This window comes from Streptomyces sp. NPDC049915, from assembly GCF_040656475.1.
GTDB lineage: Bacteria > Actinomycetota > Actinomycetes > Streptomycetales > Streptomycetaceae > Streptomyces.
The window spans coordinates 1-112,124 of sequence record NZ_JBFAMH010000010.1 but is presented as its reverse complement, the minus strand read 5'-3'; the positions used below and the strand labels follow the sequence as shown (position 1 = coordinate 112,124).

The window sequence follows — 112,124 nt, the reverse complement described above, 5'->3', positions numbered from 1 at the left end:
ACGTCGTGGACTCCGTGACGACCCCCACCAGTTCGAGCCTCACGCCCTTCCGGACCGGGATCCAGGCCGGGGCACCCTTCGTGATGATCTCGTCCGCCATCTACAGCAAGATCGACCCCCAGCACCTGGCGGCCTTCTCACCGACGGTCATCGATCACCTGCTCCGCGGCCAACTGGGCTTCAAGGGCGTGGTCATCTCGGACGACCTCGGCAACGCGGTCGCGGTCCGGTCCTTCACCCCCGCTCAGCGGGCCGTGAACTTCATCGCGGCGGGGGGAGACATGATCCTGACGGTCCGGCCGAGCACCATACCGCCGATGGCGGAGGCCATCCAGACCCGTATGGGGCAGGACGCCTCGTTCCGGGCCAAGGTCGACGCCGGTGTGCGCCGGATACTCGACGCCAAGCACAAGGCGGGCTTGCTCGACTGCCGCTGAGGCCTTGGGGCGCGGAGGGCGGAAGGTGGCCGCGGGCACCTTCCGCCCGTGCCTGCCGTCAGGAGTTGATCAGGTCCCGGGTCTGGGCGTAGACGGTGGCGTCCGAGAGCAGGCCGGTGTGGCTCAGGCAGGCCGTCTTGGTGTTGGCCGCTCCGCTGAGGGCGACGGAGCTGTCGGGGTTGATCACGGTGTCGCAGGGCGACCACCAGGTCGCGTACCGGGCCGAGCCCGGTGTCTCGTCACCGGAGTTCAGGGCGGCCAGGAAGTCGGAGCCGATACGCATCTCGGTGCAGGACGGGTCGAGGCAGGTGTTCGCGGAGTCCGTCCCGTGGTTGGGGCCGCCCAGGGACACCCAGGCGTCGACCTTGGCGGTCCCGCCGAGGTTCTTCAGGTAGGAGCGGGAGGACAGTCCGCCCATGGAGTGGCTGACGATGTCCACCTTGGTGGCGCCGGTGGCCGCGAGCAGGCGGTCGACCTCGGCGGAGAGCTGCTGGGCGGTCGTGGTGTTGGACTGGTGCCAGTCGTAGGTCCACTGGTCGAGGTAGGAGGACGGCCAGCCGTCGTTGCGAAAGCGGCCGGCCATGGTGTTCCAGTTGCTGCCGTCCCCGGTGTAGCCGTGCACGAAGAGGACGGGGTTGCTTGCGGAGGTGAAGGCGGAGGTGCTCGATGCCCGGGCGGGGACGGCTGTCATGGCGGCGAGCAGGGCGACGGCGGCAGCCAGGGCAGCGGCCACGAAGGATCTGTTCACTGGGGGGCCTCACAGGAGCGGTATGGGGAGGAACACCGGTGTGAGGGGGTGGCGGCGTGAGCGTACTGGCGGGTAACTGCTCGGGGTCAAGAGGCGTGCACCAGGTTTCGTGCCGGTACGCCGAAGGGCCCGCACCCGGAGTGGGTGCGGGCCCTTCAAAGGCGTGGGCGTCAGGCCGGGAGGATGTTCTCCGCCTGCGGGCCCTTCTGGCCCTGCGTGACCTCGAAGGTCACGCGCTGGCCTTCCTGGAGCTCACGGAAGCCCTGGGTGGCGATGTTCGAGTAGTGCGCGAACACGTCCGGGCCGCCGCCGTCCTGCTGGATGAAGCCGAAGCCCTTTTCCGAGTTGAACCACTTCACGGTGCCGCTGGCCATGTTTTTCTCCTCTGTATGGGGTAGTGACGGGCGCTCCACACCGCGCGGAGGACCCGGTCGCCGCAATGACCCCATCCGGAGAAACCCGGACACCGGAGAAACCCCCGGCAACACAACGCGCCTGATGGTCACAGACCGTCAGGCGCGCACAAAGTCATGGGTACCAAAACTGCAACGTAATCAGCCTAGCACAGGTCTGCCGGGCGCCCCGGAGCGCAGTCCGTCCATGACGAGGTCCAGCAGGCGGGTGGCTCGGGCGTGCCCCTCCTCGTGGGGGCCGACCTGCCACAGGCCGGCGATGGCGAGCAGGAAGTCGTCCGCGCTCACGCCGGGGCGGATGGTCCCGGCCTGCTCGTTGGCGCGCAGCAGGCGCCCGGCCGCCTCGGTCACGGGGGTGGGTGCCGGTTTCTCCGGGGCGCCCGGCGCGCTGGTGGCCTGGCGCAGGGCGTCCGCGAGGCCCGCCTTGGTCATCGCGAACCGCGCCAGACGGTCCATCCAGGCGCGCAGTGCCCGCTCCGGGTCGTACGCGCGCAGCAGTTCGTCCGCACCGTCGGCGACCTGCTGCATCTCGTGCCGGTAGACCTCCAGTACGAGCGCCTCCCGGCTCGGGAAGTTGCGGTAGAAGGTGCCCTGTCCGACGCCCGCCTTCCTGGCGATCCGGCTCAGTGGGGCGTCGGCGTCGCGGGTGAGTTCGGCCAGGGCGACCTCCAGGATGCGCTCGCGGTTGCGCTGGGCGTCGGAGCGGCGGGGTGCGCCGGACGCGTCCCTCTTCGGCTGCACTGGTCCTCCTCACGGGTTCGTGGCGCGAACCCGGCCTTGCTAAGCGGACAGCTGTCCGTTAGGTTTCATGGTCTAGTGGACAGCTGTCCGGTTAGCGCCACCGTCACCATAGCGCCTGCCTGCACCGACGTCTCCTCGAAGGACCCCGCCCCCTCCCCGGGAAGCCCCGGCCTGCTCTTCGTGAAAGAAGGCTGACCATGGCCACAGCCCCGTCGCCCACCCACAGCGGCGTCACCCTGCACATCAACGGCGAGAAGCACACACTGACCGTCGACCACCGCACCACCCTGCTCGACGCCTTGCGCGAGCGCCTCGATCTCACCGGCACGAAGAAGGGCTGCGACCAGGGACAGTGCGGCGCCTGCACCGTCCTGGTCGACGGGCGGCGCACCGTGGCCTGCCTCCAGCTCGCGGTGGCGGCCGAAGGCCGGGAGATCACCACGATCGAGGGGCTGGCCGACGGCGAGCACCTGCACCCGGTGCAGCAGGCCTTCCTCGACCTCGACGGCTACCAGTGCGGTTACTGCACCCCCGGCCAGATCTGCTCCGCCGTCGCGATGATCGACGAACACGCCCGCGGGTGGCCCAGCGCCGCCACCGACGACGTGCGGCCCGAGGCGGGACCGCCACCGCTCACCCCCGAGGAGATCCGTGAGCGGATGAGCGGCAACCTGTGCCGCTGCGCCGCCTACGTGTCGATCGTCGAGGCGATCACCCGCGCCGCGCAGGAGCAGTCCGCAGGCGACGAGGAGGCGGCGGCATGAAGGAGTTCGGCTACCAGCGCGCCGCGGACGTCTCCGGTGCCGTCGCCCTGCTCGGCGCCGACCCGGACGCCCGCTACCTCGGCGGCGGCACCAACCTCGTCGACCTGATGAAGACCGGCGTCGAACGGCCCGCCCGCCTCATCGACGTGCGCGAACTCCCCCTGGACCGGGTCGAGTCGACGCCCGACGCCGGGCTGCGCATCGGCGCCACGGTCACCAACAGCGACCTCGCCGCCCACCCCGAGATCCGCCGCCGCTACCCCGCCCTCGCCCAGGCCGTGCTGGCCGGCGCCTCCGGCCAGCTGCGCAACATGGCGACGGTCGGCGGGAACCTGCTCCAGCGCACCCGCTGCGCCTACTTCACCGACGTCACACAGCCCTGCAACAAGCGCCTTCCGGGCAGTGGCTGTCCCGCCCGCACCGGAGAGCACCACAACCACGCCGTCCTCGGCGCCTCCGAGCACTGCGTCGCCGTCCACCCCTCGGACATGGCCGTGGCCCTGGCCGCCTTCGACGCCGTCGTGTCCTACGAGACCGCCGACGGGCCCGGCGAGGTGCCGCTCGCCGACTTCTATCTCCCCGTCGGCGACACCCCGCACCGCGAGACCGCCCTGCCGCCCGGCGCGCTGATCACCGCCGTCATCCTGCCGCCCGCGCAGGTCGCCGCCCACTCCCGCTACCGCAAGGTGCGCGAACGGGCCTCGTACGCCTTCGCGATCGGCTCCATCGCCGCCGCGCTCGACGTTCAGGGTGGCGTCGTGCACGACGTACGGATCGCCCTCGGCGCCGTCGCCTCCCGGCCCTGGCGGGCCCGCACCGCCGAACGCGCGCTGACCGGCGCACCGGCCGAACCGGATGCCTTCGCCGCGGCCGCCGACGCCGAACTGGCCGCGGCCACCCCGCTGCCCGACAACGGATACAAGGTGACCCTCATGCGCAACCTCGTCGTGGCGGTGCTCACCGAACTCGCCGAGGAGGCGGCCCGATGACCACGACCACCACCGCCGGCACCGCGCGCTCCGTCGGCCGGGCCCACCCCCGCGTCGAGGGCCGTGCCAAGGTCACCGGCACCGCCCGCTACGCCGGCGAGATCCCCTTCGCCGACCTCGCCCACGGCTGGCTCGTCACGTCGGCCGTCGCGCGCGGCCGTATCGCCGGCATCGACACCGAGCCCGTCCTCACGATGCCCGGCGTGCTCGCCGTCCTGCACCACGGCAACTCCCCGCGCCTGGACACGGAGTACACCGGCCTGCTCGGCACCCCGGACCGGACCTCCGCGCTCTTCCAGCACGACCGCGTGCCCCACCTGGGCTGGCCGGTCGCGCTCGTGGTCGCCGAGACCTCCGAGCAGGCCAGGGAGGCCGCCGAAGCGCTCGTCGTGCACTACGAACAGCAGCCGCACGACGTCGACTTCGCCGGCGCGGGCGAGGACGCCTACACGGTGGACGGGCACATGCCCGGCGCCGCCGCCAAGGGCGACCTGGCGGCCGAACTCGCCACCTGCGCCGCGGTCGTGGACGCCGAGTACTCCACCCCCGAAGAGCACCACGCGATGATGGAGCCGCACGCGGCCACCGCGCACTGGGACGACGGCCGGCTGGAGATCGTCGACTCCAATCAGGGCACCATGTGGGTCGCGCACGAGCTCGCGCTGCTCTTCTCCCTCGACCCCGCCTCGGTGCACGTCCGCTCCGAGCATGTCGGCGGCGGCTTCGGCAGCAAGGGTGTGCGCGCGCACCAGGTGGCCGCCGCGCTCGCCGCGACCACGCTCCAGCGGCCCGTCCGCGTGGTGCTGACGAGGCGTCAGATGTTCTCGCTGGCCGGCTACCGCAGCCCCACCCGGCAGCGCGTCCGGCTCGGCGCCGACGCCGGCGGACGGCTGCGCGCCCTGGAGCACGACTGCCTCAGCCTGACCTCCACGGTCCACGAGTTCGTCGAGCCCGGCGCCGGAGCGGCCCGGGTGATGTACGACGCCGACGCCCACCACACGGCCAACCGGGTGGTACGGCTCGACGTGCCCACCCCGACCTGGATGCGTGCGCCGGGTGAGGCGCCGGGGTCGTTCGCGCTGGAATCGGCGGTCGACGAACTCGCCGAGCATCTGGGCCTGGACCCGATCGAGCTGCGCGTACGCAACGAGCCCGATGCCGGGCCGGTGTCCGGGCTGCCGTTCGCGAGCCGCCACCTGATCGCCTGCTTCGAGGAAGGCGCCCGCCGGTTCGGCTGGGCCGACCGCGACCCGCGCCCCGGCCTGCGCCGCGACGGACGCTGGCTGATCGGCACCGGCACGGCGGCGGCCTCCTTCCCGGCCGGGTCGGCCCCTTCGACGGCCGCCGTGACCGCAGAGGCCGACGGCACCTTCACCGTGCGGGTCAACGCCACCGACATCGGCACCGGCGCCCGCACCGCACTGACCCTGATCGCTGCCGACGCGCTCGAGACGACGCCGGACCGGGTCAGGGTGCTGATCGGCGACAGCGACCTCGGGCGGGCGTGGATCGCCGGCGGGTCCATGGGCACCCGCTCCTGGGCGTGGGCGGTCACCAGCGCGGCCGCCGAACTGCGCGAACGGCTCGCCCTCTCCACCGGCGTCCCGCCGCAGGGCATCACCGTGCGCGCTGACACCACGGACGCCGTCGGCGCCCTCACGCAGAAGGAACGGCACTCCTTCGGCGCCCAGTTCGCGGAGGTCGCCGTGGACGTCGCCACCGGCGAGGTGCGCGTGCGGCGCATGCTCGGGATCTTCTCCGCGGGCCGGATCGTCAACCCGCTCACCGCGCGCAACCAGCTCGTCGGCGGCATGATCTGGGGCCTGTCCATGGCCCTGCACGAGGAGGCCGCCCGTGACCGGGCCTCCGGCGGGGTCGTCGGCGCGGACCTCGCCGGCTACCACGTCGCCACCCATGCCGACGTTCCCCAGGTCGAGGCCGACTGGATCGAGGACGTCGACCCGGACGACCCGATCGGCATCCGGGGCGTCGGCGAGATCGGTATCGTCGGAGCCGCGGCGGCGGTCGCCAACGCGGTGTGGCACGCCACTGGCGTGCGCCACCGCCGGCTGCCGATCCGGCCCGACCGGGTCATTCGCGCGGAGCCGCCGCGTGCTTGACATCGCCGCGGAACTGCAGCGCTGGGTTGAGGAGGGCCGCGACTTCGCCGTCGCCACGGTCGTCGCCGTCGGCGGCAGTGCCCCGCGCGGACCCGGCGCCGCGCTCGCGGTCGACGGCGAGGGCACGGTGATCGGCTCGGTCTCCGGCGGCTGCGTCGAGGGCGCGGTGTACGAGCTGTGCGTGCAGGCACTCGCCGACGGCGCCGACGGCGAAAGCGTCCTCGAACGCTTCGGATACAGCGACGAGGACGCCTTCGCGGTCGGGCTGACCTGCGGTGGGGTGATCGACATCCTGGTCAGCCCGGTCCGCGCGCACGATGCGGGGCGAGCGGTGCTGGGGGCCGCCCTCGCCGCCGCCGGCCGTGGCGAGCCGGTCGCCCTGGCCCGGGTCGCGCGCGGCCCGGCCGCGCTGCTCGGCCACGCCCTGCTGGTCCGCGGCGACGGCACGGCCCGCGGCACCCTCGGCGGTCACCCGGAACTGGACCGTACGGCCGCCGCCCAGGCCCACGCCCTGCTGGAGGCCGGCCGCACCGGCACCGTCGAACTCGCCGAGGACGGCACCCACTGCCCGGGCGGGCTCACCCTGCTCGTCGAGTCGACCGTGCCGCCGCCCCGGATGATCGTCTTCGGCGCCATCGACTTCGCCGCCGCCCTGGTCCGGGCCGGGAAGTTCCTCGGCTACCACGTCACCGTGTGCGACGCGCGCCCGGTCTTCGCCACCGCTGCCCGGTTCCCCGGCGCGGACGAGGTCGTCGTCGACTGGCCGCACCGCTATCTGCAGTCCACCCGCACCGACGCGCGCACGGTGCTGTGCGTGCTCACCCACGATCCCCGTTTCGACGTACCGCTGCTGACCGTGGCGCTGCGGATGCCGGTCGCCTTCGTCGGGGCGATGGGCTCGCGCCGCACCCACGACGACCGCGACAAGCGGCTGCGCGAGGCCGGGCTGAGCGAGCGGGAGCTGGCCCGGCTGCGCTCTCCGATCGGCCTCGACCTCGGCGCCCGTACGCCCGAGGAGACCGCGCTGTCCATCGCGGCGGAGATCGTCGCCGAGCGCCGCGGCGGCACGGGGCTGCCGCTGACGGCGACCGACACGCCGATCCACCGGGCGAGCGCACCGGACGGCCGTACGGCGGCGGCCTGAGCGCCCCGCCGCCGTACGGCCGTGCTCTTCGGGCGGACCGTCGCCGGATGCCGGCAGCTGCCTCGCCCAAACGGTCAGGCCCCGGCGATCCGTTCCGCCGCCGCGGTCGCGCACACCCGGGCCGCGCCGTGCGTGGCGAGGTGCAGGGCGCCACGCGGGGCGGCCTGGGCGACGCCCATCTCCACCACCACCGTGTCGGGGCGGGCGGTGAGCAGGGTGTCCAGGGCGGACCCCATCCACGCGTGCCGGTGCTCGTCGCGCACCACGGCGACCAGTCGCCGGCCCTTCGCCGCGGCGAGCGCCGCCTCACCCGCCCCGTCGCCGGTGAACACGCCGGTCGCGGTGCCCGGCAGAAGCCGGGCCAGTTCGGCGCCCACGCCCCACGGCGTCTCGTCGCCGACGGCGATGTTGGGCGTCGGGCTGAACGTGGCCACGTACACGGGCTCGGTCACCACACCCGCCTCGGCCGTACCCCGGGTCACGGTCACCGCGCGACGGGCGGCGGTGAGGCCGACCTCCGCGTCGGACGCCGCACCCGGGTCCGCCCCGCGGGCCGCCCTCGCGGTCCACGCGGCCAGCTCCCGCACCCGGGCGGCCGCGTCGGCCAGCCGCTCCTCGGGCAGTTCGCCGGAGCGGACGGCGGCGACGAGCGCGTCCCGCAGCCGCAGCACGATGTCCTCGTCGCACAGCCCGCCGCCGACACAGATCGCGTCCGCGCCCGCCGCGAGGGCCAGCACGGTGCCACGCTCGATGCCGTACGTACCGGAGATGGCGCGCATCTCCATGCCGTCCGTGACGATCAGGCCCTGGTAGCCGAGTTCACCGCGCAGCAGGTCGGTCAGGATGGGGCGGGACAGGGTGGCCGGGTGCTCCGGATCAAGCGCGGGCACCAGGATGTGCGCGCTCATCACCGCGCGCGTGCCGGCCGCGATCGCCGCCCGGAAGGGCGCCAGTTCCCGTGCGTGCAGCGTGGCCGTGCCGACGTCGATGCGCGGCAGGGCGAGGTGGGAGTCGACACCGGTGTCGCCGTGGCCGGGGAAGTGCTTGGTGCACGCGGCGATCCCCACCGACTGCAGGCCCTCGACGTAGGCCTCGGTGTGCCGGGCCACCAGAGCGGGATCGGCGCCGAAGGAGCGCACGCCGATCACCGGGTTGTCGGGGTTGGCGTTGACGTCGGCGGACGGCGCCCAGTTGAAGGTGACGCCGCACGCGGCGAGCCGGCGGCCCAGCTCGCGGGCCACGCGCCGGGTCAGCTCGGTGTCGTCGACCGCGCCGAGGGCGTTGTTGCCGGGGAAGGAGGAACCGGTGTGCACCTCCAGGCGGGTGACGTCGCCGCTCTCCTCGTCGATCGCGACCAGCACGTCGTCCCGCTCCGCCCGCAGCTGCGCGGTCAGCTCCGCGACCTGCTCGGCGCTTGCGACGTTGCGGCCGAACAGGCCGACGGAGACCAGGCCCTCGCCGAGCCGGCGGCGCACCCAGTCCGGCGCGGTCGTGCCGGCGAAGCCCGGTTGCAGCACGGCGAGCGCGTCACGGGTGACGGCGTCACCCGCGGCGGAGCCGCTGCCGGACGCGGTGCTGGTGAATGTCGTCATCGGGCGTTATCCCTTCACGGCGCCGTCGGTGAGGCCGCTGACGGCCTTGCGCTGCAGGAAGACGAAGAGGACCAGGATCGGGAGGGCGAACAGCGTCGAGGCGGCCATGGTGGCGCCCCAGTCGTCACCGAACGCGGTACGGAACTGGGAGATCCACAGCGGGAGCGTCTGCTTCTCGATGCTCTTGTTGAGGATCAGCACCAGCGGGAACTCGTTCCAGGCGGTGATGAAGCCGAACAGCGAGGTGGCCATCAGACCGGGCGCGAGCAGCGGGAAGATCACCTTGGCGAAGGCCTGGGCGCGGGTGCAGCCGTCGACCATCGCGGACTCCTCCAGCTCCCTCGGCACGGCGGCCACATAGCCGCGCAGCGTCAGGATCGTGAACGGCAGCACCATCATCATGTAGAAGACGGTCAGCGGCACGAGGCTGTCGAGCATGTCGCTGTCGCGGACCAGCATGTAGTTGGCGATGATCATGACTTCCCAGGGCGCCATCTGCGCCAGCATGAAGGTCACGACGAACGCCCCGCGCCCCTTGAACCGCATCCGCGCCAGGGCGAACGACGCGAACAGGGCGATGGCCAGCGACATCAGCACCGCGAGCACGGTCACGGTGACGGAGTTGCGCACCAGCGTCCAGAAGTGGTCGGCGTGCACCGCCTTGTCGAAGTGCGCGAAGGTGACGTCGGTGGGGAACCACACCGGGTCCTCGGCGATGATGTCGCCGGTCGGCTTCAGGGCCGTGGCGAACATCCAGTAGACGGGGAACGCGAAGGCCACGAAGAGGATGACGGCGGTCGCGTTGGGCCAGATGCGGCCGAAGATCGAGCGCTTCACAGCTCGTCCTCCTCTTGCTTGAGCACCATGCGCAGGTAGTACGAGGTGAGGGCGAGCAGGACCAGGACGGTCAGGAACGAGATGGCGGCGCCCATGCCGAAGTGCTGGTTGCCCACACCCTCGACGAACGCGTACACCGGAAGGGTCTCGGTGAGCCGGTCCGGGCCGCCCTCGTTCATCGCGAAGACCTGCGGGAAGGCCTTGAAGACCCAGATGACCTCGAGGAACGTCGTGGAGTACAGGAACGGCCGCAGGAACGGGAACGTCACCGAGGTGAAGCTCTTCCAGGTGCCGGCGCCGTCCAGGGAGGCCGCCTCGTACAGCTCGCGCGGGACGGTGGTCGTGGCGGCGTACAGGTTGATCGCCACGAACGGGATGGACTGCCACACGATCAGCAGCGTGATCACGGAGAACGTCGAGAACTGGGTGCCGAGCCAGTTGTAGTCGGCCATCGAGTGCCAGCCGAGCTTGTCCAGCACCCAGTTGACGACGCCGAAGCGCTGGGCGAACAGCCACTGGTAGACGGTGGTCGCGGCGATGACGGGCATCGCCCACGCGAGCACCAGACCCAGCAGGAGCAGCAGTCGCATCCTCTTGCCGAGCCGGGCCAGCAGCAGCCCGGTCAGGGTGCCCAGCAGCATGATCAGCACGACGTTGGCGAGCGTGAACAGCACCGAGCGCTTGACGACCCGCCAGAAGTCCGAACCGGTGAGCACGTCCCGGTAGTTGTCGATGCCGTTCCACTCGGTCAGGTGGAGGATCAGCTGGCGTGGGTTGAGGTTCTGGAACGACAGCATGCCGTTCTTCACCAGGGGCACGCCGAGCAGGACCAGGGTGGCGAGCAGCGCGGGCAGCAGGAGCAGGTAAGGGGCGGCCTTGCGTCGGCCGCGTGCGGGTGCGCTGGTGGTGCGTGTCCCGTCACGCGGGGGCGAGGGAGCCTGGGCCTTGCGGACACCGGGCCCCCCGGCCGTGTCCGTGCCTTCGGTCTGCACTGGCATGGCTTGCCGTCTCTTCCGTGGCCGTACGAGCAACACAAGTGGTAACGGGGCGGGACGTCCGCCCCCGGCGAGGGGAGGCCGGGTGCCGTCCCGGCGCGGGTGGGGCCGGGACGGTCCTCCGGCGTGCGGGCCCCCGAGACCCCGCACTTCGGGGCGGGGAGCCACCCGCTCCGCGCGGGACGGCGTGGCCCCCACCCCTCCACCGCCCGTCAGTTCTTCTGCGCCAGGCGCTTGTTGATCTCGGACTCGACGTCCTTGGCCGCGTCCGCGGGCGCCTTGCCGTTCAGGACCGCCGTCATGTAGCTCTTGATCGGGTTCGGGGTGTTCTCCACCGCGGCCCACTCCGGGATCAGCGGCGTGGTGCCACCGGCCGCGGCGGCCGGTGCGGCGGCCTCGGCGACGGCGTTGCCCTGGAGGTTGCTCTGCAGGGACTGCTTGTTCGGCACGATGCCGTTGAGCTTGGCCAGCTCACCCTCGAACTTGTCCGACAGGGCGATCTTCAGGAACTCCTTGGCCAGCGACTGCTTCTTGCTGCCCGCGGCGACGGCGAAGTTGGAGCCGCCGAGGAAGACGCTCTCGGGCTTGCCGGCGGTGGCGCCGGGGACGGTGAAGTAACCGAGGTCCTTCTCGATGGCCTTGTTGGCCGTGACCGCGGTGCCGGCCTCCCAGCCCATGCCGATGAACGCGCCGGTCTTGCCCTTGGCGAACACCTCGGCCTGCTGCGGGGTGGCCTCGTCCTTGTCCTTGGGGGCCTTGGAGTAGGAGGCGTACTTCTTGTAGATCTCCATGGCCGCGGAGACCTTCGGGTCGCCGAGGTTGGAGACGTACTTGTCGCCGTCCTTCTTCACCAGGTCGGCGCCCTGGCCGATGATCAGGCCGTCGAGGAAGTACCAGTTCTGGCCGGGCATGTAGATCGGCTCGGCGTCGGTCTTCTTGCCGATGGTCTCCAGGTCCTTGAAGAACTCGTCCCGCGTCTTGGGCGTGTCCTTGATCCCGGCCTGGGCCCAGATCTTCTTGTTGTAGACGACGATGCGGTTGGCGAAGTACCAGGGGGCGGCGTACTGCTTGCCCTCGTAGACGGAGGAGGCGGACACGGACGGGGTCCAGTCGGCGCCGATCTCCTGCTTCAGGTCGCCGAGTTCGGCGAGTCCGCCGGTGGCGGCGTAGGCCGGGGTCTGGGTGTTGCCGACCTCGATGACGTCCGGCGGGGTGGACTCAGACAGGGCGGTGGTGATCTTCTGCTGGATCCCGTCCCACTTCTGGATCTCGAACTTGACCTTGGCGCCGGTCTTGGCCTCGAACGCCGTCTGCACGTCCTTGGTCCACTGGGCCGGGGCCGAGCCGTCCATCGTCCACACGACCAGCGTTTGGCCCTTGGAGCTGTCCTGCCCGGCGTCCTTGCCGTTGTCGTCGCTGTCGCCCCCACACGCCGCGATGGACATCATCATGCCCGCGATACCGATCGCGGCAACCAGCTTGCGCTTCACGCCACCCCTCCTAAGGAATACCTCTCACCCACGCCCTCGGCGGTGACCTGCGCTCCTGCACGGTGGGCTGGGGAACCTGGCCCCAATGGTGTAGACCAGCACCGCGAGCTTGGCCTAGACCTATGGGGCTGTCAAGGGGTGTTCCAGGAGGTGATGTCCGCCGTGACCGGAACGTCACCGGCCGCTGCGCCGTGCGTCCTTTACGGGTTTGGACTAGACCAAGCGCCGGTTCCGTCGCTATAACGGAGAACCGCCGAGCGGCCCGCTGCCGTCGGCCGTATCGGGCCAACGGAGCCGGGAAGGCGGGTCATGAGCACCGACGTCAGCAGTGCCCAGGGGGAGCGACGGGGTGAACCCGGGCGCGTCGCACGGGTGCCCAAGTACTACCGGATCAAGAAGCGGCTACTGGAGATGACCGAGGCGCGCCGGCCCGGCGCGCCCATGCCGGCGGAGCGGCTGCTCGCCCTGGACTTCCGCACCTCCCGCACCACCGTCCGCAAGGCCCTGCAGGAACTGGTCGGCGAGGGCAGGCTGGACCGCGTCCAGGGCAAGGGCACGTTCGTCGCCCGCCCCAAGGTGTCGCGCACGCTGGACCTGACCTCCTACACCGAGGACATGGAGGCCCAGGGCATGCGCCCCGCCTCCCGGGTGCTGGACATCGGCTATGTCAGCGCCGACGCCGTGCTGGCCGGACTGCTCGACGTGACGGCCGGTGAGCGTGTGCTGCGGGTGGAGCGGCTGCGCCTGGCGAGCGGCGAACCGATGGCGATCGAGGCGACCCATCTGCCGGACCGCCGCTTTCCGGGGCTGCGCCGCAACCTGGCGAAGTACACCTCCCTCTACACGGCCCTCGCCGAGCAGTACGGCGTACGGCTCGCGGAGGCCGACGAGACGATCGAGACCTCGCTCGCGACCCCGCGCGAGGCCGGGCTGCTCGGCACGGACGTCGGCCTGCCGATGCTGCTGCTGTCCCGCCACTCCCGCGACGCGCAGGGCAGGCCGGTGGAGTGGGTCCGCTCGGTATACCGCGGCTCCCGCTACAAGTTCACGGCCACACTGACGCGCCCCGCGCACTGAAGCCCGCCCGGCAGAGCGTTCCGGAGCCTGGGAACACCCTGCGTGCGGCCCGCGTCACCGCCTGACGCGACGCGCCTGATCGAGTGGTGGCCCCGCACCGGCGGGCGTAGCGTCGACGACGGACCCGGCACCCTGGGGCAGACATGAGCACCAGTCCGCAACCGATCTCCACGACGCAGCCCGCCACCGGCCGGCGAAGCGGTGGCGGGAACGCGATGGCCCTGCTGGTCATCGCCTCCTGCCAGCTGATGGTGGTCCTCGACATCACCATCGTGAACATCGCCCTGCCGCACATCCAGAGCGCGCTGGACTTCTCCACCACCAGCCTCGCCTGGGTGGTCAACGCCTACACCCTCACCTTCGGCGGTCTGCTGCTGCTCGGCGGTCGCACCGGTGACATCCTCGGCAGACGGCGCGTCTTCATGTTCGGCGTCGCCCTCTTCGCCGTCGCCTCCCTGCTCGGCGGCCTCGCCCAGAACCCCGGCGAGCTGCTCGCCGCCCGCGCCCTGCAGGGCGTCGGCGGAGCCATCGCCTCCCCGACCGCGCTGGCCCTGGTCAGCACCACCTTCAAGGAGGGGCCCGAGCGCAACCGGGCCTTCGGCGTGTTCGCCGCGGTCTCCGCGGGCGGCGGCGCCATCGGCCTGCTCATGGGCGGCATCCTCGTGGAGTGGCTGAACTGGCGCTGGGTGCTGTTCGTCAACGTGCCCATCGGCGTGCTCATCATCCTCGCCACCCCCCGCTTCATCCGCGAGTCCGAACGCCATCCCGGCCACTTCGACATCGCCGGCGCGCTGACCTCCACGGTCGGCATGGTGCTGCTGGTGTACGGGTTCATCCGGGCCGCACAGGAGGGCTGGCGGGACGCGCTGACGCTGGCCTCGTTCGCCGCCGCGGTCGTGGTGCTCGTGGGATTCGTGCTGATCGAGCGGCGTTCCAGGCAACCGATCACACCGCTGCACATGTTCGCCGACCGCAACCGGGCCGGCACCTACGGGATCATGCTGTGCCTGGCCGCGGCGATCTTCGGGATGTTCTTCTTCCTGACCCTGTTCGTGCAGGACGTCCTGGACTTCAGCCCGCTGCAGGCGGGACTCGCCTTCCTGCCGGTCAGCGCGGTCATCGCGATCGGCGCCGGACTCGCCTCACGGTTCCTGCCCCGTTTCGGACCCAAGCCGTTCATGGTGACCGGCGCGATCCTCGCGGCCGCGGGTCTCGCCTGGCTGACCCTGACCGATGTGCACTCCACGTACGCGGGCAGCATCCTCGGCCCGATGCTCGTCTTCAGCCTCGGCATGGGCATGGAATTCGTGTCGCTGACCCTGATGGCCCTGTCCAACGTGTCCCCCCGGGAGACCGGCGCGGCCTCAGGACTGCTCAACGCCACCCAGCAGGTCGGCGGCTCCCTCGGGCTGTCGATCCTGGTCACGATGTTCGGCACGGCCAGCACCGACGAGGCGCGCAAGCAGATCCCGCGCTTCCTGTCCCAGGCCACGCCCCTGGAGCGGCTGCGCTTCCAGCACACCGGGCAGCTGCCCAAGCCCTTCGCCGACGAGATCCTCACCGCGGGAGTGTCGGCCGCGTTCGTCGTCGCCGCCGTCTTCACGGTCCTCGCCGCGCTGATCGCCCTCATCGCGATCCAGGTCCGCCCCGCCGACCTGGAACGGCTGCAGGGCCAGACGGGGCTGCCGCCGGGATGAGTGACCCGCGTCTCATGGCCAGCCGGGGAGGTTGCCGCGACCATGGTGGGAATCACCCGCAGGCCGAAGGGAATCGGGGATGCTCCGCAAGGTACTGGTCGCCAACCGTGGCGAGATCGCGATTCGCGCCTTCCGAGCCGGATATGAGCTCGGCGCGCGCACCGTGGCCGTCTTCCCGCACGAGGACCGCAACTCGCTGCACCGGCTCAAGGCCGACGAAGCCTATGAGATCGGTGAACCCGGGCATCCGGTGCGCGCCTATCTCTCCGTCGACGAGATCATCCGCGCCGCCCGGCTGGCCGGCGCCGACGCCGTCTACCCCGGCTACGGCTTCCTGTCCGAGAACCCCGAGCTGGCCCGCGCCTGCGAGGAAGCGGGCATCACCTTCGTCGGTCCGAGCGCGCAGATCCTCGAACTGACCGGCAACAAGGCCCGCGCCGTGGCCGCCGCCCGCGAGGCGGGCGTGCCCGTGCTGGGCTCCTCGCAGCCCTCCAACGACGTCGACGAACTCGTGCGCGCCGCCGAGGGCATCGGCTTCCCCGTCTTCGTCAAGGCCGTCGCGGGCGGCGGCGGGCGCGGCATGCGCCGGGTCGAGGACCCCGCCCAGCTGCGCGAGGCCATCGAGGCCGCCTCCCGCGAGGCCGCCTCCGCGTTCGGCGACCCGACGGTCTTCCTGGAGCAGGCGGTCGTCGAGCCCCGCCACATCGAGGTGCAGATCCTCGCCGACGGCGAGGGCAACGTCATCCACCTCTTCGAACGCGACTGCTCGGTGCAGCGCCGCCACCAGAAGGTCATCGAGCTGGCGCCCGCGCCCAACCTGGACCCGGCGCTGCGCGAGCGGATCTGCGAAGACGCCGTGAAGTTCGCCCGGCACATCGGCTACCGCAACGCCGGCACCGTGGAGTTCCTCCTCGACCGCCAGGGCAGGCACGTCTTCATCGAGATGAACCCGCGCATCCAGGTCGAGCACACGGTCACCGAGGAGGTCACCGACGTCGACCTCGTCCAGTCCCAGCTGCGCATCGCCGCCGGGCAGACCCTCGCCGACCTCGGCCTGTCCCAGGACACGGTCACGCTGCGCGGCGCGGCGCTGCAGTGCCGTATCACCACCGAGGACCCCGCCAACGGCTTCCGCCCCGACACCGGCCGGATCAGCGCCTACCGCTCGCCCGGCGGCTCCGGCATCCGCCTCGACGGCGGCACCACCCACGCCGGTACGGACATCAGCGCCCACTTCGACTCCATGCTGGTCAAGCTGACCTGCCGGGGCCGCGACTTCACCACCGCCGTCAACCGGGCCCGGCGCGCGGTCGCCGAGTTCCGTATCCGCGGTGTGGCCACCAACATCCCCTTCCTGCAGGCCGTCCTCGACGACCCGGACTTCCAGAACGGCAACGTCACCACGTCGTTCATCGAGCAGCGCCCGCATCTGCTCACCTCGCGCCACTCCGCGGACCGCGGCACCAAGCTGCTCACCTACCTCGCCGACGTCACCGTCAACAAGCCGCACGGCGAGCGCCCCGAGCTGATCGACCCGGTGACCAAGCTGCCCGCGCTGCCCCCCGGGGAGCCGCCCGCCGGCTCCAAGCAGAAGCTCACCGAACTGGGCCCCGACGGTTTCGCCCGCTGGCTGCGCGAGTCGCCGACCATCGGCGTCACCGACACCACCTTCCGCGACGCCCACCAGTCGCTGCTCGCCACCCGCGTGCGCACCAAGGACCTCCTCGCCGTCGCCCCGGTCGTCGCCCGCACCCTGCCCGAGCTGCTGTCGCTCGAGTGCTGGGGCGGCGCCACCTACGACGTCGCGCTGCGCTTCCTCGCCGAGGACCCCTGGGAGCGGCTGGCCGCCCTGCGCGAGGCCGTGCCCAACCTCTGTCTGCAGATGCTGCTGCGCGGCCGCAACACCGTCGGCTACACCCCGTACCCGACCGAGGTCACCGACGCCTTCGTGCAGGAGGCCGCGGCCACCGGCATCGACATCTTCCGCATCTTCGACGCCCTCAACGACGTCGGCCAGATGCGCCCGGCCATCGAGGCCGTCCGCGAGACGGGCACCGCGATCGCCGAGGTCGCCCTCTGCTACACCGGCGACCTCAGCGACCCCGGCGAGCGCCTCTACACCCTCGACTACTATCTGCGGCTCGCCGAGCAGATCGTCGACGCCGGCGCGCATGTGCTGGCCGTCAAGGACATGGCGGGCCTGCTGCGCGCCCCGGCCGCCGCGCAGCTCGTCTCCGCGCTGCGCCGCGAGTTCGACCTGCCGGTCCATCTGCACACCCACGACACCGCGGGCGGCCAGCTCGCCACCTACCTCGCCGCGATCCAGGCGGGTGCTGACGCGGTCGACGGGGCGGTGGCGTCCATGGCGGGCACCACCTCGCAGCCGTCGCTGTCGGCGATCGTCGCCGCCACCGACCACTCCGAGCGGCCCACCGGGCTCGACCTGAAGGCGGTCGGTGACCTGGAGCCGTACTGGGAGAGCGTCCGCAAGATCTACGCCCCCTTCGAGGCGGGCCTCGCCTCCCCGACCGGGCGCGTCTACGACCACGAGATCCCCGGCGGACAGCTGTCCAACCTGCGCACCCAGGCCGTGGCCCTCGGCCTCGGCGACCGCTTCGAGGACATCGAGGCGATGTACGCCGCCGCCGACCGCATCCTGGGCCGCCTGGTCAAGGTCACGCCGTCGTCCAAGGTGGTCGGCGACCTCGCCCTGCACCTGGTCGGCGCCGGGGTGGACCCGAAGGACTTCGAGGAGAACCCGGACCGCTTCGACATCCCGGACTCGGTGATCGGCTTCCTGCGCGGCGAGCTGGGCACCCCGCCCGGCGGCTGGCCGGAGCCGTTCCGCACCAAGGCCCTCAAGGGCCGCGCGGAGGCCAAGCCGGCGCCGGAACTGGGCGCCGAGGACCGCGAGGGCCTGGAGAAGGACCGCCGCGCCACCCTCAACCGGCTCCTCTTCCCCGCCCCGACCCGCGAGTTCGAAACGCACCGCCAGTCCTACGGCGACACCAGCATCCTCGACAGCAAGGCCTTCTTCTACGGCCTGCGCCCGGGCAAGGAGTACGCCGTCGACCTGGAGCCCGGTGTGCGGCTGCTCATCGGCCTGGAGGCGATCGGCGAGGCCGACGAGCGCGGCCTGCGCACTGTGATGTCGACGCTCAACGGCCAGCTGCGGCCGATCCAGGTCCGCGACGCCGCCGCGTCCGCCGACATCCCGGCCACGGAGAAGGCCGACCGCGCCAACCCCGGCCATGTCGCGGCACCCTTCGCCGGTGTGGTCACCCTCTCCGTCGCCGAGGGCGACCAGGTGGAGGCGGGCGCCACGGTCGCCACCATCGAGGCGATGAAGATGGAGGCCTCGATCACCGCGGCGAAGACGGGCACCGTGTCCCGGCTGGCGATCAACCGGGTCCAGCAGGTGGAGGGCGGCGACCTGCTCGTCGTGATCGGCTGACCCGGCAATGACGACGGCCCCCCGGCACCGGACAGGTGTCAGGGGGCCGACGTCGAGGGCGAGGACAGCGAAAGGGCTGATTCGAGGAGGTTCGGAGAAGGAAGCCCCTTCACCCTGCGAGCCGCCGCACCGGGTTCTGGGGCTGTCGCCCCGGGGGTCACTTCGCCTGCTGCGCCCGCTCCGCGTCGCGCTCCTTCAGCCGGGCCGCCTCCTTGCGCACCTCGGCCTGGGTGGCGCGCTCCTTCACCAGCCACTCCGGCATCTCCTGCCTGAGCGCCTCGATCTCCTCGGTGGTGAGGGCGCCGGTGATCCCGGCACGGAGGAGACCCGCGTTGGACACGCCGAGCTTCGCGGCGATCACGGGACGCGGGTGCGGGCCGGTGCGTCGCAGCTCGCGCAGCCACTCCGGCGGGTTGGCCTGGAGCTCGTCGAGCTCGGCACGCGAGACGACACCCTCCTGGAACTCCTTGGGGGTGGCGGGGAGGTACACACCCAGCTTCTTCGCCGCCGTGGCCGGCTTCATCGTCTGGGTGTTCTGCTGCGACTTCATGCAGTCCAGACTATCCGCCCGGGCGGAGAGCTCCGACCACAGCCGGTAGCCTTGCGGGCGTGACAGGCTCCGAAGACTCCCCGTCGTTCCGGCTCGCCTACGTCCCGGGGGTGACGCCCGCGAAGTGGGCGCGGGTCTGGAACGAGCGCCTGCCCGACGTCCCCCTCACCCTGCTGCAGGTCCCGGCCGCCGATGCTCCGGGCGTGCTGCGCGAGCAGGGCGCCGACATCGGTCTGCTGCGGCTGCCGGTGGACCGGACGTTCTTCAGCGCGATCCCCCTCTACACCGAGACGACGGTCGTCGTGGTCCCCAAGGACCACGTGGTGACCGCGGCCGACGAGGTCACCCTCGGCGATCTCGCCGACGAGGTCGTCCTGCACCCCCTCGACGACGTCCTCGGCTGGGACGACGCCCCGCCCGGGGAGCCCGCCTTCCAGCGCCCGGAGACCACCGAGGACGCGATCGAGCTGGTGGCGGCCGGGATCGGCGTCCTGCTCGTGCCGCAGTCGCTGGCCCGGCTGTACCACCGGCGGGACCTCACCTACCGGCCGGTCACCGACGCGCCGCAGTCCAGCGTCGTCCTGTCCTGGCCGGAGGAGGCCACGACCGATCTGGTCGAGGAGTTCATCGGCATCGTGCGTGGCCGCACGGTCAACAGCACCCGGGGGCGTGGCCGGACCCAGCAGGCCGAGCAGGAGACGCCGGCCAAGGGGGAGCGACGCAAGACCTCCGGGGGCGGTGAGCGAAAGAGCGGGGGTGCTGCCCGGGGCGGCGGCTCGCGCGCGGCCGGCTCCCGCGGCGCCGGCGCCAAGACCGGCGGCCGGCGCGGCAGCGGAGGCAAGCCCCGCCGCCGCTCCTAGACCCGGCCGGCGGGATCGTCCCCGCATTGCGGACCCGGCCTGTTCAGCGTGCATACGACGCCGACCGCGCCGTACGCACCACGGCCTCGCCGTCGGCCCGCCCGAGCAGTCCGTCGGCGACCCAGGCGTCCACCACCGACCGCACCCGCGCGACCAGTGCCTCCTTGCCGGCGAAGGGTGCACCGGCCCACACCGCGTCGAGCAGGGTGGTGCCGTCCCCCCGCGCCGGGTTGGCCACGCCCGAGTCGACGCCGCCGAACACCACCCGCGGCTCGACGCGCCGTATGTAGGCGTGCGTCGGGTCCTCGGTGCCCTCGAAGAAGGGCGCGAACTGTGTGCCGTCCAGGGTGAAGTGCAGCGGCTCGTCGGGCACGGGCGTGAGCGTGGGCAGCAGGTCGCCGGAGAGGGCGGCGTTGCGGTACAGCCCGAACTCCAGGGTGGACGTGGCCGGGTTGCGCGCGACGAGGTTGACCGGGCCGTGGAACAGCGCTTGCAGGGACGGGTCGTCGGGGGCCTTCTCCACCCGCAGCCCAAACGGCATCGCCACGCGGACGACGTCCCCGTCCCGCCAGGTCCGCTCCACGGTGAGGTGGCTGCCCGGGGTCGCAGTGCCGCCCACCGGGCGGCCGTTGACCGTCACCCGGAAACCGGCCGTCGCCCACGCCGGCACCCGCAGCCGCAGCGCGAAGGCGGCGGTGCGGCCCCGCACGGTCAGTGTGCTGCCCTGCTCCCGCGGGAAGCCGGTGACCTGCGTGACGGTCACACCGTGAGCCGCCCAGGTCAGGGTGGAGGGGCTGTAGAGGTTCACGTACAGGGCGCTGCCGTCGGCCTGCGCGAAGTACACCGTGTCCTGGTACTTGGTGGCGCTCTCCATGCCGGTGCCCTCGCAGCAGGTCGTGCCCTGCTTCGGGGTGTAGTCCCGGACATGGCCGGGCGTCAGCCCGATGAAGTAGGTGACGAGCGGCTTCTCGGCGTCCGGCCGGTCCTGCTTGGAGCCGAGTACCTGGTTGTACAGGGCGCGCTCGTAGTAGTCCAGGTAGGCCGGGTCCTGCTCGTGCAGGAACAGGGCCCGGCTGAGCTTCAGCATGTTGTACGCGCAGCAGGTCTCGGCGGTGGTGGCGCCGATCGAGCCCGCGATGACGTCCCGGCCCTTGAAGAACTCGCCCGTGCTGGTGCCGCCGATCGCGTACATGCGGTGCGGTACGACCATCCGCCAGAAGTTGCGCGCGGCCTTCAGGTAGCGCTCCTCGCCGGTCGCGTCGTACAGCCGCAGGTAACCGGTGAAGATCGGGATGTGCTGGTTGGCGTGCAGTCCGTCGAGGACGTCGGTGTCCGCCGCGCACGCGTCGATGAGCCGGTCCAGGTCGAACAGCCGCGCCAGCGCGAGGTGTTCGGGCCGTCCGGTGAGGTCGTGCAGATCGCAGATCGCCTCGACGATGCCGCCGAACTCGCCGCTGGAGAAGATGCCCCACATGCGCTGGAGCGTGGCGGCGGGCAGCCTCGACAGACGGCTGTGCATCCAGTCGCCCATTCCGGCGGCGAGGTCGAGCGCGCGGGCGTCGCCGGTGGCGAGATGCGCGTCGAGCAGCCCGCGCAGGATCTTGTGCGCGGTGTAGTAGGGCGCCCACACCGTGGTGTAGTCGCTTCTGGTCATCGACTCCAGCCGGATGAACTGCGTCTCGGGGTAGGCCGCGAGGAACCCGGGGTGGCTGGGACCGCCCCAGGTGCGCCGCAGGGTGGCGGTGAGTCCGCGTCCGGAGGCGTCGGCGAAGGTCCCGCCCGTCTGCTCGTCGAAGGCGTACGAGGCGAGGTCGCCGGAGCCGCGGCGGTGCTGCAGGGCGGCGATCTCGTCCGGACCGAGCGCCCGCGACCACACGTCGAAGCCGCCGAGGGCACCGGCGAACACGGGGTCGGCGGCGAAGGCGGAGCGCCCGAGCCAGTGGTGGGCGAGCGCGCCGAGGGCGGCGGGGGTGAGGGGCATGGCCGTGTTCCGGGCCACGGCCGTGCCGTCGACGTACAGCGTTCCCCTGCCCGCCCCGAGGGTGACCGCCACATGACTCCACTGGTTCAGCGGCAGGGGCACCGTGCCGTTCAGCGCCTGCTCACCGCCCGGCCCCGCGGTGGTGATCGCGAACCGGGGCACACCGTCGGTGTTGCGGGCGGCCAGATACAGATAGCGGGTGGTGTCGTCGCCGCAGTCGAGGACACGGGCCCAGGCGGAGTCGTGGGTGGGCTTCACCCAGGCGGCCAGGGTGAGTTCGGCGGCGCCGCCGAGGACCTGCGGCGGCAGGTCGACGTACCGGCAGGACCCGCGGACGTTCTCCGCGGCGGGCCCGAACCGGCCCTCCACGCTCAGCACCGCGGGATCGTGCCGCAGCGCCTCGCGCACCTCGCCCAGCGCGCCGACCATGGTGCGGATCTTCTCCGCGAACACCTGCTCGCCCGTGCTCGCGTACGCCTGCGCCAGCATGGTCAGGAAGTGCCCGGTGTAGTGCCCGCGCAGATTCCCGTTGGCCTCCCCGTCCAGGCCCTCCCACCCGCCGGGGGCGACCGCGCCGCGCGTGGACAGCCCGGCGTTCGCGCGGAAGACCTGCAGCAGCCGGTCCACCTCGTAACCGCGGGCGTGCCGCAGCATCAACTCCCGTTTTTCGGCGAAGAGTCCGGCTCCGAGGGTGACCTCGTCGAGTGCGAAGGGGTGCAGTGCCCAGGTGCCGGGCGCGGGCAGCGGGGCCGCCCGCGCCTCACCGGTCGTCCCGGCCGCCAGACCGGACGCGGAGGCGGCGAGGACGGCAGAGCGCAGAAGGGTCCGTCGGGTGAGGGGCGGGGTCATGTGCTCCTCCATGGATGTTCGATATAGCGAACAATGTGCGGATAGTCGACCAGACGGTAGAGGTGGGGGAGCAGGGCGTCAACGGTACCGACGAGTTCGCGCCCGACGGCTCGGTCCGCCCCGCCGTCTCACCAGGTGTCGACGAACGCCCGTCGCTCCTCGGCCGGTTCGGTCCAGTCCGCCAGGGCCGCGCAGATCCACGCCCGGGACCGAGCCGGATCGATCACCGCGTCGATCTCCAGCGCCGCCGCCGCGTTCACCGCCTTGCCGTGCTCGTACAGTTCGGCGACCCGCGCCTCGAACGCGGCCTGCCGCTGCGCCGGGTCGGTGATGGCCTCCAGTTCCCTGCGGTAGCCGAGGCGGACCGCGCCTTCCAGGCCCATGCCGCCGAACTCGCCGCTGGGCCAGGCCGCGGTGGCCAGCGGGGCGCGGGTCGAACCGCCCATCATCGCCATCGCCCCGAGACCGTACGCCTTGCGCAGCACCAGGCTCACCAGCGGCACGCGCAGGTTGGCGCCGATGACGAAGAGCCGGGCGAAGTGCCGTACCGTCGCGGTGCGTTCGGCGTCCGGGCCGACCATGAAACCCGGCGTGTCGCACAGGGAGACCACCGGCAGGCCGAACGCGTCGCACAGCTGCAGGAAACGGGCCGCCTTGTCGGCCGCGTCCCGGTCGACGGCCCCGCCGAGATGTGCCGGGTTGCTGGCGATCAGACCGAGCGGCCGGCCCTCGATGCGCACCAGGCAAGTCAGTACGCCCACTCCGAAGGCGGGGCGCAGCTCCAGCACCGAGCCGACATCGGCCAGGGCGCGCACGGCCGCCCGCATGTCGTAGGCCCGCCGCCGGTTCTCGGGCACGACGTGCCGCAGCAGACGCGCGTCCGGCTCCTCCCAGTCGCCCTGCGGCCCGCGGAAGTACGACAGATAGCGTCTCGCGACGCGCACCGCCTCCGCCTCGTCGGCCACCGCCAGGTCCACCACGCCGTTCGGGACCTGCACCGACAGCGGGCCGACCTCCTCCGGCCGGTACACGCCGAGCCCGCCGCCCTCGATCATCGCCGGCCCGCCCATGCCGATGCTCGCCTCCGGTGTGGCGATCACGACGTCGCAGCAGCCCAGCAGCGCGGCGTTCCCGGCGAAGCAGCGGCCGGAGGCGATGCCGACCAGCGGCACCCGGCCGCTGAGCCGCCCCATGCGGTGGAAGGTGGTGACGTCCAGGCCCGCGACCGACGTGGTGTCCGTGTCCCCGGGACGGCCCCCGCCGCCCTCCGCGAACAGCACCACCGGCAGCCGCCGCTGGGCCGCGAGCTCCAGCATCCGGTCGGTCTTGCGGTGGTTGTTGAGTCCTTGCGTGCCCGCCAGGACCGTGTAGTCGTACGACATCACCACGCACGCCCTGCCGTCGATCCGCCCGGTGCCGGTGACCATGCCGTCGGCCGGGGTCGAGCGGATCAGCTCGTCCAGCGGCCGGCGCCGCCGCTGCGCGGCGATCGCGAGGGCGCCGAACTCCGTGAACGAGTCCTCGTCGCACAGGTCGTCGATGTTCTCCCGGGCGGTACGACGGCCCAGGGCGTGCCGCTTGGCCACGGCCTCGGGCCGGTTCGCGTCCAGCGTGAAGCCGTGCCGGCGCTCCGTCTCGGCGAGGTCGGCACGGACGGCGTCCAGGTCGGCCCGCTCGTCCTCGGTTTGGGACGGATCCGCGCCGGCGACCTCGTCCAGCTCCGCGAGCAGCGCTCCAGCGGTGACCGTCCCGCCCACGCGCGCGTGCAGCCGCCGTACGACACCGGAGGCGGGCGCGCGCACCACGTGCTCCATCTTCATCGCCTCGATCACCAGTACCTGCTGCCCGGCGCTGACCGGTTCGCCGAGTGCCACGTCCACGGAGACGACCGTGCCGCTCATCGGCGCGGTGACCGTTCCGTCCTGCGATGTGGAGTCCTCGGGCTCCGTCGCGCGGACGTGTTCGGCGACCACGCCGGTGTGCGCCCAGAACCGGGGGCGGTCCAGGACCTCGCGCAGCAGGGGGATGCCGGTGCGCACGCCGTCCACGGCGAACTCCGCCAGCGCCCGCCGGGCCCGGGCGCGGGCCGCCTCCACCCCGCCGTGCGGGGCGTGCGCGATCACCTTCGCCAGCAGGGCGTCGTAGCGGGTGCCGACCTCCGTCCCGGCGCGCAGGGCAGTGTCGACCCGGATGCCCGGACCCGTGGGCACGTCGAACCGTGTGATCCGGCCCGACTGCGGCAGCACGCTGCCGTCGCCCGCCGTCACCTCGGCGTTGACACGGGCCTGCACCGCCACCCCGCGCGGCGCCGGGGGCGGTCCCGCGAGCCCCACGTCGGCCAGCGTGTCCCCGGCCGCGAGCCGCAACTGGACGGCGACCAGGTCGACGCCGGTCACCTCCTCGGTGACCGTGTGCTCCACCTGGAGGCGGGGGTTGGCCTCGATGAAGCGGAACTCCTCGCCATGGAGCAGGAATTCGACCGTGGTGAGGCTGGTGACGCCCGCGGCGCGCGCCAGTCGCAGCGCGCTGTCGAGGACCTTATCCCTGAGAGGGTCCGGGAGTTCGGGTGCGGGCGCGATCTCGATCAGCTTCTGGTGGCGGCGCTGGGCGCTGCAGTCGCGGTCCCACACATGCGTCACCGCGCCGGTGGCGTCGCCGACGATCTGCACCTCGATGTGCCGGGCGCCCTCCAGCAGCCGCTCCGCGTACACCTCGTCCCGTGCGAAGGCCTGCCGCGCCTCCGAACGGCACCGCTCCCAGGCCTCCGCCAGCTCCCCGGCCGAGCGCACCACACGCATCCCGCGGCCGCCGCCCCCGCCGACCGCCTTCACCATCAGCGGCCCGCCGGCCAGCAGCGCGCGAGCCTCGGCGAGGCCCGAGGCCCCGTCGAGCACCGGAACGCCCGCCCGCGCGGCCAGTTCACGGGCGCGCACCTTGTCGCCGAGCAGGCGCAGGGTCTTCGCCGAAGGGCCCACGAACCGGACACCGGCCTCGGTGCAGCGGCCGGCGAAGTCCGCGTCCTCGCTCAGGAAGCCGTACCCCGGGTGCAGACAGCCGCAGCCGGTGCGGCCGGCCGCCTCGATCAGCGCGCCGGCGTCCAGGTAGCCGCCGGCGAGCGGCACGGCCTCGTCCGCGAGCCCCACATGGGCGTCGTCGCCGTCGGCGTACACCGCGACCGTGCGCAGCCCCGCCTCCTGGGCGGCCCGCAGCACGCGGACGGCGATCTCCCCACGGTTGGCGACGAGGACGGCGGCAGAACCCATGGCAGCTCCCTGAGCGCGCGGACGACCGGCCGTGCCATGCTCATTGACATTGACGTCAACGTCAATACGCTGGCGGCGTGGCACGCACCCCGAAGACCTGGGCGGTCCGCACCGCCCGTGACCGCACCGAGGCCCCCGTGCGGGCCCGGCTGCTCGACGCCGCCGAGGCGGTCTTCGCCCGGCTCGGCTACGGCCCCGCCACCGTCGCCGACATCACCGCCGAGGCCGAGGTCTCCCGGGCCGGCTTCTACGTGTACTTCGCGTCCAAGGAGGACGTCTTCCGTGTCCTCGCGGCCCGGGTACGGGACGCCTTCCTCGCGTCTCAGGAGGTGCCCGGCGTCGACACCGGTGACGTGCGCGCCGTCGCCCGGGAATCCGTCGCCGCGTTCGTCGCCGCCTACGCCCGGCACGCCCCGCTGATGCCGCTGCTGGAGCAGCAGGCGCACACCGACCCCGAGGCGCGCGCGCTGTGGCAGGAGATCCGTGAGCGGCCCGTGCACCGCCACGCCCGCTACATCCGCCGCCTCGTCGCCGAGGACCGGGCGCGCCCGGTCGCCGAGCCGCTCGCGGTGGCCCGTGCGGTGGGCGCCATGAGCGTCGAGTTCGCCCGCCAGGTCGCCGCCCGCCGCCTCACCCACGCCGCCGCCGTCCGCGACGTGACCGCCATGTATCTGCACCTGCTCCAAGTCGCCCCGCCGGGTCAGGAGTAGCCGCACCACGACGCACACACCGCATGCGCCACTGGAGCACCTCGGGGCTTCGGCCCGCTGTGATCACCGCGCGGAGGGGGAACGCGATGAGCAGCGCGACAGCGACCAGGAGCCCGCTTGCCAACAGCGGCCCGAGGGCCCCGGCTTTGGTACTGATGGTGGTCGCCGCGAAGAGGGGTCCGATGGCGGCGCCGACGTTGAGTGCGGCAGTCGCGTAGGAGCCGGCCATGGTCGGGGCTTCGGCCGCCTCGTAGAGGACCCGTGCGATCAGCGTGCTGCCCAGCGCGAACGACAGCGCGCCTTGGACGAACACGAGGGAGAGCAGAGCGGCCGGCTTGTCGGCCAGCATGGCCAGGGCCGGCCAGCCGACGAGCAGCAGGGGACCACCGACTGCGAGGACCAGGGCGGGGCGCTGGTCGGACAGCCGTCCGGCGACGGTGACACCCACGAAGGAACCGGCACCGAAGAGCACCAGAGCGACAGAGATCCACAACTCGCCCAGCCTGGCCGCGTCGGTGACCACGGGGGCGAGGAAGGTGAAGCTTGCGAAGGTTGCCGCGTTCACCAGCGCGCCGAGCAGCATTACCAGGAGCAGCCGCGCCCTTGTGAGCTGGGCGAGCTCCGTTCGCAAGGCCGGCCCGCCAGTTGCCGCTTCCTTCAGACGTCCTGCGGGGATCCCCTTCAGGATGCCGAGAGCTGCGGGCAGGCAGAGCGCGGCGACAGCCCAGAACGTGGCCCGCCAGCCGAGCAACGTGCCGAGTACCGACCCACCAGGGACACCGGCGATCGTGGCCACCGTCGTGCCTGACAACAGCACGGCCAGCGCCCGTCCCTTGTTGTCGGGCGAGACCAGCGTGGCGGCAGTCGTCACAGCGATGGCGAGGAACCCCGCGTTCGCGAGCGCGGCGACGACCCGCGTAGCGAACAGGACCGGGAAGCTCGTGGTGACGGCGCCCACGGCGTGAGCTGCAGCGAAAACGAGGATGAACCCGAGAAGGCTGGAGCGGCCGGGCCAGTCGCGGGCAAGCGCGCCCACCAGGGGGGCACCGACGATCATGCCGATCGCGAAGGCCGGGGTGAGCATGCCTGCTGTCCCGACTGTTGTGTCGAGGCTTGAGGCGATGTCCGGCAAGAGGCCGGCGAGCATGAACTCCGAGGTGCCCATGGCGAAGACCGCCATGGCAAGCAGGTACAGCGGGAAAGGCATCGAGTGGCTCCGAGGTGAGGAGAAGCACGAGAAGGACATCTCGTCACCGCGGCCAGCCCCAGCGCACACTCGTCCCACCGCGGAATGCGGGGTGACGCCAGGGGCTACGAGTTCAGTGGCTCAGGGGGCTGACGGCGTGACCGAAAGCCCCCACCTTGTCCGACTCAGGACTCGACATGGCCCGCACGCTACCCGACCGACGCCCGCCGAGGCATCTCGGTTTCACCCGAATCGGCCTGTATCACCGACGTCAGGAAACGGAGCTGAGCGTACGGCCGGTCGCAGGCTGCCGGGACGGTCAGGGCGCGCTCTGCCGCCCGATCGACTCCACCAGGGGCAGCAGGCGGTGCGGGACGCGTTCGCGCAGGGCGACCTCGGTGCGGGTGCGCACCACGCCGGGCAGGCTGATCACCTTCTGGATCACGTCCTCCAGGTGGGCGTTGTCGCGCGCCACGACCCGGGTCAGCATGTCCCCACCGCCGGTGATCGAGAACGCCTCGACGATCTCCGGTACGGCCGCCAGGGCGTCGCCCACGTCGTCGAGGTGGCCCTGCGTGACCTCGATGTGCACGAACGCCAGGACCGGGTGGCCCAGCGCGGCGGGGGAGAGGGTGGGGCCGGTCCCGGTGATGACGCCGTCCCGCTCGAGGCGGTCCAGCCGCGCCTGGAGCGTGCCGCGGGCGACGCCGAGGATCCGGGCGTACTCGCGCACGCTCGTGCGCGGCTGCTCGAGCAGCAACCGCAGGATGCGGGTGTCGAGCTCGTCCACGGTCATGGTGCCACCGGTCTTCCAGGTCGTGCGTTGATCGACGTCGACTGTACCAATGGCTCAGCGGCCTGGCGGCGGGGCCGACCACGGAAGCTGGTCCGTTGGTCCGGCATCGGCCGAAGACCGGCCACTTTTTCTGAGCCAATGGCCCAGGCAGATCGGCCTCACTTGAGCCAGGGGTGGCGTTGATGCTCTCATGGTCGGGTCGATGGCGCTGCGGAACCCCGCGGCGCCTTTTTCGTGCGAGTGAGCCAAGGGGGCGGTAGGCAGTGCTGAAGAGGGTGTTCGTGGCACCGGATCCGGGACGGGTGCGGCTGCGCTTCGCGACGCGGGCGGTGTTCGGCATCGGGCTGGCCGTCGTCGTGTGCGGCCTGGCCGGGCACTCCCTCCCCGGCGCCGTCACCGGCGGACTCGCCGCGCTGCTCGCCCTGTTCACCGTCGCCGACGCCACCGTGCCCCGGCAGGCCGTCACCACGGCCCTGCTGCCCGTCGTCGGACTGCCGGTGCTCGCGGCCGCGGCCGTGCTGCACGACCTGCCCGTCCTGCGCGACGTCACCTTCCTCGCCGTCGTCGGCGCGGGCGTGTACGCGCGCCGGTGGGGGCCGCGCGGGCACAGCCTCGGCGTGTTCGCGTTCATGATGTTCTTCATCGCGCAGTTCCTGCACGCCGGCCCCGAGCAGCTGCCCGAGCTGTTCGTGGCGCTGCTGCTGTCCGTGGCGTCCGCGGCCGCTGTCCGCTTCGGCCTGTGGTGCTACGAGCGCCGCCTGCCCCCGGGCGCCGCGCCCGCCCCGCCCGGCGGCAGCGGGCTGGCCCGGGTGACCACCCGGCAGGCCGTCCAGGCGTTCACCGGCGCCGGCTTCGCCCTGGTCGTCGGCCAGCTGGTCAGCGGACAGCGCTGGTACTGGGCCGTCGGCGCCACCTGGTGGGTCTTCGTCAACACCACCTCACGCGGCGAGACCCTGGTGCGCGGCTTCCGCCGGGTGCTGGGCACCGTCATCGGCATCGGGCTCGGCCTGCTCGTCGCCGTACCCGTGCACGGGGCGCCCGTCCCCACGGCCGTGCTCGTCGCGGCGTGCGTCTTCGGCATCTTCTACTCGGCGGCCGTCTCCTACACCTGGATGATGCTGTGCGTGACGCTGCTGGCCGAGCTGCTCTACGGCCTTCTCGGCGTCCTGACCCCCGGGCTGCTGGCGCTGCGGCTGACGGAGACCGCCGTGGGGGCGCTCGGCGCCGTGCTCGCGGTGCTGTTCGTGCTGCCGGTGACCACCCACGCCGTCACCGACGCGTGGGTCCAGCGCGCCCTGCGCTGCGTCCACGCGTGCACCGCCGAGGCCGCGGCGCGCCTCGCCGGCACGCCCGACGCCGACCCGGCGCCGCGGGTGGCCGAGCTGGAGCAGCTGCTCGGCCGGGTCCGGCTGTCCATCGCGCCGCTGGTGCACCCGCTGAACCCCATGCACGGCCGCAAGCAGCGCGCCCGGACCGTGCTCGCCCTGCTCGACGACTGCGCCCGCGAGGTCCGCGGCCTGGTCGCCGTCGCCGCCGATCCCGAGGCCTCCCACGACGCCCGCCTGGCCGCCGCGTGCTGGCGGGTGCAGGCCGCGGTGGAGGCGCTGACCGAGGGCGAGGCCCGCGAACTCACGGTCTCGGCCCACCCGCCGGCCACCGGACCGGCCGCCCTCGCCCACCTGCACGGCCTGGAGCGCGCCCTCGCCGAGCTGGCCACCCCGCTGCGAACCCCGTCGGGCTCGCCGCTGGTCGGCGCGTGAGGGTGGCCGACGGGAGCGCGGGGGTGCTCCCGCACGGAGTCGGAGCCCCGGGGACGACCCGGCAGGGCCGGTAGTCCGCGTCCGCCCGCAATTCCCTTCCGCCTCTACGGCGGGTCCCGTCGCCCTTGGTCTAGACCGGTCCCGTCGGCTGCTAGCGTCGGGCCCCGTACTGGGTGACGAGAGGGGACAGCGGTGGCAGACAGCGTGCGGCGGGCGTTCATCGGGTCGTTCACGGCGGCCGGCGGCCCCGGCATCCTCACGGCGGCCGTAGCGGCCGACAGCGGCGCGCTGACGCCTCTGAGCAGCGCCGACGGCCTGTCCGACCCCTCCTACCTGGCCCTGTCGGCCGACGGCCGCACGCTCTACGCGGTCAGCGAGACCTCCGAGGGCGGGGTCGCCGCGTTCCGGGTGGACGGCGACAAGCCCGAGCCGGCCGGCCCCCGCGTCGCGGTCGGCGGCGGCCCCACACACCTCAGCCTGTACGACGGCCACCTCCTGACCGCCGACTACGGCTCCGGCAGCGTCACCGCCGTCCCCGTCCGCTCCGACGGCACCCTCGCGCCCGCCGCCTCCGGTGTGCTGCGGCACACCGGCTCCGGTCCGCACAACAAGCGCCAGCAGGGCCCGCACGCCCACCAGGTGCAGCCCGACCCGAGCGGCCGCTGGGCGGTCAGCGTCGACCTCGGCACGGACTCGGTGCGGGTGTGCACGCTCGTCGACGGCAGCCCCCGCCTGCACGGTGAGTTCGCGCTGCGGCCCGGCTCCGGCCCGCGCCACCTGGCGTTCCACCCGTCCGGCGGGTACGCCTACGTCGTCAACGAACTGACGCCCACGGTCACCGTCTGCCGCTGGGACGCCACCGGGGGCGCCCTCGCCCCGCTCGCCGAGACGCCCGTGCTGCCGCACGCCCCGGCCGGCGACGCCTACCCGTCCGGCATCGTCGCCTCGCCCGACGGCCGCTTCCTGTGGATCGCGACCCGCGGCGAGGACGTGCTGTCCGTGTTCGCGGTGCAGGCCCGCGGCGAGGTAGTGCGGCTCGTCGGGACGGTGCCGTGCGGCGGCCGCTGGCCGCGGGCGCTCACCGAGGCCGGCGGCGTTCTGTACGTCGCCAACGAGCGCTCCGGCGACGTCACCTGGTTCACGGTGGAGCCGGCCACCGGCCTGCCCCGGCGCGGCGGCTCCCTCGCGGTCCCGGCGGCGTCCTGCGTGGTCCTCGCCTGACCGCCTCGCGGGGTCGTCGGACGGCATGCCGAAGGGCCCGCTCCCTCGTGGGGAGCGGGCCCTTGGCTTCCATCCGGGTGTCTCCGGGGTGGTGCGGTGCGGGTCAGCGGACCGGGGCGCCCTGCGCCTGCGGCGGGGCGATGCCCAGCGCCGTCGTGTACTTGGCCAGGGCCAGCTTGCCGATCGCCGGGTAGGCGCCGAGCGCCTCGGCCGCCGGGCAGCCCGCCTCCTTGGCCGCCCCCTCGACCAGCGAGGCATCGATCTCCGGGCCGATCAGGTACGGCGCGAGGGCCAGCTGCTGGGAGCCGGAGGACCGCAGCTGCTCGGCGACGTTCGCGATCGAACCCTCCTGGTCGAGCGCGGCCGCCATCACCGGCACGGCGAGGCGCGCGGCGAGCAGCATGCCCGTGATCCCGGCCGCCTGCACGGCCTCCTCGCCGCCCACGGCCGCGAGGATGATGCCGTCCGCGGCCGTCGCCACGGTGAACAGGCGGGCACGGTCGGCGCGGGCCAGACCGGCCTCCGACAGGCGCACGTGCAGCGCCTCGGCGAGCAGCGGGTGCGGGCCGAGGACGTCGGTCAGCTCGGCGGCGACCCGGCTGTCCATCAGGGCCTGACGGATGCGGCGCAGCAGCGCGTTGTCCGGACCGGCCAGCAGCGGCACGACGACCGCGACGGGACCCTCGGGCTCCTTGACCTCGACACCTGCGGCGAGCGCCTGCTCGTAGCGGGCGGTGCGCTCCTCCGCGGCGTGCACGAGCACCGACTGCACCGTCGGGAACTCCGCGTCGTCCCCGTCCACGTACCCGATCCGCGCGTCCAGGCCGGGCAGCTCGGAGCGCGCGATGCTCACGACCTCCTCGGCGAGGCTGCGTGTGGCGGCGCCGGTCGTGCCCGGAACCGCGAGGACGAGCGCGGGCGCGCCCTCGGGAGCCGCCAGGGGCTCGGGTCGGCGGTGCCGCCCGGGCTGGCGGGGGCGCGGCATTCGTACTGGCAGGCCGGACGCGGGCCCAGTGGGGGAGCTCATGGCGCCGCATGTTACTGGCTTCCGGGGCTCCCCTGTTCGGGGAGGGTGCAGGTGAGCGGTATCCGTCCGGTTTTGTCTGATGAGTTACGTACGCTTTGGAAGTGATCGGCGTCTGTTCCGGGCGACTTGCCCCGTGCGGGTGGGAATGCCGCTTCATGTCCCCGCCGTGTCCACCACCTGCAGCATCGTGCCGTCGGTGGGCAGGAGCAAGGTGCCCGTGGCGAGGGCGGTGGCGACGCGGACCGCGCCGTGCAGCGGGTCGCCCTCGGCGGGCACCCGGCGCGCGTGCGGCAGCCGTGCGGCCAGTTCCTCCTCCAGGGGGACGAGCAGGGGCTCGCCCACCTTGAACAGGCCACCGGTGAGGGCCACCCACGGTTCCCCCGAAAGGGGGCACACGGCGGCCGCGGAGTCCGCGATGTGCCGGGCCGCCTCGCGCAGGACGGCCACGGCCACCGGGTCGCCGTCGGCCGCGCACGCCCCCACCTGCGGTGCGAACGAGGCGAGGACGGCCGGGCGGTCGGGGCGCGGGTACAGCGCGCCGGGCAGCCCGGCGACCGGACCGAACGCCTTCTCGGCGCGGGCCAGCAGCGCGGCCGACCCGCCGGACCGGCCGTCGTGGGCGCGCAGCGCGGCCTCCAGGCCGGCCCGCCCGATCCACGCGCCCGAACCGCAGTCGCCGAGCAGATGACCCCAGCCGTCGGCACGTCGCCAGCCGGTCAGATCCGTGCCGATGGCGATCAGACCCGTACCGGCCGCGATCACCGCGCCGGGGTGCGGGCCCAGCGCGCCGGTGTACGCCGTGACGGCGTCCGCGGCCAGCGCCAGCCGCCCCGTCCCCAGCTCCCGCCGCAGCGCGCCGGGCAGTTCGGCGCGCAACGCGTCCCCGAGGGTGGCGAGCCCCGCCGCCCCGACCGTCGCCGCGACCGGCGCCGGCAGCCCGGTCTCGGCGAGCAACGCCCGGGTGAGCGGCAGCAGTTGCGCCAGCAGATGGTCCGCGTCGATGCCCCGGTCACCGGTGCGCACCGGCTCCCGCGAGGCCCGCTGCCCCAGCACCCCGCGCGCCACCGTGCCGACGGCGACGCGCAGCCCGGAACCACCGGAGTCGACGGCCAGGACGACGGGATCGGCGCCGCCCCGGTCCGTTGCGGCACCGCTCACCCGGTCGTGTTCCACCGCGTCGACGGCTCCGTGCGGGGCCTCGTGCGCGCCGGGGCCGGTGGTGTCGCCGGTGCCGGCACCAGGCGCGCGGTGCGGCACCGCCGCGCCGGTGGCCCCGGCCGGCTGCGGGGCACGTCCCGCGGGCCCGGTGGCCCGCTCCGGGCTCCCGTCGACCCCGGCTCGCCGCCGGTCCCCGGCGGGAGCTTCCGGCACCGCCGCGCCGCGGGCGCCGGGCGCGGCGTCGGCCGCGGTCACGGCAGGCGCCAGTCCACCGGCTGGCCGCCCTGGCGCATCAGCAGGTCGTTGGCCCGGCTGAAGGGACGGGAGCCGAAGAAGCCGCGGTCGGCGGACATGGGGGAGGGGTGCGCAGACTCCACGCTCGGCAGGTCCCCGAGCAGCGGACGCAGATTGCGCGCGTCCCGGCCCCACAGGATCGACACCAGGGGCTTGCCCCGGGCCGCCAGCGCCCGGATCGCCTGCTCGGTGACCTCCTCCCAGCCCTTGCCACGATGCGCGGCCGGCTTGCGCGGGGCCGTGGTGAGCGCCCTGTTCAGCAGCAGTACCCCCTGCCGCGTCCACGGCGTCAGGTCGCCGTTGGACGGGCCAGGCAGCCCCAGGTCGGCCTGCAGTTCGCGGTAGATGTTGATGAGGCTGCCGGGCAGCGGCCGCACGTCCGGCGCGACCGAGAACGAAAGCCCCACCGCGTGCCCCGGGGTCGGATAGGGATCCTGCCCGACGATCAGGACGCGGACCTCGTCGAACGGCTGCTGGAAGGCCCGCAGGACGTTCGCGCCCGCCGGGAGGTAGGTGCGCCCCGCGGCGATCTCCGCGCGGAGGAAGTCACCCATCGCGGCGATGCGCCCGGCCACGGGTTCCAGGGCCCTCGCCCAGCCTGCTTCGACGATTTCATGCAACGGTCGTGGTGCCACGGGCGTCACCCTACTGCCGTACACAAGGTGACGATCAACCGGTGGCCAACACCCGCCTGCCACACCGTGTTCACTGTCCTGTCCCCCCGTTCCCCCGTGGGCCTCATCCGATCACGGCCGCCCGCACGCACAGCACGTCCGGCAGATGCGACGCCAACTGGCGCCAGCTGTCGCCGTCGTCGGCCGAGGCGAACACCTCGCCGTTGCGGTTGCCGAAGTAGACGCCCGCCGGGTCGGCGTCGTCGGTCCACAGCGCGTCCCGCAACACCGTGCCGTAGTGGTCCTCCTGCGGCAGGCCCGCCGTGAGCGGCTCCCAGCTCTTGCCCGCGTCCGCCGTGCGGTAGACCCGGCAGCGCCGGCCGGCCGGGACCCGGTCGGAGTCGGCGTTGATCGGAAACACGTACGCCGTGTCACCGCGGTGCGGATGCGCGGCCACGGCGAAGCCGAACGTCGACGGCAGGCCCTCACCGATGTCCGTCCAGTGAGCGCCCGCGTCGTCGCTGCGGTACACCCCCCAGTGGTTCTGCAGGTACAGCCGGTCCGGATTGCCCGCGTCCCGCGTCACCTTGTGCACGCACTGGCCGAACTCGGGGTTCGGATCCGGCAGGAACACCGCGGAGACACCGGAGTTGGACGGGGCCCAGCTGGCGCCGCCGTCGGTGGTGCGGAACACGCCGGCCGTCGACACGGCCACCGTCACCGCCCGTGCGTCCCGCCGGTCGGTGAGCACCGTGTGCAGCCCCTCCCCGCCGCCGCCGGGCACCCACTTCGACCGCGTGGGGTGCTCCCACAGCGGGCGGACCAGTTCGAAGGTCTCCCCGCGGTCCTCCGAGCGGTACAGCGCCGCCGGTTCCGTGCCCGCGTACACCACGCCGTCCTCGGCCGCCGCCGGATGCAGCTGCCACACCCGCTCCAGTGAAGCGCCTGTGTCCTTGGGGAACTTGACCGCCGGCTTGGACGGCTCCTTCCAGGTGCGGCCCAGGTCGTCGGAGTGGAACACCGACGGCCCCCAGTGCGCGCTGTCGCCCCCGGCCAGCAGCCGCGGGGTGCCGCCGCGCGTGTCGATCGCGACCGAGTACACGGCCTGTGCGTTGAAGTACGGGCTCTCGTCGAATTGCCAGCCGCCGTTCCGCCCGCGCCCGATGAACAGGCCCTTGCGGGTCCCCACGGCCAGTAGTACCTCGGTCATGCCGAACACCTCCGCGACGTCTTTGTCCCAGACATCGGCCAGTGTGCACCCCACCACTGACAGCGGCCTCTCCGGACCATGTCGCCGCAGGTCAGAGCGGCGATTGTGGCAGACGCGGGCGATGCGCGGGGAGTTTTCCCGGCAACACGTGCGGGGCGTGGACGGCCATGGGACCGTCGAAGCGCAGTGCTCGTCCTGAGCACCGGGCGACCCTCCGCCGTACTGGTGGGCGCCGGGGATGCTCGCGCTGATGAGGAGGGTGCCGTCGATGGCGGTCCGTGGTCCCGAGGTCTGGTTGTGGCGCTGGCGGCGCAATCCGCTCAGGCGCCGCGCCGACAAGGTGGAGGCCTGGGTGGTGCTCGTGGTGTGGATGTGCACCGTCGTGGCCGGAGTGCTCGCCGGGCTGGGTGCCTCCCGGTCGGTCGAACAGGGACTGGCCCGCGAGCGCGCCGAGTGGCGTCCCGTCGTAGCCCGCCTGACCCAGCGGGCGCCCACGGCCGGCACCGGCAGTGACCACGTGTGGGCGGAGGTGTCCTGGCGTGCGGCGGACGGCTCCGCGCACACCGGTCAGGTCCGGGTGCGGCCGGGCAGCGCGACGGGCGGCCAGGTCACGGTGTGGACCGACCCACGGGGCCGCCTCGTCTCCCGGCCCGCCACCGCCGGACAGGCCCACCTGCGCGCCGTGCTGCTCGGCGCCCTGGCGGGGCTGAGCACCGCGATCGTCCCCTTCGTCGCCGGCCGCGCCCTGCGCATCCGCCTGGAGCAGCGCCGACTGGATCAGTGGGAGGCGGAGTGGGCCCGCTTCGGCCCGCTGTGGGGGAGGGGCAGGACGGGCTGACGACAGCGGGACCGGCCCGCGTCCGACCGTCCGGGACCGGCCACGTCCGTCCGTCGGTGACCGATCCACCCCGCCGTCACACCCCGACGGATCTGCACCGCCGTGACGCCCGGACCGATCCACCCCGCCGTGAACCCCGACGGATCCACCCCGCCGTCACGCCCCGACCGATCCACACGCCCCGCTCCCGACGCGGCACGCCGCCCTCACGCGTCGCCCGGCAGCCCCCGGCGCAGGATCCCGTCGAGGTCCGCCGTGCCCGGCAGGGTGCCGAAGGCGTGCCCCCAGTCGCCGCCCAGGCGGGTCGCGCAGAAGGCGTCGGCCACCGCGGGCGGGGCGTGCCGGACCAGGAGGGACGCCTGGAGGGTGAGCGCCATCCGCTCCACCAGGCGGCGGGCCCCGACCGGTGACGCGTCCCGCAGGTCGTCCCGCAGCCGTGTCACGGCCGCGTCCAGGCGGGCGTCCGCGCCCCGGGACAGGGCGAACTCGGCGAACAGGGCCTCCGCGGTCGCCGGTTCGCGGACCAGGGCGCGCAGCACGTCGAGCGCGTTGACGTTTCCGGACCCCTCCCAGATCGACAGCAGCGGCGCCTCACGGTAGTGCCGCGGCATGCCCGAGTCCTCCACGTAGCCGTTGCCGCCGAGGCACTCCAGCGCCTCCGCGGTGAAGGCCGGACCCCGCTTGGTCACCCAGTACTTGCCGACGGCCGTGGCGATCCGGCGGAACGCCCGCTCGCCCTCGTCACCGCGCACCGCCCGGTCGGCCGCCCCGGCCAGCCGCAGCGTCAGTGTCGTCGCCGCCTCGGACTCCAGCGCCAGGTCGGCCAGCACGTTGCGCATCAGCGGCTGGTCCAGCAGCCGCGCCCCGAAGGCGCTGCGGTGCCGGACATGGTGACCGGCCTCCACCAGGGTCTTGCGCATCAGTGTCGCGGAGGCCATCACACAGTCGAGCCGCGTGCAGTTGACCATCTCGATGATCGTCTTCACGCCCTGGCCCTCCGGCCCGACCAGCCAGGCCACGGTCCCGTCGAACTCCGGTTCCGAGGACGCGTTGGACCGGTTCCCGAGCTTGTCCTTCAGCCGCTGCACCCGGAACGGGTTGCGGCTGCCGTCGGGCAGGATCCGGGGCACCAGGAAGCACGACAGCCCCTCCGGAGCCTGGGCCAGCACCAGGAACACGTCGCACATCGGCGCCGAGGTGAACCACTTGTGCCCACGCAGCGTGTACACGCCCGGCTCGGCGGTGGGCGTGGCCGTCGTCGTGTTCGTCCGGATGTCGGAGCCGCCCTGCTTCTCCGTCATCCCCATGCCCGCGAGCAGCCCGCGCTTCTCGGTCGGCACCCGCAGCCCGGGCTCGTACATGCGGCTGGTCAGCAGCGGTTCGTACACCTTGGCCAGCTCCGGCTCGCGGCGCAGCGCGGGCACTGCGGCGTAGGTCATCGACGTCGGGCAGCCGTGACCGGCCTCGCTGTGCCCCCACACCAGGCCGCCCGCGCTTCGCGCCACGTGCGCGCCGGGACGCCCGTCCGCCCACGGCGCCCCGGCCAGACCCTCGGCGACCGCGACCCGCATCAGTTCGTGCCACGCCGGATGGAACTCGACCTCGTCGATCCGGTCGCCGTACCGGTCGTGCGTGCGTAGCGCGGGCTCGTGCCGGTTGGCCAGCTCGCCCCACTCCTGGGCTTGCACACCGCCCGCCCGCTCGCCGAGCCGCCTGATGTCCGCCTCGGCCCAGCCGGCGCCCTCCCGGCGCAGGCCCTCGAGCAGTGCGGCGTCGCCGGAGGCGTCGTACGGCGCGAGCGGCGGCGGCTGGTTGGTGACGTCGTGCGTGCGGTACGGCTGTGGCCACGCGGAGCCCGGGAGCGAAGTCATACCCGTCATGTTGCACTTACTCTGCGACCGCAGCAATAGTGCAACATCGTAGGGCGCGGTTACAGTACGTCCCCATGCGCAGCAGGCACGTCTCGCAAGATCCGCCCGGCGGTGGCTTCGGCCTGCGTCCGCTGTCCGCCCGTTCGGTCGTCCTGAGCCTGCTGCTCGGCGCGCATCCGCCGGAGCTGCCCGTCAGGGAGCTGACCCGCGCGCTGGAGCCGTTCGGTGTCGGCGGGTCCACGCTGCGGGCCGCGCTCAGCCGGATGACGTCCGCCGGCGATCTGCGGCGCACCGGCACCGGCTACCGGATCGGCGACCGCCTCCTGCAACGCCAGCGCCGCCAGGACGAGGCGGTCCGGCCCCGCACGCGCGCGTGGCACGGCGACTGGGAGATGGTGGTGATCACCGCGACCGGCCGCGGCCCCGCCGAACGAGCCGACCTGCGCACCCGGCTGACCGCCCTGCGCCTGGCCGAGCTGCGCGAGGGCGTCTGGCTGCGCCCGGCCAATCTGGACCGACCGCTGCCCGCAGGACTCGCCGAGGTCGCCCAGACCTACACCGCCCGCCCGGACCGGCCCGCACCCGAACTAACCGCCGAGCTATGGCCGTTGGACGCCTGGTCCACCACCGCACGGGCCCTGCTCGCGCACGCGGACGAGGCCGCATGCCCGGCCGACCGGCTCACCGCCTTCGCCGCGCTCGTACGGCACCTGCTCGCCGACCCGGTACTGCCGCCCGAGCTGCTCCCCGCGGACTGGCCGGCCCCCGCCCTGCGCACCGCGTACGCCGCGTACCAGGAGGAGCTGGCCGCCTCGGTGGGCCACGGCCGCACGGGGTGACGGCACCGGCGGCCGCACGGGGAGGTCGAACACCTCGCCGTACGGCCGCCGTTCACCCCGCCGCGCTCACTTGTACGTGATGTCGGACGCGGAGTACTTGCAGTAGGTGCCGTCGGGGTCGGAGCCGTTGGTGGTCGGTTCCTTGCCCGTGTTGTTGCCGATGTACTTCTGGCACGGGACGATCTTCTTGCTGGTGTCGCCGACGATGGTGATGTTCCGCAGCGTCGCGCTGTCGCCGTAGTTGGTGTTGATGCCGACGAGCGCGGTGCCCTTGTAGGTCGCCTCGATGGTGTTGAGGTTGATCGTCCGCTTGTACTGCGTCTTGCAGTTGCCGCAGCTGCGCACGAGCTTGCCGAAGTTCTTCACGGCGAAGTTCGAGACGTTGAGCGTCCCGGCGCCGTTGAACTGGAAGACCTTGTCACTGGCCTCCTTCGCCCCGCCGCCCGAGACGGTGTAGACGTTGGACGACGACGAGCCGAGGAAGGTCGCCGCGTCCTCGCCCACGTCCTCCCACCAGACGTTCTGCAGCGTGCAGCTGCCCAGGCAGTGGATGCCGTCCGCGGCGGGGGAGCCGATGATGACGTTCTTCAGGACGGTGCCGGGGGCGAGTTCCAGGATGGGGCCCTGGTCCTCGTCCTGGCTGCTGGAGCCCAGGTCCCCGGTGCCGTACAGGCGCTTCATCCCGTAGTCCTTGGTGCCGGACAGCTGGATGGTGGAGGAGACGGCCTGGCTGCCGTTGGCGGTGGGCCAGGTGGCCGCGCTCGCCGGGGAGAGCGCGCCGCTGGTCATGAGCATGCCAATCGCGAGGCCGGTGGCGGCCAGGACGCCGGTCGCCGAGCGCCGGCGGGCGCGTGGACGGGTCGCTGAAGTCATGTCCCGAATGCCTTCCTTTCGGTGGGAGGTGTCCCGTTACGGGAGCGGGTCAGAGCTTTCCGGCGCCCGCCCCGGACGTCACCGAGGCGACGACGGAGGAGGCCGGCTCGGCGGTGTAGCCGTAGGGCGCAGTGGTGAACGTGCCGACCTGTGAGACCTCGGTCGCGGCTCCGCCGAGGTCGTTGCCGCGCAGATTGGCGTATCCGTCGACGTCGCTGTCCCGGGTGGTGGTGACGGCGACCCCCGTCGAGCGGAAGACGTTGTTCTCGACGAGCATCTGCGCACCCATCCGCGAGTGCACGGCGGTCTCGGCGCCGACGACGTAGTTGTCGTAGAAGTGCCCGGTGCCGAAGCGCAGGCTGGGGATGCGGGAGTTGACGTTGTCGAACCAGTTGTGGTGGTACGTCACCCGCAGGTGCCCGGTGTCCTCGTCGGCGTTGTTGTCGCTGTGCCCGACCAGGGAGCCCTTGAAGTGGTCCTTGAAGGTGTTCCAGGACACGGTGACGAAGTCGGAGGCGTGGGTGATGTCGAGCAGGCCGTCGTAGTAGTCCTTGTCGTGGTCCCGGTCGGACGAGAAGGAGTTGTGGTCGATCCAGATCTTCGTCGACGCCTGCACGGTGATGCCGTCGGCGGGGGCGACGGGCTTGCTGATGTTCAGGTTGCGGATGACGACGTTCGTCACCTTCTTCAGCCGCAGCCCGCCGCCCGTGAACCCGGACGACGGGCCCACGCCGAGGACCGTGGTGTTGGAGCCGACATCGACCTGGCCGCTGAGTGAGATCAGGCCGTTGACCTTCACGACCTTCGCGGTGCTGCCGCTCACGGCCGCCTTGAAGGCGTCGAGCGAGGAGACGGTGACCGCCGTGACGCTGCCGCCGCCGGTCGTGCCGGCGCCGAAGCCGACGGGGGAGGCGTCCGCGGCCCCGGCGGGCTGGGACAGGGCGAGCAGGGCGGCCGTGGTGAGGGCGACCGCCCCGGCAGCCGCCGGAGCCGATCGTCGCGGCATACGTGGGGGGAGCGTGCGCATGCGGGTGTCCCTTCAGGGGTATGGCGGTTCGGATATGTGAATTTCGTTCGTTGTTCTGGATGCACCGCTGGCGTTGTGGGCCAATCTCCCTCTCCTGAGGCGTCGATCGGTCACATCGCTGAACGGACCGTAGAGGGCAAGCGCTTTCTGTTCAACGCCTCGCGTGGGTGGGATTCGGCCACTCGGCAAGCGCCGCTGGTCAGGCGATGGGAGCGCTTCCACAGGAGTCTGCGGCTTCCGCAGGCGGGCAGGATCCTGCGCCCGGATGTCCCCGTCCCGACTCGTCCGGGGGAGCACGTGATGACTAGGCACTTTGCGGGAACCCGGCAGTCCGGAAGGCGAGGTCACGGCGAGGTGAGGACAGTCATGGCAACGCAGCAGTCGCCCACGGCGACGCCCCCGCAGCCGCTGCGCGCCGCTGCGTCGGCGCTGCGGAGGGTGCCCGGCGCGGGGCTTGTGGGCCGGGCGGCCGGCGGGGCGCTGGACAGAATCGGGGCCGTGTCGCCGCGCGGCCGACGGCTGGCCGTGTACACCGGCGCCGGGGTGCTAGGCGTCACGGGGGTGGTGGAGTGGCCCGTCGCCCTCACCGGAGCGGCGGTGGCCTGGCTGACCCAGCCGCGGTCCGGGGAACGGCAGGGCGCCGCGGCGACCTCCGGCGCGCCGCGACCCGAGGCGGCGGGCCGGGCCGCACCGAAGGCCGACGACACAGACGACGCAGACGACGCTGACGGGGCGGACGAGGCCGGCGGTACGTCGGTCCACGCGACGGGCGGCATGTCCGCGCACGCCACGGGCAGTCAGCCGGGGCAGGTCACGGGCGGTACGGGGCACGCGGCGGGCGGTGGGGCCACGTATGCGACGGGTGGTGCACCGACGCCCGAGGGCGCCGCCGCCTCGCCCGGGCACGCGCCGCCGGAGTCGTCCGGACCCCCGCGTACCGGCGCTCCCGGACCCGGTCCCACCGCCTCGCGGCACGAGGCCGCGGTGGCCAAGAGCGCCGCCAAGCAGGTGGCGAAGAACGCGGCGCTCAGCGCCTCCAGGGCATCGACCGCGCACTACTTCGGCACCCGGGCGCGGCGCACCACGGCGTCACCCACGAGGACCAGGACGGGTGCGTCCACCCAGGACGTCCGGCCGCGACACGGCGAAGAGTGAGGATTCCATGGCGCTGGGCTTGCTGAAGCTCCCCGCGGCGGCCGCAGCCGTCCTGCCGGCCGGACCCCGGCTGCTCGCGCGCGGTGTCGCGCCCGCCGCAGACCTGGCCGCCGGCGCCGTCGGCCTGGCCGCGGGCGCGGTCGCCGGGGCGGCCCGGGCAGGGGTGCGCAGTGCGGACACGGCGGTCCGGGTCGGCCGCGTCACCCGCACCGCGCTGCCGGGCACGGGCAGCCACTGGCGGTCCGGCCGCCGAGCGCACCTCGCGCTGCGGCCGGCCGCCGAGGAACACGTACGGCGGGCGGGCGGCCTGGAGGAGACGGCCCGACGCGTGGCGCGCATCCTGGCCGAACGGCCCGACGTCGCCTTCGCGTACTGGGACGGCGGACTCGCCCGGCTGGTGGTGACCGCGACCGAGGACGCCCTGACCGACCGGGTCGTCGAGCACGCCACCGCCCTGGCCGAACGCCACGGCCTGTCCACGGCGGACGCCTCCGACGTGGACATCGAGGAGTTCCCGCACCCGGGCGACCCGGCCGGCGTGCGCACCGCCACGATGGCGCTGCTGACCGATTTGGCCGGAACCGGCGCCGCGCTGACCGCGTACGCGCTGCGCCTTCCGCCCTCACCGCGCCTGGTGACGGCGGCCGTGACCCTGCTGCGCGAGAACCCCCGCGTCCGCGCCTGGCTGCGCGGCCGTTTCGGCCGCTCCCGGATGGACCTGCTGCTGGCCGCCGCCAACGCGGCCGCGCACGGCGCCGGGCAGACGCCGACCGCGCTGCTGCTGGACGGCACGCTGCGCTCCTGCCAGCTGGCGGAGACGGTGGCGCGTTCGGCGGCGTTCGACGCGGTCCACGACCGCCTGTGCACGCCCGACCGGACCGGCGTGCACGCGAGCGCCCGGCCGCGCCCCCCGCTGCGCGGCACCCCGGCCCAGGATTACGCCGCACACGCGGGCACCGGCAGTGTGCTGGGCGCCGCGGCGACCCTGCTCGTCAAACACGATGTGAACGAGGCGGCCGAGGCGGTCCTCGCCGGCTCCCCCAAGGCCGCCCGTTACGGCCCCGCCGCCTTCAACGCCGTCCTGGGCCTGGCCCTCGCCCGCACCGGCGTCCTCGTACGGGACAGCGAGCGGCTGCGGCAGCTGGAGACGGTCGAGTCGGTGCTGCTGCACCCGAGCGCGCTGCGCACCCGGGGCGCGGGAGCCGACCCGTGGGCCGAGGCCGTGCTGGACGCCGCGCGCGCCGCCGGTCTGCGGGTGGTGATGGTCGACGACCCCGCGCTCGCGGACTTCACCGGACTCGCCGACCACCTGGTGCCCGCCGACCGGCCGCTCGGGGAGGCCGTGGACCGGTTGCGGGAACGCGGCGCGGTGCTCACCGTGGCCCGCGCGGCCGCGGCCGAGGACCACGACGTGCTGACCGGGCTGCTCGCCGGCGATGTGGCCGTGGCGCTGGCCGACGGCGACGCCGCGGTGGTGTGGGGCGCGGACCTGGTGGCCCCGGGCGGCCTGCCCGACCTGTGGCGGCTGCTGCGGGCCGTGCCCGTGGCGCGGGACGTGGGCCGCCGGTCGCAGACGCTGGCCCGGTCCGGTGCCGCCCTGTCGGGCCTGATGGTGGCGGTGGGCGAGGCCCAGCGTGGCCGGCACTTCCCGCTGATCCCCGGACTGCGGCACGCCCCGGTGGACGTGAGCGCGGCCGCCGCGCTCCTCAGCGGTGCCCGGGCCGCGCTCGGCGTGGCCGTGGCCCGCTCCCCGCACCCCCGCGAACGCGTCGCCTGGCACGCCCTGGACACCGACGCCGTACGGGAGCGGCTGGCCAGGCGCGAGGAGGACCGGCCCACCCTCAGGGACCAGACGTCCGGCCGGGTGCACCAGATCGCCAAGCGCGCCGGGAAGGTCCCCGCGCTCGCGCCGGTGCGCTGGACCGTGCAGCTGGCCCGGGCGGTACGGGGCGAACTCCACGACCCGCTCACCCCCGTCCTCACCGTCGGCTCGGCCGCCGAGGCGATCCTCGGCTCGGCCGCCGACGCGCTGCTGGTGGTCGGCGCGCTCGATCTGAACGCCCTCGTCGGCGGCATCCAGCGGTTGCGCGCCGAACGCGCCCTGTCCGGGCTGCTCGCCGAGCACAAGCGCAAGGCACGGCTCACGTCGGAGGAGTGGCGCGAACCGCGTACGGTCGACGCGGCCAAGCTGCACCCCGGCGACGTCATCGACCTCAAGGCGGACGATGTCGTCCCCGCCGACGCCCGGCTGCTGTGGGCAGACGGACTGGAGGTCGACGAGTCCGCGCTGACCGGCGAGTCGCTGCCGGTCGACAAGGTCACCGACGCCTGCCCGGCCGCCGCGGTCGCCGAGCGGCGCTGCATGGTCTTCGAGGGGACGACCGTGGTGGCGGGACACGCCCGCGCGGTCGTCGTCGAGACCGGTGAGCGCACCGAGGCGTCCCGCGCGGTCCACCTGGCCGCCAAGAAGCCGCCCTCCGCGGGCGTCCAGGCCCGGCTGCAGGAACTCACCCGCAAGGCCCTGCCGCTGACCCTGGCCGGCGGTGCCGCCGTGACCGGCCTGTCGCTGCTGCGCGGCACGCCGATCCGCGAGGCGGTCAGCGGGGGAGTCGCCGTCGCCGTGGCCGCCGTACCCGAGGGGCTGCCGCTGGTGGCGACGGTGGCGCAGCTCGCGGCGGCCCGCCGGCTCAGCCGGCGCGGAGTGCTGGTGCGGGCGCCGCGCACGCTGGAGGCCCTCGGCCGGATGGACACGATCTGCTTCGACAAGACGGGCACTCTCACCGAGAACCGGCTGCGCCTCGTGCGGGTCACGGACGCCGACGGCACCGTCCGCAAGCGCGACGAGGCCCCGGGCAGCCGCACCCTGATCCAGGCGGCGCGTGCCTGCCCGCAGCTGAACGGCGGGTCCGACCGGCCGGTGCACGCCACCGACGAGGCCGTACTGGAGGCCGCCGCGGATGATCCCGAGTGGACGCAGGAGGAGGCGCTCCCGTTCGAGGCCGCCCGCGGGTACGCCGCCGCGGTGGGGCACGCCGGGGACGGCGGACGTGTCCTGGTGGTCAAGGGCGCCCCGGAGAACGTCCTGCCCGCCTGCGGCGACCGGGCCGAGGCAGCGTCCGACACCGCCCACGCGCTGGCCGCCGACGGACTGCGCGTGCTGGCGGTCGCCGAACGCCGCCTGGATGACGCCGAGTCGGCCGCCGACGCCCTCGAAGAGTCGCTGCGGGAGCTGGAGTTCACCGGCCTGGTCGCACTCGCCGACGTGGCCCGCGACACGTCCAACGCGCTGGTGCACGGGCTGCGCGAGGCGGGCGTACGACCCGTCATGCTGACCGGCGACCACCCGCAGACCGCACGGGCGATCGCCGTCGAACTGGGCTGGCCGGAGGACACCGGCGTGGTCACCGGCGACGAACTGGCCGCCGCCGACCGGGCCGAACGCGCCCGCATGCTGGGTGACTGCGGTGTCGTGGCCCGGGTCGCGCCGGAGCAGAAACTCCAGGTCGTGGAGGCGTTGCGGGACGCGGGCCGGGTGGTCGGTATGGTCGGCGACGGCGCCAACGACGCCGCCGCGATCCGCGCCGCCGACATCGGGGTCGGCATCAACGCGCGCGGCTCGGCGGCCGCCCGCAACGCCGCCGACCTCGTGCTGACCGACGACGACCTCGGGGTGCTGGTCGAGGCGGTCGGCGAGGGCCGCGCCCTGTGGCACAGCGTCGCCGACGCCATCGCCATCCTGATCGGCGGCAACGCCGGCGAGGTGGGCTTCGGCATCGTCGGCACCCTGCTCGGAGGCCGGGCACCGCTGTCGACGCGGCAGATGCTGCTGGTGAACCTGTTCACGGACCTGTTCCCGGCGATGGCCGTCGCGGTCACCCCGGAGAAGGACCCGACGGAGGAGGCGAGCGGGCCGCTGGGCTCGTCGATGCTGGGCGAGCCGCTGATCGAGCAGATCCGGCACCGGGCCCTGACGACGTGTCTGGGTGCGGTGGTGGCCTGGCTGTTCGGCCGGTTCACCCCGGGTACGACGCGCCGGTCCACGACGATGGCGCTGTGCGCGGTGGTCGGTACGCAGCTGGCGCAGACGCTGGCCGACCGCCGGGGCAGCCCGCTGGTGCGCGTCACCGTGCTCGGCTCGGCGGCGGCGCTGGTCCTCCTGGTCCAGACACCGGGCGCCAGCCAGGTCTTCGGCTGCACCCCGCTCGGCCCGCTCGCCTGGGCCGGCGTGGCCGCGGCGATCGCCCTCGCCCTCGCCGGCCAGCGAGCACTGCCGCGCCTGGAGGAGACGGTGATGAGGCTGACGCGGTGAGGGCCGGCGTCATCGGCGCGACGCGGTGAGGGGCGGGGCGGTCCGGGGCGCTCGGTGCGACGTCGGCCACCCGCTGACCGCCACGGGGCACGCGCGCCGGTCGGCCGCGGGGACGTGACCGGCGGGGGCCGCCGCACCGGAGCGCGACCGTCCGGTCGACCGGACGGTCGCGCCGGCCGTGCGGATGGGTCCGCCGGACCGGTGGAACCGGCCGCCCCCCCCGCCGGCTACGCCACCGTCGGCCGCCCCACAGTCCGCGCTCACACCGCCCGGCGTGGCGACCGGAGAGGTCCCCCGCCCCCCGTCACGCCAACCGGGGGTACCGGCCGCCTCACCGCCCGCGGTCACCCCACCCGGTGCTACGAACCGGCCAGGTCGCCCGCCCCCCGTCACACCAACCGGTGGTACCGGCCGCCTCGCCGCCCCGGGTCACCCCACCCGGTGCTACGACCGGCCAGGTCCCCCACCCCCCCGTCACAATCCCCCCGTCACACCGACCGGTGGTACTGGTCCGGCACGTGGACCTCGCCGCCGAGTCGGCGTGCCGCGTGCCGGGCCCAGGACGGGTTGCGGAGCAGTTCGCGGCCGAGGAGGACGGCGTCCGCCTCACCGTTGGCGAGGATCTTCGCCGCCTGCTCCGGCTCGGTGATCAGGCCGACGGCGGCCACCGGCAGCGGCGTCTCCGCCTTGACCCGCGCGGCGAACGGCACCTGGTAACCGGGCTCGGTCGGGATGCGCACTCCTGAGGCGTTGCCGCCGGTGGAGACGTCGAGGAGGTCGACGCCGTGCCCCTGCAGCTCGCGCGCGAAGCGCACGGTGTCGTCGCCGGTCCAGCCACCCTCCTCCAGCCAGTCGGTCGCGGAGATACGGAAGAACAGCGGCTTGTCCTTCGGCCACACCGCCCGTACGGCGTCGACGACCTCGAGCGGGAAACGGGTGCGGTTCTCGAACGAGCCGCCGTAGGCGTCGGTACGGCGGTTGGAGTGCGGGGAGAGGAACTCGCTGATCAGATATCCGTGAGCGCCGTGGATCTCGACGATCTCGAAGCCCGCGGCCAGGGCACGCCGAGCGGCGTCCGCGAACTGGCCGACGGTCTCCCGGATCTGATCGATCGTCAACTCAGTGGGTACCGGGTGCCGTTCGTCGAAGGCGACGGCGCTCGGCGCCACCGGCTGCCAGCCGTGCGCGTCCGGCCCGACGGGCGCTCCACCCATCCACGGCTGGTCGGTGGAGGCCTTGCGCCCGCCGTGCCCGAGCTGGATCGCCGGCACCGTGCCCTGGCCGACGAGGAAGCGGGTGATGCGGCGGAAGGCCTCGACCTGCGTGTCGTTCCACAGGCCGAGGTCGTACGGCGAGATCCGGCCTTCGGGCGATACGGCGGTGGCCTCGACGATGATCAGGCCCGTGCCGCCGGCCGCGCGGGCCGCGTAGTGCGCGAAGTGCCAGTCGTGCGGCACCCCGGCCTCGGGCCCCTCGGGCGCGGCCGAGTACTGGCACATCGGCGGCATCCACACACGGTTGGGGATGGTCACTTCGCGCAGGGTGTAGGGCTCGAACAGCGCACTCACGGCGGACTCCATTCGTCACGGGACCGGTGGTCGACTCGTACGATAGGCATCGTAGTACGGTGGATGTCAAACTACGAGAGCCTTCGTACAATGAGAGGCATCCGACGAACTGGAGCCCGCCGTGACCCCCGCCCCCGCCACCCCCGCCGTCAGCAGCCGCGAGCTCCCGCACCCGGCGCGGGAGGAGATCCGGCTGGAGACCGTGCTGCACGCCCTGTCCGACCCCATGCGGCTGCGCATCGTGCGCGAACTGGCTGTGGCAACCGACGCGTTGTCCTGTTCGCACTTCGACCTGCCGGTCACCAAGTCGACCACCACGCACCACTTCCGGGTGCTGCGCGAGGCCGGGGTGATCCAGCAGACCTACCAGGGCACCGCCAAGATGAACGGACTGCGCCGCGAGGACCTGGAGGACCTCTTCCCCGGTCTGCTCGACGCCCTCCTGGACGCCGCCACCCACCAGGCCGCCCGGCTCGGCTGAACCGGCCCGCCCGGCTCAGCCCGCCCGGCCCGGCTGAACCCGCCCGCCCTCCGTGGCGACTCGGCTCACGGGGTCGCGGCGCGCGCCGCGGCCATGAGGGACCGCCAGTCGGGCAGCTTGACCACCGAGCGCCCGAGCGACGCCCCGAGCCGCGCCTCCGCCCGCTCGATCGCCAGCCAGCCCGGCCACTCGACCGGCTCGGCCCCCGCCGCCCGCAGCGCCTCCAGCGGATCGCCGGGCAACTCGGTACGGCCGAGCGCGGGGGCGTCCTCCAGCAGCGAGGCCGCCGTCTCCCGGGCGCACGGACGGTTGGTGCCGATGACACCCGTCGGGCCCCGCTTGATCCAGCCCGCCACGTACGCGCCCGGTACGACGGCCCCCTCGCACTGGACGCGCCCGGCCAGGTTCGGCACCGTGCCGCGCTCCGCGTCGAACGGAAGCCCCTCCAGCGGCACCCCGCGGTAGCCCACCGACCGCAGCACCAGCTGGGCCTCCACCTCCTCGAACCGACCGGTGCCCCGCACCCCGCCGTGCCCGTCCGGCGCCGTCCGCTCGAAACGCACCGCGCCCACCCGGCCCCCGTCGGCGATCAGCTCGACCGGCCGCAGGAAGAACCGCAGCCCGATCCGGCGCCGGGCGCCCGTGCCCGCACGCCCCGCCCACGCACCCAGCACCTCCACGTTGCGACGGTGCGCCGCCGGCAGCATCGAGGGATCGGCGCACCCCGGGTCAAGGGCGAGCTCCGCCGGGTCCACGCGCACGTCGGTGTCCGGGAGCGCGCCCAGCTCGCGCAACTCCTTGGTGGTGAACCGGGCCTGTGACGGGCCGCGCCGGGCCGCCATCTGGATACGGGTGACCCGGCTCGCGGCCAGCGCGGTCAGCGCCGCCTGCGGTACGTCGGTCGGGCTCAGCTCCGCCGGGCCGCGCGCGAGCATCCGGGTCACGTCCACGGCCACGTTCCCCGCGCCGATGACGACGGCCGACCGGGCGCCGCTCAGGTACCCGTCGTCGGCGGCGTCCGGGTGAGCGCTGTACCAGGCGACGAACTGCGTCGCCGACCAACTCCCCGGCAGGTCCTCGCCGGGGATGCCCAGGCGCCGGTCGGCGGCGGCGCCCACGCAGTACACCACCGCGTGGTACAGCTCCCGCAGCCGTGCGACCGGCACGCCGCCCGGTCCGCCGATCCGGACCCCGCCCAGGAAGCGGACCCGGGGCTCCTCCAGGACCGTGCGGAGGGTGTTCTGCAGCGACTTGATCTTCTCGTGGTCGGGTGCGACGCCGTAGCGGACCAGGCCGAACGGGCACGGCAGGCGGTCCAGGACGTCGACGCGCACCTCGGGGCTTCGCTCGAGAAGACTCTGCGCGGTGTAGACCCCGCTCGGGCCCGAACCGACTACGGCGACACGGAGCACGGCGGAACTCCTCTGTCAGGGGTCCCCTGGGAAGGGGAGGGCTTCCCGGCCCCAGCATCGCACCGTGCGGGCTGCGCTGACAGGGTGCTGTCCGGGCGGACGGACGCGTGTCCGTTCGTATGGAATGTGATCATGAGGTTACGTTGCGTGTGTGCTTGAAGCATCCTTTCTTAATCTTTCCGATCGATCGGAGGCGGACGGCGCGGTGACCGTGTCGCCCGCGTGGGAAGTGCAGGAGGACGCCGGCGCGACGAGGTGGTTCCACGTCCGCCTCGCGTTCCCCGACGGCGCCGGCGTGCAGGCGCTCGCCGTGATGTTCGGGGGGTGCGTGTCCATCGAGGACGTCCGGGCCGAACCCGCGCTGTCCCTGGACGACCTGTCGGTGCTCGCGGACTGGATCGAGGGCCCGCTGTTCGATGCGTGCGGGGTGGACGCCGACGACATCGACGACGAGGGCGGGGAGGCCGGCGAGGACGAGCGCTCCGGCGGGCGCCGGGCCCGCCCCACCTGGCCGCGCGGCACCGAGGGGCGATGGCAGGTCGCCCAGGAGTACCGCGCGGCCCAGGAGGAGGGCACCGACCCGGTCCTCGCGGTGATGTGCGCGACCGGCCACAGCCGGCGCAAGTCCCTGCGCCTGATCGCCCAGGCCCGCGACGCCGGTTTCCTGACCCCCCGCCACGCCCGCCGCAAGGCGGACTAGCGCGTGTCTCGTTGACGGCCCGGCCGATCCGGTTCACGGACGGCGTTGTCCACCTGGCCGCAGACGGGCCGCGCACTGCCCCTCGCCTTCACTGTCACCGCAGGCCAGGCAGATGACGCACCTAGCTTTCGAAGCACAGCCACCTGGGGCGCCGGGCATCCATCCGGACCCGACGCCGACCAAGGAGGCAGAACCTAGCCGATCCGCTCGGCCAGAGCGACGATGATTCGCGAGGGGCCGCGCAGGTTGCAGAGTCGGTAGGCGTTCTCGTACCGCGCCACCTCGCCGAGGAGTTCGGCGCCATGGCGGCGCAGGCGGGTGATCGTGTCGTCGATGTCGTCGACGGCGAACATGACACGGTGCAGGCCCAGAGTGTTGGCCGGCGGGTCGAGCGGTTCGGCGGTGATCGCCGCGGGGGAGTGGAACTTCGTCAGCTCCAGCTTGCCGTGGCCGTCCGGGGTGCGCATCATCGCGATGGCGCTGCGGACCCCGTCGAGGCCGACCATCTGGTCCGCACAGACTCCCTCGATCTGCGCTTCGCCTTCCAGTTCCATGCCGAGCTCGGTGAAGAAGGCGATGGCACCCTCCAGGTCGTCGACGACGATGCCTACGTTGTCCATCCGCTGAATCGCCACGGGTGCTCCTCCTGCGTCGCGCAGTGCGTTCTGGCTACCGACACCCCTGGGACGGAGCCGGTGCCGCATTCTCGACACCCGGGAGGGTCGAAGTTTCGGTTGCTTCACCTTGCCGACGACCTACGGCCCGCGATCACCTGTCCCTGTCAGGCCGCACTCCACCTCGCCAGCATCCTCGTCCGGACCCGGCGCCGACCGAGAAGACAGAACTGGGCCGTCACCGCATCTGTCGCATCCGCGTGATCTCGCTCGTCTGCTGCGCCACCACGTCGTCGGCCATCTCCTCGATGCGGACGTTGTTGCCCTGCGCCTTGACGTCCGTCGCCATGGTGATCGCGCCCTGGTGATGGGTGATCATCAGGGTCAGGAAGAGCGCGTCGAACGCCGCGCCGCGTGCCGCTCCCAGCTGCTTCAGCTGCGCCTCGGTCGCCATGCCGGGCATGCCGCCGTGCGCATGCCCGCCGCGGGCCTCGTCCTTGCCGTACTCCTTCAGCCAGGCCCGCATGGTCGCGATCTCCGGGCCCTGAGCGGCCGCGATCCGGGCCGCGAGGCGCTTGACGTCCTCCGACCGGGCGTGCTCCGCGGCGAGTTCGGACATCCGCAGCGCCTGCTCGTGATGGGCGATCATCATGCGCGCGTACGACACGTCCGCCGCGTTGGGCGTGTCGTCGTCCGCCCGCTGCTGTGCCGCCTCCTCGGCCGAGAGCGTGCGGTTGGCCTCGCCCGGCCTGCCCGGCACCAGTACCGAAGGCCCGCCCGATGCCGGGGACTTGGCGTCCGTGCCGGAGTCACAGCCTCCGAGGGTGAGCAGGGCGAAGGCGGTCAGCGAGACCGTGGCGAGGGCCGGACGCGATCCACGACGCAGGAGCAAGGCGACCTCCCGGGGTCATCATGACGATCCCATTGCCATCTGTTGATCTGGGCATGATGAAGACGATACTGCGGGGAAGCGTGAACCGTTCCGACCGGAACGGTGCAGAGGGAGGACACAGTGACCCTGCACGATCCCCGAACACGACGCAGACACCTGGGCGTTGCCGCCGCAGCGGCCGGACTGCTGGCCGCGCTGCTCACCGCCGCACCCGCCGGCGCCACCCCCGACCCGGGCGACCACCCGGCCGCGCCGAAGGAGGTCTCCCGCAGCGCCCAGGAGCAGGCGGCCGAGGCGATCGCGGCCGGCGAGATACCCGGCCAGGACCAGATCGTCCACTCCGCCAACGTCCAGCACCTCACCAACATCCCCAAGGACGCGCTGCCCGGCACCAATTCGGACCTCGCCTTCCAGGGCCGCTACGCCTTCGCCGGCAACTACGACGGCTTCCGCATCTTCGACATCAGCAACCCCGCGTCGCCGAAGACGGTCGCCCAGGTGCTCTGCCCCGGCTCGCAGAACGACGTCTCCGTCTCCGGCGACCTGCTCTTCCTGTCCACCGACTCCTCGCGCAGCGACAGCAGTTGCCACAGCACCACACAGCCGGCGACCGAGAAGTCCTCCTGGGAGGGCATGAAGGTCTTCGACATCAGCGACAAGAGCAACCCCCGGTACGTCGCCGCCGTCGAGACCGCCTGCGGCTCGCACACCCACACGCTGGTGCCGAAGCGTGACAACGTCTACGTCTACGTCTCCTCCTACTCGCCGAGCGCGAGTTACCCGGACTGCCAGCCGCCGCACGACGGCATCTCGGTCATCAAGGTGCCGCGCGACGCCCCCGAGCAGGCGGCCGTGGTGAACTTCCCGGTGCTCTTCCCCGGCGACGGCCCGGACGGCGGCGGCAACCCCGGCGCCCCCACCAACCCCGGCGTGTCCAAGACCACCGGCTGCCACGACCTCACCGTCCTGCCCTCCGAGGACCTGGCGGCCGGCGCCTGCATGGGTGACGGCATCCTGTTCTCCATCAAGGACCCCGAGCACCCCAAGGTCATCGACCAGGTCCAGGACAACGTCAACTTCGCCTTCTGGCACTCGGCGACCTTCAACCAGAAGGCGGACAAGGTCGTCTTCACCGACGAGCTCGGCGGCGGCGGAGCGGCCACCTGCAACGCGGCGACCGGCCCCAACCGGGGCGCCGACGGCATCTACGACATCACCGGCAAGGGCGAGAAGCGCAGGCTCGTCTTCCGCGGCTACTACAAGATCCCGCGCCACCAGGCCGACACCGAGAACTGCGTGGCCCACAACGGCTCGCTGATCCCGGTCAAGGGGCGCGACATCATGGTCCAGGCCTGGTACCAGGGCGGCGTCTCCGTCTGGGAGTTCACCGACTCCGCGCACCCGAAGGAGATCGCCTACTTCGAGCGCGGCCCCCTGACCACCGACACGCTCACCGTCGGCGGGGCGTGGTCGGCGTATTACTACAACGGCTACATCTACTCCAACGACATCGCCAAGGGCTTCGACGTCCTCAAGCTCAGCGACCGCCGCACCGACCCGGCGCGCCGGGTCCACCTGAGGGAACTCAACGTCCAGACCCAGCCCGACTACTTCGACTGACCTTCCGGCCGCGCGCCGGTCGCGAAGAAGCGGGACAGGTCCTGCTCGCACCCCCCGCCGGGCGCCTCGGCGTCCGGCGGGTTCCCCGCGCCCCGGGCCAGCCCGTAACGGCCGAACAGCTCGGCACGCATCGCCGTGATCGACATCGGCACGTTCGGGAGCACCATCGCGTACACGGCGCCCATGAGCACCGAGCGCATCATCGGGTAGTCGCGCTCGATATCGGGCGAACCGTACCCGGCGACGACGGAACGCAGCAGCTCCGCGAGCCGCTGCTGCTCCGGGCACTGCACGAAGCCCTCCGCCTGCAGCAGGCTCGCCATGTGCTGGCGCATCAGCACCGGTTCGTCCCGGGCCAGCCCCAGGATCGCGTCGATCGCCCGCGCCATCCGCTCACGGCCGTCGTCGGTGCGCGGCTCGCGCTCCAGGGCCTCCTCCAGCGTGCGGTGCATCAGCCGGTGCACGGCGGACTGCACCAGCTGGCGCTTGCCGGGGAAGTAGTACGACACCAGTCCGCGGGCCGAGCCCGCGCGGTCGGCGATGGCGCCGAGCGTCGTCGCCTCGTAGCCGCGCTCCCTGACCAACTCGAGTGCCGCCTGCAGCAGTCGCTCCCGGGAGCGCCGCCGCAATTCCTCATTGACCGAGGCGCTGCGCGGGGACATGCTGTAACTCCTGCGTTGACTGGCTGCCAGCCAACTATACTCAACGCATGTCGGCCAGCCCCTGTCCGGGGCCCGGTCGGCGTTGCCGTCCGCTCTGGACGACGCGGGGGATCGTCCAGAGCGGACCGTTTCCGCCCGGATGGTCGCCTGAGGCAATCGGCCGGTGGTGTCTGAGCGGTCTCGGTCGCAGGCGCGCCCAGGGCTCCCTAGAGTGAGGCGGAGAGAGCCGGCCGAGGAGGCGTGGGCGGATGGAACAGGACCAGAAGATCCTGGCCAGGATCACGGAAATGGTGGAGCACGAGCACCGGTTGCGTGCGGACCTGGCGTCCGGGCGGATCGACGGCGTCACCGAGCGGCAGCGCCTGAGCGAAGTGGAGCAGGAACTGGACCGGTGCTGGGACCTGCTGCGCCAGCGGCGCGCGAAGGCGGAGTTCGGGGAGAACCCGGACGAGGTCGAAGCCCGTCCGCCCTCGCAGGTCGAGGGCTATCTGGAGTGACCCTCCGGCCCGCGGGCCCGGTGCTCAGCCCACCAGGGCCATGACGGGCCGCAGCGCGTCGGGGCGCTCGCCTGCCGGCAGGTGGTCCACGAAGTGCACCCGGCAGCCCAGGGCCGCCGCGCCACCGTCCGCGTGCCGGCTGTCGCCGACCATGAGCGCCTCGGCCGGTTCGACGTCCAGCGCGGCACAGGCCCGGGCGAACAGCCGCGGGTCCGGCTTGCGGATGCCGTGCTCGTACGACAGCACATAGGCGTCGACGAACCGGTCCAGGTCGTGGGCGCGGAAGACGGGACGCAGATCCCAGCCGATGTTGCTCACCACGCCGATCCGCACCCCCCGCTCCCGCAGGGCGCCCAGCACCTCGGCCGCGTCCGGGTACGGCGTCCAGGCGGCCGGGGTGCGATGCCGCTCGTACAGGGCGTCGTACAGCCCCGGATCGGGCAGCGGCACCTGGCGCGCCAGACCGGTGTACGCGGCCCGGTGGCCGGCGCTGCTCTCGTCGCGGGTCTCCCACAACTCGGCGAGATGGCCGGGGATCCGCTGCGGCTCCGGGCCGCCGGGCAGCGCACCCGCCGCCTCCAACGCCCGCACGGTCTGGTCCAGTTCACCCTCGGGGAGCGTGATCCCCGCTTCCGTGAGAACGGCGCGCAGCCACGCGTCGACGGACTCGATCCGAAAGAGCGTGCCGGAGAAGTCGAAGAGAACGGCGGTCATGCGGGCGATCCTAGTGACCGCCCTCCGGCCGGTTCACGGCCGCCACCGCTGATGCGCCGCCACCGCGCCCGCGACCAGCATCGCGCCCAGCAGCCAGCCGCCGAGCACGTCCGACGGCCAGTGCACGCCGAGCCACACCCGGGTCACGCCCACCCCGGCGACGGAGACCACGGCGACACCGAGAGCCGTACGCCGCAGGGCCGGCCCGGCGCCGTACACGCGCACCAGCCACACCAGCAGGCCGCACACCACCGTGGCGGTCAGGGCGTGGCCGGACGGAAAGGCCGCGTAGTGCGCGGAGTCGACCGGGTCGAGCCACACGGGCCTGGGCCGGTCGACCGCGGCCTTGAGCGCCTGCTGCACCACCGTGGCCAGCGCCGTCACCGTCACCAGCCACACCGCCGTCCACCACGCGGCGCGCCGCCACAGCAGCCACACGGCGACAGTCACGCACAGCACGCGCATCGTCGTGGGGTCCCACACCCAGTCGGACAGGACGCGGAAGGCGTGCGTGACACCGGGGTCGCCGACCGCCCAGCGGTGGGTGGTCCGCGCGATGTCGCCGTCGGTGTCGGTGAGCGGGCGCCATCTGATCGCGACCAGCGCCGTCAGCACTCCGGAGCACAGCGCGAGCAGGAGGGCGCAGCGCAGTGCCGAGCGGGGAGCGCGGGAGCGGGGCGGGGCGGCGGCGGACGGAGCGTGCATGGTGCGATCCTCGCCGACGCGCGGTCCCCGAGGCCAACCCCGGCCCGCGTCAGCCCAGCGCCCGCAGCCCCGGGCCGAACGCCACCAGCACCGGGATCACCGGCACCAGCGCGGCCGCGGCCGTCAGCCCCAGCCGGCGGGCCGCGGTGAGCCGGGCCGGCGCGGTGAGCAGCCGGTCCACCCGCTGCGGAACCTGCCCGTGTCCGCCGGGACAGGGCCCGAACACGCCGCGGCCCTCGTTGAGTTCGACGAGCGCGAGCGCGGTGGTGAGCCGGCCGAAACGGCGCGAGGCCGTGTCGTCGGCGGCCAGTTCGACCAGCCGGTGCACCTCGTCGCGGAACGCGGCGAACACCGGCACCTGCGGAAAACCGCCGGCCAGCGCCGAGGAGCAGTGCAGCAGCCAGTCGTGCCGGGCGCGCGCGTGCCCCTGCTCGTGCGCGACAACGGCGTCCAGCCGGCGTCCCCCGAGCTGGCGCAGCGCGGCCGTGGTGACCACCAGCCTGGGCGGCGTGCCGGGCAGCCACCAGGCGTCCGGCCGCTCTCCTTCCAGGATGTGCAGCTGCCCGAGTCCCGCGCCCTCACCGGGCAGTCGCGGGGCGCGGACGAGGACTTCCATCCGGCGCAGCCGGCGCCGCGCCCGCGCCCGGGTCACCTCGCGGACCAGCATCGCCGCCGTCCACACCCCGCCCAGCGCCAGCGCCACGGCGGTGGTCGCCGCCCAAGGAGCGCCCACACCCAGGGCGTACGCCTCCACCACGGCCCGCGGCGCCGACGCGAACACATGGCCGCGCACCGCCTGCCAGGCCGCCGCGGCGCTGAGCGTCATCGACAGCGCGCAGCACAGCAGTACGGCCGCCACCACGCACTGCCACACCCACAGGGCGACCACCGGTTCACGGTCCGGCCAGTCGGCCCGGGCGAGCAACCGCGGTGCGACGATCGCGGTCAGGGCGCCGAGCAGCAGCAGAGTCGCGGGCACCACCATGGGCAGCAGCCTATGAGGCGGAGGCTACTCGGCGGTACGTACGGTGCGGGCAAAGTGACACACCCCACGCGTCACAGCGTGAGCAGCATCGCCACCATCGCGATGCCCATCGACAGCCGGCACGCCCGCGCCAGCTCCGGCCGGTGGCTCCAGCCCGCCACGGGCGGAGCACCGGCCACCGCGGCGACCGGCACCAGCCGCGCCCCGGACAGCAGCACATACCCCGCGAAGTAGAGCAGCAGGGCCCCCGTGACGAGGGGGACACCACCGCCCGTGTGATGGTGGGCCGGCGCGCCCGCCATCACCACGGCCATGTAGACCATGGCCGAGGCCCCCACCAGATGGTGCAGATGATGCGCGCTGCGACGCGCCGCCCACAGGGCACGCACGGCGGCCAGCCCGAACACCACCGCATAGCCCGGCCAGGCCCACCCGGGCGGCGTGAACACCACCGCAGGCACCGCCATCGCGGCCATCGCGAAACCCATCAGCGCCTCACTGCCCGCGATCCGGCGCTGCTCCCGTGTCCCGCTGCGCATGCGCAGCAGGCAGTAGCCGCCGGTCGCCGCGCACAGCGCGACCAGGAGCCAGCCGGACGAAGCCGGTCCGTGCACACGCACCTCCCCCCTCGACGGTCGGTCCAGGGAGAGCGATGCCCGGACCGCTCGGAGCGCACGCAAGCGCAGAGGGGTACACGGGGCGCGCAAGCGGGGAGCACGCTCCGAAAACATTTCACGAGTAAAACACCTGCTAAACTAAATGCCATGCACATCCGTCCCCTCCCCCTCGCCGGAGCCCTGAGGCTCGGCCGCCCCTCTCCGATCTGGTTCAAGCCCGCGCTGAGCGTCGTCGTCTCGGTGGCGCCGCCGAACCTGATCCTGCTGGCGCTCGGCCGCCTCGACCTGGCGATGTACACCATGGCCGGATCCCTGTGCGCCCTGTACGCCCACAACCGCCCCTACGCCGCCCGGGCCCGCACGCTGGCCTGGGTCGTCCTCGGCATGACCGGCGGCCTCGCCGTCGCGCTGATCGCGGCGTCGCTCACGACGAGGGCGCTCGTCCTGGTCACCGTCGGCGCGCTGCTCGCCGCCGTACAGAAGGCCGTGTGCGACGCCACCCGCGTCGGCCCACCCGGCAACGTCGTCCTCACCTTCATCACCTCCGCCTCCCTCTTCGTCCCCCAGACCCTCGCGCAGATCCCCGCTCACCTCGGTATGACCCTCGCGGCGGGCGCCTGGGCCTGGCTGGTCGGCATGGCGCCGGGCCTGGTCCGCCCGCACGGCCCGGAGCGGCGCGCCACCGCGCAGGCCCTGACCGCGGCCGCCGCCCACGCCGCCACCGGCGACGCGCACACCCGCGGCGCCGCGGCCGCCGCCGTCCAGGCCGCCTGGCAGACGCTCCTCACCGCGGGGCTGCGCTCCGACCGCACCCGACGCGGCCTGGAACGCCTGCTCGTCCGCGCCGAGGTCGCCCTGGCGGCCCCCGCCGACAGCGACCCGGGGCGGCTGCGCGCCTGGGCCCGCGACCTGCGCGGCAACGGCCCCCTGCCACGCGTGGACGACCTGCCGGGCGAGGCGGAGGAACTCCTCGGCGTGGAAGCGGAGCGGACCACCCGCACCCCGCGCCACCACCACCTGACCCCCCTCGCCGTGCGCACCTTCGTCGGCTGTGCCCTGGCCGGCTACGCCTCCCTCGCGCTCGGCGTCGGCCGCCCCTACTGGGCCCTGGTCACCGCGGCCAGCCTCTACCAGGCCAACCTCACGCTCACCTGGAGCCGGGCCGTACAGCGCGTGGTCGGCAACGTCATCGGCGTCCTCGTCTTCGCGGCGGTCGTCCCGCTGGCCCACCTCCACCAGGCGGCGCTCGTCCTGCTCTGCCTGGCCTTCAACTTCGGCGCGGAGGCGCTGATCGGCCGAAACTACTGGCTCGGCACCATCTGCGTGACCCCGATGGCACTGCTGATCACCGAATTCGCCCGCTTCCAGGACTCTGCCGAACTGATCACCGAGCGCACGGTCGACACGCTGGTCGGCGCCCTGGTCGGCTTCGTGGCCGCCGTGGCCGTCACCAACCGCCGCTCCGGCGACCGGCTGGAACACGCCCTCACCAGCGCCGAGCGGGCCCGCGAACGCGCCGCCCGCCTCCTCACCGAACCCCACACCGCCCCCGCCGCCCTGGAAGCGGCCCGCCGCGCACTCGCCGTCGCGCTGGTCGACCTGCGCGGCACCACCGAGGCCGCGTCCGGCGAGTGGTGGCAGCGCGCCCTGCCGCACGACCGGGTGATGCTCGCCGAACAGGCGGGACACCGTACGCTCGCGGCGACGGTACGACGCCAGGGACTGACCCTGGACCGGGACGACAACGCGAGAGCGGAGGACGTACGGCCATGACGGCGACCAAGGGAACGGGCGCAGCCGGTGAGAGGGGCGACACCGTCGCAGCCGTCGTCCGGCAGTGGCAGGCGGTCCACCCCGACCTCGACACCGGTCCGATGGAGATCATCGGCCGGGTCAACCGCTGCGCCGCGCTCCTGCAGCAGGCGGAGGACGCGCCGCTGCGCCGGGCCGGGCTGAGCCGCGCCGAGTTCGACCTGCTCGGGGCGCTGCGCCGTACCGGGCACGAGCTGACGCCGAGCGAGGTGGCCCGCGAGACCTTCTCCTCCGGCGCGGCCGTCACCAAGCGGCTGAAGCAGCTCACCGAGCGCGGCTTGGTCGAACGCCGCACCGACACCCGCGACCGCCGCGTCTCCCACGTCCGCCTCACGGCCGCCGGCCGTGACCTGGTCGACACGATCCTGCCGGAGCAGCTGGCGTACGAGACGGCGGTGCTGTCCGCCCTGGACGACACCGACCAGATCGAACTGGCGTCCCTCCTGGGCGACTTGCTGGGCCGCCTGGAGGGCCGCCTGGAGTCCCTCCGAACATGACGCCACGGTCGCGCTGAGACCCGGCGTTGCGTGGTGCCGGCGTCGTGGCTGGCCCGGGGGCGGGTGCGCTCACCGGCGCTGGCCGGGCCCCGCTACGCCCACCCGTGCCGCCCTGGGGGTCCCCCCTGCTCGAAGAGCTTGGGGGAGGCACGACTGCCCGCAGCTATGCCGGCAGGGCGGCCGCCCGGCGTTGCGGCTGACCGCAGTTACGCAGGACGGCGGCCCGCCACGGCGCACGCCACGGTGTTGGTGCACCCGCCCGCGGCGGGAAGGGGACGGGGTGGGGGGTGTCCGCCCGCAGCGGCCGGCACCGGGCAAGGGAGCGCTGTCGGGAACGGGCGGCCGGACCGAGGACGGACACCCCCCACCCCGGCCCCCGACTCACAACGAACCGAAAGCGCTACCCCAGCCCACCACGCACCGCAACGGGCCGCCGCAGGCACAAAAGGGGCGCGGGGAACGGCGCGAGCAACCACAACGAAACCCGCACCCGAACACCAACCCCCTCACGCGCAGCGAAACGCGGCCCCCGCCCAATCCCCATGGTCCCCGGACTTCGAGCCATCCGTGTCCGTCACCACCAGATGCACATGCCGCGCCCCACTCACCGGCACACGCACCTCCACCGGATCCGACTTCCCGGACACGGTCGGCGACGACCACAGCGTCCTCCCGTCCGCGACCACGGAGAACGACACCCCGCCGTACCCGTGGATCTCGTCATCCACGCCCACCGTCGCCGTGAACGCGGAGCACGCCCCGCCCAGCCAGAACTCGATGTCGGAGTCGGCATGGGCACCGATGCCCTTGGCATAGGTGGTGCCGTTCAGGGTGAGCGTATGCCCGTCGGCCGCCCCCGACTCGCCGTTGCTCCGGTCGCGTTCGGCCGGCCCCCAGCCGTTGGAGGCGCTCAGCCAGGACAGATCGCTCGCCCACGCATCCCCGGCCGGCGGCCTCGGCATGGTGCGCACCGCGGCCCGCTGCACGGTCACCCGCTGCTCCCCGGCGGCCCGGTACCGCGCGGTCGCGCCGAGCACGGCCTCGCCCACCGCGGCATCGGCCGGCGGCGTCACCGTGAACTCGGCGCGCGCCCGCTCACCGGCGTCGAGGCTGCCCGGCGCCCGCGCGGGCGACACGGTCCAGCCCTCCGGCGCGCTCAGGGTCACCGCGGTGTCCTCCGCGCCCGCCCGCCCGGCTGTGAAATCCACCGCGACCTTCCCCGGCACACCCGCGCTCATCTCCGCGTCGGCCACCACGTCCAGCGTGCCCACGGCACCGGGCACGCGCCCGCCCACCGCGCTGGCCGCATCCAGGTCCACCCGGAACGCCCGCGCCGTACTGACCGCCCGGGTCTTCACCTGCACCACGCCGCTCCGGTCCCCGGCGTCGTACCACCACCCCTCCGCAGCGGCCTCGAACGCGGCCCTGGACGCCTGCCGGGGCAGTGCACGCCCGTCCAGCCGCACCTGCGCCGGCGCGGACCCGGTGTGCACGGTGAACCGGTACGGCCGCGCGCTCTGCTTGCCCGCGAAGGAACCCGCGCTCGCGCCGACGTCGATGCGCACCGCACCGGCGCCGCTGTCGGGGGCGGTCACGACCACCTTCTGCTCGGCGTACCGTCCTGCCCGGTGCTGCCGGGTCACCCCGTCGTCCTCGTACAGGGTGAACGAGGACCGGCCCTGCGGATACACGTCCCAGGCCAGCGGCGAAGACGCCGTCCGGTCCTGGTACGACCTGATCCCGGGCCACATCGGCACAGCAGCCCCCGCCTTGACGAACAACGGCAGCGTGTCGAGGGGTGCCTGATACCCGCTCACGGTCGTCGGCCCCTGGTACACCCGCCCCGACCAGTAGTCGACCCACCTGCCCTTCGGCAGGTAGATGCCGTCCCGCACCGCCGCGTCCCGGTACACGGGCGCGACCAGGAAGTCCTCACCGCTGAGGAACTCGTACTTCGCCGCGTCCGACGCGGCCACCGGATCGTCCGGGTACTCCAGCGCCAGCGGTCGCACGGCCCCGACCCCGGTCCGGTTCGCCTGCGCCGCGTAGGTGTACATGTACGGCAGCAGTGACTCCTTCAGCTTCAGATACTTCCGGTTGATGCTCGTGTACGGCTCCCCGTACCGGAACGGCTGCTTGTCCGAGGACGCCCACCCGTCCATCGTCATCACGGCCGGCAGGAACGCCTTCCACTGCAGGTCCCGGGCGTACGTCTTGGCGCTGCCCCCGAAGATCCCGTCCACGTCACCGGTGGTGTACGCGAGCCCGGACATCGTGGCGCCCGCGTACGTCGGGATCTGCCAGCGGATGTAGTCCCAGCTCCCGGACTGGTCCCCGCTCCACTGCACGCCGCACCGCTGCGCACCGGACCAGCTCTCCGGCGCCCAGGTGAACCCGCGGGCGTCGCTGTTGTCCTCGATCCCGCGGTACGCGGCCTTGCAGCCGTCCAGTGCGAACTTGTAGCCGTCGCCGACCCAGGCCACGTCCAGTTTGGCGACCCGCTGCCCGGCCTTGACCTGGTCGGCGAGCTTGTCCAGCCCGTCCTCGGTCCACAACCCCATCCGCATGCTGCGGTCGCCCAGTCCCTTCGCCGTCTCGGCGAGGTTCTCGTACCCGCAGCCGTAGCCGTCGTTGACCAGCATCCAGCCCAGCGGCATGTCGTTCTCGACGTAGCCGTCGGCGACCTTCAGCGCGTCGAGGGTGTGGCGTTCGCCGCGGTTGGCGTTGTGCAGGTAGCAGTCGGAGTCGCCGATCTCCAGCCCGTAGATCGGTGGGAGCATCGGACGCCCGGTGAGCTCGGTGTACTTGCCGATGACGTCCTTGGCGCTCGCCCCGGCGACGTAGTACGCGTCGAACCGCTTCTCCTGCTCCGTGGTGGTCACCGGATCGGTGAAGGCGTAGGTCCCCGGCGCGTATGTGTTGCGGTAGACGCCGTAGCCCGCCGACGACAGGTAGAACGGCACCGAGTTGGGGTGCCCGCCCTCGTTCCAGTTGTAGTCGACGCCGACCTTGAGGGTCTTGCCGCGGTGCGAGGTGTTCCCGCTGCCGTTCTGCTCACCGGTGCCGTAGAACTGCTCGTCCGCGCCCCGCGCCAGCGTCTGCGTGGTGGAGGTGCCGTCCCAGCTGATGCCGCGGGTCTCCTCCCACAGCCGGGTGCCGTCGGCGCGGTACAGGGCGAACCGCAACGGCGCCTTGTACACCCGCAACGTGACCTGGTCGGTGGACAGTTCGTAGCGGTCCCCGCGATCGGCCCACCGGGTGGCCGGCGCGGCCCCCTGCGGCAGCACGACGTCGGACCCGACCGGATCGGTGAACGCGCCGTCGGGTGCGGCCTCGATGCGGAAGGTGTCACCGGACACGAAGCTCACCCGGGCCTTGGCCGCCCCCGCGGTGAACGTGTACACGGCTCCGGACGCCGAGAAGCCGGTGACGTCCCCGAGGCCGCCCGGCGCGGCGGCCTCGGCGGCCGGGACGGAGGCGGCCGCGGGCGGGGCGGGCGCGCCGGCGACGGCGAGCGCCGCGCACAGAGCCGCGGCGGCCAGACCGGCCGCGCCGCGCCTGCGGCGCCGCGATCGGGATCTGCTGGATGGAGCGGTCATATCGGTCCCTTCACATCCTGCGCGACCCGGCATCGACAGCCGTCGGATGACGTAATCTGCTTGATAGCGGGCCACATCGAGCAGAATCAATCAAGCGCAGCAGGTATAGCGCACCGCACGCCCTCTTGAACAGAGGGCGTGCGGTGGCGAAGAAACCGTTGAGGTGTGGCGGCGTCAGCCTTCCCGGGCCGCCAGATACACGCCGAACATGGCCCCTTGGGGATCGCGCAGCACGGCGATGCGCGGGCCGTCGGGCACGGAGGTGGGTTCCATCAGGATGGTGCCGCCCACCCCGGCCGCATCGGCCGCCGTGATGTCGACGTCCGTCACCGCGAAGTAGGGCAGCCAGTGCGGCGGCACCTCGGGCGGGAACTTGTCGTCCATCACCGTCATGCCGCCGAAGTCGTCCCCGGCGACGCCCCACTGCGTGTAGCGCTCCAAGGCGTTGACCGTCCAGCCGAACACGGTCGTGTAGAAGGCCTCTGCCTGCTTCGGTTCACGGGTCATCAGCTCCACCCAGCCGAGCGACCCCGGCGCGTTGAACAGCCCGGCGCCGGGGAAGGCGCGTGCCTGCCACAGCTGGAAGAGCGCGCCGGTCGGATCGGTGGCCACCGTGAAACGGCCGGCGTCGAGCACGTCCATCGGCCCGAGCAGCACCGTGCCGCCGGCCGCCCGCACCTGCTGTGCCGCCGCGTCGGCGTCCTCCACCGCGAACGACACGTTCCAGGCCACCGGCTGCGATTCCTGGTACAGGGGCGAGAGCGCGGCCACGGCCGCGTCGCCGAGGTGTGCGACCGTATAGCCACCGGCCTCGGAGCGCGGATCCGTCTCGGGCCGCCAGTTGAACACGGCGGCGTAGAAGCGCTTGGCCGCCTCGAGGTCAGGGGTTCCGAGCTCCGTCCAGCAGGGCCCGCCGGTCACCGGTCGGTCGAGCTTCATGGCGTTCCTTCCCAGCACGAGCCCCTCGCAGCACGCTAGCGGGGCCCGGGCACGCCGGCCACCGCACGCGGAGGGAGGCGCTACGGTGCCGAGGCACTCCGCGTCCGGGGCTCAGATCCCGGGCCGGTAGCGCAGCGGATGGTCCGCCGGGATCTCGACCAGCACGATCGGGACGCCGTCGGGGTCCTCGATCCACATCTCGATCAGCCCCCATGGCTCCCGTACCGGTGGCCGCACGACCGGCACGCCCTTGCCCCGCAGCTCCTCGTGCGCCGCCGCCGCGTCGGGGACCTGGAGCCAGAGGCGTACGGCGGGGGAGGGCGGGGTGTCGGAGCGGCCCGAGAGTTCCAGGAAGCCGCCGCCGAGGAAGTAGACGGTGCCGCGCTCCGGGCCCGTGCCGAACTCGCGGTAGACGGCGAGGCCCAGCCGGTCGCTGTAGAAGGCGCGGGAGCGCTCGGGGTCGGTGGGGCGCAGAAGCGTCCGGCTGCTGAGAACGTGCACCATACATCCGCAGCCTAGTGGCATGGTTACCCTCGACCCGGCCGACCCGCCAGACCGGCCGGAGCCGTCGCAGACGGCCCCGCCACAGCCCCGAGACAGAGGGAGAAGCGTCCCATGGAGTCCCCCGCCACCGCCCTGACGTTCCGCGACGCCACCGACGCGGACATCGACGCCCTGGTCGAGCTGATCGAGTCGGCCTACCGCGGAGACGCCAGCCGGGCCGGGTGGACCACGGAGGCGGACATCCTCGAGGGGCAGCGCACCGACCCCGAGGGCGTGCTGGAGGTCATCAAGTCGCCCGACAGCCGGCTGCTCACCGCGGAACAGGACGGCGCGATGGTCGCCTGCTGCCAGCTGGAGCACCGGGGTGAGTACGCCTACTTCGGCATGTTCGCGGTCCGCCCGACCCTCCAGGGCGGGGGCGTCGGCAAGGCCGTCATAACCGAGGCGGAGCGCCAGGCCCGCGCGATCTGGGGCGTGACGGAGATGCACATGACCGTGATCTCCGTACGCGACGACCTGATCGCCTGGTACGAGCGCCGTGGCTACCGCCGCACCGGCCGGATGACCCCTTTCCCGTACGGCGACGAGCGCTTCGGCCTCCCGCAGCGCGACGACCTCCAGTTCGAACTGCTGGTCAAGCCACTCACCTGACCCGCAGCGCCACCCCCGGAACCCCGGCCGCTCGACCGCCCCCGCGCCCGCGGGACCGGCCCGAGCGGTCAGCGTTCCCATGCCCAACGGCCCGGCCCCGGCCGCTCGGCCGACCCCTGGCCGTATTCGCCGAGCCCACCCGGGGAGTGCACGGACGTACGCCACCACGACGTCCAGCTCACCAGCCGCTCGGCCACCCCCGTACCCACCGGCTACGCCGCCCCCTCGGCCGGCCTCGGCCCGGTCGGCCCCCGGTCGCTTCGCCGCCGGGGGCAACCCGTGCCGCCGTCTACGCCGTGAAGCGGCCGGCGCGCTTGATCTCCGGTTGGTCGGTGGTCACGCCGTCCAGTTCCAGCGCGCGGGCCAGCCGCAGATGCTGCGGCGTGTTCACCACCCAGCCGAAGACCCTGAGCCCGGCCCCGCGGGCCCGCTCGACGACCTCCAGGGTGAGCCGCTGGATGTCCAGGCAGACGGTCGCGGCGCCGGCCGCCACCGCCCGCTCGACGACCTCGGGGCCGTAGTGCTCGGCGACCAGCGCCGTCCGCACGCCCGGGACCAGCCGGGCCACCTCCTGAATCGCCTCGTCGTGGAAGGAGATCACCTCGACCCGCTCCACCAGGTCCCGCGCCCGCAGCACCTCGGCCAGCACCCGCGCCGCACGCACGTCCTTGATCTCGGCCTGCACCGGCGCCTTCACCGCGTCCAGGACCTCCTGGAAGACCGGCACCCGCTCGCCGAGACCGGCGTCCAGGACGCGCAGTTCCTCCAGCGTCTTGTCGGCGATCGGCCCGCTGCCGTCGGTCGTCCGGTCCACCCGCTCGTCGTGCATGACGACGAGCGCACCGTCCTTGCTCAGGTGCAGGTCGAGCTCGATCGCGTCGAGACCGGCACGCTCCGCGGCCACGAAGGAGCGCAGCGTGTTCTCCGGCTCGACGCCCATGACGCCGCGGTGTCCAATGGTGATGAAGTTCAAGGTCCGCTCACTTCCGTCGGCGACGGAGCCATCCGTACCCCGCAAAAAGGGAAGAAACCCCTCCTCCGACATCGGACGGGAAAAACTACGGTGACCATAGGGGTCGCGCAGGATAATTTCCGGAGCCGCCCCTTGCTGGGAGGAACCGTGTATGTATACGGTCTTCTTACGCGAGGTCTTGCAGTGGAGGATGGGACATGACGGAAATTCTTGTGCAGGCGGGTGCGGAGGAGCAGGTTCCTCCGGCGAGCAGGGTGGTGGAGCACCCGGCCTGGCCCCGGCTCAAGGACGCCGTGGAGCGCATCCGGCCCTGGCAGTCCACGGACGGCTCGATCAACTTCACGGCCGAGGGCGCCCCGCAGCGCGCCGAGGCCGAGGGTGCGGTCCACGAGGTCGTCGAGGCCGTGCGTGAGCTGTCCCCGCTGCTGCCGCACGACGCCGCCTACCACGAGGCACTGGTCAAGGACCTGCAGCGGTGGTCCGAGGGCGGCTTCGAGGTGCCGGACTTCCTGGACGCGCTGCTGGCCTTCCAGCCCGCGGCCGACCGCCGGGACGGCCTGCAGCACCTGGTCGTCTTCCCGATGTACACGCAGAACGGCAACCCCGACCGCAACCTCGAGGCGGTCGTGCTGCGCATGGTGTGGCCCGACTGGCTGGCCGAGCTGGAGCGCACCCGCTACGACAACCCGCTGTTCTGCGGCATCACCTTCGAGGACTTCACCTCGGGCTACGACACCAACTCCGCGGTGCTCTTCCCGGAGACCATCGCCGTGCGCCAGGCGCCGGAACCATTCTCCTGGGGTGGCATCTTCTGCGACCGCGAGGCCGCCCGCTTCCGCCGGGTGACCGAGGCCGCCGTCGACCTGCTCGGCCTGCAGCTGCCCGAGGACATCGCCGCGATGGTCCACGACCAGAAGCGCTGCGAGGACGCCTTCGTGCTGTGGGACTTGGTCCACGACCGCACCCACAGCCACGGCGACCTGCCCTTCGACCCGTTCATGATCAAGCAGCGCCAGCCGTTCTGGATGTACGGCCTGGAGGAACTGCGCTGCGACCTCACCGCCTTCAAGGAGGCCGTGAAGCTGCAGGCGGACGGCGTCCCACAGGCCCGTGACGTGCAGTACGCCGTGCTCTTCGACCGGATGTTCCGCTTCCCGGTCACCGGCGACCGCAACCGCAACTACGACGGCCTGGGCGGCCAGTTGCTCTTCGCCTACCTGCACAAGCACGACGTCGTGCGGTGGACGGACAACGAGCTCTCCATCGACTGGGAGCGCGCCCCGCAGGTCACCAACCAGCTGTGCGCCGAGATCGAGAAGCTGTACCGCGACGGCATCGACCGCCCGAAGCTCGTGCACTGGTTCGCCGGCTACGAGCTGGTCTCCACCTACCTCGCCCCGCACCCCGGCTCCAAGTGGGCCAAGGGTCCCGACGCCCTGGACCTGACCCAGCCGCCGCGCAAGCTCGTCGATGACGTGCTTCCGGACGAGTTTCCGCTGAGCATGTTCTATGAGGCGCTGTCCAAGAAACTCAAGAACGTGATTGCCTCGACCAAGGGCATCACGGCGGACGGCGCCGAGCGGATCGCCGCGTGAGCGACCGCGTCCAGAACACTGCTACGGAGGCGAAGAAGATGGCGAACGGGGCTCTCAGCGGTGCGGTGATCGCGGTTGCCGGCGCGGGCGGACCGGCCGGCCGGGCGGCGCTGCTGCGACTCGCCGAGGCCGGTGCGACGGTCGTCGGCGCCGACAACGACCCGGAGCGGCTGTCCGAGGCCGTGGACGCGGCCCGCTACGCGCAGGGCGGCGCGACGGTCACGGGCGAGACCGTCGACCTGCTGAACCTGGAGGCCACCCGGGACTGGGCCACGCGCACCGAGAAGGAGTTCGGTCGCGTCGACGGCGTGGTCCATCTGGTGGGCGGCTGGCGCGGCAGCGAGACCTTCATCAAGACCAGCCTGGACGACTGGGACTTCCTGGAGCTGCTGCTCATCCGTACGGTCCAGCACACCTCCCTCGCGTTCTCGGAGTCGCTGCAGCGCAGCGACCGCGGTCGCTACGTCCTGATCAGCGCCTCCGGTGCCACCAAGCCGACCGCGGGCAACGCGGCGTACGCCGCCGCGAAGGCCGCCTCCGAGGCATGGACGCTGGCCATGGCGGACTACTTCCGCAAGGCCGGGATCGCCGAGGGCGCCGACGGGCCCACCTCGGCGGCTGTCATCCTGGTGGTGAAGGCGTTGGTGCACGACGCGATGCGCGCCGACCGCCCCAATGCGAAGTTCGCGGGCTTCACGGACGTCAAGGACCTCGCCGAGGCGATCGTGAGCGTCTGGGACAAGCCCGCCGCGGAAGTGAACGGAAACCGTCTGTGGCTGACCGAGAAGCCGTGAACCCACCCAAGACCGACGCGCGTCGCCATCACGACCCCGAGGTCCGCGGTTTCGCCAGTGACAACTACGCCGGCGCCCACCCCGAGGTGCTCGCCGCCCTGGCCCTGGCCAACGGCGGGCACCAGGTGGCCTACGGCGAGGACGACTACACCGGCAACCTCCAGCGGATCGTGCGCAGCCACTTCGGCGCCACGGCCGAGGCGTTCCCGGTGTTCAACGGCACCGGCGCCAACGTCGTGGCGCTCCAGGCGGTCACCGACCGCTGGGGCGCGGTGATCTGCGCCGAGAGTGCGCACATCAACGTCGACGAGGGCGGCGCGCCGGAGCGGATGGGTGGCCTGAAGCTGCTCACCGTCTCCACTCCGGACGGCAAGCTCACGCCCGAGCTGATCGACCGGCAGGCGTGGGGCTTCGAGGACGAGCACCGCGCGATGCCGCAGGTCGTCTCGATCACCCAGTCCACCGAGCTGGGCACCCTCTACACGCCCGACGAGATCCGCGCGATCTGCGAGCACGCCCACGCCCACGGCATGCGGGTGCACCTGGACGGCTCCCGGATATCGAACGCGGCGGCGTCGCTGAACGTGCCCCTGCGCACCTTCACCAACGCGGTCGGCGTGGACATCCTCTCCTTGGGCGGGACGAAGAACGGCGCGCTGTTCGGCGAGGCGGTCGTCGTCATCAACCAGGACGCGGTGCGGCAGATGAAGCACCTGCGGAAGATGTCGATGCAGCTGGCCTCCAAGATGCGCTTCGTCTCGGTCCAGCTGGAGGCGCTGTTCGCCAAGGATCTGTGGCTGCGCAACGCGCGGCACGCCAACGAGATGGCCCAGCGGCTGGCCGAGGGCGTGCGGTCCGTGCACGGAGTGGAGATTCTCCACCCCGTCCAGGCCAACGGCGTCTTCGCCCGGCTGCCGCACGATGTGAGCGAGCGGCTGCAGAAGCGCTTCCGCTTCTACTTCTGGGACGAGGCCGACGGCGTGGTGCGCTGGATGTGCTCCTTCGACACCACGGAGGACGACGTGGACGCGTTCCTCGCCGCACTGAAGGACGAGATGGCGCGGTAGTCGCCATTGCGGCATAGATATGCGGTCACCTGAAAAGTCATTGACGTTCGGGTGGCCGCATTCCTATGCTCTGCGGGCATGGAGCTGATCCAGAACACCCCGGATCTTTCGGCATACTTGGCGGCCGACGAGGCCATCGACCACCATCACCCGGTGGTGCGGCAGACGGCTGCGCGACTGGCCGACGGCGCTAACGACTCGTATGACTATGCGCGCCTGGCCTTCGAGTTCGTGCGCGACGAGATTCCGCACTCGCTGGACACCGGTGACCCGCGCCAGACCTGGCGCGCCTCCGACGTGATCGAGCGGCGCACCGGCATCTGCTGCGCCAAGGCCCACGCCCTGGCCGCGCTGCTGCGCGCCGAGGACATCCCGACGGCGCTGTGCTATCAGAAGTTCGAGGTGGTGCACGGCCTGGTCGCGGTCCGCTTCGACGGCGCCTGGCACCGCCAGGACCCGCGCGGCGGCGAACCCGGCGAGAGCGCGGCGTTCCGCCTGGACGGGGAGCAGCTGGCCTTCGTACCCGACCCCGAGGCGGGTGAGCGGGACTACCCGGAGCTGTACGCCACCCCGCACCCGGCGATCCTCGCGGCGCTGCGCGACGCACCGGACGTCCCGTCCCTGTGGCGGAGCTGTCCGGCCGCTCTGTGAGGGAGGGCCGGCGTGCGGGCGGTCAGTGCGCCTCCGCCGCCCGGACCTGCTCCGGCGTCGGCGCCGTACCGCCGAGGTGGGCCGGCATCCACCAAGTGTCGCTCGCGTCCTTGGGACGGACCGGGTAGGCGCGCTGGGCGGCCTCCAGCAGCTCCTGCACGCGCTCGCGCAGGCGGCGGGTGATCGCGCCCGCGTACTGGTCGCGTGGCGCCTCGAGGGCCTCGCCCACCCGGATGGTGATCGGGGTGTGGCTGCGCTTGAAGTTGCGCGGGTGGCCCTTGGTCCACAGCCGCTGCGTCCCCCACACCGCCATCGGGATCAGCGGCACACCGGCCTCCTGGGCGAGGCGGGCGGCACCCGACTTGAAGCTCTTCAGGGTGAACGACGGCGAGATGGTGGCCTCCGGGAACACCCCGATCACCTCGCCGGAGCGCAGCGCGTCCAGCGCGTGCGCGTAGGCGGCCTCGCCCTGCTTGCGGTCCACCGGGATGTGCTTCATCCCGCGCATCAGCGGACCGGAGATCCGGTGCCGGAACACCGCCTCCTTCGCCATGAAGCGCACCAGACGCTTCTGCGGGAGCGCCGCGAGGCCGTTGAAGATGAAGTCCAGGTAGCTGATGTGATTGCTCACCAGCACCGCACCGCCCGTGCGCGGAATGTTCTCCGACCCCCGGCAGTCGATCTTGAGGTCCCATGCCTTGAACAAGGTTTTGGCGAGACCGATGACGGGGCGGTAAACGAGTTCTGCCATGGGCGGGACGGACCCTTCCTGCTTCATCCGGTGCCAGGGAATGTCAGAGAAAGAGGTTCCCGGCGGAAGTCAAGTTACGCAGCCGTAGGTTCACGGCTTGTCGCAGATCGTGCCCCAAACAACGGGCGGGGAGCCAGTCCTGGTGCCCGTCCGCCGCGAGATCCTCGTCACGTCACCCCATGATCCACCTGCATCTTTATGCTGCCTTTACTATGCGCGAACCGCCGCACGCCGTACCAGAAGGTACATCTCGCACCCGAGGCAGTACGCGAACACCGCATTCAGGAAGGCCGCCGCCAAGGCCGCCGCCGTCGCGGCCATGCCCAGCCAGTGCGGCCCCAGGGTGTAGCCGGCCAGGCCGAGACCGGCGAACGCCAGCCCCACCGCCTGCGCGAACCGCGGCGGCTGCGGCGCCTCGAACGCCCTCGGCGGCCCGAGCCGCGGCCGCACCGCCGTCCGGAACGCCCAGCCGTACGGCGAGCGCTGCACCCCGCCCGCGGCGCCCAGCGCGAACGCCAGCGTCTGCCAGGCCAGCAGCCAGACGTTGCCGGTGATCAGTACGACGGCCAGCACCACGGCCGTCACGGCCGCACCGAACCGCGGCCCTCTCGCGTCGATGTCCATGGAGCCTAGGATTCCGCAACCGGTGGACTTCCGGGGGCGGGGAATCTTTGCAGTCTGATGAACGCTGGTGGAGATGATGACCGGACTGGTGGTGTGCGTCGTGGTGCTCGCGCTGGCGAGCGCCTACGGCCTGATGCAGCGACGGCGGGGCGGGAGAGTACGGGTGCGGGTGCGCGATCAGGACAAGCGGCTCACGGCGGCCGAACTCGGCGGCGAGCTGGGCGAGCGGGCCACCCTGGTGCAGTTCTCCAGCGCCTTCTGCGCCCCCTGCCGGGCCACCCGGAGGATCCTCGGCGAGGTCGCCGGCCTGGTCCCGGGCGTCACGCACCTGGAGATCGACGCCGAGGCCCGCCTGGAGCTGGTGCGCGCGCTCGACATCCTGAAGACCCCGACGGTACTGGTCCTCGACGCCGACGGCCGTGTGGTGCGCCGGGCCACCGGCCGGCCCCGCAAGGCCGACGTCATCGCGGCCCTCGGCGAGGCGGTGTGACGCCCGAGACGGTCACGGTGAGCTGTCTCCCACTCCACGGGACGTACTTGACTGTGCTCGCCACCTATCGTCAGCCTGACCTCATGCCTTCGGAACTCCTTCTTCATGGACGGGTGCACGTCGACCTCGTCCGCACCGCGAGCGCGCGCTGTCCCGGCCACTAGCCCCCCCGCGCCCCCTCGCCCCTCCCTCTTGAAGGACAACTCCATGACGGCCTCGCCCGACCTGCGTACCCCCCAGCTCGCCTCGCCCGACCTCCTCCGCTCCGTCTTCCGGCGGCACGCGGCGGGGGTCGCCGTGATCACCGCACGCGGCGCGTCGGGGCCGGTCGGTTTCACCGCCACGTCCCTCACCTCCGTCTCCGCCGAGCCCCCGCTGCTGTCCTTCGGGATCGGCACCGGCGCCTCCAGCTGGCCGGCGATATCCGAGGCCGACCACGTCGGCGTGCACATCCTCGGCGAGCACCAGCAGGAGCTGGCCGCCACCTTCGCCCGCAGCGGCGCCGACCGCTTCGGCGCCCCCACCGCCTGGCGCGAGGGCCCCGAAGGCGTTCCCGTGCTGGACGACGTCCTGGCCTGGCTGGTGTGCCGGGTGATCGCCCGGGTGCCCGCCGGCGACCACCGCGTCGTCCTCGCCAAGGTCGTCCTCGGTGACCCCGAGGGGCCCGGCCGCCCGCTCCTTTATCACCAGGGCCGCTTCACTGCTCTGCGCGATTAGTCACGTTCCGGCTCCTCTGCGAAGCGGTCGAGTTCCGGTTACGCTGCGTTGCAAAGGTCACAGTTCAAAGCGCTTGCTTAGCGGGCATGAACTGGGTGTACTGACGAGTAATCTTTCGGTCGGAGCGGGGACCGCCCCGTACCGGAATCGGCCGCTTGGGGCGCCTATGCTGCCTGCAAGTAGGCAGCCGAGAAATGACGAGGCAGTAGGAGAGCCGGCGTGAGCTTGAGGATCGTTGTCACTGTGAAGTACGTGCCCGACGCCACTGGCGACCGGCACTTCGCCGATGACCTGACCGTCGACCGGGACGACGTGGACGGTCTGCTCTCCGAGCTGGACGAGTACGCCGTCGAGCAGGCGCTGCAGATCGCCGAGAACTCCGACGACGACGTCGAGGTCACCGTCCTCACCATCGGCCCCGAGGACGCCAAGGACGCGCTGCGCAAGGCGCTCTCCATGGGCGCCGACAAGGCGATCCACGTCGAGGACGACGACCTGCACGGCACCGACGCCATCGGCACCTCCCTGGTGCTCGCCAAGGCGATCGAGAAGGCCGGCTACGACCTGGTGATCTCCGGCATGGCCTCCACCGACGGCACCATGGGCGTCGTCCCGGCGCTGGTCGCCGAGCGCCTCGGCGTCCCGCAGGTGACCCTGCTGTCCGAGGTCTCGGTCGAGGACGGCACGGTCAAGGGCCGCCGCGACGGCGACGCCGCCTCCGAGAACCTGGAGGCCTCCCTGCCGGCCGTCGTGTCGGTCACCGACCAGTCCGGCGAGGCCCGTTACCCCTCCTTCAAGGGCATCATGGCGGCCAAGAAGAAGCCGGTGGAGTCCTGGGACCTGTCCGACCTCGACATCGAGGCCGAAGAGGTCGGTCTGGAGGGCGCGTTCACCAAGGTCGAGGCCGCGAACGAGCGCCCCGCGCGCACCGCGGGCACGATCGTCAAGGACGAGGGCGAGGGCGGCAAGCAGCTCGCTGAGTTCCTCGCGAGCCAGAAGTTCATCTAAGGGACCCGTTTCGTCCCTGGAGCAGGGACCGCCTCCCTGACCGCCCCTCAGACTTCGCAATCCCCGCAGGAGATGCATTCCCATGGCTGAAGTTCTCGTCTACGTCGACCACGTGGACGGTGCCGTCCGCAAGCCCACTCTGGAGCTGCTGACGCTGGCCCGCCGTATCGGCGAGCCGGTCGCCGTCGCGCTGGGCAACGGCGCCGGTGACACCGCCGCCGCGCTCGCCGAGCACGGCGCGGTGAAGGTCCTCACCCACGACGCCTCCGAGTACGCCGAGTACCTGGTCGTGCCGAAGGTGGACGCGCTGCAGGCCGCCGTCGAGGCCGTCTCCCCGGCCGCCGTGCTGGTGCCGTCCTCCGCCGAGGGCAAGGAGATCGCCGCGCGTCTGGCGCTGCGCATCGGCTCCGGCATCATCACCGACGCCGTCGACCTCGAGGCCGGCGACGACGGCCCGGTGGCCACCCAGTCGGTGTTCGCCGCGTCCTTCACCACCAAGTCCCGTGTCGTCAAGGGCACCCCGGTCATCACGGTCAAGCCGAACTCGGCCGCCGTGGAGGCCGCCCCGGCCGCCGGCGGCGTCGAGGCGCTGAACGTGTCCTTCTCCGAGAAGGCGACCGGCACCAAGATCACCGGCCGTACGCCGCGTGAGTCGACGGGCCGCCCGGAGCTCACCGAGGCCGCGATCGTGGTCTCCGGTGGCCGCGGTGTGAACGGCGCGGAGAACTTCTCCCTCATCGAGGGTCTCGCCGACCAGCTCGGTGCGGCCGTCGGCGCCTCGCGTGCCGCCGTCGACGCCGGCTGGTACCCGCACACCAACCAGGTCGGCCAGACCGGCAAGAGCGTGTCCCCGCAGCTGTACGTCGCCTGCGGCATCTCCGGCGCGATCCAGCACCGCGCCGGTATGCAGACCTCGAAGACCATCGTGGCCGTCAACAAGGACCCCGAGGCCCCGATCTTCGAGCTGGTCGACTACGGCATCGTCGGCGACCTCTTCGACGTCGTCCCGCAGCTGACCGACGAGGTCAAGTCCCGCAAGGGCTGATCCCCGCCCGGCTCGCCGAGGCCCCCGTGACCTGCGTGGTCGCGGGGGCCTCGCCGCGTCGCGGCCGACGGCTCATGCTGTGGACAGGGTGTTGACCAGGAGGAAGATCGACGGATAACTTCACTCTACGGATTATTGATTCCATAGAGCGGAAAATAGGAGGGTGCGGGATGGGTCAGGGCCAGCAGGAGAAGGTGGCGACGAGCCTCGCGGGCGCCGTCAGCGAGGAGATCAGCGCCTCCCTCGCGCCGGTCGACGCCGAACTGGAGCGCCGCTACCCGGGCGACCCCGGCACCCGACAGCCCGTGCACACCGTCTACGTACCCGGTGACGCCTTCGCCGCCGACACCATCCGCTCCTGGGGCGACAAGGCCCTCGCCGCGCTCGACGAGCACGCCCCGGACGCCGCCTCCTTCGCTCGCGTCCTCGGCCTCGCCGACGACCTCGCCGAGCCCGTCCACACGCGCGTACGCGCCAAGCTGGAGCGCGAGCCCATCGAGGACCTGCGCGTCGACTTCGAGGACGGCTACCACGGCAAGGACGAGGACGAGGATGCCGCCCGCGCCGCCCGTCTCATCGCCGAGGCGTACGCGACCGGCACGGCCGCGCCGTACATGGGCATCCGGATGAAGTGCATGGAGGCCGCGGTCCGGGACCGGGGCATCCGCACCCTGGACATCTTCCTCACCGGCCTGCTGGAGCACGGCGGGCTGCCGGACGGCCTGGTGCTCACCCTGCCCAAGGTGACCTACCCCGAGCAGGTCACCGCCATGGTCCGGCTCCTGGAGGCGTTCGAGAAGGCCCGCGGGCTCGAGCCCGGCCGTATCGGCTTCGAGATCCAGATCGAGACCAGCCAGTCCATCCTCGCCACCGACGGCACCGCGACCGTGGCGCGCATGATCCAGGCCGCCGAGGGCCGCGCCACCGGACTGCACTACGGCACCTTCGACTACAGCGCCTGCCTCGGCGTCTCCGCCGCCTACCAGGCCAGCGACCACCCGGCCGCCGACCACGCCAAGGCCGTCATGCAGGTCGCGGCCGCCGGCACCGGCGTACGCGTCTCGGACGGCTCCACCAACGTCCTGCCGGTCGGCCCCACCGAGAAGGTCCACGACGCCTGGCGGCTGCACTACGGCCTGACCCGCCGCGCGCTCTCCCGCGCCTACTACCAGGGCTGGGACATGCACCCCGGGCACATCCCCACCCGCTACGCCGCAGTCTTCGCCTTCTACCGCGAGGGCTTCGAGCAGGCCGCCGCCCGCCTCGCCCGCTACGCCGGCCATGTCGACGGTGACGTCATGGACGAGCCGGCCACCGCGAAGGCGCTCAGCGGCTACCTGCTGCGCGGGCTGGACTGCGGTGCCCTCGACGTCGCCGAGGTCGCCCGGGCCACCGGGCTGACCCGGGCCGACCTGGAGGGCTTCGCGGCGCCGCGGCGTGGGGATCTTACGGCGTCGGCGCAGTAGCCTGCCGGCGGCTGTTCGGGGTGCGGGGGCCTGCGGCGCCGGGTCGTGTTTCGGGTGCGGGTGCGTTGTGGCGGGTCGCGGGTTGCCTGCGGCGGCCTGCGCGGGTTGCGTTGTGGCTGGTCGCGCCGTTCCCCGCGCCCCTTTTGTGCCTGCGGCGGCCCGTTGCTGTCCGGTGGGTGGCTTGGTGTCGTGCCTGCGGTTGTCTGTGGGTCGGGGCCGGGGTGGGGGGTGTCCGTCCTCGGTCCAGCCGCCCGTTCCCGACGGCCTCACTGTGTCCCGGTGCCGGCCGCTGCGGGCGGACCCCCCCACCCCCGCCCCTTCCCGCCGTCGGCGGCTACCCGAGCGGCGGGAACAGGGATGAGCCTGTGCCCGGACGCTTGTTTGCGTAGCGCTCCAGGCCGGAAGCGGTGACCAGCCTGGCCTCGGCCAGCAGCCGCGTCCCCCGCGCGCACAGCCCCACGTCGGCCCGGGCCCGGGCGCAGAACTCCTCCGGAGTCACCCCGAACAGCTCCCGCCACCGCTCGGAGGCCAGCAGTTCGGTGAGCAGGGCCCGCTGCCCGGGGTGGCGGCGGGGTGCCCGGTCGCCGTTGTGCAGGACACCGCGGCGGTTGACGTAGGAGTACACCCCCGGCAGGATCCGCCCGTCCGCGACTTCGACGCGTACGTCCGGCGCGGGCAGCCAGGCCCGGCGGAAGTTGCCGTCCGGCAGTGGCACGCCCTCGCTCGCGTCGATGACGGTGAGCTGCTCGGCGTCGAACCAGACGACGAACAGGTCCCGTACGCAGGAAGGGGAGCGGACCGGCGAGGCCGACACATAGCCCAGGCGGCTGACGTGAGCCGAGACTCCGATGTCGACACCGGTCACCCGGGTCCGCACCATCGGCACCGGCGAGGAGATCCCGAACTCGTCCATCTTGTGCCGCAGCTGGCCGGGGCAGGCGTTGGAGCCGACGGCCAGGACGGGGGCGCGGTCGTCGTACACCAGTCGGTCGAGTGGCAGCAGGCGGTCCCCGTCGAGCAGCCCTGAGTCCCGCGGCCAGACCCCGGGGTACAGCAGCGGGTTCTCGCGCGGCACCTCGGCCAGGCCGAGCGCCGCCAGGGTGAAGTCCACCATCGGTGCCCAGACTAGGCGGTCGTCGGCCGTGCCTACTGCGCCGGAGGCAGCTCGCCGGACCCGCGGGTGATCAGCCGGGTCGGGAGTTCGACGCGTTCGGGGGTGACGAGTTCGCCGTCCAGCTGGCGGAAGAGCCGTTCGGCGGCGGTGCGGCCGAGGGCCGCCGCGTCCTGGGCGACGACCGTGAGCCCCGGCTGGAGCAGGTCGGCGAGTTCGACGTCGTCGAAGCCGACGAGGGCGACCGGGCGGTCGTGGGCCGCGAGCACGCGGATCACGGTCACCGAGACCCGGTTGTTGCCGGTGAAGATCGCGGTGACCGGCTCGGGTCCGGTCAGCATGTCCTCGGCGGCCCGGCGTACCCGCTCGGGGTCGGTGACCCCCAGCGACATCCAGGAGTCCGCCACGGCTATGCCCGCGTCCTCCATCGCGGCCCGGTAGCCGCGCAACCGCTCGGCGGCCGTGTGGATACGGGGCATGTCGCCGATGAAGCCGATCCGGCGGTGCCCGTGCGCGATCAGATGGGCCACGCCGTCCCGGGCGCCGCCGTAGTTGTCCGACAGGACGCAGTCCGCGTCGATGCGGCCCGCCGGGCGGTCCACGAACACGGTCGCCACACCGGCCCGGATCTCCGGCTCCAGATAGCGGTGGTCGTCCCCGGCGGGGATCACCACCAGGCCGTCCACCCGCCGTGCGCACAGCGCGAGGGCCAGCTCCTGCTCGCGGTCCGGGTCCTCGGCGCTGGAGCCGTTGATCAGCAGCGCGCCGTGCGCCCGGGCCACCTCCTCCACCGCGCGGCTGAGCGGGCCGTAGAACGGGTCGGCGAGGTCCTCCAGCACCAGTCCGATGCTGGCGGTACGGCCCTTGCGCAGCACGCGCGCGCTGTCGTTGCGGCGGAAGCCCAGCGCCTCGATGGCCTCCTGCACGCGCCGCTCGGTGTCCGGGGTGACGCCGGGTTCGCCGTTGACGACCCGCGAGACGGTCTTGAGGCCTACTCCGGCGCGGGCCGCGACGTCCTTCATGGTGGGACGGTTGCCGTACCGGCTGCCGGGCAGGCGGTCGGTGAGGCGGGCGGTGCTGCGGGCGGTCTCGGGCACGGTGGGCTGTCCTGTCCTGTGGTCCACGGGGGGGGGCGACGGGTCCGTCGGCCCCATCCAACCGCCGAGCGGATGCGGAGGTCCATGGCTTGTATGAGGATGTGGCGTCGAGCATAGAGCCTGGACAACGTTGTCACGCACGGGAGAGACTGTCCACCGCCCACTCCGGCCCGCGCCCCCACCGCAGGCCGGCCAGGAGCTTTCCGCATGTTTTCTGGTTCCGCTCGATTCCCATCACCGAACGGGGAGATCCGACACTGATGACCACCGACCTCGTGGCCGCGCTCGACATAGGCGGCACCAAGATCGCCGGCGCGCTGGTCGACGACCGCGGCACGATCCTGGTGCGGGCCCAGTGCCCGACGCCCGCCCGGGAGGACGGCGACACCGTGATGCGGGCCGTCGAGGAGGTGCTCGGCGAGCTGGCGGCGTCGCCGCTGTGGGGGCGCGCGCGGGCGCTCGGCATCGGCAGCGCGGGTCCCGTGGACGCCTCGACGGGCACGGTGAGCCCGGTGAACATCCCCGGCTGGCGGGACTTTCCCCTCGTGGAGCGGGCCCGCGCGGCGACCGGCGGTCTCCCCGTGGAGCTGATCGGCGACGGGGTGGCGATCACCGCCGCCGAACACTGGCAGGGCGCGGCCCGCGGGTATGCCAACGCCCTGTGCATGGTGGTGTCCACCGGAGTGGGTGGCGGCCTGGTGCTGAACGGCCGGCTGCACCCCGGCCCCACCGGCAACGCCGGTCACATCGGGCACATCAGCGTCGACCTCGACGGCGACCTGTGTCCGTGTGGTTCGCGCGGCTGCGTCGAGCGCATCGCCAGCGGTCCCAACATCGCCCGCCGCGCCCTGGACGACGGCTGGCGGCCCGGCCCCGACGGCGACTCGTCCGCCGTCGCGGTGGCCGCCGCCGCGCGGGCCGGGGACCCGGTGGCCGTCGCCTCCTTCGAGCGGGCCGCACAGGCGCTGGCCGCAGGCATCGCGGCCACCGCGACCCTGGTGGAGATCGACATCGCGGTCATCGGCGGGGGCGTCGGCAAGGCCGGCGAGGTCCTCTTCGCCCCCCTGCGCCGCTCCCTGGCCGACTACGCGACCCTGTCCTTCGTCCACCGGCTGACGGTCGCCCCGGCGCAGATGGGCACCGACGCGGGCCTGGTGGGAGCGGCCGCGGCCGCGCTCACGAAGGTGGCGGGGGCCGCGGCGGCGGGGGTCTGAGCGCATCCGCCGCCTCGGGCGCGGGCCGGACGGCCGGACGCCCACCCCGGCCGGCTCGGCTCGGGGTGGGCGCCGGGGGACGGTGCCGTCAGCAGGTCAGCCGGGCGTCCGCCCAGTCGGCGTGGTCGGAGTCGACTCCGTCGCCGCCGTCGGTGACCACCAGCTCCACCACCTGCGCGCCGGAGACGTCCGCGGTGAGGGACTGCGGGGGCATGGCATTGGTCAGCACCCCGGTCGAGGCGACCGTCCTGCCGTCCGCGCGCACCTCGAAGGCGACCGTGCCCTTCGTGCCCTTCTCGTCGTCGACGCCGACGGACGCGCTGACCGTCTCGCAGGAGCGCCCCGTGTAGTAGGCCACGGTGCTGGGCGCGTGCACGCCGAGCCCCTTGCCGTACACCACGCCGCCGATGGTGATCGGACGACCGTCACCGGCCGCGCTCTCGCCGTTGCTGGTGTTGCGCTCCACCGGCCCCCAGCCGCTGTCGGCCGACAGCCACGGCAGGTCGCCGAGCGAGGACACCCCGGTGGGCGGCGGGACGACCACGGACGCCGTCACGGTCAGCGTGTTCGCGGCCCGCACACCGGTCGGCGAGCGGTAACTCGTCGTCAGGGTCAGGCCGTACGACCCGGTCGGCGTCCCCGGGGGAGCGGTGACCGTCCAGCCGGTGCGCAGCGAGCGTCCCGTCGGCACAGAGTCCGCCGTGGTCGGTGAGGCGGCCTGCACCGTCCAGCCGGCGGGGCCGGTCAGGGTGACGGAGACGGCGCGGGCCGGGGTGCGGCCGAGGTCGGTGACGGTGGACGTCACGGTGACGGGCTTGCCCGCCTCCACGTACGCGCCGCCGTCCAGACCGGCCTCGACGGCCGGCGGCTGCGCGGCCCAGCCGCCGTCGGCGGCGACGCGGACCAGCACCGTGCCGTGCGCGGGAACCGTGGCCGAGATGGTCCCCGCGGTGTTGTACGACGTGTGCCGCCACAGGTCGCGCAGGGTGTAACCGTCGGCGGCCGGCAGCCCGACGGCCTGGGCGGTGGTGGCGATGCGCTGCGCGGTGGACGACTCGTTGAACAGGGCGACGGCCCGGCTGCCGTCCCGCATCAGCTTGGCGATCACCCAGCGCCCACCGGCCGAGGAGATCACGGTTCCCTGCCTGCCCAGCGGGTCCTGGTCGACGGCGATGACCTCCTTGTTGCCGAGGATCTCGTACGTCGCGTCCGAGGCCTTGCGCAGGTCGGTGCCGATGAGCAGCGGCGCCGCCATGACCGACCACAGGGAGAAGTGCGAGCGGTACTCGGTGTCCGTCATGCCGCCGTTGCCGACCTCCAGCATGTCGGGGTCGTTCCAGTGGCCGGGACCGGCGTACGGGGCGAGCGGCAGGTTCTGCTTGGCGATGGACAGCATCGAGCCCCAGCTGTCGGAGATGTCGCCGGTGGTGCGCCACAGGTGCCCGACGTCGGCGGCCCACTCCCAGGGCTTGTTCTGGCCCCACTCGCAGATGCTGAAGACGATGGGCCGCCCGGTGGCCTTGAGCGCGTCGCGCATGGTGGTGTAGCGCTGCTTGGCGTCGACGCCCTGGTTGTTGCAGTTGTCGTACTTGAGGTAGTCCACGCCCCAGTCGGCGAACTGCCGGGCGTCGCTGTACTCGTGGCCCAGTCCGCCGGGGAAGCCGATGTCGCTGCACGTCTTGGTGCCGGCGCTGGTGTAGATGCCGAGCTTGAGGCCCTTGGCGTGGACGTAGTCGGCGACCGCCTTGATGCCGCCCGGGAAGCGGGCCGGGTCGGGTACCAGCTTGCCGTCGGCGTCGCGCTGGGGGAGTGCCCAGCAGTCGTCGAGGTTGACGTACTGGTACCCGGCGGCCTTGAGGCCCTTGGCGACGAAGAGGTCGGCGATGCCCTTGACCATCGCCTCGTTGAACTCGGCCCGGCAGTGGGTGGAGTTCCAGTTGTTGAAGCCCATCGGCGGGGTGAGCGCGAGCCCGTCGGCCAGAGTGGGCGTGTCCGGCGCGGGGGCGCCGGACACGGCGACGGCCGGGACGGTGAGTCCGGCCGTACACAGGAGCCCCGCGGCGAGGGCTCCGACGATTCTGTGACGCGGTGTGCGGGTGTGACGCATGGTGACGTGCCTCCGACCAGCAAGAGGGAACATGACGTCATGTGCTCGTCATCGCTGCGCGTTCACGGTAGAACGTGTCGGACTCTGTTGGAAGATGGCGGGTCGTGATGAGAACTGCGGATCCGGTTTGTCAGGGGCAGCTCTCGCCGAACTTCACCGCGGTGAAGGCGACCGGGCGGCCGTTCAGGGCGCTGCCGGCGGCCGGGGACTGGGTGCACACCTGCCAGTTGCTCTCCACCAGCACCCAACGCTCCTGCGGCGAGGCGTCCTTGACGGTGATCGACGTGCCCGAGTCGAGGGCGGCCCGGGCCGCCTTCACCGACTTGCCCGTGAAGTCCGGCATCTTTCCCGCGGCCGTCGAGGGGGCCGTCTCCTCCTTGGCCGGGCAGGTCTCCTCGAGTTTCACCGCGCCGAAGTCGAGGGTGGTGTCGGTCGGCACGGTCGTGCCGGCGGCGACGTTCTGGCTGCACACCTTCCAGTTGCGGTCGAGCACCTGCATCCGGTCGCGGCCCAGCGCGTCGTGCGAGGTGAGCGCGTAGAAGCCCTGCGCCTGGGCGGTGTCCTGGGCGGACTGGAGCCCCATGCCGACGAACGAGGGCACCTTCTTGCGCTCGGCGGCGGACGGCTTGTCGTCCGGCGTGCGGCCGGCTGTGGGAACGGCCGGGACGGAGGGCAGGGTGAAGCTCGGGGCGGGCGGCTTGGCGGTGTCGTTCGGCTGGCAGCCGAGCAGCGCGCCGGTGGCGCAACACAGCAGAACGGCACTGAGAACGCGGATACGCATGATTCCCCCCGAATGAGCAGACGGCGCCGGCGAGGCGCGGTGTGAAAACGGTAAGCATGGAACCGGAACACGGTAAGCCACTCGTGAAGGTGAGGTGAAATCAGCCGGCGCGTGACCTCTGGCCGTCCGCGCAGTTGAGCCGGGCATGAAGAAGCGCAGCATGCTCGCCATCGCCTCCCTCGCCACCGGGTTCGTCGTCGCCGCGATCACCCCCTCGCACGGTCTGGACACCGAGGACCTGACGAACCAGAACGTGGGCGACACCCTCAGCACCCTGGACCACACCGTCGCCCAGGACAGTTTCCAGGTCGACGAGGGCTCGCTCGGCGGACTCGACTGACGAGAAGCAGGCCGGGCCTCGGACGGTGCCGCCCCTCCCGCGCGTGAATGTGCGAGAGGGGCGGCACCGCCGCGTCATGCGCCCTCAACTGGCGCTGGTTTCCGTGGCAGGGTGGAGCGGGCAAGCCACAGGGGGCCAACAGAAGAGGGGGAACCGTGACCGTCGTCTGGATCAACGGTGCGTTCGGAGCGGGGAAGTCCACCACCGCGCGCGAACTGATCGACGTGATCCCGAACAGCACGCTCTTCGACCCCGAGCTCATCGGCGGAGCACTCCAGCACCTGCTGCCACCCAAACGCCTCGCCGAGGTCGGCGACTTCCAGGACCTGCCCATCTGGCGCCGCCTCGTCATCGACACCGCCGCCGCGATGCTCGCCGAACTGGGCGGCACCCTCGTGGTCCCCATGACCCTGCTGCGCCAGGAGTACCGGGACGAGATCTTCGGCGGTCTCGCCGCCCGCCGCATTGCGGTCCGGCACATTCTCCTGGCTCCGGCTGAAACGATCCTGCGCGAGCGGATAGCCCACCGCCCGGTCCCGCCTGACCTCCCGGACGGCGAGATACGCGTCCGGCAGTGGGCCTACGACCACATCGAGCCCTACCGCGCGGCCCTCGCCTCCTGGCTCACCGCCGACGCGCACCTCGTCGACACCGGTGCCCTCACGCCGTACGAGACCGCCGTGCGGATCGCCGAGGCGGTCGGCAGTGACACCGCGCCGGTCTGCGACATCGTGCAGACACCGGAACCCACCGCCGAGACCCTGGCCGCAGGGGTGCTCCTCTTCGACGAGCAGGACCGGGTGCTGCTCGTCGACCCCACCTACAAGGCCGGCTGGGAGTTCCCCGGCGGTGTCGTCGAGCCCGGCGAGGCGCCGGCCCGCGCGGGCATGCGGGAGGTCGCCGAGGAGACCGGGATACGGCTCGACGAGGTGCCCCGGCTCCTCGTCGTCGACTGGGAGCGGCCCGCGCCACCCGGCTACGGCGGTCTGCGCCTGCTCTTCGACGGCGGCCGCCTCGACTCCGCCGCCGCCCGTCAGGTGCTGCTGCCGGGGCCCGAACTGCGCGGCTGGCGCTTCGTCACCGAACACGAGGCCGCCGGCCTGCTCCCGCCGGTCCGCTACGAGCGACTGCGCTGGGCCCTGCGCGCCCGCGAACGCGGCGCCGCGCTCTATCTGGAGGCGGGCCGGCCGGTGGGGTGAGGCAGCCGCGTGGGCCGGGCCGGGCATGTCCGTCCGCCGCCGCCCGCAGCACCTCACCCGCCCCCGAGGTCATCGCGTCCCGGTCGCCGAAGCAGGCCACCTCCGTCGCGAGGCCGGCCGCCGCAGCGACACCGGCGCCCGTTCCCGGCCGAGGGTGAACGCACCGGCATCACCGTGCCGTCCACCGGGGACGCGGCGATCGTGTGCCCGGTGAACAGCACCCCGTGGGCCGGCAACTACGCGCGCCCGGGGGCGTGCACCACGCGCGCGCCGTCCCCGACGTCCAGGACGCCGCCGCCGGACGCCGCGTGGGCCACCGGCGGCGGGGACGGCTCGCTCGGCGGGGGAGCAGCGCGATGACGCCATGGGCGAACGTGAGGACCCGCGTGGCTCGCTCTGCCGCGGGCGGAGCCGGTCAGCCGGCCGCGTAGTTGCGCAGGAACAGCGCCTCGGCGACGGACAGCCGCTCCAGCTCCTCGGGCGACACGCTCTCGTTGACTGCGTGGATCTGCGCCTCGGGCTCGCTCAGTCCGATCAGCAGGATCTCCGCCTGCGGGTAGAGCGCGGCGAGGGTGTTGCACAGCGGGATGGAGCCGCCCTGACCGGCGTGACTCATCTCCTGGCCCGGGTAGGCCACCGCCATCGCGTCGGCCATCGCCCGGTAGGCGGGGCCGGCGGTGTCGGCGCGGAAGGCCTGACCCTGGCCGACCTGCTCGAGGGCGACCCGGGCGCCCCACGGGGTGTGCGCCTCGACGTGGGCCTGGAGCAGCTTGGTCGCCTCGACGGTGTCCACGCCCGGCGGCACCCGCAGGTTGATCAGGGCGCGGGCGCTCGCCTGCACGGACGGCGTGGCGCCGACCACCGGCGGGCAGTCGATGCCGAGCACGGTGACGGCGGGGCGGGCCCAGATGCGGTCGGCGACCGTGCCGGAGCCGATCAGCTCGACGCCGTCGAGCACCTTGGCGTCCTTGCGGAACTGCTCTTCCTCGTACTCCAGGCCCTCCCACACGGCGTCGCCGGCCAGCCCGTCGACCGTGGTGGAGCCGTCCTCGGCACGCAGCGAGTCCAGGACCCGGATCAGCGCGGCCAGCGCGTCCGGGGCGGCGCCGCCGAACTGGCCGGAGTGCAGATTGCCCGCCAGCGTGTCGACCTGGACGCGAAGCAGGATCATGCCGCGCAGGGTGGTGGTGACCGTCGGCAGGCCGACGCGGAAGTTGCCGGCGTCGCCGATGACGATCGAGTCCGCCCGCAGCAGCTCCGGGTGCTGCTCGGCGTAGCGCTCCAGGCCGCCCGTGCCCTGCTCCTCGGAGCCCTCGGCGATCACCTTGATGTGGACGGGTATGCCGCCGTTCGCCTTCAGCGCGCGCAGCGCCAGCAGATGCATGATGACGCCGCCCTTGCAGTCGGCGGTGCCGCGGCCGTACCAGCGGCCGTCGCGCTCGGACAGCTCGAAGGGCGGGGTGGCCCAGCCGGCCTCGTCCAGCGGGGGCTGCACGTCGTAGTGCGCGTACAGCAGCACGGTCTTCGCGCCCTCGGGGCCGGGCAGGTAGCCGTACACCGACTGCGTGCCGTCCGGGGTGTCCAGCAGCGCCACGTCCGTGAAGCCCTCGGCGGTGAGCGCGTCGGCGACCCAGCGGGCGGCCTGCTCGCTCTCGCTCTTCGGGAACTGCGCGAAGTCCGCCACCGACTTGAAGGCCACCAGCTCGGCGAGTTCCGCCTTGGCCCGGGGCATCAGCGCGGCGACGGTCTCGGCGACCGGATGCGACGACATGGGCACGCTCCTCGTGGGTGCGACGTTGTTACAGGTGAGTGCTGCCGATCCTCCCACAGCGGGCCCTGACGATCTCCGCCGTAGGATGCCTGTGGCAGCAGCGGCAGCGGCGTGATCGGGAGCGGTAGACCATCGTGAGCAGCGACAACTCTTCGGCGGACGACGGACGGCAGGTGTGGGACGTCGTCGTGGTGGGCGCGGGACCCGCGGGGGCCTCGGCCGCCTACGCCGCCGCGGTCGCGGGGCGGCGGGTGCTCCTGCTGGAGAAGGCGGAGCTGCCGCGGTACAAGACCTGCGGCGGTGGCATCATCGGCCCCTCGCGCGACGCGCTGCCGCCCGGTTTCGAGCTGCCGCTGAAGGACCGTGTGCACGCGGTGACGTTCTCGCTGGGGGGTCGTTTCACCCGCACCCGGCGCTCCCGGCAGATGCTGTTCGGGCTGATCAACCGGCCCGAGTTCGACCAGCAGCTCGTCGAGCACGCGCAGAAGGCGGGCGCCGAGCTGCGCACCGGTGCCACCGTGCAGCGGGTCGAGCAGCACGGCGCGGCCGTCCCCGACCGGCGCACGGTCGCCGTCGTTCTCCAGGGCGGCGAGACGCTGCTGGCGCGCGCCGTGGTCGGCGCCGACGGCAGCGCCAGCCGGATAGGGGCCCATGTGGGCGTAAAGGTCGACCAGGTCGACCTGGGCCTGGAGGCGGAGATCCCGGTGCCGGACACCGTCGCCGAGGACTGGAAGGGCCGGGTGCTGATCGACTGGGGTCCGCTGCCCGGCAGTTACGGCTGGGTGTTCCCGAAGGGGGACACGCTGACGGTCGGGGTGATCTCGGCGCGCGGCGAGGGCGCCGTGACCAAGCGCTATCTGGAGGACTTCATCGGGCGGCTGGGCCTCGCCGGTTTCGAGCCGAGCATCTCCTCCGGGCATCTCACCCGCTGCCGCGCCGACGACTCGCCGCTCTCGCGCGGGCGGGTGCTGGTGTGCGGGGACGCGGCCGGACTGCTGGAGCCGTGGACCCGTGAGGGGATCTCCTTCGCGCTGCGCTCGGGCCGGCTCGCGGGGGAGTGGGCGGTGCGGATCGCCGAGGCGCACGACGCGGTGGACACCCGGCGTCAGGCCCTGAACTACGCGTTCGCCGTCAAGGCCGGGCTGGGCGTCGAGATGGCCGTCGGTAAGCGGCTGCTGTCCGCCTTCGAGCGGCGCCCCGGCCTCTTCCACGCGGCCCTGACCGGCCTGCGCCCGGCCTGGCGGGCGTTCACGGACATCACCCGCGGCTCGACGTCCCTGGGCGAGATGGTCCGCACCCGCCCGGCCGCCCAGCGCGCGCTGAGCGCACTGGACCGACGCCGGGCCGCGCAGGGCGAGGCCGGCGCCTGACGGGGGCGGCGGTCAGTTCCTGACGGTGAGGGCGGTCGTCCTGACGATGACGGCGGTCAGCTCCTGACGGTCACGCGGAAGACGGGGTGGTCGGGGGCGATCCGGCGCAGCTCGGACTCGGGGGAGTCCGGGCCCACCCCGTTGAAGAAGACGCCGACCTCGGCCTTCCAGCGCTTGAGGTAGGCGCGCAGGATCGGTGCCTTGTCGTCGTCGGCGACCTCGGTCGCGGTGAACTCGTCCACCTGCTTGCCGAGCCGCAGCTCGCCGCCGCCGGCCGCACGCATGTTGTGCGTCCACTGCACGTGCCCGCGTGGGGCGACGAGGTACTGCGCGCCGTCGACCGTCAGCAGATTGACCGGGGTGGTGCGCCACTGCCCGCTCTTGCGGCCGCGGACGGCGAGCACCCGCGAGCCCCAGACGCTGACGCCGCGGCGCGTCAGCCACGCGACGGCGCGGTTGAGGACGTTGACGGTGAACCAGCCGGGCTTGCGGACGTGTGCGGACATGACTGCCTCCAGGGGCCAAAACCGAGAGCGGTGCTCTCGCTCGCCATCAGTCTTGCGTGATCGGCGATCCAAAGCAAGAGCGGCGCTCACATTTGTGTGCGCCGCTCTCTCCCCGTGGCAGACTGGTCGCCATGAGCAGGGACATCGCACGGGGCGCCCGGGCCCGGGCCCGGATCGAGATCACCGCCGCCATCAAGGACGAGGCGCGCAGACAGCTGGCCGAGGAGGGGGCCGCCAAGCTCTCGCTGCGAGCGGTCGCCCGGGCCCTCGGCATGGTCTCCTCCGCCCTCTACCGCTACTTCCCCAGCCGCGACGACCTGCTGACCGCGCTCATCATCGACGCCTACGACTCCCTCGGCGAGGCCGCGGAGTCCGCCGCCGCGGCGGTCGCCGACGCCCCGCCCGCCCGGCGCTGGACGGAGGTCTGCGAGGCCGTACGCCACTGGGCGCTGGCGCATCCGCACGAGTACGCCCTCATCTACGGCTCACCCGTGCCGGGCTACAACGCGCCGATGACGACCGTGCCGCCCGCCGCCCGCGTCGGCCGCCTGTTCTTCGCAATCGTCGGCGACGCCCACCGCGCGGGCGTGCTGACCGAGCCCCCTGTACCGGCCGCCCTGCGGGACGAGGCCGCCCGGATGGCCGCCGACCTCGCCCCAGACCTCCCCCCGGAGACGGTGACCGCCCTGGTGGCGGCCTGGGCGCAGCTGTTCGGACTGGTGAACTTCGAGCTGTTCGGCCAGTTCAACCGGGTGGTGGAGGACCGTGAGGAGTTCTTCCGGCACGCGGCGCTCCGGCTGGCGGAGGGCGTCGGCCTGCCGCTTACCTGAGAGGTCATCGACCCCGGGGCGGGCTGCTGCCACGATCGTGGGTGTCAGCAGCCCGAGGAGACCGGAGGACGCCATGACCGCCTACGTGATCGGCCATCTGCGGGAGGCCGCGCCGCACCCGGAGATCGCCGAGTACATCGAGCGCGTCGGCGCCACGTTCGCGCCGTACGGCGGGCGCTTCCTCGTGCACGCGGCACAGCACGAGGTGAAGGAGGGCACCTGGCCGGGGCATGTGGTGGTGATCACCTTCCCCGGCATGGACGAGGCCCGGGCCTGGTGGGACTCGCCCGCCTACCGGGAGATCGCCCCCCTGCGCTCCCGCCACATCGAGGGCGACATCATCCTCGTCCCGGGCGTCCCCGAGGCCTACGACCCCATGGCGACGGCTCGGGCGATGCGGGAGGCGATGGCGGCGGGGTAGTGCCGGCCGGACCGCTCCCGCCTGCCCGTCGGCGACGCCGTCACTTCGGCGGCAGGCCCGCCGCGAAGATGCGCCCCTCGGTGACCCACATGGCGAGCGCGTCGTCCTCGGCCACGGAGGGGCCGGCCACCACCACCCAGCCGCGCATGGGACGGCCGGACATGTCGAAGACGCGCGCCCCCGGCCGGGCCAGCGCGGCCTCGGTGCCGTCCGGCGCCACCCGCACCAGCAGGTCGTCCCCGGTCACCGCGACCGCCATGTTGCCGCCCAGCAGGAACGCGAGCCCGCCGAACATGCGTTTCTCGACGAGCCCCGGCGCACCGCGCAGCAGCGCCCGGACCCGTTCGGCGAGCCCTTCGTCGTACGCCATCACGCACCTCCGTCCCGCTCGGTCAGCCGCCGTTCGAGGTCCCGCAGGTCCCTGGTGAGGGAGGAGCGGACCTGCCGGGCGAGCAGGGGCGCCGCCAGACGGAAGAGACCGCCCGGACCGCCGCGCACGCGGATGGCGGCCAGCGTGCCGCGCGGGTCGGGAGCGAAGGTGTACGTCACGTGCATCGGCATGGGCCCGGCCACGGAGACCATGTCCAGCAACCGGGGCGGCTCGTACGCGGCCACGCGCAGCACATAGTCGATGCGGCGCCTCAGGAAGTACGCCGTGCGCGTGACCTCGGCGCCCGTTCCGAAGCCGCCCGTGTCCGCCGGCCGGGTCAGCTCGGCCCGCCGGATGCCCTGGGTCCAGCGGCTGTCGTTGCGCCAGTCCATGGCGTACGCGGCCACCTCCTCGGCCGGCACCGGGATCGTGCGCCGCACCGTCACGTCGATCGTCATCCTGCACCCGCCTCCCGCGCGCCGGCCCTGCTACCAGGATGGCCGCCCCGCACCTCGTGCGCTGTCCGGCGGCGTACTTCGCGGGGAGTACGTGTGATCACCTCGCCCGGCTGACGCCTCGCGGCGCGCGGGGCGTCTAGCGTGACGGCATGGAGCGAGAGCGTGTGCGCGGCGGCCCGCCGCAGTGGTGGCGGCAGGGGCCGCCGTGGGCGGGCCGGAGGGACGAGACGGACCACCGCGCGCACTGGCCCTGGCCGTCGACTCTGATCGTCACGGCCGTCGTGCTGGCCGGCTCGCACTTCGCCGCGCACCAGCAGCACGGTGCACGGGCCCCGCTCGACACGTTCGCGCGCGTGCTGCTCGTCGTCGCAGCCGGGCTGCTGCTGTGGCGCAAGCGGTACCCGGTGGCGGTCGTCTTCGGTACGTCCGCGGCCACCATGGTCTACCTGGGCGCCGGTTATCCGTACGGCCCGGTGTTCCTCACCGTCGCCGTGGCCTGCTTCAACGCGATCCTGGCCGGGCGCCGGTGGGCCGCCTGGTCGGCCGTAGGGATGCTGTGGGCCGGTCATGTGGTGATCGCGCACTGGCTCTACCGCTGGCTGCCGCCGTCCGGGGACACGGCCGCTCCCTGGGGGCAGGAACTCGTCGTCGCCACCTGGGTGGTGGCGATCGCCGCCGTCGCCGAGCTGGCCCGGGCCCGACGCGAGCAGTGGGCGCGCGAGCGCGCCGAGCGGGCGCAGGCCGCGAAGCGGCGCGCCGACGAGGAGCGGCTGCGCATCGCCCGCGAACTGCACGACGTCCTCGCCCACAGCATCTCCGTGATCAATGTGCAGGCCGGTGTCGGCCTGGCGCTGCTGGACTCCGACCCGGAGCAGGCCCGCCAGGCCCTCACCACCATCAAGGCCCAGAGCAAGGAGGCGCTCGGCGAGGTGCGCCAGGTCCTCGACACCCTGCGCGCACCCGGCGCCGCACCGCGATCTCCCGCGCCGGGCCTGGACCGGCTGCCGGAACTGGTCGAGCAGGCGGCGAGCGCCGGCCTCGCCGTCGACGTCGAGGGCACGGCCCCGCCGCTCGCCCCGGGCGCCGACCTCGCCGCGTTCCGCATCGTCCAGGAGGCCCTCACCAACGTCGTACGGCACTCGCAGTCGCGGCACGCGCGCGTGCGGCTGGACCAGAGCGGACGTGCGCTGCGGCTGCGGATCGACGACGACGGACCGGCGTCCGGCGCGGACGCGGGCGGCAGCGGCAACGGACTGGCCGGAATGCGGGAGCGGGCGGCCGCGCTGGGTGGCACGATCGAGGCGGGTCCGCGCCCCGACGGCGGCTGGCGGGTGCTGGCCGAACTGCCCTTGAACAGCAAGGAGGACCGGTGATCCGCGTACTGCTCGCCGACGACCAGTCGCTGGTCCGCGCGGGGTTCCGTGCGTTGCTCGACGCCCAGCCGGACATCGAGGTGGCCGGGGAGGCCGCCGACGGCGAGCAGGCGGTGCGCGCGGTCGCCGAACTGCGGCCGGACGTCGTGCTGATGGACATCCGCATGCCCCTGCTGGACGGCCTGGCCGCCACCCGCCGCATCACGGACGACGAGCGGCTGACGGAGGTGAAGGTGGTCATGCTGACCACCTTCGAACTCGACGAGTACGTCTTCGAGGCGTTGCGCGCGGGCGCCTCCGGCTTCCTGGTCAAGGACACCGAGCCGGAGGAACTCCTGCGCGCGGTACGGGCGGTGGTGGCCGGTGACGCGCTGCTGTCACCGGGGGTGACTCGGCGGCTGATCGCCGAGTTCGCCGCCCGGTCCAAGGAACCGGCGGCCGTGAAGACGCTGTCCCGGCTCACCGAGCGGGAGCGGGAGGTGCTCGCCCTGGTCGGGCTCGGCCTGTCCAACGAGGAGATCGCCCGGCGCCTGGTGGTCAGCCCGCTCACCGCGAAGACCCATGTCAGCCGCACGATGGTGAAGCTGGGCGCCCGCGACCGGGCCCAACTCGTCGTGCAGGCCTATGAGTCGGGGTTGGTCCGGCCGGGCTGGCTGGGCTGAGACCGGCCGCCGGGGTGCCGGAACCGCAGCAGCACGCTGACGACGCGCGCGAAGAACAGCACCGGCGCGACGATCTCCCCGGCCTTGACCAGCAGCAGCTCGGCCGTCCTCGGCAGGTCGAACAGCAGCGCCGGACCGGCGATCGCCCCGAACACGACGGCCGCCGCGAACGCCGCGCTGCACAGCGCGTACCCGATCTCCACCGTCGCCGCGTCCTGCTCGGCCCTGGTACGCCGTCCCCCGTAGTACTCCACACGGCGAGTCAAACAGCCGGGTGCCCGGCGGGCAAGCAACCCGCCGGGCACCCTTGGAGGCGAAGTCCCCTCAGTCACGGACCGGGACGCGGTCCTTCTTCGCCTCCGTCACGGTGGACCGTGCGACCACGACCGAGTGCTGCGGGCGCCGCTTCCCGAGGCCGGTCAGGCTGATCAGGAGTCCGGCGAGGGCGATGCCCGTCGCCACCACGAACCCGGGCCGGTAGCTGTCCAGGACGGCCTGCGGGGTGGCGTGGGCCGGGGCGTTCGCGGTAACCACGGCCGTCACCACGGCGAGGAAGATCGCCCCGCCCACCTGCACCGAGGTGTTCAGCAGCCCGGAGACCATGCCCTGCTCGTGGTCCTCGACGCCGTTGGTGGCCTGGATGTTGAGCGAGGGGAAGACCAGCGCGCACGCGGCGCCGATCAGCAGCATCGACGGCAGGATCGCCGCCGCGTACACCGGGTCCAGGTCGACGTTCAGGAACAGGGCGTAGCCGGCGGCCATCAGCGCGAAGCCCGCCGGGATGAGCCGCCGGGTGCCGAACCGGTCGACGATCGAGCCGACCTTGGTCGAGGACACCGCCACCAGCGCGCCGGCCGGCAGGAAGGCCAGCGCGGTGTGCAGCGCGGACCAGCCGAGCAGGGACTGCATGTAGAGCGTGGTCAGGAACTGGAAGCCGACGTAGGAGCCGAAGAAGGCCACCGCGCCGAGCTGGGCGCGCACCTGGTTGCCGGAGCGCAGCACCCCGAGCCGCACCAGCGGCCCCGGCGAGCGCCGCTCGACCAGGACGAACGCGGTCAGCAGGACCGCCACGGCGAGGAACGACAGCAGGGTGCGCGCCGACGCCCAGCCGGTCTGGGGGGCCTGGACGACGGTGAAGACCAGCAGCAGCATCGAGGCGGTGCCGAGGACGGCGCCGGGGATGTCGTAGCCGCTGTGGTTCTCCTCGCGGGCGCTGCGCGGCAGCAGCTTCAGGCCGGCCAGCAGCGCGATCAGGGCGATGGGCGCGGGCAGCAGCATGGTCAGGCGCCAGCTGGCCTCGGTGAGCAGCCCGGACAGCACCAGGCCCATGGAGAAGCCGGTGGCCGCGCACGTGGTGTAGATGGACAGGGCGCGGTTGCGCAGCGGACCCTCGGGGAACGTGGTCGTGATGATCGACAGGCCGGCGGGTGCGGTGAAGGCGGCGCTCAGGCCCTTGATGAAGCGGCTGGCGATCAGCAGCGGACCGGAGTCGACGAGGCCGCCCAGCAGTGAGGCGAGCGCGAACACGCCGAGCGCGACGAGGAACACCTGACGCCGGCCCAGCAGGTCGGCGGTGCGTCCGCCGAGCAGGAGCAGACCGCCGTAGCCGAGGATGTAGCCGCTGACGATCCACTGCAGGGTCGAGGTGGACAGGTGCAGGTCGGCGCCGATGGACGGCAGGGCCACACCGACCATCGACACGTCGAGCGCGTCGAGGAACATCGCGGCGCAGAGCACCAGCAGGGTGCCCCACAGCCGGGGGGTCCAGCGCACCGTCGCGGACGCGGACGCCGAGGGGATGAGCGGAGAGGTCATGGCCCGGACTCTTCCATGCGCCTGCATTCAATGCAAGTGCATTTAATGATGGTGCAATGAAATTGCTTCTCTGCTACGGTGCGGACATGGCGGCGAAGAAGGCCGAACAGGCGCTCGTGGACCAGTGGCGGGACATCCTCGCGCTGCACGCCCGCACCCAGTGCGAACTGGACCGGGCACTCGGCGGGCACGGCCTGTGCGCAAGCGACTTCGAGGTGCTCGACGTCCTGGCGGAGGGCACGACCGCGGACGGTTCCCCGGCCTGGCGCGTCCAGGAGATCGCCGACCGGGTCCACCTCAGCCAGAGCGCACTGTCCCGGCTCATCGCCCGGCTGGAGAAGGACGGCCTGGTGGACCGCGCACTGTGCGCGGAGGACCGGCGGGGCGTGCGCGTCGCCCTCACCGACAAGGGCCGCGCGCTGCACGGCGAAGTACGGCCGGTGCAGCGCGCGGTGCTGACGAGGATGCTGGCGGACGGCTGACGAGACCCCGGCCGCCGGCCGACCGCCTACCCCGGGATCAGATGATCGCCGACTTCTCCCGCCACAGGTTGGCCAGTGCGGGGTCACCCGTCACGGACGGCACCGGGACGCGGTTCCACAGCGCCAGGTACAACTGCTCGGCTCCACCGGCCAGTTCGGTCTCCGCCTCGCCGGAGTCGCCGGGCACGGCCACGGGCGGCTCCGCCGACAGCCGTACGGTCCACACCGCGTCGTCCGTGTCCGTGGCGCGCACGCGCAGGACCCGCGGCTCCTCGGTCCGCACGCGGCTCTTCGGCCGGGCGTGGAAGCCGCGCAGCAGCTCGTCGATGCCGTCCGCCGCGAAGCGGGTGCCGATCGGGGTGGGCGTGCCGCCGCGCGCGGACTCGGCGTCATAGCGGTGGATCGCCGTCTCGTGCGCCTGCCGGCGGGCCCAGAAGGTCAGCGCGGAGGCGACGGGCGCGGGAAGGAACGTCCAGGCAGGCGCGTCCGCCGGGGCCGCCGCCAGGGTGTCGACCAGGTTGCGGTGGCTGTCCCGGTACCAGCGCAGCAGCTCCCCGCCGTCCAGCTCCGGTTCGGCGTCGATGGGCCGCGGCTCGGTGATGCCCTCGGCGACGAAGCGGGCCGCCCAGCGGTGTACGGCGCCGGTGTGCCGCAGCAGGTCCCGCACCTGCCAGTCGGGGCAGGTCGGCACCTTCGCCTCCGGCCCCGCCTCCTCGGCGGACGCGGCCAGCAGGGCGCCCTCACGGCTCAGGATGTCAACGAAGTCGGCTGTCTCCATGGGAGGGAGTGTGCCGGATGGAGCGGGCCCGAGGGCAGGCCCGCCCGAACGGCGGACGCTTCACCGGGGTGTGGACGGCGCCCTGCGGAGCCGTGCGGGGGGCGCCTCAGCGCGGTTCGCCGGGATACGTGCCGAAGTTCCACAGGTTGCCCTCGGGGTCGCGGGCGGCGAAGTCGCGGGAGCCGTAGTCGGTGACGTGCGGCTCGGAGACGATCTCGGCGCCGGCCGCCGTGGCGCGCGCGTACACCGCGTCCGGGTCGGCCGTGACGACGTACGCGCCGAAGGAGCCCGGCTGGAAACGCCACGCGTCCTGCTTCGCGTCCGGACGCAGCGAGCCCAGCATGACGCCGCCGCCCTCCGGCCAGGCCAGCTCCGCGTGCTGCACCAGGTCGTCGTCCCGGTCGCTGTCGTACACGACGGTCTCCCGGAAGCCGAAGGCGTCCACCAGGAAGCGGATGAGGGCGCGCGCGTCCCGGGCGCGCAGGGTCGGCCAGACCTGCGGCGCGGGCGGGCGCGGTGAGGTACCGGCCGGGGCGGTCGTGGTCTGCGGGTTCGTGCTCATGGCGGTGGTTCCCTTCGGTGAGGATCGGGTGCCGACACCGTCAGGATCAGGCGGGCGGGCTGTGCCCGGCTTGGATGTTTCGGAACTCCCTGGCGAGCCACACGCTCGGGGCGCAGGACGCCAGCGCCGTGAACTCGCGGTCCAGGTGCGACTGGTCGGCGTAGCCCAGGTCGGCGGCCAGGCCGGCGAGGCCGGGCCGGTGCGGCCGGGCGGCGAGCCGGCGCCTGGCCCGGTCGAAGCGGACGACGCGGGCCGCCGCCTTCGGCGTCAGGCCGATCTCCTGGCGGAAACGGGTGCGCAGATGCCGGTCGCTCCAGCCGACCTCGGCGGCGAGCGCGTCGATCCGTACCCGGCCGCCGTCCGCGAGCAGCCGCTGCCACGCCTGGACGACCTCGGGCGCGACCTCGGCGGCCGGGGCCGTGTGCCGGGCCAGACGGCGCAGCAGCCAGCCGTCGACGACGGCGAAGCGGGCCGGCCAGTCGGCGGCCGAGCGCAGCCGTTCGTGCACCTCGGCCACCTCGGCGCCCAGCACGTCGCCGGCGGGCACGTCCGTACCGGCCAGCTCGCCCGCCGGCAGCCCCAGCAGCAGCCGGGCCCCGAGGGGGCTGAGCGCCACCTGGACGCCGGACTGGCGGCCGGGCACGGCGATGTGCGCCGGCGCCAGGTGCAGTCCGCCCAGCAGCGTCGGGTAGTCACCACCGGGCGCCCGCGGGTCGGGGTGCGCGGCGATGCTGAGCGGCTCGTCGAGGGTGAGGATCAGGGTCAGCCACGGCGACGGCAGCCCGAGGTGCCGGCCGTGCGGGACGCCGCGCTGACGGTAGCCCGAGTACCAGCCCACCAGGCCGCGCAGCGGGGCTGCGGGGGCCGTGTGCAGGGCCTCGTCCACGGGGCCGCTCGTCTCGGGCGCCATGGGGACATTGTCCCGCGCACTGCGCACTGCGCACTGTGGCTCGCGGACCGTGGACCGCGGTCAGCGTGATATCGGTGTGACGGTGAAGACGTTCGAGCAGACGCGGAGCGACGCGGGAACCAGGAGGGCCTGGCGCGAGCCGGGCGGATAGACCCGCAGATACGTGCCGGTGGGCCGGCACGGGCCGCCGATCGGGCCGTTGGTCGTGTGGATCACGGCGCTGACCGTCTGCGCCGGGCGCAGCGTCACCGTGGCGACCGACTGCCCGGTGCGTGTGGCCGCCGGACCGGTCTGCCGGTGGGCGACGTCCAGCACGCTCACGCCGGGGTACCCGCGCAGCGCGCAGGAGCCGGTGCCGGTGTTGGTGAACCGCAGGGGCCAGTACAGCTGGCCGGCGCCGTGGTCCTGGCGCCCCATGGAGAGGTACAGGTTGCTCGCGGCGCACGTGGGCACCGCGGCGCTCGCCGGCTGCGCGGCCACGGCAGCGGCGGCGGCTCCGCCGGCGACGACCGCGGCCGCGAGGCCGGCGGCGGCCAGCTTGCGGGGGAGGGAGAGGGTGAGTGGCATGGCACGACACCTCCGTGGGATGTGTGTCGACGGCCCGGTGAAGGATGTGGGCCGATGGCCGTGAAAGCCGCAATTGCGTCTCTGCTCCTTGAGACACCTATGCCCCGGTGAAGGTTGCATCCGACGTGTCACGACCGCCCGTGCTCTCCCGCACGATGAGCCGGTGCTCCACCACCTCGTCCCGTACGGCCACCGTGTCCGGTGCGTCGATGCGCCCCACGAGCAGGGACACCGCGGCCCGGGCGATACCCTGTTTGTCGGGGGCCACCGTGGTCAGGCTCGGCACGCTGAAACGGGAGGCCTCGATGTCGTCGAAGCCGACCACGTCCACCTCGTCCGGCACGCTCCGTCCCCGCTCGTGCAGCGCGCGCAACGCGCCGAGGGCGAGGTGGTCGTTGAGGCAGAGCAGGGCGTCGGGCCGCGGATCGCGGTCCATCAGCGCGGCCGCCGCCCGCGCGCCGTCCTGCCAGAGGAAGGCGTCCACCGGCACCACCAGGTCCGCGTCGAACCGCACCCCCGCAGCCCGCAGCGCCTGGCGGTAGCCGTCGGTGCGCAGCCGGCCGGTGCCCTGCGGGCCGCGCACGGTCCCGCCGACGACGGCGATCCGGCGCCGGCCCCGCGCGAGCAGATGGGCGGCGGCCTCCCGCGCCGCCCGTACGTTGTCGATGCCGACGTGGTCGGCGCCGCCCTCGGCGGACCGCTCACCGAGCAGCACCACCGGCAGCCGTGGGTCCCGGGTGGCGAGGTCGCGGGGGAGCAGGGACAGCGGGCTGAGGATCACACCGTCGGAGAACTGCGCGTCGAAGCCGTGCAGCGCCGCAAGCTCCCGCTCCCGCACGCCGCCGGTCTGGTGCAGCAGCACGGTGCGCCCGCGCCGCTCCGCCTCCGCCATCACATGCTTGGCCAGCTCGGCGAAGTACGCCACGTCCAGCTCGGGCACCGCGAGGGTGATCATGCCTGTACGGCCCTGGCGCAGCCGGCGTCCGGCGAGGTTGACGCGGTAGCCCAGCACCCGGATCGCCTCCTGGACGGCGGCGCGGGTGTGCGCGGAGACGTGCTCGAAGTCGTTGATCACGTTGGACACCGTCTTGGGGGAGACGCCCGCGTACTCCGCCACGTCCTTGATCCTCGGTCTGGCCGCCACGTCGTCCCACCCCCTTGTGCTGCCGCGATCGTAGCGACCAGAGGCCCCCAGGAGACCGCTTCCGCCCCGGGACCGCTCAGCCGGCCGGCCCGTCCGCCGTGACCAGCCAGGACGTGCTGCGCAGCCGGACCGTGCCGTCCGCCGCCTCGTGGTGGCGCAGATGGGCGGTGAGCGTGCTGTGGGCGCGGGCCCGGGCGGTCGCGTCGGCCTGCTCCAGCAGGTGGCGGCCGGGGCCGGTACCCAGCAGGAAAGCCGCCGCGTCCTCGGCGTCGGCCCCCCACGTTCCCTGGGCCTGCACCTGCTGGACGTCGACATCCGTGAAGCCGGCCGTGGTGAGGACGGCGCGAAGGCGGTCCGGTGCGGCCAGCGAGAACATGCCGGGAAGGCCCGGGGCCCCGAAGTCCCCGACGGGCAGGAGGCCGCGCAGTGACGCGATCGCCGTCACCCAGTCGTTGAGCGAGGCCTCGGCCGGGCAGACGAACGCGAGCCGCCCGCCGGGGCGCAGGGCACGGCCCACGTTGCCGAAGGCGGCGGCGGGGTCGGCGAAGAACATCACCCCGTAGCGGCTGATCGCCGCGTCGTACGTGTCCGCCTCGAAGGGGTGCACCTGCGTGTCGCCCTGGACGAAGGAGACGTTGGCGATGCCCTCCCGTTCTGCCCGGTCCCGTGCGGCGGCCAGCATCGGGCCGGACAGGTCGAGACCCACCGCGTGCCCGCGCGGTGCCCGGAGTGCGGCGAGCCGCGTGGTCTGTCCGGTGCCGCAGCCGAGGTCGAGGACCCGGTGGGCACCGGTGATCCCGGCGGCGTCGAGGAGCGGCTCGTTGAAGCCCTGGTTCACGGCGTTCCAGCGGTCCTGGTGGTGGGCCCAGTGGTCGCCTTCCGGGCCGTTCCACGCCTGCGCCTGCTCGGTGTTGACGACGTCCGGCATGGTGCCTCCTGTGCTCGAGGGCGGAGAATGGGCGTACGCCCAAACAGTATGGGCATGTGCCCAAACTGGCAATGGCGGTTACGATCCGAGGCGTTGCGCCGCGGGAGGGCGCAGCGGCGCGACGGAAGAGGGGTTCATGTCACCGCGTGGAGTGGCGACGCCGGACGCGCGCGAGCGGCTGTTCGCGGCGGCGGAGCGGGTCGTGGAGAGGGACGGGCCGGGCGCGCTCACCAGCCGTGCCGTCACCACCGAGGCGGGCTGCGCCAAGGGCCTGCTGCACGCGCACTTCGCGGGCCTGGACGAGTTCGTGGCCGAGCTGTGCCTCGACCGCTTCGCGCGTACGGCGGCGCAGGCCGATGCCCTGTCCGGGCGCGTCGGACAGGGCGCGGTGGCGGAGAACCTCAACGCCGTCGCCCTCGCCCTGTTCGACTCCGGCGGCCCGGCCATCTCCGGCCTGGCCATGACCCGCCCCGCCGCCGCGCTGCGCATCCGCCAGGCCCTGGAGGGCGGGGCGCCCGGCTTCACGGCGATCCAGCAGGCCATCACCGGCTATCTGGAGGCCGAGCAGCGGCTCGGCAGGGTGGGGGACACCGTCGACCCGGGCACGGCGGCCCTCGCCGTCGTGGGCACCGCCCACCATCTGCTGATGACCGGCTGGCCGGGCGCCCCGGACCCACAGGCACCGATGGAGCGCCTGGTGGCCGCGTTGGTGGGCGGCTAGGAGGGCCGGGGCGGCGCTGCCGCCCGATCAGGGGAGCGCCGCCCCGCCTTGTCGGCCCGTCCGGGTCAGCGGTCCGCTGTCTCGCGCGTCGCGAAGCCGACCGCCGCTCACGGGTCCGTCGCCCCGTCGTCGTGTGACCCTGCCGCGCCATCGACCCGTCCGGGTCAGCGGACCGCCGATCCGCGCGTCGCGAAGCCGACCGCCGCCGCGATCGCCGCCAGGACCGCCACGCTCGTCAGGGCCACGGGCAGGGAGAACCAGTCGGCCATGAAACCGATCGCGGGCGGGCCGAGCAGCATGCCGCCGTACCCGAGGGTGGAGGCGACGGCGACGCCGCTCGGGCCGGCGAGCGCGCCCGCCCGTTCCACCGCGACCGGGAAGAGGTTGGCGAGGCCGAGCCCCGTCACGGCAAAGCCCAGCAGGGCGGCCCAGGCGGACGGCGCGAGCGAGGCGAGGAACATCCCGGCTGAGGCGATCGCGCCGCCCGCGACGACGGTGCGGGTGCGGCCGAGCCGTTCCAGCAGGGTCGTCCCGGTGAGCCGGCCGAGCGTCATCGCCAGCGCGAAGCAGGAGTAGCCGGCTGCGGCCAAGGCGGCCGAGGTGCCGAGGTCCTGCTCGAGATGCAGGGCGCCCCAGTCCGCCATCGCGCCCTCGCCGTAGGCGGTGCACAGCGCGATCAGCCCGAAGACGACGACCAGCCCCCGGGTGCGCCGGTCAGGACGCCGCCCCGGTGCCTGCCCCGCGGTCTCACCGGGCGCCGCGGCCTCCCCGTCCGCCATTGCCTGCGGCACCAGGCCGCCGTACCGGAGCAACGGCCGGCCCGCCACGGCCGTCATGACCAGCCCGATGACCGTCAGGCCGAGCAGGTGCTGGGTCGGCGTGAACCGTCCCGCCACCAGGCCGCCCAGCCCGGCGCCGACCATGCCGCCCAGGCTGAAGGCCGCGTGGAAGCTGGGCATGATCGGCCGCCGCATCACCGCGATCAGGTCGACCGCCGCGCTGTTGAAGGCCACGTTGATGCCGCCGTAGGCCGCGCCGAAAACGAGGAGGACCGCCCCCAGCGTCGGCGCCGAGTGGGTGAGCGGGGGAAGGGCCACGCTGAGGGAGAGCAGGACGGCGCAGACGACGGTCACCCGGTGGCTGCCGTAACGGCGGCACAGCCGGCCGGTCAGCGTCATGGTGATCACCGCCCCGGCGGAGACACCGAGGAGCGCGAGGCCGAGGCCGCTCGCGGAGGCGCCGGTCTGGTGCTTGATGGCGGGGATGCGCACCACCCAGCCGGCGAAGACGAAGCCGTCGAGGGCGAAGAAGGCGGTCAGGACGATACGGAGTCGGACGAGTGGGGGCTGGTGACCCGGCACGGCGTTGTGCGAACGGGTTTTGTTTATTTGCGGCACAAAGTCAGGCTAGAAGCCCGTGCCGGACGGAGCAAGGGGATTGGCGGGGCGGAGCGTCCCCGCGACGCGGAGGCGCCCGGTACGGGCGCGAGGCGTCACCGGCCCGCCCGTCCCACCGGGCTGACCAGCGCGGGAGGCCCGGCCCAGGACCGAGCCGGGCGCGCGCCGTGACGTATCGTCTGAGCGATGTCCGCAGGTACGGTGGAGGTGACGGCATGCCCGGTGAGCGACCGCAGCTCTACGAGATACTCGACGAGCGGTTCCGTACGGGCCGGTGCCACGCGGGCGACTCGCGGCTGGAGAAGCTCTACGACGGCTGCCGCTGGGCCGAGGGCCCGCTCTACGTGCCGGCCGGCCGGTACGTGCTGTGGAGCGACATCCCCAACGACCGCCTGCTGCGCTGGGACGAGACCACCGGCGCGGTCGGCGTCTTCCGAACGCCCGCCGGCCACCCCAACGGCAACACCCTGGACCGCGAGGGCCGCCTGATCACCTGCGAGCAGGGCAACCGCCGCGTCACCCGCACCGAACACGACGGTTCCCTCACCGTGCTCGCCGAGCGGTTCCGGGGCAAGCGGCTCAACAGCCCGAACGACGCCGCCGTGAAGTCCGACGGTTCGATCTGGTTCTCCGACCCCGACTTCGGGATCACCACCGACTACGAGGGCCACCGCGCCGACAGCGAGATCGGCGCCTGCAACGTCTACCGCGTGGACCCCGGCACCGGCGAGGTCCGGCTCGTCGCCGACGGCTTCAGCGGACCCAACGGGCTCGTCTTCTCCCGCGACGAGCGCCGGCTGTACGTCTCCGACAGCCGCGCCAACCACATCCGCGTCTTCGACGTCCGCGAGGACGGCACCCTCGGCGAGGGCGAGGTCTTCGCCGAGTGCAAGGCCGGCAGCTTCGACAACATCCGCTTCGACGACGCCGGCCGCCTGTGGGCCGCCGCCCTGGACGGCGGCGTGCACTGCTACGACCCCGACGGCACCCTCCTCGGCCGCATCCTGGTCCCTGACGTCGTCGCCAACATCCGCTTCGGCGGCGCCAAGCGCAACCGCCTGTTCATCGCCGCCGACACCGCCCTGTACTCCCTGGTCATGTCCGTCACGGGTACCCCGCCGTTGCCGGGTACCCGTCCCTGAAGACCCAGCAGACCCGTACCGAAGGAGCAACCGTGACCGACCCGGCGTCCATGGCCGTGCAGCAGGAGATCGCCCGCGAGCTGGAGGTGAGCGCCGACTTCGACGCACAGCGCGAGATCGAGCGGCGGGTGGCGTTCCTCGCCGACCGGCTGACCTCCACCGGCCTGCGCGCCCTGGTGCTGGGCATCAGCGGTGGCGTGGACTCCTCCACCGCGGGCCGGCTGTGCCAGCTCGCCGTGGAGCGGGCCCGGGCGGCCGGGCACGAGGCGACGTTCTTCGCGATGCGGCTGCCCTACGGCGTCCAGGCCGACGAGCACGACGCGCAGCGGGCGCTGGAGTTCATCCGGCCCGACCGCGTGCTGACCGTCGACATCCGGCCCGCGAGCGACGCGGCCCTGGCGGCACTGCTGGCCGGTGACACGGTCTTCCGCGACGACCACCACCAGGACTTCGTGCACGGCAACGTCAAGGCCAGGCAGCGCATGATCGCCCAGTACGCGGTCGCCGGCGCGCACGACGGCCTGGTCGTCGGCACCGACCATGCGGCCGAGGCGGTCTCCGGCTTCTTCACCAAGTACGGCGACGGCGCCGCCGACGTGGTGCCGCTCACCGGCCTCACCAAGCGGCGCGTGCGGGCGCTGGCGGACGCCCTCGGCGCACCCGCCGAGCTGGTGTGGAAGACGCCGACCGCCGACCTGGAGACGCTGAACCCAGGCCGGCCCGACGAGGACGCCCTCGGCGTCACCTACGACGACATCGACGACTTCCTCGAGGGCAAGCCGGTCGGCGAGGAGGCCTTCGCCGCCATCGTCCACCGCTACCGGATCACGGAGCACAAGCGCCGCCTGCCGATCGCCCCGTGAGCCGGCCGGGCCCGGACGCCGGCTGATCGCCGTCCGAGCCGGGCCCGGGCAGGGAAGCCGTCCGTTCTCTGCCCGGCCCCGGCGTGAGCCGCCGTCCTTGTCAGTCGAAGGTCTCGACGTACTCCTCGGGCGGACCGAGGTCCGGCCGGTCCTCCAGGGCGATGCGCTCACCGAGGTGTTCGAGCTCCAGGACCGTCAGGGTGTTCTCACCCGGCCGCAGCATCGGCCCCGGGACGTAGTAGGTGCTCTGCGGGCCGACGTCCCAATAACGCCCGAGCAGCGTCTCGTTGACCCAGACGAACCCCTTGCCGAAACCGGGCAGACGCAGAAAGGTGTCGGTGGGCTCGCTGACGGTGAGGGTCGCGGTGGCGAGTCCCGCCCGTCCGTCGGCCGGCGCCGCCGCCGTGGCAACCGCCAAGTCCCGCGCCGTCCACTCGTCCAGCGGCAGCCGGTACATGGTCCAGCCGTGCACCAGCCGGCGCTCCACCCGCACCCCGCCGAGGATTCCCTTGCCCTGGCCGAGCAGCGGCCCGTAGTTGATCCGGCCCTGGTTCTCCACGAGCAGCGCCAGCCGGACCCGCCCCCCGGCCCCGTCCACCGTGAACGAGGCGGACTCCGTCTCGAGTACGGCCACGGGTGCGCCGTCGACGAACACCTGGGCCCGGTCGTGCAGTCCGGTCACCGTCACCTCGTGGCGGCCCTCGGGCAGCAGCGGTTCGGCCGCGTACAGCACCAGACCTGCCGACTGACCGAGCTGCTCGAAACCGAGCGGCACCGGGGCCCGCACCGGTTCGCCCGTCGCGCGCAACGCGTCCAGCAGGGCGGCGCCGTGCGTCACAGGAAGGGAGCGGGGCGCAAGCACCGGCGGATCGGCGGGCACCGAGGGCAGATCGCAACCGCGCACGGCGGCCAGCCGCTCCCGCAGTGCGAAGAACTTCTCGGTGAGCGCCCCGTGTTCGGCGATCGGCGCGTCCGAGTCGTAGCTGGTGACGGTCGGTCGGAGCCGCTCGCCGTCATGGTTGGCGCCCGCCCACAGACCGAAGTTGGTGCCGCCGTGCGCCATGTACAGGCTGACCGAGCCGCCCGCGTCGAGGATGCCGCCGACGTCCTCGGCGGCGCTGCGGGCCGAGCGTATGTGGTGCTTCTCGCCCCAGTGGTCGAACCAGCCGTTCCAGAACTCCGCGCACAGGAACGGCTCCCCCGGCCGGCGTGCCCGCAGCAGCGCGGCCGCCTCCTCGGGCCGCGAACCGAACGTGGCCGCCGCCAGCTCCCCTGGCACGCTGCCCCCCTCCTGCATCAGCGCGGTCGGGCCGTCGGCGGTGTAGAGCAGCTCGGTGATCCCCCGCTCGACCAGGGCGTCGCGCACCCAGCGCAGATAGGCCGCGTCGTCCCCGTAACTGCCGTACTCGTTCTCGATCTGCACCGCGACGACGGGCCCACCGCGGCCGGCCTGCAACTCCGCGATGCGCGGCACGACGTGGTCGAACCAGCGGCCCACCGCGTCCAGGAACGACGGGTCGGAGGTCCGCAGTTGCACGCCGGGCCTGCCGGTCAGCCAGGCGGGCAGCCCCCCGTTGTCCCACTCGGCACAGATGTACGGCCCGGGCCGCACGATCGCGTCCAGCCCCCGCTCCTGCGCCAGCCGCAGGAAGCGGGCGGCATCGCGCCGGCCGTCGAAGCGGACGTCCCCCGGCGCGCGCTCGTGGAAGTTCCACGGCACATACGTGTCCACGGTGTTCAGCCCGAGCGCGGCGAGTCGGTACAGCCGGTCGGCCCACTGCCCGGGGTGCACCCGGAAGTAGTGCAAGGAGCCGGCAAGCACACGGTGCGGCCGCCCGGCGCGCAGCAGCGCTCCGTCGGCGTACGTCAGAAGGGGAGCCGCCGCGCCGTGACCGCGATGTGTTATCGATATCCCGCCCGGGGAGGACGCTCCTCGACGGGCAACGGACCGCTCCATACATCTCCCCTTACAGACTGCCGACGGCCGCAACTATGGCAGAGAATGTTATCGATGCCAACAGGCGTGGCCACCGGCCGTCCAGCCCCGCACCGGCCCCGCCATGTGGGCGATATCATCGAGCCCACCGACCCGGGGAAGGGGCACATGGCACATCGGACTGCCGCAGTGGACAGACCACCCGCCATGGCGGACGTGGCCCGGCTCGCGGGGGTCTCGGCACAGACCGTCTCCCGCGTGCTCTCCGGGCACCCGAACGTGCAGGAGAAGACCCGCACCAAGGTCCTGGCCGCCGTCGAACAGCTCGGCTACCGCCGCAACAGCGCCGCCCGCGCACTGTCCTCCGGACGCAGCCGCACCATCGGCGTGGTGACCCTGCAGACCACGTTCTACTCGCGCGCCGCCGTCACCTCCGGCATCGAGAACGCGGCCCGCGAGGCCGGCTACACGGTCAGCACGGCGACGACGGCCTCGCTCGACACCTCCGCCATCGAGGACGCCCTCTCCCGTCTGGCCGACCAGGACGTCGAGGGCGTGATCCTGTCCGTGCCGCTCACCCACACCAGCCCGCGGATCGAACAGCTCACCCGCTCCGTCCCCACCATCACCATCGACGGCTCCCGCACCGCCGCCACCGAGGTGGTCGCCGTCGACCAGACCCTGGCCGCCCGCCTCGCCACCCGCCACCTGCTCGACCTCGGCCACGACACGGTCTGGCACATCGCGGGCCCCGAGGAGTGGCTGGAAGCGGCGGCCCGCCGGGACGGCTGGCGCGCGACCCTTCAGGAGGCCGGCCGCGCGGTCCCGCCCCCGCTGGAGGGCGACTGGTCACCCGCGTCCGGTTACCGCAACGGCCTGATCCTCGGCCGCATCCCCGACGCGACGGCGGTCTTCGTCGCCAGCGACGAGATGGCCTTCGGCGTGATCCGGGCCCTGCACGAACTGGGCCGCCGCGTGCCCGACGACATCTCCGTCGTCGGCGTCGACGACATCGAACTCGCCGAGTACTGCTCGCCCTCCCTGACCACGGTGGCCCAGCCGTTCACCCAGATGGGCGCCCTGGCCGTGGCCCACCTGCTGCGCCACATCGAGGACCCCGACGCCCGCGCGGAACCGGCGCTGGTGGAACCCCGCCTGAAGGTCCGCGCCAGCACGACCCGCGGCCGCGCACGGCGCGAAGGGGACGCCGCGGGCGCCCAAGCGGCGCGGGGAACGGCGCGGGCAACCACCCCACACCCGCAGGGGCCGCCGCAGGCATGAAGGGGTGCGGGGAACTGTGCGAGCAACCACACACAACGAAGCCCGCGGGGGCCGCCGCAGGCGAAAGCACGCAATCCCAACGCTCCCGCAGGGACCGCCGCAGGAGCGACCCCAACGCACCCCACGACGGCCCCCGGCGGAGCGTCAGCGTCCCAGCCCCACCGCCCGTTCGAAGCCCCGGAACGCGGACTCCTGACGCCATTCGACGGCAGCCTTGGGGCTGTCGGCGAGAAGCCGACGACACGCACCCCCCGGCATGTCCCGCCCGGGCTCGACGCCCCGGCAGGCCGCCACCGTCACATACCCGCCCCGCGTCGGATTGCCCCGCCACAGACTCTGCCCCGGCAGGAACGCGTACTCGAGCGAGGCCCGGGCGAGATCCTTCAGCTCCGGATACGACAGCCCGTACGTCTGCGCGGCGTACTGGTACTCGTGCGCGATGTCGATCCGGCTCACCCCGGGATCATCGGTGGCCAGCACCACCGGCACGCCGAAGGCGCGGTACGTGGCGAAGGGATGATCGTCCCCCCGTACCCCGAGGATCTGCGCGTTGCTGCTGAACGGCACCTCGACGGCGACCTCCCGGTCCGCCATGGTCCTCGCCGTACGCTTCCAGTCGTCCTCGTGGACCAGGTCCACCCCGTGCCCGATCCGCTCGGCCCCGGCGACCTTCACCGCCTGGGCGATGTGGAACCTCAGATCGGCCGGCTTGACGAGCCCGGGCCACAACTCCCCGGCGTGCAGCGTGACATGGGCCTTGGGATAGACACCCCGCAGGTACTGCACCATCCGCATCTGCAGGCTGTAGTCGCGCAGTGAGCTGTCCCAGTCCTCCGGCTGCACGAGGTTGACCGCGACGAACCGCTGGTCGCGCTCCGCGAGCCGCATCCCGAGGGCCAGCTGCGTGAACACCCGCTCCGGTGCGCTGCCCCGCGACACCTGCGAGATCCACCGCACCTGAAGCCCGCACCCCGGCCGGGCCTGCCGCGTGCCGCAACGCGACGTCGCACGGAACTCGGCGTCGGAGTCGTCGGCCTCCTTGCGGGCCTCGGCCACCAGCGCGTCGAGCTTCCCGCCGGCCGTCAGCTTGCCGTGCAGGCGGGCCAGATCGGCATCCCACCCGACCTCACCGGCGAGCTTCTTCGCGCCGTCGGACGCGGGCGAGACCATGGTCTCCAGATAGAACTGGTTGTTGCGTACGACGGTGTCGGCGACCTCGGAGAGCAGCTTGCCGCGATGCCGCCAGGTCACCTCGCCGAACTTGCCGAAGCTGTCGAAGAAGTGGTCGTGGCCGTTGCCGTCCGGCGGGAAGTCCTGCATGGACCACTCCCGCACCAGCGCGTCGTGGAAGGCGCGGTCGGTGCGCGCGTCGCCGGCCGGCCGGGTGCCGGGCCCGCAGGGCGGGGCCACCGCGGTCATCGTCGTGGTGTCGACGCACAGCCCGTCCTCGGCGGCCAGCTCGATCAGGTACTCGGTCGTCACCGCACCGGAGAGGTGGTTGTGCAGCTCGCCGCCCTTGGGCATGGCCTCGAAGAAGCGGCGCAGCAGCCGTGGGTCGTCGCGTACGACGTGCAGGTAGGCGTCGGCGGTCCGCTCGGAGGGCGTGGCCGGCCGGGGCGCGGACGCGGCGGCGTGCGCGGGCGGCACGGGCAGGAGACTCAGCACGCCGAGCGCGGCGGTGACCAGCAGGCCGCGACGGCGGGGGAGTGGGGAGTTGTACGTCACCGCCCCATGATCATCACGCGCGGACCGGGTGCCCCGGCAGCGCACCGGGCGATCACTCGCGGAGGCGATACCGGTCAACCGCCGCTGACGCGAGGCGGAGGGAGGCAACCACCCACGACGCGGGCTTGAGTACCGGATCTCGCGGCCCGGCCGCACTCACTCCCGTGGCACCACGGCAGAGCGGGCGGTCGGCACCACGGGGGCTTCGCGGCCGCCCGTGACGGCGCCGAACTCGTCCTGCCGGCCGCGACGTTGCGTGCCGCGGCCGGTCCCGGTCGAGGTGTGAAGGTGGTGGCTCAGGTGTCGGAGTAGCGGACGTCCCCGATGGTCCAGGCGGTGACGTCCCCGATGGCGACGCGGTACATGCCGCCGCTCTCGGGGATGCCCGTGGTGCCCTGGATGATCCGCGCCAGGTGGAAATGCAGGTGTGTGGGCGGCCTGGGGGGATCGGAGGGGTCCGGCTCCTCGTGGCCCGCGGTGAAGATCCCGGCGAACGGGCTGAGTCGCTCGGAGTCGCGCAGTACTTCGGCGACCCGCTGACGCCAGACCGTCTCGGGCGCGAGCCGCCCGGTGATCACGGCTCCGTCCACGACCACGGTCAGCGACATCTGTGTGCTGTGACCGGATTCCACGTGCGCGGCGATGTCGACCAGCAGCTTGTCAGGGTGTGACATGGGCCGACTCTATCCAAGCCGCTCCGCGCCCCGTCGTAGGCCCTCTGTTCTTCGGCCGCCGGCCCTCCGGTCCCGCCTCACCAGGGCAGCACACCCGCGGCGTTCTGGAAGGTGCCCGTCGGGCCGTCCGCGCCCACGCGGGCCAGGCGCACGATGACCTCCGCGCCCTCTTCCACTGTCTGGGTGCCGGTGTGGTGGTTGAGGTCCGTGGCGGTGAACCCGGGGTCGGCGGCGTTGATCCGGATGCCGGGGAACGCCTTGGCGTACTGCACGGTGAGCATGTTGACCGCGGCCTTGGACGACGGATACGCGACGTCGGGGTAGAAGTGGGCCGGTGACCTCGGGTCGGCCAGGGCCGCGGTGGCGGCCAGGCCGCGGCTGACGTTGACCACGACCGGGTGGGCCGAGCGCCGCAGCAGGGGCAGGAAGGCGTGCAGGACCCGGACCATGCCGAAGACGTTCGTCTCGAACACGGCCCGCATCGCGTCCGCGGTGGTCTGTGCCGGGTCCACGAAGGAGCCGTCGGGCCGGCGGGGCTCGATGCCGGCGTTGCTGACCAGGACGTCCAGGCCGCCTTCGGACTCGATCGTCTTGACCGCGGCGGCGACGGAGGCGTCGTCGGTGACGTCCAGCTGGACGAAGCGTGCCCCGAGCCGGTCCGCCGCGCGCCGGCCGCGCTCGGGGTCGCGGGCGCCGAGATGGACGGTGTGGCCCGCGGCGAGCACACGGCGGGCGGTCTCGAAGCCGAGACCCTTGTTGGCCCCGGTGATCAGTGTGGTCGTCATGCGTCCAGCGTTCGCCTGCGGCGGGAGCGCAGCCAGACGACGGGTTGTCCTAGGAACGCCGGTACCAGCTAAGAGCCCGCTCCGCGCGGCACACTGGGGATCATGGCTCCTGCGGAACTGGGTGCGGCGATCCACCGCTGGCGCGACCGGCTCGCTCCCGCGGACGCCGGTCTGCCGGCCGGCGGCCGACGGCGAGCCGCCGGACTGCGGCGCGAGGAACTGGCGCAGCTGGCCGGGATCTCCGCCGACTATGTGATGCGGCTCGAACAGGGACGCGCCACCAATCCCTCCTCGCAGGTCGTCGAGGCGCTGGCCCGGGCACTGCGGCTGTCGGCGGCCGAACGCGACCATCTGTACCGGCTGGCCGGGCTGGCCCCGCCGGGCCCCGCGACGGTGCCCGCCTTCGTTCCGCCCAGCGTGCAGCGGCTGCTGGACCGTCTGTCGGGCACCCCGGTCGCGGTCTACGACGCCACCTGGACGCTGCTGGTCGCCAACCCGCCGTACGCCGCGCTGATGGACGACTCCTCCCGCTGGCGCGGCTGGGAGCTCAACGGTGTGTGGCGGCACTTCCTCGGCTCCGGCGGGCCCGTCGTGTACACCCCCGAGGAGGAACGCGCCTTCGAGGCCGCGCTCGTCGCCGATCTGCGCGGCGCCGCCGCGCGCTATCCCGCCGACCGCCGGCTGCGCGCCCTGCTCGCGGAGCTGCGCCGGCACAGCGCCCGCTTCGCCGAGCTGTGGGACGGCGGTGCGGTCGGCGTCCACGCGGCGGCGCGCAAGACCATCCGGCATCCGCGGGTCGGTGCGGTGACGCTCGACTGCGATGTGCTCTCCGTGGCCGGCAGCGACCTGCGGATCATGGTCTTCACCGCCGAGCCGGGCAGCGAGGACGCCGAGCGGCTGGCCCTGCTGACGGTGCTCGGTACCCAGGAGGGCTTTACAGCGCCGTCGGTACGGGGCTAACGTACAACCAAATGGTTGTAGGTGAGCTGGGTGACGAGGCCGTGGACCGGCTGTTTAACGCGCTGGCCGACGCGACCCGGCGCGACATCCTCCGGCGCTGCCTCAGCGCCGGGGTGTCCGTGTCGCGGCTGGCCGACGCCTATCCGATGAGCTTCGCCGCCGTACAGAAACACGTCACGGTGCTGCAGCGGGCCGGCCTGGTCAGCAAGCAGCGCAGCGGACGGGAGCAGCTCGTGCGCACGGACCCCGACGCGGTCGGCCGGGCCCGGCAGGTGCTCGACGAACTGGAGTCGGCCTGGCGCGGG

The 112,124-nt window shown here is 73.0% G+C and carries 100 protein-coding genes and 2 pseudogenes (1 of these 102 running past the window's edge); 47 read left to right on the top strand and 55 right to left on the bottom strand.

Annotated features, from left to right (window positions below; translation table 11 throughout):
- A protein-coding gene (locus AB0J12_RS19310; RefSeq protein ID WP_363265512.1) for a glycoside hydrolase family 3 N-terminal domain-containing protein crosses the window boundary here: on the top strand, positions 1 to 437 show its end. Its footprint begins 586 nt before the window's first position; only the last 437 of its 1,023 coding nucleotides appear in the window; its start codon lies beyond the left edge, outside the window; the stop codon is at positions 435 to 437.
- Positions 438 to 495: 58 nt separating this feature from the next.
- On the opposite strand, the gene AB0J12_RS19305 is transcribed toward AB0J12_RS19310, so the two are convergent.
- From AB0J12_RS19305 to AB0J12_RS19295, 3 genes are all read right to left on the bottom strand, one after another.
- Entirely contained in the window at positions 496 to 1,170 is a 675-nt protein-coding gene (locus AB0J12_RS19305) for a triacylglycerol lipase (protein ID WP_363265511.1), read from the bottom strand.
- A 185-nt stretch (positions 1,171 to 1,355) separates the two neighbouring features.
- Positions 1,356 to 1,559, bottom strand: a complete 204-nt coding sequence (locus tag AB0J12_RS19300; RefSeq protein ID WP_361626142.1) for a cold-shock protein — start codon at positions 1,557 to 1,559, stop codon at positions 1,356 to 1,358.
- Positions 1,560 to 1,739: 180 nt separating this feature from the next.
- Entirely contained in the window at positions 1,740 to 2,339 is a 600-nt protein-coding gene (locus tag AB0J12_RS19295) for a TetR/AcrR family transcriptional regulator (protein WP_363265510.1), read from the bottom strand.
- 197 nt (positions 2,340 to 2,536) lie between these two features.
- Here AB0J12_RS19295 and AB0J12_RS19290 point away from each other — a divergent pair, with 197 nt between their 5' ends.
- The 4 genes from AB0J12_RS19290 to AB0J12_RS19275 are packed head-to-tail and all read left to right on the top strand — an operon-like array spanning position 2,537 to position 7,356.
- Positions 2,537 to 3,103 (top strand): 2Fe-2S iron-sulfur cluster-binding protein, encoded by a 567-nt coding sequence (locus tag AB0J12_RS19290; RefSeq protein WP_363265509.1) that lies wholly within the window; start codon positions 2,537 to 2,539, stop codon positions 3,101 to 3,103.
- Complete coding sequence (locus AB0J12_RS19285) at positions 3,100 to 4,092, top strand: xanthine dehydrogenase family protein subunit M (RefSeq protein WP_363265508.1); 993 nt, start codon at positions 3,100 to 3,102, stop codon at positions 4,090 to 4,092. The genes AB0J12_RS19290 and AB0J12_RS19285 overlap by 4 nt, the downstream gene beginning before the upstream one ends.
- On the top strand, positions 4,089 to 6,212 hold the full coding sequence (locus AB0J12_RS19280) for a xanthine dehydrogenase family protein molybdopterin-binding subunit (RefSeq protein WP_363265507.1): 2,124 nt from the start codon (positions 4,089 to 4,091) through the stop codon (positions 6,210 to 6,212). Before AB0J12_RS19285 ends, AB0J12_RS19280 begins: the two co-directional genes overlap by 4 nt.
- A complete protein-coding gene (locus tag AB0J12_RS19275; protein WP_363265506.1) occupies positions 6,205 to 7,356 on the top strand; it encodes an XdhC/CoxI family protein in 1,152 nt (383 codons plus the stop codon). The genes AB0J12_RS19280 and AB0J12_RS19275 overlap by 8 nt, the downstream gene beginning before the upstream one ends.
- Before the next feature lie 74 nt (positions 7,357 to 7,430).
- On the opposite strand, the gene AB0J12_RS19270 is transcribed toward AB0J12_RS19275, so the two are convergent.
- From AB0J12_RS19270 to AB0J12_RS19255, 4 genes are all read right to left on the bottom strand, one after another.
- Positions 7,431 to 8,948, bottom strand: coding sequence for a glycoside hydrolase family 3 protein (locus tag AB0J12_RS19270; protein WP_363265505.1), 1,518 nt, complete (start codon positions 8,946 to 8,948; stop codon positions 7,431 to 7,433).
- A 6-nt stretch (positions 8,949 to 8,954) separates the two neighbouring features.
- Positions 8,955 to 9,785 carry a carbohydrate ABC transporter permease gene (locus tag AB0J12_RS19265; RefSeq protein ID WP_363265504.1) on the bottom strand — a complete coding sequence of 277 codons (831 nt, stop codon included), beginning with the start codon at positions 9,783 to 9,785 and terminating at the stop codon, positions 8,955 to 8,957.
- Positions 9,782 to 10,783 carry a sugar ABC transporter permease gene (locus AB0J12_RS19260; RefSeq protein ID WP_363265503.1) on the bottom strand — a complete coding sequence of 334 codons (1,002 nt, stop codon included), beginning with the start codon at positions 10,781 to 10,783 and terminating at the stop codon, positions 9,782 to 9,784. Before AB0J12_RS19260 ends, AB0J12_RS19265 begins: the two co-directional genes overlap by 4 nt.
- A 209-nt stretch (positions 10,784 to 10,992) precedes the next feature.
- Positions 10,993 to 12,270, bottom strand: coding sequence for an extracellular solute-binding protein (locus AB0J12_RS19255; protein ID WP_363265502.1), 1,278 nt, complete (start codon positions 12,268 to 12,270; stop codon positions 10,993 to 10,995).
- Between the two features lie 309 nt (positions 12,271 to 12,579).
- On the opposite strand from AB0J12_RS19255, the gene AB0J12_RS19250 reads away from it, so the two are divergent.
- The 3 genes from AB0J12_RS19250 (at position 12,580) to AB0J12_RS19240 (ending at position 18,498) form a co-directional block, all read left to right on the top strand.
- The gene (locus AB0J12_RS19250) at positions 12,580 to 13,347 is read left to right on the top strand and encodes a GntR family transcriptional regulator (protein ID WP_363265501.1); all 768 of its coding nucleotides are present in this window, start codon (positions 12,580 to 12,582) and stop codon (positions 13,345 to 13,347) included.
- Between the two features lie 143 nt (positions 13,348 to 13,490).
- Positions 13,491 to 15,044 carry an MFS transporter gene (locus AB0J12_RS19245; RefSeq protein WP_363265500.1) on the top strand — a complete coding sequence of 518 codons (1,554 nt, stop codon included), beginning with the start codon at positions 13,491 to 13,493 and terminating at the stop codon, positions 15,042 to 15,044.
- Positions 15,045 to 15,123: 79 nt separating this feature from the next.
- Positions 15,124 to 18,498, top strand: a complete 3,375-nt coding sequence (locus AB0J12_RS19240; protein ID WP_363265499.1) for a pyruvate carboxylase — start codon at positions 15,124 to 15,126, stop codon at positions 18,496 to 18,498.
- A 157-nt stretch (positions 18,499 to 18,655) separates the two neighbouring features.
- Here AB0J12_RS19240 and AB0J12_RS19235 read toward each other — a convergent pair whose 3' ends face one another.
- Positions 18,656 to 19,048, bottom strand: a complete 393-nt coding sequence (locus tag AB0J12_RS19235; RefSeq protein WP_363265498.1) for a DUF5997 family protein — start codon at positions 19,046 to 19,048, stop codon at positions 18,656 to 18,658.
- A 59-nt stretch (positions 19,049 to 19,107) separates the two neighbouring features.
- Between AB0J12_RS19235 and AB0J12_RS19230 the strand changes: the two genes are divergently transcribed.
- A complete protein-coding gene (locus AB0J12_RS19230; protein ID WP_363265497.1) occupies positions 19,108 to 19,908 on the top strand; it encodes a LysR substrate-binding domain-containing protein in 801 nt (266 codons plus the stop codon).
- Between the two features lie 43 nt (positions 19,909 to 19,951).
- Here the strand turns inward: AB0J12_RS19230 and AB0J12_RS19225 are convergent, their stop codons facing one another.
- Together AB0J12_RS19225 and AB0J12_RS19220 are read right to left on the bottom strand one after the other, a co-directional pair.
- Positions 19,952 to 22,738, bottom strand: a complete 2,787-nt coding sequence (locus AB0J12_RS19225; protein WP_363265706.1) for a beta-L-arabinofuranosidase domain-containing protein — start codon at positions 22,736 to 22,738, stop codon at positions 19,952 to 19,954.
- 128 nt (positions 22,739 to 22,866) lie between these two features.
- A complete protein-coding gene (locus AB0J12_RS19220) occupies positions 22,867 to 26,001 on the bottom strand; it encodes a carboxyl transferase domain-containing protein (protein WP_363265496.1) in 3,135 nt (1,044 codons plus the stop codon).
- 77 nt (positions 26,002 to 26,078) lie between these two features.
- Between AB0J12_RS19220 and AB0J12_RS19215 the strand changes: the two genes are divergently transcribed.
- Entirely contained in the window at positions 26,079 to 26,711 is a 633-nt protein-coding gene (locus tag AB0J12_RS19215) for a TetR/AcrR family transcriptional regulator (protein WP_363265495.1), read from the top strand.
- A gap of 58 nt (positions 26,712 to 26,769) precedes the next feature.
- Here the strand turns inward: AB0J12_RS19215 and AB0J12_RS19210 are convergent.
- Positions 26,770 to 27,918, bottom strand: a pseudogene (locus AB0J12_RS19210) (Cmx/CmrA family chloramphenicol efflux MFS transporter); the annotation flags it as partial.
- Between the two features lie 298 nt (positions 27,919 to 28,216).
- Positions 28,217 to 28,693, bottom strand: a complete 477-nt coding sequence (locus AB0J12_RS19205; protein ID WP_103785646.1) for an Lrp/AsnC family transcriptional regulator — start codon at positions 28,691 to 28,693, stop codon at positions 28,217 to 28,219.
- A 263-nt stretch (positions 28,694 to 28,956) separates the two neighbouring features.
- Here AB0J12_RS19205 and AB0J12_RS19200 point away from each other — a divergent pair, with 263 nt between their 5' ends.
- Positions 28,957 to 30,453 (top strand): FUSC family protein, encoded by a 1,497-nt coding sequence (locus tag AB0J12_RS19200; RefSeq protein ID WP_363265494.1) that lies wholly within the window; start codon positions 28,957 to 28,959, stop codon positions 30,451 to 30,453.
- Between the two features lie 192 nt (positions 30,454 to 30,645).
- Positions 30,646 to 31,674 (top strand): lactonase family protein, encoded by a 1,029-nt coding sequence (locus tag AB0J12_RS19195; RefSeq protein WP_363265493.1) that lies wholly within the window; start codon positions 30,646 to 30,648, stop codon positions 31,672 to 31,674.
- Positions 31,675 to 31,777: 103 nt separating this feature from the next.
- On the opposite strand, the gene AB0J12_RS19190 is transcribed toward AB0J12_RS19195, so the two are convergent.
- The 4 genes from AB0J12_RS19190 to AB0J12_RS19175 form a co-directional block, all read right to left on the bottom strand.
- Complete coding sequence (locus AB0J12_RS19190; protein WP_363265492.1) at positions 31,778 to 32,701, bottom strand: hypothetical protein; 924 nt, start codon at positions 32,699 to 32,701, stop codon at positions 31,778 to 31,780.
- A 153-nt stretch (positions 32,702 to 32,854) separates the two neighbouring features.
- On the bottom strand, positions 32,855 to 33,859 hold the full coding sequence (locus AB0J12_RS19185; protein WP_363265705.1) for a BadF/BadG/BcrA/BcrD ATPase family protein: 1,005 nt from the start codon (positions 33,857 to 33,859) through the stop codon (positions 32,855 to 32,857).
- Positions 33,860 to 34,110: 251 nt separating this feature from the next.
- Complete coding sequence (locus AB0J12_RS19180) at positions 34,111 to 34,788, bottom strand: uracil-DNA glycosylase (RefSeq protein WP_363265491.1); 678 nt, start codon at positions 34,786 to 34,788, stop codon at positions 34,111 to 34,113.
- 103 nt (positions 34,789 to 34,891) lie between these two features.
- A complete protein-coding gene (locus tag AB0J12_RS19175; protein WP_363265490.1) occupies positions 34,892 to 35,977 on the bottom strand; it encodes an exo-alpha-sialidase in 1,086 nt (361 codons plus the stop codon).
- A 268-nt stretch (positions 35,978 to 36,245) separates the two neighbouring features.
- On the opposite strand from AB0J12_RS19175, the gene AB0J12_RS19170 reads away from it, so the two are divergent.
- Positions 36,246 to 36,815, top strand: a complete 570-nt coding sequence (locus AB0J12_RS19170) for a hypothetical protein (protein WP_363265489.1) — start codon at positions 36,246 to 36,248, stop codon at positions 36,813 to 36,815.
- A 206-nt stretch (positions 36,816 to 37,021) separates the two neighbouring features.
- On the opposite strand, the gene AB0J12_RS19165 is transcribed toward AB0J12_RS19170, so the two are convergent.
- On the bottom strand, positions 37,022 to 38,686 hold the full coding sequence (locus AB0J12_RS19165) for an acyl-CoA dehydrogenase family protein (protein WP_363265488.1): 1,665 nt from the start codon (positions 38,684 to 38,686) through the stop codon (positions 37,022 to 37,024).
- Positions 38,687 to 38,760: 74 nt separating this feature from the next.
- Between AB0J12_RS19165 and AB0J12_RS19160 the strand changes: the two genes are divergently transcribed.
- Positions 38,761 to 39,525 carry a PaaX family transcriptional regulator C-terminal domain-containing protein gene (locus tag AB0J12_RS19160; RefSeq protein WP_363265487.1) on the top strand — a complete coding sequence of 255 codons (765 nt, stop codon included), beginning with the start codon at positions 38,761 to 38,763 and terminating at the stop codon, positions 39,523 to 39,525.
- Positions 39,526 to 39,591: 66 nt separating this feature from the next.
- Here the strand turns inward: AB0J12_RS19160 and AB0J12_RS19155 are convergent, their stop codons facing one another.
- Positions 39,592 to 40,398 carry a pectate lyase gene (locus AB0J12_RS19155; protein ID WP_363265486.1) on the bottom strand — a complete coding sequence of 269 codons (807 nt, stop codon included), beginning with the start codon at positions 40,396 to 40,398 and terminating at the stop codon, positions 39,592 to 39,594.
- Between the two features lie 49 nt (positions 40,399 to 40,447).
- Positions 40,448 to 41,425 carry a polysaccharide lyase family 1 protein gene (locus AB0J12_RS19150; RefSeq protein WP_363265485.1) on the bottom strand — a complete coding sequence of 326 codons (978 nt, stop codon included), beginning with the start codon at positions 41,423 to 41,425 and terminating at the stop codon, positions 40,448 to 40,450.
- 366 nt (positions 41,426 to 41,791) lie between these two features.
- On the opposite strand from AB0J12_RS19150, the pseudogene AB0J12_RS19145 reads away from it, so the two are divergent.
- Positions 41,792 to 42,055, top strand: a pseudogene (locus tag AB0J12_RS19145) (hypothetical protein); the annotation flags it as partial.
- Between the two features lie 532 nt (positions 42,056 to 42,587).
- Positions 42,588 to 46,889: a cation-translocating P-type ATPase gene (locus tag AB0J12_RS19140; RefSeq protein ID WP_363265484.1), complete on the top strand. Its 4,302-nt coding sequence runs from the start codon at positions 42,588 to 42,590 to the stop codon at positions 46,887 to 46,889.
- 488 nt (positions 46,890 to 47,377) lie between these two features.
- On the opposite strand, the gene AB0J12_RS19135 is transcribed toward AB0J12_RS19140, so the two are convergent.
- Positions 47,378 to 48,457: an NADH:flavin oxidoreductase/NADH oxidase gene (locus tag AB0J12_RS19135; protein ID WP_363265483.1), complete on the bottom strand. Its 1,080-nt coding sequence runs from the start codon at positions 48,455 to 48,457 to the stop codon at positions 47,378 to 47,380.
- A 121-nt stretch (positions 48,458 to 48,578) separates the two neighbouring features.
- On the opposite strand from AB0J12_RS19135, the gene AB0J12_RS19130 reads away from it, so the two are divergent.
- Positions 48,579 to 48,938 carry a helix-turn-helix transcriptional regulator gene (locus AB0J12_RS19130; RefSeq protein WP_363265482.1) on the top strand — a complete coding sequence of 120 codons (360 nt, stop codon included), beginning with the start codon at positions 48,579 to 48,581 and terminating at the stop codon, positions 48,936 to 48,938.
- Positions 48,939 to 49,003: 65 nt separating this feature from the next.
- On the opposite strand, the gene AB0J12_RS19125 is transcribed toward AB0J12_RS19130, so the two are convergent.
- Positions 49,004 to 50,350, bottom strand: a complete 1,347-nt coding sequence (locus tag AB0J12_RS19125) for an FAD-dependent oxidoreductase (protein ID WP_363265481.1) — start codon at positions 50,348 to 50,350, stop codon at positions 49,004 to 49,006.
- 205 nt (positions 50,351 to 50,555) lie between these two features.
- Here AB0J12_RS19125 and AB0J12_RS19120 point away from each other — a divergent pair, with 205 nt between their 5' ends.
- The gene (locus tag AB0J12_RS19120; RefSeq protein WP_363265479.1) at positions 50,556 to 51,050 is read left to right on the top strand and encodes a DUF6214 family protein; all 495 of its coding nucleotides are present in this window, start codon (positions 50,556 to 50,558) and stop codon (positions 51,048 to 51,050) included.
- Between the two features lie 194 nt (positions 51,051 to 51,244).
- Here the strand turns inward: AB0J12_RS19120 and AB0J12_RS19115 are convergent, their stop codons facing one another.
- Both AB0J12_RS19115 and AB0J12_RS19110 read right to left on the bottom strand, forming a co-directional pair.
- Positions 51,245 to 51,685, bottom strand: coding sequence for a VOC family protein (locus tag AB0J12_RS19115; RefSeq protein ID WP_363265478.1), 441 nt, complete (start codon positions 51,683 to 51,685; stop codon positions 51,245 to 51,247).
- A gap of 217 nt (positions 51,686 to 51,902) precedes the next feature.
- The gene (locus tag AB0J12_RS19110) at positions 51,903 to 52,556 is read right to left on the bottom strand and encodes a DUF305 domain-containing protein (RefSeq protein WP_363265477.1); all 654 of its coding nucleotides are present in this window, start codon (positions 52,554 to 52,556) and stop codon (positions 51,903 to 51,905) included.
- 120 nt (positions 52,557 to 52,676) lie between these two features.
- On the opposite strand from AB0J12_RS19110, the gene AB0J12_RS19105 reads away from it, so the two are divergent.
- Positions 52,677 to 54,176 (top strand): hypothetical protein, encoded by a 1,500-nt coding sequence (locus AB0J12_RS19105; protein WP_363265475.1) that lies wholly within the window; start codon positions 52,677 to 52,679, stop codon positions 54,174 to 54,176.
- Here AB0J12_RS19105 and AB0J12_RS19100 read toward each other — a convergent pair.
- Entirely contained in the window at positions 54,164 to 54,838 is a 675-nt protein-coding gene (locus AB0J12_RS19100; RefSeq protein WP_363265474.1) for a helix-turn-helix domain-containing protein, read from the bottom strand. The two genes, AB0J12_RS19105 and AB0J12_RS19100, sit on opposite strands and share 13 nt — an antisense overlap.
- A gap of 248 nt (positions 54,839 to 55,086) precedes the next feature.
- Between AB0J12_RS19100 and AB0J12_RS19095 the strand changes: the two genes are divergently transcribed.
- Positions 55,087 to 55,335 (top strand): DUF2630 family protein, encoded by a 249-nt coding sequence (locus AB0J12_RS19095; RefSeq protein ID WP_363265473.1) that lies wholly within the window; start codon positions 55,087 to 55,089, stop codon positions 55,333 to 55,335.
- Positions 55,336 to 55,359: 24 nt separating this feature from the next.
- Here AB0J12_RS19095 and AB0J12_RS19090 read toward each other — a convergent pair whose 3' ends face one another.
- The 4 genes from AB0J12_RS19090 to AB0J12_RS19075 all read right to left on the bottom strand — a co-directional run bounded on the left by AB0J12_RS19090 (position 55,360) and on the right by AB0J12_RS19075 (position 58,353).
- Positions 55,360 to 56,049, bottom strand: coding sequence for an HAD-IA family hydrolase (locus tag AB0J12_RS19090; protein WP_363265471.1), 690 nt, complete (start codon positions 56,047 to 56,049; stop codon positions 55,360 to 55,362).
- 33 nt (positions 56,050 to 56,082) lie between these two features.
- Complete coding sequence (locus tag AB0J12_RS19085; protein ID WP_363265470.1) at positions 56,083 to 56,754, bottom strand: phosphatase PAP2 family protein; 672 nt, start codon at positions 56,752 to 56,754, stop codon at positions 56,083 to 56,085.
- A gap of 49 nt (positions 56,755 to 56,803) precedes the next feature.
- Entirely contained in the window at positions 56,804 to 57,739 is a 936-nt protein-coding gene (locus tag AB0J12_RS19080; protein WP_363265468.1) for a M56 family metallopeptidase, read from the bottom strand.
- 71 nt (positions 57,740 to 57,810) lie between these two features.
- On the bottom strand, positions 57,811 to 58,353 hold the full coding sequence (locus AB0J12_RS19075; RefSeq protein ID WP_363265467.1) for a DUF5134 domain-containing protein: 543 nt from the start codon (positions 58,351 to 58,353) through the stop codon (positions 57,811 to 57,813).
- A 150-nt stretch (positions 58,354 to 58,503) separates the two neighbouring features.
- On the opposite strand from AB0J12_RS19075, the gene AB0J12_RS19070 reads away from it, so the two are divergent.
- Positions 58,504 to 60,129, top strand: a complete 1,626-nt coding sequence (locus tag AB0J12_RS19070) for an FUSC family protein (protein ID WP_363265466.1) — start codon at positions 58,504 to 58,506, stop codon at positions 60,127 to 60,129.
- Positions 60,126 to 60,665 (top strand): MarR family winged helix-turn-helix transcriptional regulator, encoded by a 540-nt coding sequence (locus AB0J12_RS19065; RefSeq protein WP_363265465.1) that lies wholly within the window; start codon positions 60,126 to 60,128, stop codon positions 60,663 to 60,665. Before AB0J12_RS19070 ends, AB0J12_RS19065 begins: the two co-directional genes overlap by 4 nt.
- A gap of 506 nt (positions 60,666 to 61,171) precedes the next feature.
- Here the strand turns inward: AB0J12_RS19065 and AB0J12_RS19060 are convergent.
- The 3 genes from AB0J12_RS19060 to AB0J12_RS19050 all read right to left on the bottom strand — a co-directional run bounded on the left by AB0J12_RS19060 (position 61,172) and on the right by AB0J12_RS19050 (position 65,707).
- Positions 61,172 to 64,264 (bottom strand): NPCBM/NEW2 domain-containing protein, encoded by a 3,093-nt coding sequence (locus AB0J12_RS19060; protein WP_363265464.1) that lies wholly within the window; start codon positions 64,262 to 64,264, stop codon positions 61,172 to 61,174.
- Positions 64,265 to 64,438: 174 nt separating this feature from the next.
- Positions 64,439 to 65,203 carry a VOC family protein gene (locus AB0J12_RS19055; RefSeq protein ID WP_363265463.1) on the bottom strand — a complete coding sequence of 255 codons (765 nt, stop codon included), beginning with the start codon at positions 65,201 to 65,203 and terminating at the stop codon, positions 64,439 to 64,441.
- Between the two features lie 111 nt (positions 65,204 to 65,314).
- Positions 65,315 to 65,707, bottom strand: coding sequence for a VOC family protein (locus AB0J12_RS19050; RefSeq protein WP_363265462.1), 393 nt, complete (start codon positions 65,705 to 65,707; stop codon positions 65,315 to 65,317).
- A gap of 111 nt (positions 65,708 to 65,818) precedes the next feature.
- Here AB0J12_RS19050 and AB0J12_RS19045 point away from each other — a divergent pair, with 111 nt between their 5' ends.
- Positions 65,819 to 66,358, top strand: coding sequence for a GNAT family N-acetyltransferase (locus tag AB0J12_RS19045; RefSeq protein ID WP_363265461.1), 540 nt, complete (start codon positions 65,819 to 65,821; stop codon positions 66,356 to 66,358).
- A gap of 289 nt (positions 66,359 to 66,647) precedes the next feature.
- Here the strand turns inward: AB0J12_RS19045 and AB0J12_RS19040 are convergent, their stop codons facing one another.
- Positions 66,648 to 67,331 carry a glycerophosphodiester phosphodiesterase family protein gene (locus AB0J12_RS19040; protein WP_363265460.1) on the bottom strand — a complete coding sequence of 228 codons (684 nt, stop codon included), beginning with the start codon at positions 67,329 to 67,331 and terminating at the stop codon, positions 66,648 to 66,650.
- A 197-nt stretch (positions 67,332 to 67,528) separates the two neighbouring features.
- Here AB0J12_RS19040 and AB0J12_RS19035 point away from each other — a divergent pair, with 197 nt between their 5' ends.
- The 4 genes from AB0J12_RS19035 to AB0J12_RS19020 all read left to right on the top strand — a co-directional run bounded on the left by AB0J12_RS19035 (position 67,529) and on the right by AB0J12_RS19020 (position 71,438).
- Positions 67,529 to 68,926 (top strand): DUF6421 family protein, encoded by a 1,398-nt coding sequence (locus tag AB0J12_RS19035; protein WP_363265459.1) that lies wholly within the window; start codon positions 67,529 to 67,531, stop codon positions 68,924 to 68,926.
- A 38-nt stretch (positions 68,927 to 68,964) separates the two neighbouring features.
- On the top strand, positions 68,965 to 69,720 hold the full coding sequence (locus AB0J12_RS19030; protein ID WP_363265704.1) for an SDR family oxidoreductase: 756 nt from the start codon (positions 68,965 to 68,967) through the stop codon (positions 69,718 to 69,720).
- Entirely contained in the window at positions 69,717 to 70,787 is a 1,071-nt protein-coding gene (locus tag AB0J12_RS19025; RefSeq protein WP_363265458.1) for a low specificity L-threonine aldolase, read from the top strand. Before AB0J12_RS19030 ends, AB0J12_RS19025 begins: the two co-directional genes overlap by 4 nt.
- Before the next feature lie 78 nt (positions 70,788 to 70,865).
- The gene (locus AB0J12_RS19020; RefSeq protein ID WP_363265457.1) at positions 70,866 to 71,438 is read left to right on the top strand and encodes a transglutaminase domain-containing protein; all 573 of its coding nucleotides are present in this window, start codon (positions 70,866 to 70,868) and stop codon (positions 71,436 to 71,438) included.
- Positions 71,439 to 71,460: 22 nt separating this feature from the next.
- On the opposite strand, the gene AB0J12_RS19015 is transcribed toward AB0J12_RS19020, so the two are convergent.
- Complete coding sequence (locus AB0J12_RS19015; RefSeq protein WP_363265456.1) at positions 71,461 to 72,189, bottom strand: lysophospholipid acyltransferase family protein; 729 nt, start codon at positions 72,187 to 72,189, stop codon at positions 71,461 to 71,463.
- 210 nt (positions 72,190 to 72,399) lie between these two features.
- Positions 72,400 to 72,813: a DUF4395 domain-containing protein gene (locus AB0J12_RS19010; RefSeq protein ID WP_363265455.1), complete on the bottom strand. Its 414-nt coding sequence runs from the start codon at positions 72,811 to 72,813 to the stop codon at positions 72,400 to 72,402.
- A 76-nt stretch (positions 72,814 to 72,889) separates the two neighbouring features.
- On the opposite strand from AB0J12_RS19010, the gene AB0J12_RS19005 reads away from it, so the two are divergent.
- From AB0J12_RS19005 to AB0J12_RS18985, 5 genes are all read left to right on the top strand, one after another.
- Positions 72,890 to 73,303 carry a thioredoxin family protein gene (locus AB0J12_RS19005; protein WP_363265703.1) on the top strand — a complete coding sequence of 138 codons (414 nt, stop codon included), beginning with the start codon at positions 72,890 to 72,892 and terminating at the stop codon, positions 73,301 to 73,303.
- Between the two features lie 207 nt (positions 73,304 to 73,510).
- Positions 73,511 to 74,020 carry a flavin reductase family protein gene (locus AB0J12_RS19000; protein ID WP_363265454.1) on the top strand — a complete coding sequence of 170 codons (510 nt, stop codon included), beginning with the start codon at positions 73,511 to 73,513 and terminating at the stop codon, positions 74,018 to 74,020.
- 219 nt (positions 74,021 to 74,239) lie between these two features.
- Complete coding sequence (locus tag AB0J12_RS18995; protein WP_363265453.1) at positions 74,240 to 75,028, top strand: electron transfer flavoprotein subunit beta/FixA family protein; 789 nt, start codon at positions 74,240 to 74,242, stop codon at positions 75,026 to 75,028.
- An 82-nt stretch (positions 75,029 to 75,110) separates the two neighbouring features.
- Positions 75,111 to 76,073, top strand: a complete 963-nt coding sequence (locus AB0J12_RS18990; protein ID WP_363265452.1) for an electron transfer flavoprotein subunit alpha/FixB family protein — start codon at positions 75,111 to 75,113, stop codon at positions 76,071 to 76,073.
- A gap of 170 nt (positions 76,074 to 76,243) precedes the next feature.
- Entirely contained in the window at positions 76,244 to 77,539 is a 1,296-nt protein-coding gene (locus AB0J12_RS18985; protein WP_363265451.1) for an aldolase/citrate lyase family protein, read from the top strand.
- 334 nt (positions 77,540 to 77,873) lie between these two features.
- Here the strand turns inward: AB0J12_RS18985 and AB0J12_RS18980 are convergent, their stop codons facing one another.
- The gene (locus AB0J12_RS18980) at positions 77,874 to 78,653 is read right to left on the bottom strand and encodes a hypothetical protein (RefSeq protein WP_363265450.1); all 780 of its coding nucleotides are present in this window, start codon (positions 78,651 to 78,653) and stop codon (positions 77,874 to 77,876) included.
- Between the two features lie 32 nt (positions 78,654 to 78,685).
- Complete coding sequence (locus tag AB0J12_RS18975; protein ID WP_363265449.1) at positions 78,686 to 79,774, bottom strand: LacI family DNA-binding transcriptional regulator; 1,089 nt, start codon at positions 79,772 to 79,774, stop codon at positions 78,686 to 78,688.
- Positions 79,775 to 80,007: 233 nt separating this feature from the next.
- Here AB0J12_RS18975 and AB0J12_RS18970 point away from each other — a divergent pair, with 233 nt between their 5' ends.
- Positions 80,008 to 80,961 (top strand): ROK family protein, encoded by a 954-nt coding sequence (locus tag AB0J12_RS18970; RefSeq protein WP_363265448.1) that lies wholly within the window; start codon positions 80,008 to 80,010, stop codon positions 80,959 to 80,961.
- Between the two features lie 88 nt (positions 80,962 to 81,049).
- Here AB0J12_RS18970 and AB0J12_RS18965 read toward each other — a convergent pair whose 3' ends face one another.
- Together AB0J12_RS18965 and AB0J12_RS18960 are read right to left on the bottom strand one after the other, a co-directional pair.
- Positions 81,050 to 83,068: an NPCBM/NEW2 domain-containing protein gene (locus tag AB0J12_RS18965; protein ID WP_363265446.1), complete on the bottom strand. Its 2,019-nt coding sequence runs from the start codon at positions 83,066 to 83,068 to the stop codon at positions 81,050 to 81,052.
- Between the two features lie 130 nt (positions 83,069 to 83,198).
- Positions 83,199 to 83,849, bottom strand: a complete 651-nt coding sequence (locus AB0J12_RS18960) for a PASTA domain-containing protein (RefSeq protein ID WP_363265445.1) — start codon at positions 83,847 to 83,849, stop codon at positions 83,199 to 83,201.
- Positions 83,850 to 83,994: 145 nt separating this feature from the next.
- Between AB0J12_RS18960 and AB0J12_RS18955 the strand changes: the two genes are divergently transcribed.
- Together AB0J12_RS18955 and AB0J12_RS18950 are read left to right on the top strand one after the other, a co-directional pair.
- Positions 83,995 to 84,189 carry a hypothetical protein gene (locus AB0J12_RS18955; RefSeq protein WP_363265444.1) on the top strand — a complete coding sequence of 65 codons (195 nt, stop codon included), beginning with the start codon at positions 83,995 to 83,997 and terminating at the stop codon, positions 84,187 to 84,189.
- Positions 84,190 to 84,344: 155 nt separating this feature from the next.
- Complete coding sequence (locus AB0J12_RS18950; protein ID WP_363265443.1) at positions 84,345 to 85,388, top strand: NUDIX domain-containing protein; 1,044 nt, start codon at positions 84,345 to 84,347, stop codon at positions 85,386 to 85,388.
- A gap of 415 nt (positions 85,389 to 85,803) precedes the next feature.
- Here the strand turns inward: AB0J12_RS18950 and AB0J12_RS18945 are convergent, their stop codons facing one another.
- Positions 85,804 to 87,159, bottom strand: coding sequence for a dipeptidase (locus tag AB0J12_RS18945; protein ID WP_363265442.1), 1,356 nt, complete (start codon positions 87,157 to 87,159; stop codon positions 85,804 to 85,806).
- Between the two features lie 134 nt (positions 87,160 to 87,293).
- On the opposite strand from AB0J12_RS18945, the gene AB0J12_RS18940 reads away from it, so the two are divergent.
- Complete coding sequence (locus AB0J12_RS18940) at positions 87,294 to 88,529, top strand: geranylgeranyl reductase family protein (protein ID WP_363265441.1); 1,236 nt, start codon at positions 87,294 to 87,296, stop codon at positions 88,527 to 88,529.
- A gap of 56 nt (positions 88,530 to 88,585) precedes the next feature.
- On the opposite strand, the gene AB0J12_RS18935 is transcribed toward AB0J12_RS18940, so the two are convergent.
- A complete protein-coding gene (locus AB0J12_RS18935) occupies positions 88,586 to 89,035 on the bottom strand; it encodes a nitroreductase family deazaflavin-dependent oxidoreductase (protein WP_363265440.1) in 450 nt (149 codons plus the stop codon).
- A 131-nt stretch (positions 89,036 to 89,166) separates the two neighbouring features.
- Between AB0J12_RS18935 and AB0J12_RS18930 the strand changes: the two genes are divergently transcribed.
- On the top strand, positions 89,167 to 89,865 hold the full coding sequence (locus tag AB0J12_RS18930; RefSeq protein WP_363265439.1) for a TetR/AcrR family transcriptional regulator: 699 nt from the start codon (positions 89,167 to 89,169) through the stop codon (positions 89,863 to 89,865).
- A gap of 73 nt (positions 89,866 to 89,938) precedes the next feature.
- Complete coding sequence (locus AB0J12_RS18925) at positions 89,939 to 90,286, top strand: DUF1330 domain-containing protein (RefSeq protein ID WP_363265438.1); 348 nt, start codon at positions 89,939 to 89,941, stop codon at positions 90,284 to 90,286.
- A gap of 40 nt (positions 90,287 to 90,326) precedes the next feature.
- Here AB0J12_RS18925 and AB0J12_RS18920 read toward each other — a convergent pair whose 3' ends face one another.
- Entirely contained in the window at positions 90,327 to 90,656 is a 330-nt protein-coding gene (locus tag AB0J12_RS18920) for a TfoX/Sxy family protein (protein WP_363265437.1), read from the bottom strand.
- On the bottom strand, positions 90,656 to 91,114 hold the full coding sequence (locus AB0J12_RS18915) for an SRPBCC family protein (RefSeq protein ID WP_363265436.1): 459 nt from the start codon (positions 91,112 to 91,114) through the stop codon (positions 90,656 to 90,658). The genes AB0J12_RS18920 and AB0J12_RS18915 overlap by 1 nt, the downstream gene beginning before the upstream one ends.
- A gap of 149 nt (positions 91,115 to 91,263) precedes the next feature.
- On the opposite strand from AB0J12_RS18915, the gene AB0J12_RS18910 reads away from it, so the two are divergent.
- Both AB0J12_RS18910 and AB0J12_RS18905 read left to right on the top strand, forming a co-directional pair.
- The gene (locus AB0J12_RS18910) at positions 91,264 to 92,487 is read left to right on the top strand and encodes a sensor histidine kinase (protein WP_363265435.1); all 1,224 of its coding nucleotides are present in this window, start codon (positions 91,264 to 91,266) and stop codon (positions 92,485 to 92,487) included.
- The gene (locus tag AB0J12_RS18905; protein ID WP_363265434.1) at positions 92,484 to 93,149 is read left to right on the top strand and encodes a response regulator transcription factor; all 666 of its coding nucleotides are present in this window, start codon (positions 92,484 to 92,486) and stop codon (positions 93,147 to 93,149) included. The genes AB0J12_RS18910 and AB0J12_RS18905 overlap by 4 nt, the downstream gene beginning before the upstream one ends.
- Here the strand turns inward: AB0J12_RS18905 and AB0J12_RS18900 are convergent.
- Positions 93,110 to 93,403 (bottom strand): DUF6332 family protein, encoded by a 294-nt coding sequence (locus tag AB0J12_RS18900; RefSeq protein ID WP_363265433.1) that lies wholly within the window; start codon positions 93,401 to 93,403, stop codon positions 93,110 to 93,112. The genes AB0J12_RS18905 and AB0J12_RS18900 overlap by 40 nt on opposite strands.
- 70 nt (positions 93,404 to 93,473) lie before the next feature.
- Positions 93,474 to 94,964 carry an MFS transporter gene (locus AB0J12_RS18895; protein WP_363265432.1) on the bottom strand — a complete coding sequence of 497 codons (1,491 nt, stop codon included), beginning with the start codon at positions 94,962 to 94,964 and terminating at the stop codon, positions 93,474 to 93,476.
- Between the two features lie 86 nt (positions 94,965 to 95,050).
- Between AB0J12_RS18895 and AB0J12_RS18890 the strand changes: the two genes are divergently transcribed.
- Positions 95,051 to 95,446, top strand: coding sequence for a MarR family transcriptional regulator (locus AB0J12_RS18890; protein WP_363265431.1), 396 nt, complete (start codon positions 95,051 to 95,053; stop codon positions 95,444 to 95,446).
- Positions 95,447 to 95,483: 37 nt separating this feature from the next.
- On the opposite strand, the gene AB0J12_RS18885 is transcribed toward AB0J12_RS18890, so the two are convergent.
- From AB0J12_RS18885 to AB0J12_RS18860, 6 genes are all read right to left on the bottom strand, one after another.
- Entirely contained in the window at positions 95,484 to 96,224 is a 741-nt protein-coding gene (locus AB0J12_RS18885) for a maleylpyruvate isomerase family mycothiol-dependent enzyme (RefSeq protein WP_363265430.1), read from the bottom strand.
- A 106-nt stretch (positions 96,225 to 96,330) separates the two neighbouring features.
- Positions 96,331 to 96,786 carry a VOC family protein gene (locus AB0J12_RS18880; protein WP_363265429.1) on the bottom strand — a complete coding sequence of 152 codons (456 nt, stop codon included), beginning with the start codon at positions 96,784 to 96,786 and terminating at the stop codon, positions 96,331 to 96,333.
- A 46-nt stretch (positions 96,787 to 96,832) separates the two neighbouring features.
- Complete coding sequence (locus AB0J12_RS18875) at positions 96,833 to 97,696, bottom strand: helix-turn-helix domain-containing protein (protein WP_363265428.1); 864 nt, start codon at positions 97,694 to 97,696, stop codon at positions 96,833 to 96,835.
- 60 nt (positions 97,697 to 97,756) lie between these two features.
- Positions 97,757 to 98,263 carry a DUF4232 domain-containing protein gene (locus AB0J12_RS18870; protein ID WP_363265427.1) on the bottom strand — a complete coding sequence of 169 codons (507 nt, stop codon included), beginning with the start codon at positions 98,261 to 98,263 and terminating at the stop codon, positions 97,757 to 97,759.
- A gap of 97 nt (positions 98,264 to 98,360) precedes the next feature.
- Entirely contained in the window at positions 98,361 to 99,407 is a 1,047-nt protein-coding gene (locus AB0J12_RS18865) for a LacI family DNA-binding transcriptional regulator (RefSeq protein WP_363265426.1), read from the bottom strand.
- Between the two features lie 76 nt (positions 99,408 to 99,483).
- On the bottom strand, positions 99,484 to 100,335 hold the full coding sequence (locus AB0J12_RS18860; protein WP_363265425.1) for a methyltransferase domain-containing protein: 852 nt from the start codon (positions 100,333 to 100,335) through the stop codon (positions 99,484 to 99,486).
- A gap of 136 nt (positions 100,336 to 100,471) precedes the next feature.
- Between AB0J12_RS18860 and AB0J12_RS18855 the strand changes: the two genes are divergently transcribed.
- Entirely contained in the window at positions 100,472 to 101,056 is a 585-nt protein-coding gene (locus AB0J12_RS18855) for a TetR/AcrR family transcriptional regulator (RefSeq protein WP_363265424.1), read from the top strand.
- Positions 101,057 to 101,220: 164 nt separating this feature from the next.
- Here AB0J12_RS18855 and AB0J12_RS18850 read toward each other — a convergent pair whose 3' ends face one another.
- Positions 101,221 to 102,417, bottom strand: a complete 1,197-nt coding sequence (locus tag AB0J12_RS18850) for an MFS transporter (protein ID WP_363265702.1) — start codon at positions 102,415 to 102,417, stop codon at positions 101,221 to 101,223.
- A 251-nt stretch (positions 102,418 to 102,668) separates the two neighbouring features.
- Here AB0J12_RS18850 and AB0J12_RS18845 point away from each other — a divergent pair, with 251 nt between their 5' ends.
- Both AB0J12_RS18845 and nadE read left to right on the top strand, forming a co-directional pair.
- Complete coding sequence (locus AB0J12_RS18845; RefSeq protein WP_363265423.1) at positions 102,669 to 103,595, top strand: SMP-30/gluconolactonase/LRE family protein; 927 nt, start codon at positions 102,669 to 102,671, stop codon at positions 103,593 to 103,595.
- Between the two features lie 32 nt (positions 103,596 to 103,627).
- Positions 103,628 to 104,458, top strand: a complete 831-nt coding sequence (nadE, locus tag AB0J12_RS18840; protein WP_363265422.1) for an ammonia-dependent NAD(+) synthetase — start codon at positions 103,628 to 103,630, stop codon at positions 104,456 to 104,458.
- A gap of 100 nt (positions 104,459 to 104,558) precedes the next feature.
- On the opposite strand, the gene AB0J12_RS18835 is transcribed toward nadE, so the two are convergent.
- Positions 104,559 to 106,364: a beta-galactosidase gene (locus AB0J12_RS18835; RefSeq protein ID WP_363265701.1), complete on the bottom strand. Its 1,806-nt coding sequence runs from the start codon at positions 106,362 to 106,364 to the stop codon at positions 104,559 to 104,561.
- 198 nt (positions 106,365 to 106,562) lie between these two features.
- On the opposite strand from AB0J12_RS18835, the gene AB0J12_RS18830 reads away from it, so the two are divergent.
- Positions 106,563 to 107,675, top strand: coding sequence for a LacI family DNA-binding transcriptional regulator (locus tag AB0J12_RS18830; protein WP_363265421.1), 1,113 nt, complete (start codon positions 106,563 to 106,565; stop codon positions 107,673 to 107,675).
- A gap of 144 nt (positions 107,676 to 107,819) precedes the next feature.
- Here AB0J12_RS18830 and AB0J12_RS18825 read toward each other — a convergent pair whose 3' ends face one another.
- The 3 genes from AB0J12_RS18825 to AB0J12_RS18815 form a co-directional block, all read right to left on the bottom strand.
- Entirely contained in the window at positions 107,820 to 109,400 is a 1,581-nt protein-coding gene (locus tag AB0J12_RS18825; RefSeq protein ID WP_363265420.1) for an adenosine deaminase, read from the bottom strand.
- Positions 109,401 to 109,696: 296 nt separating this feature from the next.
- The gene (locus tag AB0J12_RS18820) at positions 109,697 to 110,074 is read right to left on the bottom strand and encodes a hypothetical protein (protein WP_363265419.1); all 378 of its coding nucleotides are present in this window, start codon (positions 110,072 to 110,074) and stop codon (positions 109,697 to 109,699) included.
- Between the two features lie 77 nt (positions 110,075 to 110,151).
- Positions 110,152 to 110,859 (bottom strand): SDR family NAD(P)-dependent oxidoreductase, encoded by a 708-nt coding sequence (locus AB0J12_RS18815; protein WP_363265418.1) that lies wholly within the window; start codon positions 110,857 to 110,859, stop codon positions 110,152 to 110,154.
- Between the two features lie 102 nt (positions 110,860 to 110,961).
- Between AB0J12_RS18815 and AB0J12_RS18810 the strand changes: the two genes are divergently transcribed.
- Together AB0J12_RS18810 and AB0J12_RS18805 are read left to right on the top strand one after the other, a co-directional pair.
- The gene (locus tag AB0J12_RS18810; RefSeq protein ID WP_363265417.1) at positions 110,962 to 111,819 is read left to right on the top strand and encodes a helix-turn-helix transcriptional regulator; all 858 of its coding nucleotides are present in this window, start codon (positions 110,962 to 110,964) and stop codon (positions 111,817 to 111,819) included.
- An 11-nt stretch (positions 111,820 to 111,830) separates the two neighbouring features.
- Positions 111,831 to 112,124 (top strand): metalloregulator ArsR/SmtB family transcription factor (locus AB0J12_RS18805; RefSeq protein WP_363265416.1); only part of this gene is annotated, 294 nt, incomplete at its 3' end.

What these genes read in the sequence shown, in the direction of transcription:
- AB0J12_RS18960 (WP_363265445.1), bottom strand. Translation starts at nt 83,849, where the DNA reads ATGCGTATCCGCGTTCTCAGTGCCGTTCTGCTGTGTTGCGCCACCGGC.
- AB0J12_RS18880 (WP_363265429.1), bottom strand. Translation starts at nt 96,786, where the DNA reads ATGAGCACGAACCCGCAGACCACGACCGCCCCGGCCGGTACCTCACCG.
- AB0J12_RS18965 (WP_363265446.1), bottom strand. Translation starts at nt 83,068, where the DNA reads ATGCGTCACACCCGCACACCGCGTCACAGAATCGTCGGAGCCCTCGCC.
- AB0J12_RS19150 (WP_363265485.1), bottom strand. Translation starts at nt 41,425, where the DNA reads ATGCGCACGCTCCCCCCACGTATGCCGCGACGATCGGCTCCGGCGGCT.
- AB0J12_RS19020 (WP_363265457.1), top strand. Translation starts at nt 70,866, where the DNA reads ATGGAGCTGATCCAGAACACCCCGGATCTTTCGGCATACTTGGCGGCC.
- AB0J12_RS19175 (WP_363265490.1), bottom strand. Translation starts at nt 35,977, where the DNA reads ATGACCGAGGTACTACTGGCCGTGGGGACCCGCAAGGGCCTGTTCATC.
- AB0J12_RS19190 (WP_363265492.1), bottom strand. Translation starts at nt 32,701, where the DNA reads ATGAGCTCCCCCACTGGGCCCGCGTCCGGCCTGCCAGTACGAATGCCG.
- AB0J12_RS19005 (WP_363265703.1), top strand. Translation starts at nt 72,890, where the DNA reads ATGACCGGACTGGTGGTGTGCGTCGTGGTGCTCGCGCTGGCGAGCGCC.
- AB0J12_RS19285 (WP_363265508.1), top strand. Translation starts at nt 3,100, where the DNA reads ATGAAGGAGTTCGGCTACCAGCGCGCCGCGGACGTCTCCGGTGCCGTC.
- AB0J12_RS18845 (WP_363265423.1), top strand. Translation starts at nt 102,669, where the DNA reads ATGCCCGGTGAGCGACCGCAGCTCTACGAGATACTCGACGAGCGGTTC.
- AB0J12_RS19170 (WP_363265489.1), top strand. Translation starts at nt 36,246, where the DNA reads ATGGCGGTCCGTGGTCCCGAGGTCTGGTTGTGGCGCTGGCGGCGCAAT.
- AB0J12_RS19235 (WP_363265498.1), bottom strand. Translation starts at nt 19,048, where the DNA reads ATGAAGTCGCAGCAGAACACCCAGACGATGAAGCCGGCCACGGCGGCG.
- AB0J12_RS19045 (WP_363265461.1), top strand. Translation starts at nt 65,819, where the DNA reads ATGGAGTCCCCCGCCACCGCCCTGACGTTCCGCGACGCCACCGACGCG.
- AB0J12_RS19090 (WP_363265471.1), bottom strand. Translation starts at nt 56,049, where the DNA reads ATGACCGCCGTTCTCTTCGACTTCTCCGGCACGCTCTTTCGGATCGAG.
- AB0J12_RS19015 (WP_363265456.1), bottom strand. Translation starts at nt 72,189, where the DNA reads ATGGCAGAACTCGTTTACCGCCCCGTCATCGGTCTCGCCAAAACCTTG.
- AB0J12_RS19030 (WP_363265704.1), top strand. Translation starts at nt 68,965, where the DNA reads ATGGCGAACGGGGCTCTCAGCGGTGCGGTGATCGCGGTTGCCGGCGCG.
- AB0J12_RS18895 (WP_363265432.1), bottom strand. Translation starts at nt 94,964, where the DNA reads ATGACCTCTCCGCTCATCCCCTCGGCGTCCGCGTCCGCGACGGTGCGC.
- AB0J12_RS18930 (WP_363265439.1), top strand. Translation starts at nt 89,167, where the DNA reads ATGAGCAGGGACATCGCACGGGGCGCCCGGGCCCGGGCCCGGATCGAG.
- AB0J12_RS18935 (WP_363265440.1), bottom strand. Translation starts at nt 89,035, where the DNA reads ATGTCCGCACACGTCCGCAAGCCCGGCTGGTTCACCGTCAACGTCCTC.
- AB0J12_RS18810 (WP_363265417.1), top strand. Translation starts at nt 110,962, where the DNA reads ATGGCTCCTGCGGAACTGGGTGCGGCGATCCACCGCTGGCGCGACCGG.
- AB0J12_RS18985 (WP_363265451.1), top strand. Translation starts at nt 76,244, where the DNA reads ATGGGTCAGGGCCAGCAGGAGAAGGTGGCGACGAGCCTCGCGGGCGCC.
- AB0J12_RS18870 (WP_363265427.1), bottom strand. Translation starts at nt 98,263, where the DNA reads ATGCCACTCACCCTCTCCCTCCCCCGCAAGCTGGCCGCCGCCGGCCTC.
- AB0J12_RS19055 (WP_363265463.1), bottom strand. Translation starts at nt 65,203, where the DNA reads ATGAAGCTCGACCGACCGGTGACCGGCGGGCCCTGCTGGACGGAGCTC.
- AB0J12_RS19085 (WP_363265470.1), bottom strand. Translation starts at nt 56,754, where the DNA reads ATGCACGCTCCGTCCGCCGCCGCCCCGCCCCGCTCCCGCGCTCCCCGC.
- AB0J12_RS19220 (WP_363265496.1), bottom strand. Translation starts at nt 26,001, where the DNA reads ATGGGTTCTGCCGCCGTCCTCGTCGCCAACCGTGGGGAGATCGCCGTC.
- AB0J12_RS18820 (WP_363265419.1), bottom strand. Translation starts at nt 110,074, where the DNA reads ATGTCACACCCTGACAAGCTGCTGGTCGACATCGCCGCGCACGTGGAA.
- AB0J12_RS19065 (WP_363265465.1), top strand. Translation starts at nt 60,126, where the DNA reads ATGACGGCGACCAAGGGAACGGGCGCAGCCGGTGAGAGGGGCGACACC.
- AB0J12_RS19260 (WP_363265503.1), bottom strand. Translation starts at nt 10,783, where the DNA reads ATGCCAGTGCAGACCGAAGGCACGGACACGGCCGGGGGGCCCGGTGTC.
- AB0J12_RS18955 (WP_363265444.1), top strand. Translation starts at nt 83,995, where the DNA reads ATGAAGAAGCGCAGCATGCTCGCCATCGCCTCCCTCGCCACCGGGTTC.
- AB0J12_RS18815 (WP_363265418.1), bottom strand. Translation starts at nt 110,859, where the DNA reads ATGACGACCACACTGATCACCGGGGCCAACAAGGGTCTCGGCTTCGAG.
- AB0J12_RS19155 (WP_363265486.1), bottom strand. Translation starts at nt 40,398, where the DNA reads ATGACTTCAGCGACCCGTCCACGCGCCCGCCGGCGCTCGGCGACCGGC.
- AB0J12_RS19245 (WP_363265500.1), top strand. Translation starts at nt 13,491, where the DNA reads ATGAGCACCAGTCCGCAACCGATCTCCACGACGCAGCCCGCCACCGGC.
- AB0J12_RS19000 (WP_363265454.1), top strand. Translation starts at nt 73,511, where the DNA reads ATGACGGCCTCGCCCGACCTGCGTACCCCCCAGCTCGCCTCGCCCGAC.
- AB0J12_RS19160 (WP_363265487.1), top strand. Translation starts at nt 38,761, where the DNA reads ATGCGCAGCAGGCACGTCTCGCAAGATCCGCCCGGCGGTGGCTTCGGC.
- AB0J12_RS19290 (WP_363265509.1), top strand. Translation starts at nt 2,537, where the DNA reads ATGGCCACAGCCCCGTCGCCCACCCACAGCGGCGTCACCCTGCACATC.
- AB0J12_RS18885 (WP_363265430.1), bottom strand. Translation starts at nt 96,224, where the DNA reads ATGGAGACAGCCGACTTCGTTGACATCCTGAGCCGTGAGGGCGCCCTG.
- AB0J12_RS18910 (WP_363265435.1), top strand. Translation starts at nt 91,264, where the DNA reads ATGGAGCGAGAGCGTGTGCGCGGCGGCCCGCCGCAGTGGTGGCGGCAG.
- AB0J12_RS19010 (WP_363265455.1), bottom strand. Translation starts at nt 72,813, where the DNA reads ATGGACATCGACGCGAGAGGGCCGCGGTTCGGTGCGGCCGTGACGGCC.
- AB0J12_RS19280 (WP_363265507.1), top strand. Translation starts at nt 4,089, where the DNA reads ATGACCACGACCACCACCGCCGGCACCGCGCGCTCCGTCGGCCGGGCC.
- AB0J12_RS19205 (WP_103785646.1), bottom strand. Translation starts at nt 28,693, where the DNA reads ATGACCGTGGACGAGCTCGACACCCGCATCCTGCGGTTGCTGCTCGAG.
- AB0J12_RS19140 (WP_363265484.1), top strand. Translation starts at nt 42,588, where the DNA reads ATGGCGCTGGGCTTGCTGAAGCTCCCCGCGGCGGCCGCAGCCGTCCTG.
- AB0J12_RS18920 (WP_363265437.1), bottom strand. Translation starts at nt 90,656, where the DNA reads ATGGCGTACGACGAAGGGCTCGCCGAACGGGTCCGGGCGCTGCTGCGC.
- AB0J12_RS18875 (WP_363265428.1), bottom strand. Translation starts at nt 97,696, where the DNA reads ATGGCGCCCGAGACGAGCGGCCCCGTGGACGAGGCCCTGCACACGGCC.
- AB0J12_RS18855 (WP_363265424.1), top strand. Translation starts at nt 100,472, where the DNA reads ATGTCACCGCGTGGAGTGGCGACGCCGGACGCGCGCGAGCGGCTGTTC.
- AB0J12_RS19270 (WP_363265505.1), bottom strand. Translation starts at nt 8,948, where the DNA reads ATGACGACATTCACCAGCACCGCGTCCGGCAGCGGCTCCGCCGCGGGT.
- AB0J12_RS18860 (WP_363265425.1), bottom strand. Translation starts at nt 100,335, where the DNA reads ATGCCGGACGTCGTCAACACCGAGCAGGCGCAGGCGTGGAACGGCCCG.
- AB0J12_RS18990 (WP_363265452.1), top strand. Translation starts at nt 75,111, where the DNA reads ATGGCTGAAGTTCTCGTCTACGTCGACCACGTGGACGGTGCCGTCCGC.
- AB0J12_RS18830 (WP_363265421.1), top strand. Translation starts at nt 106,563, where the DNA reads ATGGCACATCGGACTGCCGCAGTGGACAGACCACCCGCCATGGCGGAC.
- AB0J12_RS19165 (WP_363265488.1), bottom strand. Translation starts at nt 38,686, where the DNA reads ATGACTTCGCTCCCGGGCTCCGCGTGGCCACAGCCGTACCGCACGCAC.
- AB0J12_RS19225 (WP_363265706.1), bottom strand. Translation starts at nt 22,738, where the DNA reads ATGACCCCGCCCCTCACCCGACGGACCCTTCTGCGCTCTGCCGTCCTC.
- AB0J12_RS19300 (WP_361626142.1), bottom strand. Translation starts at nt 1,559, where the DNA reads ATGGCCAGCGGCACCGTGAAGTGGTTCAACTCGGAAAAGGGCTTCGGC.
- AB0J12_RS19035 (WP_363265459.1), top strand. Translation starts at nt 67,529, where the DNA reads ATGACGGAAATTCTTGTGCAGGCGGGTGCGGAGGAGCAGGTTCCTCCG.
- AB0J12_RS19250 (WP_363265501.1), top strand. Translation starts at nt 12,580, where the DNA reads ATGAGCACCGACGTCAGCAGTGCCCAGGGGGAGCGACGGGGTGAACCC.
- AB0J12_RS19060 (WP_363265464.1), bottom strand. Translation starts at nt 64,264, where the DNA reads ATGACCGCTCCATCCAGCAGATCCCGATCGCGGCGCCGCAGGCGCGGC.
- AB0J12_RS18925 (WP_363265438.1), top strand. Translation starts at nt 89,939, where the DNA reads ATGACCGCCTACGTGATCGGCCATCTGCGGGAGGCCGCGCCGCACCCG.
- AB0J12_RS19095 (WP_363265473.1), top strand. Translation starts at nt 55,087, where the DNA reads ATGGAACAGGACCAGAAGATCCTGGCCAGGATCACGGAAATGGTGGAG.
- AB0J12_RS18970 (WP_363265448.1), top strand. Translation starts at nt 80,008, where the DNA reads ATGACCACCGACCTCGTGGCCGCGCTCGACATAGGCGGCACCAAGATC.
- AB0J12_RS19050 (WP_363265462.1), bottom strand. Translation starts at nt 65,707, where the DNA reads ATGGTGCACGTTCTCAGCAGCCGGACGCTTCTGCGCCCCACCGACCCC.
- AB0J12_RS18980 (WP_363265450.1), bottom strand. Translation starts at nt 78,653, where the DNA reads ATGGTGGACTTCACCCTGGCGGCGCTCGGCCTGGCCGAGGTGCCGCGC.
- AB0J12_RS19240 (WP_363265499.1), top strand. Translation starts at nt 15,124, where the DNA reads ATGCTCCGCAAGGTACTGGTCGCCAACCGTGGCGAGATCGCGATTCGC.
- AB0J12_RS18945 (WP_363265442.1), bottom strand. Translation starts at nt 87,159, where the DNA reads ATGTCGTCGCATCCGGTCGCCGAGACCGTCGCCGCGCTGATGCCCCGG.
- AB0J12_RS19100 (WP_363265474.1), bottom strand. Translation starts at nt 54,838, where the DNA reads ATGTCCCCGCGCAGCGCCTCGGTCAATGAGGAATTGCGGCGGCGCTCC.
- AB0J12_RS19080 (WP_363265468.1), bottom strand. Translation starts at nt 57,739, where the DNA reads ATGGTGGTGCCCGCGACTCTGCTGCTGCTCGGCGCCCTGACCGCGATC.
- AB0J12_RS19070 (WP_363265466.1), top strand. Translation starts at nt 58,504, where the DNA reads ATGCACATCCGTCCCCTCCCCCTCGCCGGAGCCCTGAGGCTCGGCCGC.
- AB0J12_RS18890 (WP_363265431.1), top strand. Translation starts at nt 95,051, where the DNA reads ATGGCGGCGAAGAAGGCCGAACAGGCGCTCGTGGACCAGTGGCGGGAC.
- AB0J12_RS18915 (WP_363265436.1), bottom strand. Translation starts at nt 91,114, where the DNA reads ATGACGATCGACGTGACGGTGCGGCGCACGATCCCGGTGCCGGCCGAG.